Genomic DNA, 115343 nt, shown 5'->3' on the forward strand with positions numbered 1-115343 from the left:
CACCCATAATCCCCAGCGGATACTGAACAGGCATCTCCCACCCAGCAAAATCAACCAGCTTGCCTCCCAACTCAACATGGAGATCGTAGAGAGGAGTGCGTTTTAAGTCAGTCATAGCTGTAGCCTTTCAATCAACGGGACTGGTCACGGACAACCATGACGGTGCAATGCGCGTTGCGCACAACACGGGCCAGGTTCGGGCCAATCTCATAGTTCGGGAAATCGCCTTTGGTCGACGCCATGACGATCAGATCAAAGCCGTCCTTATAGGCAAGCTTCAGAATTTCGCGGTAGACGCTGCCTTCTTCGACATGCACCGGCACATCAGAGGCATTGGCGTGATCCAGTATGGCCTGAACCGCACCCCGCACGTGGTCTTTGGCGCCTGCGCCATAGTTGGCGGGTAGGTTCGGCAACTGGATGATCTCGGGGATGACGGCGACCGTGTGCAGTTCGGCACCATAGAATTTTGCCTGTTCCAAAGCGACCGGCAAAGCCAGTTTCCACGAGCGGTCGTCAGTGTGATCAATCGGCAGCAGGATTTTCGTGGCCATCACGTCTCTCCTCGAGATAGAAAATTTGTTTCAAAGGCGGGGGGCCGGGTTGGCCCCCCGTTTTATTTTGTCAGTGCCGAAGTTATTCGGCAGGTGAGCCGCCCGGTTCTTCGGACTGACCGTTCGAGGCAAAGAACTCTTTCGTCAGTTTGAAGACGATCGGGCTCAGCAATGCCAGAGCGATCAGGTTCGGGATGGCCATCATGGCGTTCAGCGTATCCGCCAGCAGCCAGACAAAGCCCAGATCTGCAGTCGCACCGAAATAGATCGCAACGATCCAAAGGATGCGGTAGGGCAGCAGGGATTTAACGCCCAGCAGGAACTCAACACATTTCTCGCCATAGAACGACCAGCCAAGGATGGTAGTGAAGGCAAAAATCGACAGCGCGATTGCGATCAGGTGACCACCGCCCGGAAGCGAGGTTGCAAATGCCAGCGAGGTCAAAGCCGCGCCCGACTCACCCGAGGTCCATGCACCTGTCGAGATGATTGCCAGACCGGTGATCGAGCAGACGATGATAGTGTCGATGAATGTACCCAGCATCGCGATCAGGCCCTGATTGACCGGACCTTTGGTTTCGGCCGCTGCGTGTGCAATCGGAGCGGAACCCAGACCGGCTTCGTTCGAGAACACGCCACGTGCCACACCAAAGCGGATGGCGGCCCAGACAGCTGCACCTGCAAAACCGCCTTCAGCGGCAGATGGGGTGAAGGCGTAGGTGAAGACCAGCAACAGGGCGTTACCGATTTCGCCAATGTTGATGATCAGAACCAACAGGCCAGCGACGATGTAAGCGATCGCCATGGCCGGAACCAGTTTACCTGCGACGGCACCGATGCGGGTGATGCCACCCAGGATGACGGCTGCGGTCAAGACCATCAGAACAATACCGGTGACCGAAGTATTCACACCGAAGTTCGATTCCAGAACTTGTGCCACACCGTTTGCTTGAACACCGTTACCGATGCCGAAGGCAGCAATGGCTCCGAATAGGGCGAAGGCCCAACCCAGCCAGTGCCAATTCGACGACAGACCGTTCTTGATGTAGTACATCGGGCCGCCAACAAAATTGCCCAGCTCGTCCTTCTCGCGATACTTCACCGCGCAGACGGCTTCGGCATATTTGGTGGCCATGCCCACCAGGGCGGTCATCCACATCCAGAACAATGCGCCCGGACCGCCCAGGAAGACAGCAGTGGCCACACCGGCGATGTTACCCGTACCGATGGTCGCCGACAGCGACGTCATCAGCGCGTTGAACGGGCTGATCTGACCGTCACCCTGACCTTCGCGGCCTGCGAACAACAGCTTAAAGCCAGTGCCGATGCGCAGGATCGGCATGAATTTCAGCCCCACCTGCAAGAAGAAGCCGACGCCAAGAATGAGAACCAGCATGAGCGGCCCCCACACGACGCCATTGATGGCCCCTACGATTGAATTTAACGCTTCCATGGTTTCCCTCCCATTTGCGTTTGGATTATGCCCCGTTGGCGATAGCCCGTTGGCGGGCTTGCTTGAGGGCGGCAAAGTCTTCGTCCGCATGGAACGACGAACGGGTCAGCGGGGTTGCTGACACGTGCAGAAAGCCCTTGGAGCGCGCGATTTGCTCCAGCTGGGCGAATTCGTCCGGAGACCAAAAACGATCAATCGGGTGGTGTTTCGCGGTCGGTTGCAGGTATTGCCCGACCGTCAGGAAATCGACCTGAGCCGCGCGCAGGTCATCCATCACCTGGCGAACATCGTTCAGGGATTCTCCCAACCCGACCATCAAGCCGGATTTGGTGAAGATCTCGGGGTTGGCGCGCTTGGCATCGTCCAGCAGCCGCAGCGAGGTATAGTAGCGCGCACCGGGACGCACGGACGGGTACAGGTGCGGAACAGTTTCCAGATTGTGGTTGAAGACGTCTGGGGCGGCATCGAACACAACATCCGCCGCATCGCCTTTGCCTAGGAAATCGGGGGTTAGAACCTCGACCGTTGTTCCCGGATTTTGGTGGCGGACGGCACGGATGGTCTGAGCGATATGTTCGGCCCCGCCATCAGCCAGATCGTCCCGGTCCACGGATGTGATCACCACATGGCGCAGGCCCAGCTTTTTAACCGCTGCTGCGACGCGGCCCGGTTCAAAGGCGTCCAGCGCATCGGGGCGGCCCGTGGCAACATTGCAGAAGGAACAACCGCGGGTGCAGATCTCGCCCATGATCATCATGGTGGCGTGACGCTTGGACCAGCATTCGCCAATATTGGGGCAGGCGGCCTCTTCGCAGACGGTCGCCAGATTATGGTCGCGCATCAGACGGCGGGTTTCGTAATATTCGGCGCTGTCGCCCTTTTTCTTGCGAATCCACTTGGGCTTACGCGGGATGACACTGTCTGCCTTCTTGGCCTTTTCAGGGTGGCGGGGGCGAAGCTGGATGGTCATCTGGCAGGTCCCTCTTAGGTGTGGATTGCGCGGCCCATGGCGTCAAGACAGGCTTCTTTGACCGCCTCGCCCATGGCTGGGTGTGCATGACAAGTGGCAGCGACCTCGGCTACGGTTGCGCCTTTGGTCATGGCCAGAACCAACTCGGCAATCAGGTCTCCTCCGTGGGCGCCACAGATGTGGGCACCCAGGATTTTGCCGCTTGGGTCCGCCAGAACCTTGACTGCGCCGTCGGTGTCGCCGGTCGAACGGGCGCGCGAGTTGGCCATGAAGGCGAACTTGCCAACCGAATACTCGGTGTCAGCCTCTTTCAGCGCTTCTTCGGTCAGACCGACCGAAGCGACCTCGGGGTCGGTATACACGACCCCCGGCACGGTGTTGTAATCGACATGGCCAGCTTGTCCTGCGAGAGTTTCCACGCAGGCGACGCCGTCTTCTTCGGCCTTGTGCGCCAGCATCGGGCCGGGCACGCAGTCGCCGATGGCGTAAATGCCGGGAACCGAGGTCTGGAACGTCCCATCCACCTCGATGAAGCCGCGCTGATTTACTGTAACGCCCAGCTCCTCCAGGCCCAGCCCGCGGGTGACAGGGCGGCGGCCCACAGCGATCAGGACCTTATCAGCCTCGATCACTTCTTCTTTGTCTTTGCCGACGCGATCAACGGTCAGCACCAGACCGGTATCGGTCTTTTCGACCGTTTTCAGCGCACGACCCAGCTGGAATTTCAACCCGCGCTTGGACAGTGCGCGTTGTGCCAGCTTGGCGATCTCACCATCAATGCCGGGTAGAACGCGGTCCAGATACTCGACCACGGTAACCTTTGCGCCCAGACGGGACCAAACCTGCCCCAGTTCCAGCCCAATCACACCTGCGCCGATCACGACCAGATGGTCCGGTACGCTCTCCAATGCAATCGCACCGGTTGAACTGAGGATATCCTGCTCGTCAATCTCGATCCCCGGCAGCGAGGTCGGTTCCGAGCCGGTGGCGATCAGAATGTTTTTCGCCTCATAGACAACATCGCCCACTTTGACCTGTCCGGCGGCGGGGATGCTGGCCCAGCCTTCGATATGGTCGACCCCGTTTTTCTTGAACAGAAACGCGATGCCCTTGGTCAGGTCGCCTACGATCTTGTCCTTACGCCCCATCATCGCGGGTACGTCGATGCTGGCCCCCTCGACCGCGATACCGTGGGAGGAGAGATGTGCAAGTTCGGCATACTTGGCCGAGGAGGTCAGCAACGCTTTGGAGGGGATGCACCCCACATTCAGACAGGTCCCGCCAAGTGCCCCGCGCCCTTCGACGCAGGCCACTTTCAGTCCCAGCTGAGCCGCGCGGATCGCAGCGACATAGCCGCCCGGTCCGCCCCCGATGACAATCAGATCGTAGGTCATGACGCTAACTTTCAGTAGATCGGGTGGCTTGCGCACAGGGCGCGCACTTTTTCACGGGTTGCTTTTTCAACGGCTTCGTCCCCGCCCGGGTTCTGCGCCAGCGCGTCCAGAACGTCACCGATCAGATGGCCGATCTGCTTGAATTCCTCGGGGCCAAAGCCACGGCTGCAACCGGCCGCAGTACCCAGACGAATACCGCTGGTGATGGTGGGTTTCTCAGGGTCACCGGGCACGCTGTTTTTGTTGCAGGTAAAGCCAGCGCGTTCCAGCGCGGCTTCGGCGTCTTTACCGGTTACGCCAACCGGGCGCAGATCCACCAGCATCAGGTGGTTTTCCGTGCCACCCGAGACGATGTCGCAACCGCGTGCCATCATAACGTTGGCCAGAGCCGAGGCACTGTCGACCACGCGCTGCATGTACTCTTTGAATTCGGGTTTCAGAGCCTCACCGAAAGCGACGGCCTTACCGGCGATCACATGCATCAGCGGGCCGCCTTGCAAACCGGGGAATACGGCTGAGTTGATCTTTTTCGCCAGCGCTTCGTCATTTGTCAGGATGATGCCACCGCGCGGACCGCGCAGGGTTTTATGCGTGGTCGATGTCACGATATGAGCGTGCCCGACGGGAGAAGGGTGCAGGCCGGTTGCAACCAGACCGGCGATATGCGCCATGTCGGCTAGCAACCAGGCGCCAACCTCATCCGCAATCGCGCGGAAACGGGCAAAGTCGATTTTTTGCGAATAAGCCGACGCGCCTGCAATGATCAGTTGGGGCTTTTCGGCCTTGGCCAGTGCTTCGACCTGATCATAGTCGATCAGCCCCGCATCGGTCAGACCATATTGGATCGGACGGAACCATTTGCCGGATTGCGCCGGTTTCGCGCCGTGGGTCAGGTGGCCGCCGGCGTCCAGCGACATGCCCAGAATGGTGTCACCGGGGCTGAGCAGCGCTAGCTTGACCGCGCCATTGGCCTGGGCGCCCGAATGGGGCTGCACATTCGCAAATTCGCAGCCAAACAGCTTCTTCAACCGGTCGATGGCTTCCTGCTCGACCTCATCCACATATTCACATCCGCCATAGTAGCGGCGGCCGGGATACCCTTCGGCATACTTGTTGGTCAGCACCGATCCCTGGGCGTCAATCACAGCCTGAGAGACGATGTTTTCAGATGCGATCAGCTCGATCTGTTCGGCCTGACGTGCGCCCTCGCGTGCAATTGATGCAGCAATGGTCGGGTCGGCCTGTGTAAGCGACGTTTTGAACATGGTCATCTCCTCTGATTTCGAATCTCCGGTTCGAAACTAAGTTTCCTATAGTGGAATTGATTCCCTTATAGCAACATAAATCTCTTATTCGTGAAGTTGCGTGCGACTAAGGGAATATGTAAGCTGGAAAGAACGGGGAGATTTTCATGGGCGAAGACCAAAGAAACGAGGGGGTTACACCCGAAGAACTGGATGAAGGGGCGGCCTTGGGGCGTTCCATCCGCGACGCGCGACGGGAAAAGGGCTGGACTCTGGAAGAGGCCGGGCGTGCGGCAGGTATCGGGCGATCGACCCTGTCGAAGATCGAAAACAATCAAACCAAACCCAGCTTTGAGATCGTGCGGCGGTTGACACAGGCGCTGGATATGAACCCTCCGCAACTTTTTCTTCAATCGGGTCAGTCAGGCATAAACGGTCGGCGGGACTATACCGCTAAGGGGCAGGGTGAGTTCCGGGAAACCGCTACCTATTTGCACGAATTGCTGTGTTCGGATCTGACAAGCAAACGCATGCTGCCTTATGTTGCCACGATCCGGGCCCGCGATATTTCTGAGTTTGACCCTTGGATTCGCCATTCGGGCGAAGAATTTATGTATGTGCTGAGTGGCGAGTTGATTTTCATCTCGGAACACTACCGCCCTCTGCCGATGAAAGCGGGTGATTCACTGTATTATGACAGCAGCATGGGGCATGGCTGCGTGTCGACCAGTGAAGAAGACGCGCAGGTTCTTTGGGTGTCATTGGAATAGGTCGTGTACCTGGGAAACTTGGCGTTACCGCAGTTTATCACCTATCCGGTGTGACTTGGTTTTCGCGCACAGAAGAACTAAAAACCCAGTTTGTGGAAAATTCAATATTGAGGTTAGACGTCTTGGGATAGACCGCTAAAACCTGCTGTGATCCTTTGCTGTCGCGGTTTAAGAACAATCTATGCGGTCAACTTCGTATATCCGAAGAGTTTCGGAGCTTTCAGCGGCTTTCGGCAGCTAAAAGCCAATCTGGCATTTCCGGCCAGTAATGTCTGCATTCAGAAGAATGAGCGGATTTCTGTGCATTGGCAGCGAACGTTCGCCTCCCTGAAGAACCGTCCCGAAACAGTACCAACCCGGGTTCGTGGGGTTGAAGGTCCGCTTCCTCAATCTCTGGAAATCCTCGCTGCGGAGCGGCGAATGCACACTTTCCGCGCCAATTACCGACTTTTAAGTCCCTTGGCAGCATGTGCCGCGGTGGTTCTTGGAAATGACCAAATCAGCAAACTAGGCCGAGAGCCCACTACCAAATCCGCCGAATTTGTTGAAGGTTGCGTTCTAGCCCGACAAAAGTTGGTTTTCTAACCGGACAAGTCGCGTTTCATACCGGACGGCACATTAAGAGAAAAAATGGCTGGGGTGGTAGGATTCGAACCTACGATACACGGTACCAAAAACCGCTGCCTTACCACTTGGCTACACCCCAACGGTGAGGCGCTGTCTACGATTGTTGGTTGGAGGGTTCAAGGGCTTTCGAGTGAAAAAAACTGACTTGGAGCAAAAATTTTTTTCCACGCTCCCGACGATCCAAATTGGCGAAATTTCCGGTCATGGATTGCCTATCTGGAAAAGGATTTATTGGTCACAAAGCCTATGGGAAAGGTCTGAAAGTGTTGAGCACGGCCACTGTGTTCGAAGGGCGGAGGGTCTTTCACTCACGTTCTGAGCGGCGTTTTGAAGCTGGGAAATACATTGACCCGGAAATTCGCGCCGGATTTGCAAACGCCTTTCATTTGCAGGGAGCGGCATCTAAAATATTGAAATTAAATTATAAAAATAAGAAACTGGGTTGCGGGATTCCTTGAAAATACGTAGCAATGCAAATGAACCGGTACCCCGTGTCACAGGAGACGAAGATGAAGCTGAACCCGAATGTCGCAGAAGCACTGAACCGTCAAATCAACAGTGAACTTCAGGCATCCTACACCTACCTTGCGATGGCCGCATATTTTGAATCGCAGGATCTGCCAGGATTCGCGCAATGGTTCCGCGGTCACTCGGTTGAAGAACAAACACATGCCATGCGTATCTTCGATTTTGTGGCACAGCGTGGCGGGAGAATCGAACTGGAAGGCATCGACACACCCAAGATGGACTATGACTCGCCGGTCGAGGCGCTGGAATATGCGCTTGCCAACGAGGAAAAGGTCACAGGTCAGATCAATGCGCTGTTTGAACTGGCGCACGGGGTCAAGGAGTACAGCACGCAAAACATGCTGAACTGGTTTTTGGCCGAGCAGAACGAAGAAGAAGACTTGTTTGGCAAGATTCTCGACAAGACCAAGGCGGCCAATGGCGATCGGTGGAACCTGTTGCTGTTGGACAAGGATATGGGCACGCGACCCACCCAGGCTACGGAATAGGCGACGGGGCGGCTGCGGTCGCCCCCGTTACTCGCGGATTTCAGAGGGGTCGACTCCCCATAGGCTCGATTTCCGGGCCCAGCCGCGGTAACCGCCAGCCGAGATTTGGCACCAGTCCAGGCTGCAACTGCCTAGGCGCGCCACCACCCCGGATTCGAATTGGGCACTGATCTGCGCATTTGGGTCGGGGCTGGCATAGACAGGCAGCATTTCGGATTCGATCAATACGGTCCGCACGCCGGACAGTAAGGCATAGTGAACCCATCCGCCGGCACCGTCACGGTCCTGAACCTTGCGCCAATTGCCGTATTCAGCCGTGATTTGCAGCGGCATGCCGCGCCGTTTGAACACCCAGTCGATTCGATGTGTTAACGAAGGACCGCGCCGAACATTGCCCTCGGCGGCCTTCATCGAAACATATCTTGGCAATGGCAGGTTGGTCACAGGGCCGCGGGCATCCTGTGCGCTGGCAGCCAAAGTGCCCAGCACAAACAGAAATACGGACAAAACCACCAGAAGGCGGCGTTTTACCGATAGAAAACCACTCACTGACTGCCTGCTCTTGTGCCTGTTGATTTGGTTCCGAAAAAAGGTCGTCTCAATGCGTTGGGGTTCTTGTGCCCCGCCTTATCCTGCGCCACGATGCCATGGCGCGCGAAGGTTTGCAAAGCGATGGGAGGGCGAAAGTGCCAAGAGAACGTCTGAGTGTTGTTGTAACGCGACGGTTGCCCGAGGCAGTGGAAACCAGACTGAGCGAATTGTTCGACGTCCAGCTGCGCGAGGATGACACCCCCATGTCGCGCGAAGAGCTGGTCGCAGCAGTTCAGGGCGCGGATGTCCTTGTCCCGACGGTGACCGACACAATCGATGGCGGTTTGCTGGGGCAGGCGGGCGAAAACCTGCGCTTAATCGCCAATTACGGGGCCGGTGTCGACAATATCGATGTGTCGACGGCGCGGCAGAGGGGCATTCTTGTTTCCAACACCCCCGGTGTGCTGACAGACGATACGGCCGATATGACCATGGCATTGATCCTTGCGGTCACGCGGCGTTTTCCCGAGGGCGTTGGTGTGATGCAACGGGGAGATTGGACCGGCTGGGCGCCGACTGCGCTCTTGGGTGGGCGGATCGGTGGACGACGCCTTGGCATTCTGGGCATGGGTCGGATCGGCCAGGCCGTGGCCCGCCGTGCCCGTGTCTTTGGAATGCAGGTGCATTACCACAATCGTCGTCGCCTACGCCCTGAGGTCGAAGACGAGTTGGAAGCCACCTATTGGGAAAGCCTAGACCAGATGGTCGCTCGGATGGATGTTCTTTCAATTCATTGCCCGTCGACCCCATCTACCTTTCATCTGATGAACGCGCGTCGGTTAAAGTTGCTGAAGCCCTCGGCGGTAGTTATTAACACCTCTCGGGGTGAAGTGATTGACGAGAATGCGCTCACGCGCCTGATCCGATCGGGTGATATCGCAGGCGCGGGGTTGGATGTCTACGAACATGGCACTCAAGTGAACCCGCGTTTGCGGCAATTGCCTAATGTTGTTCTGCTGCCTCATATGGGATCGGCCACGCTGGAAGGCCGGATCGAGATGGGCGAGAAAGTCATTATCAATATCAAGACCTTCGAAGACGGGCACCGCCCGCCGGATCAGGTTGTGCCATCCATGTTGTGACGCACCCGCGCCGAAGGAACAATTATTCAGGAGGATGCGATGCGACGAAATCTGATATCAGGATTGTTTGTGACGGCATTGACCTTTGGCGGGGCGTCCTTTGCGCAGGAAACAGCGGATGCGGTAGCACCCGAGGGTGCCTCGGACGGGCAGGTTCAGGGCCTGACCGACGAAGTGATTGCCTCGCTTGAGGCGAAGTTGGCCGGTCAGCCCGTGACTTCGCAGAACTGGATGGTTGCTGCGGCGAACCCGTTGGCCGTTGAGGCCGGAGCCAAGGTTCTGCGGGCCGGAGGGTCTGCGGCGGATGCCATGGTCGCGGTGCAGGTTGTGCTGGGGTTGGTCGAGCCTCAATCCTCGGGCCTTGGTGGCGGCGCGTTTCTGGTTTGGTACGACGCGGCAACTGGCAATTTGACCACGCTGGATGGGCGCGAGACGGCTCCGCTGGAAGCGAACCACCGCCTATTCCACGATGAGAATGGTGAGCCCTTGCAATTCTACGATGCCGTGGTGGGGGGGCTGTCAGTCGGTACGCCCGGTACGCCAGCGTTGCTGGAAGAGGCGCACCGGCGTTGGGGTCGCAGCCCGTGGCCCAGCCTGTTTCAGGATGGCATCACGCTGGCGGATGAAGGGTTCCTTGTATCTCCGCGATTGGCCACTTTGGTCGAGGCAGATGCTGAGAGGTTATCGCGTTTTCCTGTGACGGCTGAATACTTCCTGCCCGGTGGTACGCCTTTGCAACAAGGTCAGCGCCTGATGAACCCGGACTATGCGAACACGTTGCGTGTTTTGGCCAGTGAAGGGTCGGCCGGGTTCTACGGCGGTGAAATCGCTGCCGGTATCGTCAGCACGGTGCGCGGCGCGCCCGGAAATCCCGGAGTTCTGTCCGGCGTAGATCTGGCGCTGTATCAGGTGATTGAACGCGAACCGGTCTGCGCGGCCTATCGTGTTTATGAGGTTTGCGGCATGGGGCCGCCCTCATCCGGGGCGCTGACGGTCGGTCAGATCCTTGGCATGCTAGACGGGTATGATCTGACCGCGATGGGTCCCGAGGATGCGAATGCTTGGCGGTTGATCGGCGATGCGTCGCGTTTGGCCTTTGCGGATCGCGGCCGTTACATGGCCGATCACGACTATGTGCCGATGCCCACGCAGGGTCTGGTCGATCCCTCCTATCTGTCTGAACGCGGGCAACTGCTGGGCGGCCAGGGCGCGTTGATCGAAGCGACCCCGGGCAATCCAGAGTTCGATCACGCGTCGAACTGGGCGGATGATGTCTCGCTCGAGTTGCCCTCGACCTCGCATATCTCGATTGTCGACCAATATGGCAATGTGCTGTCGATGACCACGACGATTGAAAACGGGTTCGGCTCACGGTTGATGACCAACGGGTTCCTGCTGAACAACGAACTGACCGATTTCTCGTTCAAAACCCACAGCGATGGTGTTCCGATTGCTAACCGGTTAGAGCCCGGCAAGCGGCCTCGTTCCTCGATGAGCCCGACGATAGTCATGCAAGATGGCAAACCGGTATTGGCCATCGGATCACCCGGTGGAAGCCGTATCATTGGCTATGTCGCCAAGTCGATTATCGCCTGGGCTGATTGGGATATGGATGTACAACAGGCGTTGTCACTGCCGCATCTGGTTAATCGCTTTGGTACCTATGATGTGGAACAGGGCACCGCAGCCGAAGGGTTCTCGGACCCGTTGATCGAGTTGGGGTTCGAGGTGAACCCGCGCGATCTGACGTCTGGCCTGCATGCGATCGAAATCGGAGAGGTCCTGACCGGTGGCGCTGATCCACGTCGCGAAGGCATCGCGCTGGGCGAATAAAAGGAAAATTACATGGTGCAGGCAGCAGCGTTGCCGCGAAACGAGGCCGGGATTGAAACGGCTGTCAGTATTCTAAAGCAGAAGTTTGGTGATCGCCTGCAAACTGGCGAGTCGGTCCGAGAACAGCATGGCCACACGACGACCTGGATCAACAATCAGGTTCCGGACGCGGTGGTTTTTCCCCGTTCGACCGCGGAAGTATCCGAGATTGTCAAAATCTGTGCTCTGCACAAGGTGCCGGTGATCGCCTTTGGCACCGGCACATCGCTGGAAGGGCATGTGAACGCCCCGGCGGGTGGTATCTCGGTCGACCTGGGCCAGATGGATCAGGTGCTTGCCGTGCATGCAGGTGATCTGGATTGCGTCGTACAACCAGGGGTGACGCGAGAAGACCTGAATACCCATCTGCGCGATCAGGGCCTGTTCTTTCCCATTGACCCCGGTGCCAATGCATCGCTGGGCGGGATGGCGGCAACGCGGGCCTCGGGCACCAACGCGGTGCGCTATGGCACGATGAAGGACAATATCCTAAGCCTTGAAGCGGTCATGCCCGATGGACAGATCATCCGCACCGGCCACAGGGCGCGAAAGTCGTCAGCCGGGTATGACTTGACCCGCTTGCTGATTGGGGCCGAGGGCACGCTGGGCATAATCACAGAACTCACCCTGCGCCTGCAGGGTATCCCCGAGGCGATCACCTCGGCCCGGTGTTCCTTTCCAACAGTTGATGCGGCCTGTCAGGCGGTGATGATGACGATCCAATACGGCGTGCCCGTGGCCCGGATCGAGCTGTTGGACGAACTGTCAGTCAAGGCAGCCAACGCCTATTCCGGGCTTAACCTGCCGGAAACGTCTTTGCTGCTGTTGGAATTCCACGGATCGGAGTCCGGCGCGGTTGAGCAGGCCGAAACCTTTGGTCAGATCGCTGAAGAGTTCGGTGGTACAGATTTCGCCGCCACCTCAACAACGGAAGAGCGCAACAGGCTGTGGCAGGCCCGGCATGATATGTACTGGGCCAGTCTGCAACTGCGCCCCGGTGCGCGGGGGATTTCCACCGATGTCTGCGTTCCGATCTCGCGCCTAGCGGAATGCGTCACCACGACCCGGGACAAGGCCAAGGAACTGGGCCTGATGGCACCGATCGTGGGGCATGTGGGGGACGGGAATTTTCACACTCTGCTGTTGATCGACATGGACAACGCCGATGAGGTGGCGCGGGCGGATGGGTTTGTCGGTTGGCTGAACGATCTGGCCATCTCGATGGAGGGTACGTGTACCGGTGAGCATGGAATCGGGCAGGGCAAGCGACCCTATCTGATCAAGGAACTGGGCGCGGCGGTCAGCTATATGGATGCAATCAAAAAAGCACTCGACCCGGACAACATCATGAACCCGGGGAAAATCCTGTCGAATGCAGATTTCGACCATCGTTAAAATTTCGGGCTGAAAGCCACAAGGCTGCCCAAATTCCATTCTATCGTTTGCAAAAATGAGCAGCGATTGATTTTGGAATCTCAGATGGGCATTTTGCGGATTTTTGGTTTTATGGCGGTCGTAATATCGACTATTGCGGGCCTTGATTATTACCAACAGGGCAAAAAGCACGAAGGCACTTTGTCCGTCAGTGGTTATGTCGAATCGATCAAGCACCGTTTTGCGCAACAACAGGAGGAGCGTGAGGCCAAAGCTGTCGAACGTAACCGGAAAAAACGCTGGAAAGCCGGGGCCAAGTCTTATCTGCCAGCAGCCAGCGCCGGATGGGCACAATTTGAGCTGACCCAGATGGACAGCGCGCCCGTCGATACGGTGCTTTCGAATTATGCCCCGATCCCCCTGATCAGTTCGGTATCTGGTACGGCTGAACTGATGCGTCTGGTGAAAGGCGGCAAGAAAGGGATCGCGCGCAAGCTGAGCGAAACCGGGCTGGTATATGCTAAAGGTGATGAGGTCGTCTGGTTCGACATCAGCCTCAAACCAAAATCGGCGCGTAACTCGCTGGCGGGCATGGCCCTTTCGCGGCAGCAAAATTTCATGTCGCATACCGCGATCAAACAGGGTTTTGCGGTGATTGACGGTGTCGCATTCATGGAAATCACTCAGGACCTGACCAATCCCACCGAAGCGGTGGATTATCGCAGGATCATCGGGCGGATCGGGATTGACGAAGAGGTTGTGATCCGGATGGGCACTAATGCCGATGACGCCACGATTCTAGAGCTTTTGGAGGCCGTCGATTATGCCGCCCTTAACACTTTACTGACTTATCCGTCGCTTGTGGTGGGGCAGGGTGTTTCGGTCCAGCAAGACCGCCAGCCAGAGGTCGCCGAAAAGATGGATCAGCTGTATAAGGAAATGCAGTTGGTTCAGGAAAAGATCACCGATGAAAAGCTCAAGAATCTGGATGTCACGGCGATGATGGTCAATTCGATGACGGCGTCGGATTTCAACAGCGATGGCATCATGGATATTACCGGGGGTGAGGTATTCGAAAATCAGGACATCCTGCAAATCGGATATGGTCGGGCGCAAAAACTGCTGTTGGACTCTGATCAGCGCCAGGCGGCTTTGGCAGAAGAGGACCAGGCCGAAGGATCGGGGTTTTTCAACAGGCTGAAAAACAAGCTGCCAGCCTTTGCAGCGCCCAAGTACAAGGATACGGCAGTGAAACCGGCCCCGAAAAAAACCTCGCAACCAGTGCGCGTGCATAAGGGCGGGTTGGGGACGTCCTGCGCGCAGGTTGGCAGCATCAAGCGGTGTTCAGCCTCGGGGCAATAACGCCAATCACGATGATTCCGCAGTCTGTTTACGGTAGCGGGTCGTTTTTTTTCTCTCACTGGTCGGATGAATGTCGCGCCGGGTGCTTCAAATGCGCCATATGGTGTCAACTGAATTCAAGGGGAGACGCCCGGTTATGAAAACCCAAGTCAAAGCATTGGTTGTTGGCGGCGGCGCCGTTGGGACCTCGATTGCCTATCATCTGGCCAAAGCGGGTTGGGATGATGTGATGTTGATTGAACGGGATGAGCTGACGTCCGGCTCGACCTGGCACGCCGCTGGCCTGCTGCCGTTGTTCAACATGTCCTACGCGACAACTCACATCCACAAGTACTCGGTCGACTTCTACAAGACGCTTGAGGAAGAAACCGGTCTGAACGCAGGGTTTGCCGTGGTCGGCAACCTGCGCATGGCCCAAACGCAAGAACGTATGGACGAATACATGCTGTATGCGTCCACCGCCGAGACCTGCGACGTTGCATATGAATGGCTGACCCCGGACCAGATCAAGGAACGCTGGCCGCTGATCGAGACGTCGGACCTGAAGGGCGCGATTTACCACACTGAAGATGGTTACATTAACCCGGCCGACGTGACGCAGGCGATGGCCAAAGGCGCCCGTCAACGCGGCGTCGATATCGTCCGCAAGATGCAAGCCGATGCGTTCCACTGGAACGGTACCCACTGGGAAGTCACCTGCACTAAGATGGTCGAGAAGGGCGGCAACCTCATTCCTTCGGATGAGCAGGTTGTTATCACCGCCGAGCATGTCGTCACCGCTTCCGGAAACCACGCGCAGCGCACGGCCAAGATGCTGGGCATCAAAATGCCTGCGATCCCGGTCGAGCACACCTTTATCGTCATGGACAAAGACCCCGAGCTGGTCAAATGGCGCGAAGCTGGCAACCCCGAACACCCTGTTGTCCGCGATGCTGACAACGAATCTTACGCACGCGAGGAACGTGGCGGCTGGATTCTGGGTATTTACGAACACGGCGCGCCTGCGCAGTTCGAACACGGCGTGCCGGACAGCTTCCGCGCGGACCTGTTCCCGCTGGATCTGGACCGGATTGCTGATCAGTACATGGCAATGGCCGAGCGTGTGCCATCCTGTGCCGAGTCTGGTCTGAAAGACGATTTCAACGGCCCGATCTGCTATACCCCCGACGGCAACCCGCTGGTTGGTCCGGCTCCGGGCCTACGCAACATGTGGCTGGCTGAGGGCTTCAGCTTTGGCATCACGGCCGCAGGCGGCACTGGCTATTATCTGGCACAGATGATGGTCGACGGCGAAGCCGAGATCGACATGGCCTCGCTGGACCCCAAACGCTATTCCTCGAGCTGGATGACCACCGAATTCGCGGCGCGCAAGAACGAAGAATGCTATGAGCACGTCTACATCCTGCACCACCCGGATGAAGAGCGTGAAGCCTGCCGTCCGCTGCGGACTGTTCCGGCCTACGACCGTCAGAAAGCACGCGGCGCGCAGTTCGGTTGGGTTAACGGATGGGAACGTCCGAACTACTTCGGTCCCACCGATGCACCAGATAACTTTGATAAAGAAAGCCGTTCGTTCCGTCGTGGTGGCTGGTGGCAATACGCCGTCGAAGAGGCCAAAGCGATCCGTGAAGGTGTGGGCCTGGTCGACGCATCCGCGTTTACCAAGCATGTCGTCAAAGGCCCCGGTGCCACCCAGTTTCTGGACTGGTTCACCTGCAACAAGCTGCCCAAAGTTGGTCGTATCAACCTGACCTACGCTCTGACCTCGCATGGCACCACCCGAACCGAATACACCATCGTCCGCAATGGCGAGAACAACTACTACATCGTCTCAGCCGGCGCCTGGACCGAGTATGACGCCGACTATCTGCGTAAGGCGGCTGAGGACAAGATGGATGAGTTCGGCTATATCGAAATCCAGGACGTGACCACGCAGTGGGGCGTTTTTGCCATCGCCGGACCCAAGTCACGTGACGTTCTGAAAGAGGTCATCAAGGATGCCGATCCGGAAACCGCGCTGTCCAACAAGCGTTTCCCGTGGCTGTCGGCCCGTCAGATCGAACTGGGCATGTGCCCGGTCAACGCGATCCGAGTGGCCTATACCGGTGAACTGGGTTGGGAACTGCACCACCCGATCGAGATGCAGAACTACCTGTTCGACTTGCTGGAAAAAGCGGGTGAGAAGCACGGTATGAAGCTGGTTGGCGCGCGCGCCCAGAACTGGTTGCGTCAGGAGAAATCCTATCGCGCCTTTGGAACCGAACTGGGCCGCGACGCGACCCCGCTGGAAGCTGACCTGCCGCGTTTTGTCGACCTGTCAAAGGACTTCCACGGCAAGGCCAAGCTGGAAGAAACCGGCGTGCGTGTGAAGTGCTGCACTTTGTTGATCGACGGACCGGACGATGCCGACCCGTGGGGCCGCGAGGCGCTGTATACGCCAGAAGGCGAGCGTGTGGGCCGTCTGACTTCGGGCGGCTACTCGGTGGCGTTCGAAAAATCCATCGGTATGGGCTACGTGAAGCCTGAAATGGCAGTCGAAGGCACCAAGTTGAAGGTCAAAATTCAGGACAAGCTTTGGGATGCGGTCGTGACCTGCGACAGCCCCTACGATCCGAAAAACGAAACCATCCGCAAGGACGGTTAACCCGGACAGAGAACAGGCGGCGCGAAGGTGCCGCCTGTTTTACTTTTGGCCGGGCTTTTCTGCGATAAAGGCCAGATTGTTCGCAGGCATCTCGACCATCCCGACGACGGTCAGGTTCTGGGCGCGCATCAACGCTGCAATGTCTTCATCATTCTTATAACCGATCTCAGCGTCTTGCTGGACCAGAGCATCGTGAAAGCGCTGGTCGCCATCGCTGGTCAATTGCCCCGAACGTTTGAATGGTCCGTATAGGATAAACCGCCCCTTAGGGGCCAACGCCTGCGCGGTTTCGGTCACCAGCATTTGTGTTTCCGGCCAGCTGATCAGATGCACCAGATTGATCAGGACGATCAGGTCCTGACCGGCGAACTCGGTGTGCCAGCCTTGCGCTGTGGCGTCCAAAGCCACTGCGTCCAGAACGTTGGGCAGATCGGCAGCATAGGCTTTGATGCTGGTTATCCGCTCGACCTCGACTTCGGTCGGTTGCCAGATGAGGTTTGGCAGGCACTGGACGAATGCGCTGACATGCTGGCCGGTGCCGCTGGCAATTTCCAGCGCCCGGCCTGCCTTGGGGGCCCATTGAGCCAGTAGGTCACACAAAGCTTCGGCATTGCGGGTCGCGGCAGGGGCGACAAGCCGCCCGTCCTGACCTTCGGTGGCAACGCTGGCGTTGGAGGGGAGGGTTCTTTTGCTCATCGGCGCAACCTTTCAGGGCTGAGGGCGGCAATGATTTCAGGGTCCAGTTCAGATGTCGCGCCGGTCGTCAGATCAGCAACCAGTTGCGAAGCCGCCGGAGAGGTCTGGAACCCATAGCCACCCTGACCCGCAGACCAGACAAAGGACGGATCAGACGGATCGGGCCCCAATACCAAAGTTCCATCCGGCGCGAAGCTGCGTAGCCCTGCCCAGTTTACCTCAACCCGGGTGACGGGTTCGGTCACCATCTCTTCGTACCGGGCCAGCCCCTCAGCCAACACCATGTCATCGGCGTAGGCATCCTGCGGTGGTACGGGGTCGGCCTCGCACGGGGAAACCAACAGTTTGCCTGCATCGGGCTTGGCATACCATGTCTCACCCGCGCCCAACATCATCGGCCAGCCGCTCAGGTCATGCCCGCCGGGGGCAGGCAGCCGCGCCATTGACCTGCGTTTCGGAATTATTCCGATTGGTGCAATCCCCGCCATCACGGCGATCTCGTCAACCCAAGGGCCGGCAGCATTGATCAGGATGCGGGCTTCAAAGACTTCCCCAGCCTCGACGACCCAGCGCCCATCCTTGCGAATGGCGGTGACCCTGGCCTTGGTTACCACGTCACCGCCATTGCCGCGAATGGTGCGGGCGAAATCCTGCAGCAACCGGTCCGTGTCGATATCAAATGCCCCACTGCTGAGCGCTGCGAACCCAAGAGTGTCTGGGTTCAGGATTGGCACACGTGCCAGCGCCTGCGCCGTTGGGATCACCTGCATATTCAGATCATGGACGTCCCGTTCAAAGATTTCGGCCTGATCCTTACGACCAACCAACATCAGATCGCGGGGCGTCAGATACCCGCCGTTTTCGGCCCGCATAAACGCGGCACTGGCCCTGTTCAGCGCAACGACGGAGGGCGGGCCATAGTTTTCCTCGAACAACGCGGCGGACCGGCCAGACGCGTGATATCCAAACGCATCCTCAGCCTCGAGCACAGTTACCCGACCGTGATATGATAGGCGTGCCCCGGCGCTCAGACCGGCGATACCGCCGCCTATGACAAGAAAATCAATCATATGTCCCCTTTTCACCGCGTACCTATTATGGCGAAACCGATCGTCCTAACCTGTCTGGAACTCTAAGCAGGCTTGAATTTGCGCATCAACCCATCCAAAGAAGTAACAAGCAATAACAGGAGGGCAGGGTGAGTACCGCAGATCTACACCCGATGGCCACGGGGCATATTCCGTCCTACGTGACCCAGGCGGACGGCAGTGATTTTCTTTTAACGTTCATGTTTGTGTTTACCGTTTTGGTGATTGTTCTGATCGGGGTTGGATATTTCACCCTGCATTCGATCCCCGAAAAGATAGCGCACGAATCCAACCACCCTCAGTTCCAGTTGGTCGGGATACTGGCCTTGCTGGCGCTGTTCACCCATAACGGGTTGTTCTGGGTCGCCGCCATTCTGGTGGCTGGGTTCCAATTCCCCGATGTGGCCGCTCCACTCAGAGCCATTGCGGATGCAATCCGATCTTTGGGCAATCAACGCCCCGAAGGCCCCGCACCGGCCCAACCCACCGAACCCACCGCGCAGCAGGAGCATTAGAATATGCTTGAGACATTGATGTGCGCGCTGGTGACGGTGCTGCCCGACTATCTGTTTCGCCGCTACGTTCAGGGTAAGCGGATCGGGCATGAAATCACGCTTTTCACCATGTGGTACGAATTGCGCTGGGGTCTGACCACTTGCGCCATTCTGGCGCTGACGGTGATCACCACGCTGTTTTATTTTCATCCCGCCAGCAAAACCGCGGCCTCGTATTTCCGCACCGTGACGATCCTGCCACAACTGGGTGGTCGCGTATCCGAGGTCTATGTGAAAAACAATGAACCCGTGACAGCGGGGCAGCCGATCTTCCGGATCGAGGATTTCACACAGAGAGCCATGGTCGAGGCCGCGCACGCCGATATAGCGCAGGTTCAGGCATCGCTCAGGGTGGCGCAGACCGACCTGGCCGAGGCTGAGGCTGGCATCGCCGGGGCACGCGCTGCGTTGGATCAGTCGCTTGAAGATCTTGAACGCAACACCACGCTGCGGGACGAAGGGTCCAGCGCCGTGCGTCTGGCCGAGATTGACCGGCTGGAAAACCTGGTGGCCGAGCGTGAGGCACAATTGCGGGCCGCCGAGTCACAGCGCGCAGCAGTCGTGCAGCAGATCGAGGAGCTGATCCCCGCTCAACTGGCCAGCGCCAACGCTCAGCTGGACGCTGCCCTGACCGAGCTGGACAAAACCGTGATCAGCGCCGGGGTCACTGGCCGGATTGAACAGTTTGGCCTGCAGGTCGGCGACTATGTCAGCCCTCTGTTGCGTCCGGCAGGTATCTTGGTGCCATCACACTCGGGTCATAACCGGTTTCAGGCCGCTTTCAACCAAATGTCCGCTCAGGTTATCAAGCCAGGAATGATCGGAGAGCTGGGTTGTATGACCAAGCCGTTCACCGTGATCCCGATGGTCGTGGTTGAGGTGCAGGATGTTATCCCCTCGGGCCAAATTCGCCCTTCGGATGAGCTGCGGGATGTGCAGGCCAATACCAATCCCGGATCAATCCTGGTGTATATGGAGCCGCTGTATAAAAGCATGGCCGATGACATCCCGCCGGGCAGCAACTGTTTGGCCAATGTCTATACCGACAACCACGAACGGCTAGAGCATGAGGATTTGGGTTTCTGGAAATCTGCAACGCTGCATGTGATCGACACGATTGGCGTTGTTCACGCTGCGGGCCTGCGCCTGCGTTTGATCCTGATGCCGGTGAATACGTTGGTTTTGACCGGTCATTAAACCAACCCCGGCCGCGCCGTCACTTAGTCGCGCGGCCGGGTATTTTCGCCTCGGTCAGCGAGGCATAAGAATAGGCCAGAACGCAGGCTGCGAAGCCTGCCACAAACCCGAATACCATGGTGTATGAGTTGCTGAGGGCATAGACGGAACTGCCTAAGGCCATGCCGACAGTGCCACCCAACAGTTGAAACGTCATGGATATTCCGCTGGCCTGCCCGTGCAGATCCTGTGGCACGGCAAGCATGATGGTCCGTCGGGGCGGGACAAACAGGAACGGTACGCAACACCCCCACAAAACATAGCCAGCGAAGATCGGCGCCGTGACGTCCAGATGCATTCCCAACGCAACCAGCACGATGGCCAGTGTCCCCAACGCTATGCCCGTCAGCGATGGGCCGCGCGTGCCAAACCTGTCGGCCACCTTACCGGCCAATGGGGCCACGAAGATCTGCGGAAACGCGATTGGCAAAAGGGCGGCCCCGGCGACCAGCGGTGAAAAGCCAAGTTTGGTTTGAAAATACGACGCGCCGAACACAAACAGGGCAATCTTGCCGAACTGCGCGGTGAAAAGGATCATGTTGGACGCAGCGAAACCAGGTTTGGCGAACAAGGAAATGACGATCAGCGGCGTGCGAATGCGTCGTTCCACCTGAACAAACAGGGCCAACGCCGAAAGGCCCACAAGCAGTGCCATAATCACCTCGGGCTGGGCCCAGCCCCGATCTGGCCCCTCCATGATCCCGAACACCAGCGCAGCCAGACCCGGCACCAGCAGCAACAGACCCTTCCAGTCAAACCCAAGTTCAGGCTGGTGTGGTGGATCACGCCAGTAGGCCAAGGCAATCGCGGCAACAGCCAATACAATTGGCGGGTTGACCCAGAAAATCCAGCGCCACGACAGGTATTCGGTCAGTATGCCTCCGACCAGTGGCCCCAGTGACAGAAAGACTGTTCCGATGCCGCCGTACAGACCAAGGGCAAGACCGCGTTCCTTTTCATCGAAGGACTGGATCAGCACCACCATCGACAAGGGAAAGATCAGCGCAGCACCAACGCCCTGAACCGCGCGGGCCGTCAGCAGCGCCAGGCCGCTCTCGGCAAACCCTCCCAACGCTGAGGATAGACCAAAGATTAGAAGGCCCACGCTCAGCAAAACCCGGATGCCCAAAATGTCGCCCAATCGTCCCGCAGCGCCGGCAAAACAGGCCAACACCAAAAGGTAAATATTGACCACCCAATGCGCATCCAACCGCGTCAGATTTAGTTCGGCCCGGATGGTGGGCAACGCGACACTGACGACAGTTTCATCCAGCAATATGACGCCAAGAATGGCCCCCATCGCGCCAAGTATCCACCAGCGGCTGCGATCTTGTGCCTTGGTTTGCATCGGTTTTTCGTCCCACCGTTGATGGATCACCGGCCCCATCAGGTCTGGTGCCGGCCCGTTCGTCAAGGCGCACTCCAACAAAAAAGGGCCAGCCAAATGGCCAGCCCTTCGGTGTGAGTGTTGTTAGGTTTACTGCGGAATGTCGCCTTCCAGCCCTTCGACATAGAAGTTCATGCCCGCCAGCGTTCCGTCATCGGCGGTTTCGCCTTCTGCCAGCCAGTCGCTGCCGTCCTGCTTTTTCAGCGGACCCGTGAAGGGGTGGTATTCACCTGCGGCCATGGCGGCCTTCATCGCCAGCGCTTCTTCTTTCACTTCGGCAGGAACCGCGTCCGAGATTTCGCCAATCTCAACCATGCCTTCTTTGATGCCGTCCCAGGTGTTCACGGTTTCCCACGACCCATCCATAACAGCCTGGGTGCGCGCGATGTAGTATGGCGCCCAGTTGTCGATGATCGAGGATACGCGCGGCTTGGGGGCGTATTCGCTCATGTCCGAGGCCTGCCCGAAGGTGATTACGTTGCCTGCCTCTTGCGCGGCCGCCTGCGGCGCGGTCGAGTCAGTGTGCTGCAGGATCACGTCGGCGCCCTGTTCGATCAGAACGGTGGCGGCGTCCGCTTCTTTTGCGGGATCGAACCAAGTGTAAGCCCAGACAATCTTGAACTCGACATCCGGGTTCACCTTCTTGGCGTGAATATAGGCCGAGTTGATGCCGCGGATCACTTCGGGGATCGGGTAGGAACCAATATAGCCGACGATGTTCGACTCGGTCATTTTACCGGCGATGTGGCCCTGAACGGCACGACCTTCATAAAAGCGAGCAGAATAGACCGAGACGTTGTCGGCGGTCTTGTAGCCAGTCGCATGCTCGAATTTCACGTTCGGGAATTTCTTGGCCACGTTGATGGTCGGGTCCATATAGCCGAACGACGTGGTAAAGATCAGGTCAGCCCCTTCCAGCGCCATCTGAGTCATCACACGTTCAGCGTCCGGGCCTTCGGGCACTGATTCCACGAATACAGTTTCGACCTTGTCACCGAAATGCTCTTCGACCGCCAGACGGCCCTTGTCGTGTTCATAGGTCCAGCCGCCGTCGCCGACGGGGCCGACATAGACGAAACCGACTTTGGTTTTGTCTTCGGCCATGGCGCTTGTCGCCAGACCCAGCGCCATGGCGGCGCTTGCCAAAAGTGATGTGAATTTCATGTGTTACTCCCCAAGTTGGTTTAATTGGCCCCTAGTGTGAGGCATGGAAGATCCGGCCTAGTGAGGCAGGTGCGCTGCTCTTGTCGGCCGAAAGGATCACAAGCACAAGGATCGTGATGATATAGGGCGACATTGCCAGATACTCGACTGGAATGGCAACGCCCGCCGCCTGCAAATTAAGCTGCAACACTGTGATTCCGCCGAACAAATAGGCACCCAGCAAGGCGCGCCATGGCTTCCAGCTGGCGAAGACCACCAGAGCCAGGGCGATCCAGCCGACACCGGCTGTCATGCCCTCGGTCCACTGCGGGACGCGGATCAGGCTGATATAGGCTCCGCCGAGGCCCGCGCATGCGCCACCGAACAGGATCGCCATGATGCGGATCTTGATAACCTTGTAACCCAAGGCGTGAGCCGCATCGTGGTTTTCACCCACCGCGCGCAGGATCAGACCGACGCGGGTGTATTTCAGCACGGCCCATACGGCGGCTGTCAGGGCGATACCGACATACAGGATCGGGTCATGCTGGAACAGGATCGGGCCGATCACCGGGATATCGCTGATCACCGGGATGTGGATGTCACCCATGCTGGGCGGCTTGATACCCACATAGCTTTGGCCCAGAAGGGCGCTGAAACCCAGGCCAAACAGGGTTAGGGCCAATCCACTTGCAACCTGATTGGCCAGCGCGAACTGTGTCAGCAGCACAAACAGCAGCGACAGTACGGCGCCGCCGATGGCCGCCGCAATGAACCCCAGCCAGGGTGAGCCGGTTTCGACCGAGATCGCAAATCCGCTGATTGCACCCACGATCATCATACCCTCGACGCCAAGGTTCAGGACGCCTGCTTTCTCGACCACTAACTCTCCGATTGCAGCCAACAGCAGCGGAGTTGCGGCCACCATCAGCGAGGCGATCAGAAGTACGGGATTGATTTCACCTAAATCCATGGGTCACGCTACCTCGCTATGGGCCGCACGGATGCGGTAGTTGGTCAAGAGATCGAAAGCCAGCAGGAAGAACAGAAGCATCCCCTGGAACACCTGAATGGCAGCGGCGGGCAGGCCCAGCTGAGACTGTGCGATTTCACCGCCGATATAGGTCAGCGCCATCAGGCCACCGGCCAGCAGGATACCCACCGGATGCAGACGGCCCAGAAAGGCCACGATGATCGCGGTAAAGCCATAGCCGACGTTAAAATCGATGCTGACCACGCCCGATGGGCCGGACACTTCGAACATCCCAGCAAGCCCTGCCAGCGCGCCGGACAGACCCAGGCAGAACAAGATCAGCCGCGCCGGGTTCACGCCTGCAAACTTTGCCGCGCGAGGGGCTTCTCCGGTCAGCCGGATGTGGAAGCCCAACATGTGCCGGTTCAGCAGGACATAGGCAAAGATCACCGCGATCAGCGCGGTCACGACACCCCAATGCATCCCGGACCCCGCGATCAGTTCCGCATTATGTGCGCTTTCATAGGATTGCAGGTTACGCGAGCCTGGAAAGCCGAAGCCTTCAGGGTTTTTCAGCAGGCCCAGCGAGACCGAGGCCAGCATCTGTTCGGCCACGTACACCAGCATCAGCGAAACAAGTATTTCATTGGTGCCGAAGCGGACCTTTAGAAAGGCCGGAATGGATGCCCACAACCAACCGCCAAGCGCGCCAGCGATCACCATGATCGGAAAGACGTAAAACGCCTCTAGCGGATAGAAGGCCAAGCCCGCACCGGCCCCAAAGATGGCACCCATGATGTATTGACCCTCGGCCCCGATATTCCAGATACCGGCGCGGAAACCCAGCGATAGGCCAATGGCGATCAGCACCAGAGGTGCCCCTTTCACCAGCAATTGCGGACGGTAATAAAAGGCGAATTCTCCGAACAGAGGTTCCCAGAAAATGGTGCCGATGGCTTCGATAGGGTTCTTGCCCAGAATGGCGAACAGAATGCCGCCAAACACCATCGTTGCCAACACTGCCACCAGCGGGGTGGCATAAGACCACGCCTTGGACGGCTGCGGCCGTTTCTCCAACACAATCATCCGCTCATCCCCCTGATTTCATTCTTTTGTAATGGGTTAGACATGGGCCACCTCCATGCCATGTGCGCCGCCCATCATCAGGCCAATCTCATCCACGGTCAGGCCGGTGGTTGGGCGCGGCGCGCTCAGACGCCCTTCGTTGAGGGCGGCAAAGCTGTCCGAGATTTCCATTAATTCATCTAGATCTTGGCTAATGCAGATGACTGCGGTTCCTTTGGCCGCCAGGTCCAGAATGGACTGCCGGATCGAGGCTGCCGCCGCCGCGTCCACGCCCCAGGTAGGCTGGTTCACCACCAGAACGTCAGGGTTCTGCAACACCTCGCGTCCGATCACGAATTTCTGCAGGTTGCCGCCTGATAATGACCGCGCCGCATTTTCGGGCCCCGGCGTGCGGACGTCGAAGGCGCTGATGATTTTCTCGGCGAAACTTTTGGTTTCTGACCACTTCAGAAAGCCGTTGCTTTCCAAACCTTCGCGCACCGAACCGGTCAGCAATGCGTTTTCGGTCAGGCTCATGTCCGGGGCCGCTGCATGGCCCAGCCGTTCTTCGGGCGCGGTCAGCACACCCAGCTTGCGTCGGGCCGTCGGCCCCAGCTTGCCGATCGGCTGGCCGTTAAACTTGATGGCATCTGCTGTTGTTTGAATTTCACCGGACAGCACACCTAGCAACTCGTCCTGACCGTTGCCAGCCACGCCGCCGACCCCCAGAACCTCGCCCTTACGGACTGTCATGTGAACGTTCTTCAAAGCCGTGCCAAATTCCGAGGGCGACGGAACGGACAGCCCGCTGACATCCAGTGCCACATCACCAAATTCACGCCCCGAGCGTTCCGGTGTCTGTAATGTCGAGCCGACCATCATCTCGGCCATATCCCGCGCCGAGGTTTCAGCAGGCACACACTCACCCACGTTCTTGCCCAGACGTAGAATGGTGGCGTGGTCGCACAGCGTACGGATTTCTTCGAGCTTGTGCGAGATATACAAGATCGAGGTGCCCTCGGACCGCAATTTGTTCAGCGTTTCGAACAGGATTTCAACCTCTTGCGGGGTCAGAACCGAGGTCGGCTCGTCCATGATCAGCAGCTTGGGGCCCTGCAACAGGCAGCGGATGATCTCGACCCGCTGACGCTCGCCGGCGGAAAGATCGCCAACGGTGCGGAACGGGTCCAGCGGCAGGCCATAGGTTTCCGACACTTCGCGGATACGCGAGGCCAGATCGCCCATCGGCGGCGGGTTCTCCATCCCCAGCGCGATATTTTCAGCCACGTTCAGCGCGTCAAACAGCGAGAAGTGCTGGAACACCATCGCGATCCCGTCGGCCCGCGCGGCGCGGGGTTCCGGTGGCGCAAACGCCTGACCGCGCAGCAGCATTGTGCCGCTGTCGGGCTTCACCAGCCCATAGATCATTTTCACCAGCGTGGATTTACCCGCGCCGTTTTCGCCCAGCAGGGCATGAACTTCGCCTTCGCCGATGTCAAAGGACACCTGATCATTGGCCACGACGCCGGGATAGGCCTTGGTCAAACCTTGTAAGCTTAGCAGTGGAGTGGTCACGCGCTCAGGTCCTTCTTCAATTCGTTCTGCCGCGTGGGACGCAGCAGGTCTGCTGCAACGCCAACGGCGATCATTTGCGGGTGTTTGCCCAAACCGGGGTCGCCGATTGGACAGGTGATCCGGTTAATCCGTTCGGGCATATGCCCCAGCGCTGCCAACCGAGACCGGAATCGCGCCCATTTCGTAGCCGAGCCGATCAGCCCCGCAAAGCGGAAATCGTGTGAAAGCAGCCGGTTGCACAGCTCCAGGTCCAGATTGTGGGAATAAGTCAGCACAAGATGTTCGGCATTGGTCGGCGCGTGGCGCACCAGCTCGGCCGGTTTTGCGACCGGAACCACTGTTACTCCGTTTGGAACCGTGTTCGGAAAACGCTCAGGTGCAGTGTCGACCCATGTGATGGCAAGGTCAGGCAGCGGGTACAGAACATTCACCAGCGCGCGGCCGACATGACCTGCACCCCAGATCCACAGATTGCGGGCCGGTTTGTGTACCGGTTCAACCATCCAGCCGTCGATCAGTTGCGGATCGGGCGCGATACCCTGACCGCGCGCAGCCGCCAGCAGGCGTTTGACAGACAAGGGCATGTCACTGCCCGCTGCCGTTCTTGCGATGACCGTATCGTCCAGAGTGTTCACCGCCTTGGCGTCAAAGACTTCGCTAAACAACGAGACCGCGCCGCCGCAGCACTGCCCCATGTCTGGGCCAAGCGCATGATGCGTCAGGCGCGAGGATACGATTTGGGTTCGTGCGGCCTGGGCTGCTTCGTATTCAAGTACGCCACCCCCGATTGTACCGCTTTGCCCATCCTTCCAAACCAGCATAGCGGCCCCAACTTCGCGTGGGGACGACCCTTTGATCGCCGCGATGACCACCCGAGTTACTTTCCCGTGGGTTTTGACCGCCTCCCTCAAAGCCTCCAGGTCGAATCCCATCAGATGCCTCCCTTCACCCTTTGAACGCCGCGCCAGACTTCTTCGGCCGTGGCAGGCGCATCCAGTGCCGGATAGCTTTCTCCACAAGCCGCCACCGCGTTGGACAGTGCCAGCCAGGCGGAAATTCCCAACATAAAGGGCGGCTCACCCACCGCTTTTGAGCGATAGATCGTGTCTTCGCGGTTCTGTCCGTCCCAGAGTGCGACGTTGAAAATGTCGGGTCGGTCCGAACAGGCGGGGATTTTGTAGGTTGACGGTGCATGCGTGCGCAGGTTGCCCTTGCCGTCCCAGACCAGTTCTTCGGTCGTCAGCCAGCCTGCGCCTTGCACATAGCCGCCTTCTACCTGCCCGATATCCAGTGCCGGGTTCAGCGACGCACCCGCGTCATGCAGGATGTCGGTGCGCAGAATGCGGTTCTCTCCGGTCAATGTGTCGACGGCAACCTCGGTGATCGAAGCACCATAAGCAAAGTAGTAAAACGGGCGGCCCCGGCCCTTGATCCGGTCCCATTCGATCTTAGGCGTCTTGTAGAACCCGGTTGCCGACAGACTGATGCGCCCTTGATACGCCAATGCAGCGGCTTCGGCGAAGGTATAGCGTTCTTCGCCGACCGAGACATGACCGTCCGTAAAGGTGACCGTTGACGGATCAGCCTGATGCCGTTCGGCCAGATAGTCAGCCATTCGGTTGCGGATCGTGTCGCACGCGGCCTTCACCGCCATGCCGTTCAGGTCACTGCCCGAAGACGCGGCCGTGGCAGAGGTATTCGGCACCTTGGCCGTGTCTGTGGCGGTGATCTTTACCAACTCGAGCGGAATGCCAAAGCGCGAGGCCGCAACCTGCGCCACTTTCTGGAACAGACCTTGACCCATCTCGGTGCCGCCATGGTTCAAGTGGACCGAACCGTCCTGATACACATGCACCAGCGCACCCGCCTGGTTCAGGTGGGTCAGCGTGAAGGAAATCCCGAATTTGACCGGAGAGAAAGCGATGCCTTTTTTGATCACGCTGTTTTCGGCGTTCCACGCCGCGATCGCCGCCTTGCGCGCAACATAATCACTGGATTTCAGTAGCGCTTCGGTCATACCGTGCAGTTCGAAATCGGTGACTTCCATGCCGTAGGGCGTTGTATTGCCGCCTTCCGGCACCGGGCGGACGGGCGGAGCGGTCTCAACCTGCTCGACGGCACCCAAGCTTGTCAGATCCTCGTGCGGATCGACGCGTACCAAAGGACGCTTCGCCAGATGTTCCTGTTCCATGGTTGGCGGATGGGCAGGGTCGTAATAGTTCCGGCGGCGCAGCTCGACCGGGTCCAGACCCAATTCATAAGCGGCATGGTCCATGACCCGTTCAATCGCGATCATACCCTGCGGGCCGCCAAATCCGCGGTAGGCGGTGGCGGATTGGGTGTTGGTTTTCAAACGGTGGCTTTCAATCCGCGCATTAGGCAGCAGATAGGCATTGTCCGAATGCAGCATGGCACGGTCAGCGACCGGCAGGGACAGGTCCTGCGCCCAGCCGCAGATGGCGTATTGCAGGAAGGACACGCCCTGAATATGGCCATGCTCATCAAAGCCTGCGCGATACGAAATCCGGAACGCATGGCGCTTGCCGGTGATGACCATGTCATCGTCGCGGTCATAGCGCATCTTGCAGGCCTTGCCGGTTACACGCGCGGCGATGGCACAAGCCACGGCCAGCGCGTTGCCCTGGCTTTCCTTGCCGCCGAACCCTCCGCCCATCCGGCGGGTTTCGACCCGGACGGCGTGCATAGGAACGCCCAAAGCGTCGGCAACCTTGTGCTGAATCTCGGTCGGGTGCTGTGTTGAGGAATGCACCAGCATATCCGCACCTTCGTTCGGCACGGCTAAGGCCGCCTGACCCTCCAGATAGAAATGTTCCTGTCCGCCGAGCTCAAAGCCCCCGTCGATCACATGGGTCGCGCCCGCGATAGCCGCATCCGCGTCGCCCTTGGCATAAATGCGCGGGCCTTCCTCGAACCGGCTATTGGCAGCAAGCGCCTCTTCGACCGTCAGGATTGGGGTTTCTTCGTCATAGTCGATCTTGCCCAGTCGTGCGGCCTTGCGGGCGGCCAGATGGCTGGTGGCGACCACTAGAAAAACGGGCTGGCCGATATAGTGAACGGTGCCGTCAGACAGCAGCGGCTCATCATGGATCGAGGGCGAGACATCGTTGGCAAAAGGCAGGTCTTCGGCCGTCATGACCATCTCGACGCCTTCGGCTGCTTTGACCGCGGACAAATCCATCGCGGTAATCTTGCCCTTGGCAATCGGGCTCATACCGAACGCCAGATACAGCGTTCCCTTGGGCGTCGGAATGTCATCTACGTAGCGGGCGGTGCCGGACACATGAAACGGCGCTGCGTCGTGGGGGAGGGGTTTTGTCACGCTCATGCCGACACCTCCAGCACGTTGGTCACGTGACCCTGATCTTCAAGGTAATACCTTTCCAGCAGCGCCTTGGCCGTCTCAAGCCGATAGGTGGCCGAGGCGCGCATATCCGTCATTGGTGTAAAGTCATCGTTAAAGGCCAGCATCGCAGTATGCACCGTTTCACGTGCCCATGGATTGCCGTTCAACACGGCCTCGACTTGAGTGGCGCGTTTTGGGACGCCGGCCATGCCACCAAAGGCGATGCGCGCCTGGTCGACGACACCATTTGAAACGGTGATGTTGAAACAGCCACACACGGCCGAGATATCCTGATCGAACCGTTTGCTGATCTTATAAGCCTTCAGGCGATCCGCCTGACGGGGGAAGCTGACGGCCTCAACAAACTCGCCGGGGCTGCGGTCCTGCTTGCCGTAGTCGATGAAGAACTCCTCCAGCGGTATCGAACGGCGGTCGTTGCCCTTGCGCAGATGCAGGGTGGCGTTCAGGGCAATCAGCGCGGGCGGGTTGTCCCCGATGGGGGAGCCATTGGCGATGTTGCCGCCGACGGTGGCCGCGTGGCGCACCTGAACGCTGGCATATCGGCGGATCATCTCGGCGTACGAGGGGTGCAGATCGGTCAGCGCCTCACCCATGCGGTTCATATCGACCATGGCCCCAAAACGAATTTCATCGTCGGTTATTGTAATGTCTTTCAGATCGTCACAGCGGTTCAGGAAGATCACCGGATCAAGATCGCGCAATTGCTTGGTGACCCACAGTCCTACATCGGTTGCGCCCGCGACCAGAGTGGCATCTGGGTGTTCGGCATAGACCGCGGCCAATTCGTCAGAGGAGCCCGGCAACATGGGCATCGTGGCAGGTGTAGAAACAGGTTTGTCCTTGACCCAGACGGGCACGGGGTGTTCTTCGGCGGCTTTGGCCGCGCGGATGATCGGGGCGTATCCGGTGCAGCGACAAAGGTTCCCCGCTAACTGCGTGTCATGGTCCTTTGCGTCGTTTGAATGACTGGCCACCATGGACATCACGAAACCGGGGGTGCAAAAGCCGCACTGCGATCCATGCAGATCAACCATGGCCTGCTGCACCGGATGGGCTTCGCCATTTGGGCCGCTTGCACCTTCGACGGTACGAACCGCTTTGCCGTGCAGTTGCGGTAAAAACAGGATGCAGGAATTCAGCGCCTTGGCGCCGCTTTCATCCGTGACCATGACGGTGCAAGCCCCGCAATCACCTTCGTTGCAGCCTTCCTTGGTACCGGTCAGGCCCCGATCCTCGCGTAGCCAATCCAGCAGGGTCGCTGTCGGATCGACATCCGCCAGTTCCACTGTCTCTCCGTTCAGAAGAAACGTGATATCCATTCGAGAAACCCGTCGCCTTACCCGGTTGCGCCCCTGTGGCCCTCCTTCGATGCGACGTAGAAAGAGTGGCGGGCGGAAAGCTTGCCATCAGATGTTAGAAACAGGGCAGGTTATCTGGCAAGAAAAACCGCCTATATGATGTACCATTAGGACCGTTTTGCGAAAAAACACCGGGTTTCTGTAATATTCAGGCATCTGAAATTAAAGTGTTTTCTGTCAATCCAACGAATTTCTGCCCGAAGCACCTTCTGTAAAAACCGAACAATCGGTTTTGATTTTTTAAGCTTTCAAAAGCATCGGTTCCCGCTTTTGCCGCGCCGCTGGCTGGGATAGCGTAGGTGGTATGAGCAGCACCACACGATTCATTCACCTCCGCGTTCACACCGAATATTCCCTGCTGGAAGGCGCCGTACGGCTAAAAAAACTGCCCGCATTATGCGAAAAAATGGAGATGCCAGCCGTCGCCGTGACCGACACCAACAGCATGTTCTCGGCTTTGGAGTTTTCGGTCACCGCAAGCGGGGCAGGGGTGCAACCGATTATGGGGTGCCAGGTTGATCTGACCTATGTGCATGCGCAGCCAGGTGAAAAGCCGAAAATCCCGGCTCCGCTGGTGCTGCTGGCGCAGTCCGAGGTCGGATATGAGAACCTGATGAAGCTGAGCTCCTGTCTTTATGTGGACAAGGGCGGACAGCTTCCGCAAGTCACTTTGGAAGAACTGGCACAGCACTCGGACGGCCTGATCTGCCTGACAGGTGGGCCGGACGGGCCGGTGGGTGTGTTACTGCAGCAAGGCCAACGCCCGGCGGCTGAGGCTTTGGTGGATCGGCTGGCGGGCATGTTCCCTGATCGTCTTTACATCGAGTTGCAACGCCATCCGGGCGAGGGTGGTCAGCCCGAGGCCGAACACCTGACCGAGCGTGGGCATGTCGAAATGGCCTATGCCAAGAACCTGCCGCTGGTCGCCACCAATGATGTCTTTTTTCCCACCTCGGACATGTACGAGGCCCATGATGCGCTGATCTGTATTTCCGAAGGGGCGTATGTCGATCAGCAGGACGGGCGCCGCCGTCTGACTGCGCAGCATTACTTCAAGTCGCAGCAGGAAATGGTGACACTGTTCGCCGATTTGCCCGAGGCGATCGAGAATACGGTGGAAATCGCCAAACGATGCGCCTTCATGGCTTATCGCCGCGACCCGATCCTGCCGAAATTCGCCGATGACGAGGTCGCCGAATTGCGCCGCATCGCCAATGAGGGTCTGCAAAAACGTTTGGCGGTGATCCCGCATGCGGTGACGCCCGAGGAATATCAGGAACGGCTGGATTTCGAACTGGACATAATCGAAGGCATGGGGTTTCCCGGCTATTTCCTGATCGTTGCTGACTTTATCCAATGGGCGAAAGACGAAGACATCCCGGTGGGGCCGGGGCGGGGTTCGGGTGCGGGCTCGCTGGTGGCCTATGCTCTGACCATCACGGACCTTGATCCGCTACGTTATTCACTGCTGTTCGAACGGTTCCTGAACCCCGAACGGGTTTCTATGCCCGACTTCGATATCGACTTTTGCATGGACCGCCGTGAAGAGGTGATCCGCTATGTGCAGCAGAAATACGGGCGCGATAAGGTGGGGCAGATCATCACTTTTGGTGCCTTGCTGTCCAAGGCCGCTGTACGCGATATCGGTCGGGTGTTGCAAATGCCCTATGGCCAGGTGGATCGTCTGTCCAAGATGATCCCGGTCGAGGGTGTCAAACCCGTCTCCATCGAAAAAGCGTTGAAAGACGAACCCCGCCTGCGCGAAGAGGCCCGCAGTGAAGAGGTCGTGGACCGGCTGCTTACCTATGGCCAGCAGGTCGAGGGTCTGTTGCGGAACGCCTCGACCCACGCGGCGGGGGTAGTGATTGGGGACCGTCCGCTGGACGCGCTGGTGCCGCTGTATCAAGATCCGCGTTCGGATATGCCTGCAACCCAATTCAATATGAAATGGGTGGAACAGGCCGGTCTCGTCAAGTTCGACTTCTTGGGCCTGAAAACCCTGACTGTAATCCAGAATGCGATGGATCTGATCTTCAAATCCGGGCGACCCCTGCACATCGCCGCCGATAGCACGGAACTGTATGAGCCCGCCGAGGGGGCCGAAAACCAGATCAACGCTATCCCGCTGGATGACGAAGCGACGTATAAGCTCTATTCAGCCGCCAAAACCGTAGCGGTGTTCCAGGTGGAATCGTCGGGTATGATGGATGCGCTGAAACGCATGAAGCCCACGTGTATTGAGGATATCGTGGCGCTTGTGGCGCTCTATCGCCCGGGGCCAATGGAGAACATCCCCACCTACTGCGAGGTCAAGAATGGGCTTCGCAAGATTGAATCAGTACATCCTCTGATCGACCACATCCTTGAGGAAACCCAAGGCATCATCGTCTATCAGGAACAAGTGATGCAGATCGCGCAGGTGATGGCTGGGTACAGCCTTGGTGGCGCGGACCTGTTGCGCCGCGCGATGGGTAAGAAGATCAAAGAGGCGATGGATGCCGAACGCCCCAAATTCGAAAAGGGCGCGGGTGAGAATGGCGTGGATGCCAAGAAAGCCTCTGAGGTTTTCGACCTGTTGGAAAAATTCGCCAACTATGGTTTCAACAAGTCCCACGCCGCCGCCTATGCGGTGGTCAGCTATCAAACCGGTTGGCTGAAGGCGAACCACCCGGTCGAGTTCATGGCGGGTGTCATGAACTGCGATATCCATCTGACCGACAAACTGGCCGTGTATTTCGAAGAGGTTCGCAAGGGGTTAGAGCTGCCCTACGTGCCGCCCTGCGTGAACCGATCCCTGTCAACCTTTGATGTGGTCGACGGGCAGTTGGTCTATGCGCTGGGCGCGCTCAAGAACGTGGGCGCCGAGGCCATGACCCTTGTGGTTGATGGCCGAGGCGATAAGCCATTCGTCAACCTGTTCGACTTTGCCCGCCGGGTGGACCTGAAGAAAGTCGGCAAACGCCCGCTTGAAATGTTGGCGCGGGCCGGAGCATTCGACCAGCTTGATAAAAACCGCCGCCGTGTGTTCGAAAGCCTTGATCCGCTGGTACAGTACTCGGCGGCGATCCACGACCAAAAGAACTCGAACCAGGTATCATTGTTCGGTGAGGCTGGCGACGACCTGCCCGAACCCCGCCTGTCGCAGACGCCGGACTGGCTGCCTGCGGAGCGCCTGAGCGAAGAGTTCAAAGCCATCGGTTTCTACCTGTCCGGTCACCCGCTGGACGACTACATGCCCGCGCTGAAACGCAAGAAGGTCATGACATTGGATGAGGTGACGGAACAGGCGCGCTCGGGCCCGTTCATTGCCAAGATGGCCGGTGTGGTGTCTGGGCGTCAGGAACGCAAATCGGCCAAGGGCAACCGCTTTGCTTTTGCGCAATTGTCTGATCCAAGTGGGGCGTACGAGGTCACGCTGTTCTCGGAGACCCTGGAGAAATCGCGCGAGTTTCTAGAGACCGGATCGCAAGTGGTGCTGACCGTCAAAGCCGAAATGGAATCCGATCAGCTCAAGTTGCTTGCGAATTCTGTTGGGCCGGTTGATTCTGTAGTTGCCGAAGCAGGCGCAACGGGGTTGCGAATATTTGTTGACGTCCCCGAGGTGCTTCCGACGGTCGCCAAGGTTCTAGAAGACGCGGCTGGTGCAGCCAAGCGCGCGGCCAAAGGGCCGATCCACATCTGTCTGCTGGATCCCGGTCTGCCGGGGGATGTTGAGATGGAACTGGGACAGGATTTCCCGATCAGCCCGCAGATCAAGGGGGCCATTAAATCTTTGGATGGCGTCACCATGGTAGAGGAAATCTGACCCACCCTTTTGTTGCCACAGTGTTTTTGCGCCGCTAGGCTGGACTTATGCCCCGTTTCGGGGTGTGTCACAGGAGGGCACAGCTATGGCAATTACAGCTATTGGGTTCAGAACATTTGCATTGGCAGCCGCTGCGTCACTGGCGGTGGCGTCCGGGTCGCTGGCAGATGACAAGGATGACAAGAAGAAAAAGCAAACGATCGAAGGCGCTTTGATCGGAGCGGGCGTGGGTGCGTTGATCGGCGACGGCAAGGGTGCAGCCATCGGTGGCGTGGCCGGGGCCATTATCGGACATAACTGGAAGTGATTGTGATGCGGTTTGTTAGATTCAGAATGCTTGTTTGCGCCGCGATCCTGGCGGCCCCGTGTTTGGCGACGGCCGATGAGGCTGCTGAACAGATGGTGCAGGACGCATTGCCTGTGATGCACTATACCTGCGCTTCGATTGCCGAGGAGGCGGACGGGGATGAAGCCTTTGTTGTAGAGGTTGTTGGTAAGATGACGGCTCTTTCGCTTTACAATCGCCAGATCAATATCGAAGACCATGCGACTACGGACGAGGAAAAGGCCCAGCTGCGTGAAGCCTTCATAGCCGCGTTGTCCGAAGGATGCGCCGCGGATAAGCATGCCCTCTTGGGTGGAGTGGTCGACGATGCGGTGAAAACGACGCTGGGGTTTTGAATAGCTGGCGATTTGGGCGCGCTAGAGCGTGCCCACTGCGCAACGGACCAGACCCCAACCTTTGTCCATTCCGGCCTCTTTGAGGCCGGTGACGAGTTGGTCGGACAGGAATAGAAGCGAGGGAACTTTTGGGTCCAGCCAGATATCCGGACCAGTCAAGGCGTCGGGGTTAACAACGAGTTGGGCCTCTTTATAGTGGCTAGGTAAATAGACGACACCATTTGCGATACTAACAAGAGGCGCATTAACTTCACCTTCCGGACCAAGTGCCTCATAGTTGCCCATTGACCGTTTATTGCCCACGTTCAGCAAATAGTATGGCTCGGGCGTTGATAGTCGCGTTTCGCCTGAATCCATCAGGGTCAGGGGGTGAAAGACTGTTTCCCCCAGGTCAAACTGTTCAAGAACGGCTTTTGCGGACTCGGAAACCAACGGATAACCTCCGCCATTGATAAACGGCGGTTCTGTATATTCTGGATGTGTATTGAAATACCAAACGTCACCTACCTGTTCCTTGGTCAGGATGTCGCCTCGTTTCCAGCCAAGGTCCGACTCGCGAACCATCCTCTTTGACCACTCAACGTCTTCTGGTGAGTGTTCCGCTCTCCACGTTTTACCAAATTCTCTGCGTATTGTGCCCTGAACTTCGTTGATATTGTTCACCGTCGTGGAAATCCAGACGCAGGGATCGGAGTTCGCTTCGCTTGCCATAGACAAAACCTCAATAATGCGGTGGGCGTTCGTCGCCCAGCACAACCCCGCCGGACCCTTCTTGCGCCCGTTCGCCTTCGCGGCGCATCAGCATCTCGACCCGGCGGGTCAGGCGGTCGATCTCGTCCTGTTGCTGGGTGACGATTGCGTTCAGGTCTTCGACCGTGCGGGTCAGATGGGCGATCTGCTCTTCCAGATGCTGCATGGGGGACTCCTTCTTTGCCGGTCATAGCGACACGTGAGGCCCAAGGCCAGCGAAAGCGCGCCTTGCCCCGATGCGGGCCATGGGATAGACCGCGCGCGGAACACTAAACGCCCAAGGACGCCCCACATGGCCAAGCCCAAGAAACAGCCCCGCCCCAAGGCAGTAACGCCAAAAGGGTTCCGCGACTATTTCGGCCAGGAAGTCACGCAGCGCACCGAGATGCTGCGGGCTATTGCGGACGTCTATCATCGATATGGTTTTGATGCCTTAGAGAGCAGCGCGGTTGAGACCGTTGAGGCGCTGGGCAAGTTCCTTCCCGACGTGGATCGCCCGAACGAGGGTGTGTTCGCGTGGCAGGAAGTGGACGAGAATGACAAGGGCGACTGGATGGCCCTGCGCTATGACCTGACCGCGCCACTGGCCCGTGTCTATGCGCAGCACCGCAATGATCTACCGACGCCCTATCGCCGCTATGCGATGGGCCCGGTCTGGCGCAACGAAAAGCCGGGTCCGGGACGCTATCGTCAGTTTTATCAGTGTGACGCGGATACTGTGGGTACGGCCTCGATGGCGGCCGATGCCGAAATTTGCGCCATGTTGTCGGACACGCTGGAAACCGTGGGCATCCCGCGCGGCGACTACTTGGTACGGGTCAACAACCGCAAAGTTCTGAACGGCGTGCTTGAGGCGATGGGTCTGGGCGAAGACGCTGCTGCCCGCGACAATGTCCTGCGCACCATCGACAAGTTCGACAAGGTGGGTGAGCAGGGCGTGCGCGAGTTGCTGACCAAAGGCCGTCTGGATGCCTCGGGGGCGTTTATCGACGGCGTGGGCCTCAGCGACGCTCAGGCTGAACCAGTGATTGCTTTCCTGACTTCGAAAGCCGCAGACACCGCTGGGACATTGGCCAACCTGCGTGCTGCTGTCGGTGACAGCAAGATTGGTGCCGATGGTATTGCCGAACTGGAACAGATCGGCGCGTTGCTGGATGCGGGCGGCTACGGTGCGGATCGGATCGAGATTGACCCTTCAGTCGTGCGTGGCCTCGGTTACTATACCGGGCCGGTGTATGAGGCCGAACTGACCTTTGAGATTTTCGACGAGAAAGGCCGCAAGCGGCAGTTCGGGTCGGTCTCTGGCGGTGGTCGCTATGACGATCTGGTCAAGCGATTTACCGGGCAGGAAGTGCCTGCGACCGGTATTTCCATCGGCGTCGACCGTTTGCTGGCCGCGTTGCGCGAAAAGGGTCGGATCGCTGCGCAGGCGACAGGCCCCGTCGTTGTGACTGTCATGGACCGGGATCGGATGGCCGACTATCAGACTATGGTGGCCGAGCTGCGCAATGCTGGCATCCGGGCCGAGGTCTATCTGGGCAATCCCAAGAACTTTGGCAATCAGCTGAAGTATGCGGATAAGAGAAACTCTCCGATCGCGGTGATTGAAGGCGGCGATGAAAAGGCCAATGGCATCGTACAGATCAAAGACCTGATCCTGGGTGCGAAGATCGCCGAAAGCGCCACGCTGGAGGAATGGAAAGAACGCCCAAGCCAGTTTGAAGTGCCGCGTGGCGATCTGGTCGCCAAGGTGCGCGAAATTCTGGACAGTCAGGACTGATCCATGGCCAACCGTTCCTTGATACAAGCCCGCGCCGCGATGATGCGGGTCCGGTTCGAGGCCGCTGGTGCACAGGTCGTCGACCCGCCCCTGTTGCAACCAGCCGAAACGCTGCTGGACCTCTATGGTGAAGATATCCGTGCCCGCGCCTATGTGACCTCGGATGCGCTGCGCGGCGAGCAGATGCTGCGCCCAGATTTCACGCTGCCAGTCGTGCAGATGCACATGAGCGATGGGGCTGAGCCCGCGCGCTATACTTATTCCGGTGAGGTGTTCCGCCGTCAGGAGCACGACCCGGATCGGTCAAACGAATACATTCAGGTGGGGTACGAGGTCTTTGACCGCGACGATCCCTCGGGCGCAGATGCCGAGGTTTTTTCGCTGTTCGCCCTTCAGCTGCGCGGGCTGCCGTTGCGTGCGGCAACCGGCGATATTGGTATCCTGATGGCTGCGGTTCAGGGCCTACGCACCACGGATCGCCGCAAGGCCGCCCTGATGCGGCACCTGTGGCATCCGCGTCGTTTCCGCAATCTGCTGGATCGGTTTGCAGGGCGCAAGCCGGTGCCAGAAGGCCGTGATGCCTTGCTGGATTCCCAGGACCCGCTGGCCATTGATGTGCCGATGATCGGCAAACGCCGCGCAAGCGAGATTGAGGCGCGGATCGAAGCCTTGCGCGAAGACCGCGACATCCCGCCGATTTCCGACAGCGAACTAGGCGGGTTGGAAACTTTGCTCAACGTGCGCGAAACCATGCCTTTTGCGTTAGAGCAACTGCGCGATGTGGCGGTAGACCTGCCGCAGATTACCCCGGCGCTGGACCGTCTTGAGACACGCGTGGCCGCATTGCAGGCGCGTGGCGTCGATGTCGAGCGGCTGGACTTCGAAGCAGCCTATGGCCGTACATCCATGGAATATTACGACGGGTTCGTCTTTGGCTTTTATGCCGAGGGACGCCCGGACCTGCCTCCGGTTGCCACAGGCGGGCGGTATGATGCGCTGACCCGGCAATTGGGCAACGGTGATGAAATCCCTGCTGTGGGTGGCGTGCTGCGCCCTGACCTGATCTTGGAAATCGAGGAGGGCGCGCAATGAGCCTGAAACTGGGCGTGCCCTCGAAGGGCCGGTTGATGGAAAAGACTTTCTCGTGGTTCGAAAAGCGTGGCATCACCTTATCGCGCAGTGGTTCGGACCGGGAATATGCTGGCAAGGTCGAAGGGATTGAGGGCGTATCGCTGATTCTGCTGTCTGCAGGGGAAATTCCGCGCGAACTGGCGGCTGGGCGCATTCATCTGGGCGTGACCGGTATTGATCTGGTGCAGGAAAAGTTGCCGCGCTGGGAACAGCAGGTGGAAGAGGTGTCACAGCTGGGCTTCGGTAAGGCTGACCTCATCATTGCGACACCGGCCTGCTGGGTGGATGTCGACACGCTGGACGATCTGGACGCCGCTGCGGCGGCCTTTCGAAAGACCCACGGTCACCGCTTGCGGATTGCCACAAAGTACCACCGGCTGGTGCGCGAATTTCTGACCGATGCGGGCGTCGCCGATTACACCTTGGTGGATAGCCAGGGCGCGACCGAAGGCACGGTGATGAATGAAACGGCCGAAGCGATTGCCGATATCACCTCGACGGGTGAAACACTCCGCGCCAATCACCTGAAGATTCTGTCGGACGGAGTGATCTTACGGTCGCAGGCGACTCTGTGGCGCAGCAGGGTGCCCAACTATTCAGCCGATGACAAAGCGGTTCTATCCAAGTTACTGGATCACCTGACCTGATCAAAGCACTCCGATTTCGGCCAGCGCGCGGTTCAAATCATCGGGCAGGGCGTCGTCCTGCTCGCGCCCTTGTGGCAGATCGGCAGGGGTGTCTTCGGGTTTCAAATAGCGCCAGCCCTGAAACGGGCGCTTCAGAGCGGTTTGCGTACGGTGCACCTCTGGATCAAGCACGATGGCGCATCGGCGGATGCCGTCCTCACCGCGCACCTCATCCAGCCGCAGAATGCGCTGACGGCATTGGATTACACCCTTGATCACCCAATAAATTGACCCGCCGTTCAAAATCTCGGCCTCGCGCTTGGGCCACATGCGGGTGACATGGCGCGGGCAACCATCCTCGTACAGCGGTTTACGGCTGTCCTGCCACGCGATCAGCGTGTCTACACTTTCCGATCCGACCGAGAGTTTTATCAGGTTTACGTACTTATCCACAGCTTTCCCACAGAGTCGTCCCAAGGCCCACCTTTATATTGTAGCCTGATGACCGGCGTCATCAAGGTGTTGTGGTGGACGTGTGATTTAGGATAGTCTGGATACCTCTTTCAGTACAGGGAATCACCAATGAGCCGCTTTGCCGCCCCCATCGCCGAGCAGATCTGGGACATGAAATACCGCTTCAAACAGGCGGATGGCACACCGATCGACCAGACAGTCGAAGACAGCTGGCGGCGCATTGCCCGCGATTTGGCACGAGTGGAAAAAGATCAGGGGCATTGGGAAGATAAGTTCTTTGAAGCGCTGGAAGATTTCAAATACCTGCCCGCAGGTCGTATCACTGCGGGCGCAGGTACTGCACGGCAGGTGACCCTGTTCAACTGTTTTGTCATGGGAACCGTTCCCGACAGCATGGGCGGTATCTTTGACATGCTGAAAGAGGCTGCGTTGACCATGCAGCAGGGTGGGGGGATCGGCTATGATTTCTCGACCATCCGCCCGCGTGGGGCTGATGTGCATGGGGTGGCCGCCGATGCCTCGGGGCCGTTGTCGTTCATGGATGTGTGGGACGCGATGTGCCGCACTATCATGTCGGCGGGTTCGCGCAGGGGTGCGATGATGGCCACCATGCGCTGCGATCACCCAGATATCGAACAGTTTATCACAGCCAAATCCGACCCGGCCCGCCTGCGCATGTTTAATATGTCGGTGCTGGTGACCGACCCTTTCATGGAAGCCGTCAAAGCCGACGGCCCGTGGGATCTGGTCTTTGGTGAAAAGGTCTATCACACCGTTCAGGCGCGCGATCTGTGGAACAAGATCATGCAGGCCACCTATGACTATGCCGAGCCGGGCGTGATCTTCATCGACCGCATCAACCAGGCCAACAACCTGAGCTATGTGGAAACAATCGCCGCCACCAACCCATGTGGTGAACAGCCCCTGCCGCCATATGGCGCGTGTCTGCTGGGCTCGATCAACCTTGCGCGATTGGTAGCTGAACCTTTTGAGGATGCGGCACACCTGGATGAGGCCGCATTGCAGGATCTGGTCGCCACCGCCGTACGCATGATGGACAATGTGGTCGACGCGTCGAAATTCCCGCTGCCGGAGCAGGCGGCCGAAGCGCAAGCCAAACGCCGCATCGGGCTGGGTGTGACAGGTCTGGCCGATGCATTGTTGATGAAGGGCCTGCGCTATGGCTCGGACGAGGCGGCGCGTCAGACCGAGCGCTGGCTGCACGCGATCGCCCGCGCCGCGTATCTGGCGTCGGTGGACTTGGCGAAGGAAAAAGGGGCGTTCCCCTTGTTCGATGCCGAGAAATTCCTGGCCAGCGGCACGATGCAGCAAATGGACGAGGATGTGCGCGATGCGATCCGTGAACATGGCATCCGCAATGCATTGCTGACCTCGATTGCGCCCACAGGGACGATTTCCCTTTACGCTGGGAACGTGTCATCGGGAATCGAGCCGGTCTTTGCTTATGCCTATACGCGCAAAGTTCTGCAGAAAGACGGCTCGCGCACCGAGGAAGAGGTGGTGGACTATGCCGTGCAGATGTGGCGTGACAAGTTCGGGGACGCGGAATTGCCCGACTATTTCGTCAATGCGCAGACGCTACCACCGTCCGATCACGTCAAGATGCAGGCCGCGGCGCAGAAATGGATCGACAGTTCGATTTCCAAGACGATCAACTGCCCCGAGGACATCAGCTTTGACGCGTTCAAGGATGTTTACATGCAGGCGTGGGATCAGGGGTGCAAAGGCTGCACCACCTATCGACCGAATGACGTGACCGGGTCGGTGCTGACCGTTTCGGAAAGTGCCGACACTGCGCCGGGCGAAAGCGCCGCTGCGCCGCATGAGGTCGATGGAGGCGAAGTCGTGTACATGTCCGAGCCTTTGGATCGTCCGCAGGCGTTGGAGGGGTCGACCTATAAACTGAAGTGGCCCGATAGCGAGCACGCGATCTATCTGACCATCAATGACATTGTCATCGGCGGTCGGCGTCGCCCGTTCGAGGTGTTCATCAACTCGAAGAACATGGAACACTACGCTTGGACGCTGGCGCTAACCCGGATGATCTCGGCTGTGTTCCGGCGGGGCGGGGATGTGTCCTTTGTGGTCGAAGAGTTGAAGGCTGTGTTTGACCCGCGCGGCGGAGCCTGGGTTCAGGGCAAATACATCCCGTCGATCCTGGCCGCGATTGGTGGCGTGATCGAGCAGCACCTGATCAATATCGGCTTTCTTGAAGGGGAAGGCATGGGGCTGAAATCCGACCCTCAGGCGCAGGTGGTCAATATGGATGCGCCACGCGGCAAAGCCTGCCCGTCCTGTGGTCAATTCGATATGGTGATGATCGAAGGTTGCATGACCTGCCGCAGTTGCGGGCATTCCAAGTGTGGCTGAGTTAGAAATCCTAAATCAACAAAAGTTGATCGATTCTGGCGGGAAAATACCCCGCCAGAAGTCAATAGCTGAATCTCAAAGGCCACAATTTCGTTAACATTACATTAACGTCTCTTTTCCGCCTTAATTTACGTTGATAAGGGTAGCCCAGTACGCAGTGATGGGTTTAAGGGTACAGGCGGTAATATGAGAACCGGACAAAGCGGTCGTATAGCCATTTTTTGGAGGCAAACGGAAATCGATGGACTTGAGGCAGCGCCCTTGTCCTTTTTGAGCGTCGGAGCTGCCTGGTCGTGGCGCGGACAGGCACGATTTTTGAAGAATTCCTCTGTGCAGATGCTGGAAGGAGCCGACGACATTGGTTCCGACTTAGCGACGCTGAGCCATTGCGTGCATGTTCAAAACCTTTCAGAGGAAGCGAGTGGCCTGCTTGTGTTGACCAACGGTGCGCAAACTTTCACAGCGGCGTTGTTCCCAGTTGCTGGCGAATCAGCCCCGATGCTGGTCTTCGAAGGGGATTGCCCGGAGCGGGATCAGGATTTCTGGATTAGTGAAGTCGCCGAATCTGCGGGCCAGGGGAACGAAGCAACCGGGATGGATGAGACTGTCATAGCGTTCCCATCCCGATCCACTCCGGTCCTGGATGATCAAGATCAGCAGAGGGCGGTTTCCGTCGGACGCAGAGCTGACTGACCCGCAGGTAAACCTCGATTTCAATGGAAATTCCAATGTTGCATGGCATGGTGTGTTGACTCTGCCGGTTTCGCGGATATAAGCGCGGCTTCATTGGTGTTGGTGGCCCCCGCAAGGGGATGCCTGTCATGGGGGAAACCTCAAGAGGACAACGCCCTTCATAGTGGTCCGTCTGGACCTCGACCTTAAGAAGGAGATCAGCCGTGACCAAACGCACGTCTGCCAAGCACAAAATCGACCGCCGGATGGGCGAAAACATCTGGGGTCGTCCGAAATCCCCGGTCAACCGCCGCGAATACGGCCCCGGTCAGCACGGTCAGCGCCGCAAGGGTAAACTGTCGGACTTCGGTCTGCAGCTGCGCGCCAAGCAGAAGCTGAAAGGTTACTATGGCGACCTGACCGAGAAACAGTTCCGCCGCATCTACGCAGAAGCCGTCCGTGTGAACGGTGATACTGGTGAAAACCTGATCGGTCTGCTGGAGCGCCGTCTGGACGCTGTTGTTTACCGCGCCAAGTTCGTGCCGACCGTGTTTGCTGCACGTCAGTTCGTGAACCACGGACACGTCAAAGTGAACGGCAAGCGGGTCAACATCCCCAGCTACCGCGTCAAAGAAGGCGACGTAATCGAAGTACGTGACAAGTCCAAGCAGCTGGCTGTTGTTCTGGAAGCCGTTGCTTTGGCCGAGCGTGATGTGCCTGACTACATCGACGCGGACCACTCGAAAATGACCGCGACTTTCGTGCGCGCACCGGGTCTGGGCGATGTGCCGTACCCGGTCATGATGGAGCCGAACCTGGTCGTCGAATTCTACGCGAAGAACTAATCTTCGCCGAGACGCAAAATTTTAAAGGGCCGCGCTTTCAGCGCGGTCTTTTTTGTTTGTAGGGGCTCTGCCCCCAGTCGATGTGCGACTCCCCCGAGATATTTTTGGCCAGATGAAAAAGCGGATCAGATCGGCAAGGGGCGACCTTCGGCGATTGCTTCCATCGCGAAATACGAGGTCACGCTGTCCAGTTCGACCTTTTCGATCAGGCGTTGATAGACCTTGTCATATGACGCCATGTCCTCGGTCACGACCTTCAATTGATAGTCATAGTCGCCACCAATCCGGTGGAAATCCACCACTTCGGGGATGGTCAGTACGTGGCTGCGAAATGCTTGCAACCAGTCGGCCGAGTGATGCCGGGTGCGCAGCATAACAAAAACCACAAGGCTTAGCCCCAGCTTCTCCCGTGCGATCCGTGCGGTTGAGCCGGTGATCACGCCATCCTCATTCAGTGCCTTCAACCGCCGCCAACAGGCGTTCTGCGACAGCCCGACCCGATCGGCCAGTTCGCGTTGGGACAAGGTCGCGTCTGTTTGCAGCTCACGCAGGATGCGTTTATCAATTTGATCTATTTTTTCTGCCATTCTTGATCATATGACACAAATTTTTAAAAATCTATCAAAAGAACGGTGAAGTTTACTCAGGCAAAAGCAATCACATTGGTAGGGCAATACGGAGACTATGCCATGACCCTGTCCAAATTTCGCGCAGACATCCTGTCCACCACTCGCAATTCAAGCCTGCGCGACGGGCTGATCGGAGAGAACGTTCTGATCCCGGGTCTACATGGGGACGTGCCGCTGGTTTATGCGGATTACGTCGCTTCGGGCCGTGCGCTGCGGCAGGTTGAGGATTTTGTCACCGAACAGGTGCTGCCTTTTTATGCCAACAGCCACACCGAGGCCTCCTATTGCGGTTCATACATGACTCGGTTGCGCCGCGAGGCGCGTGCAGAGATTGCCCGCATCGTTGGCGCGAGGGGAGAAGACGCGGTGATATTCACCGGGTCCGGCGCTACTGCGGGTCTGAACCGGCTGGTCAGCTTGTTGGGTGTGGATGCGGCTGACCGGCCGGTCGTTTTGATTGGGCCGTACGAGCATCATTCGAACATTTTGCCGTGGCGTGAAAGCAAGGCACAGGTGATCGAGATTCCAGAGGCCGCAGAGGGTGGGGTTGATCTGGCGGCGCTGGAGCAGGTTCTGATCGACAATACTGCATCGGATCTGATCATCGGGTCGTTTTCGGCTGCGTCGAATGTAACCGGAATCATTACCGACCCGGATCCGATCACCCGACTGCTCAAGGCGCATGGCGCCGTTTCGGTCTGGGATTACGCAGGCGGTGGTCCTTATCTGCCGATGGACATGGGGCCAGAGGATGCGCGCAAGGATGCTATCGTTGTGTCTCCGCATAAGTTTCCGGGCGGGCCGGGGGCGTCGGGTGTTCTGATCGTCAATCAGACCGCCGTGCGCCGCACATGCCCCAGTTGGCCCGGTGGTGGCACGGTCAGTTTTGTTTCGCCCTGGCGGCACGACTACAGCGAGGACCTGGCCACGCGCGAAGAGGCCGGAACACCCAACGTGGTCGGAGACATCCGCGCGGCGCTGGCCTTTGTCGTCAAGGATGTTGTCGGCACTGATGAGATCGCCGAAAAAGAGGCGCAGTTTAACCGTATGGCGCTGGACGGGTGGGGTGATAACCCGAACCTGACCTTGCTGGGCGTCGATAACCCGCATCGCCTGCCGATCTATTCCTTCCTTGTGCGGGATAACTCTGGCCAGTCTGTTCATCAGCAACTGTTCACCCGGATGCTTAGCGATATTTATGGCATTCAGGCGCGCGGCGGCTGTGCCTGTGCGGGGCCATATGCGCACCGTCTTCTGGGGATCGACCGCGCAACCTCGGATGAATTGCACGCGGCCCTGTCCGCGGGGGAAGAGATGAAGAAACCCGGCTGGGTGCGGCTGAACTTCTCGTATTTGATGAGCGAAGAGACCGTTCAGTTCATCATCGACAGTGTTAATGACCTGTCCCACCGGACCGAAGAGTTCGTGCCATTCTACAACGCTGACCCGGCAACGGCCCGCTTCAAAGCGGCGTGACGGAATTGCCGCTTTTCTCAACGCGTTGAGACGGGTATGAGAGGCTCCAATTAACGGAGCCTCTTATGACCAAGATCACCCCTCAACCCGGCATTATGGACATCGCGCTGTATCAGGGCGGCCAGTCGCATGTGGCCGGAGTCGAGCATGTGATCAAGCTCAGCTCTAACGAAAACCCGTTCGGGCCCAGCCCCAAGGCGATTGAGGCGGTGCGCGACAGTGCCGTGACCTTGCATCGTTATCCCAGCACCGACCACGCTAGCCTGCGTGCCGCGATCGGGGAACGTCACGCGCTGGACCCCGCGCGGATTATCTGCGGTGTGGGCAGTGACGAGGTGCTGCAATTCGTGGCGCAAGCCTATGCCGGGCCGGGGGATGAGGTCATTTACACCGAGCACGGGTTTTCCATGTACCCGATTATCGCCCGCATGGCCGGGGCAACGCCGGTCATGGTGCCGGAACGGGATCGTCACGTGGACGTGGAGAACATCCTTGCCGCGGTTACCGAGCAAACGCGCATCGTGTTTGTCACCAATCCGGGCAATCCGACCTCGACTATGATCGGCGAGGCGGACCTTGTGCGGTTGGCCGAAGCTTTGCCGCAAAGCTGTCTAATGGTCATTGACGGAGCCTATGCAGAATTCGTCGATGGGTTCGATGGTGGTGCGTCTTTAGTGGATCGGTTCGAAAACGTCATCATGACACGTACGTTTTCCAAGATCTACGGGCTGGGCGGGATGCGGGTCGGTTGGGGCTTTGCCGCGCAATCGATCATCGACGTGCTGAATCGTGTGCGCCAGCCGTTCAACCTGTCTATGACCGCGTTGGCTGCGGCCGAAGCGGCGGTGAAAGACGACGACTACCTGACCTTCTGTCACGGCGAAAACGCCCGACTGCGCGTTTGGCTTTCGGAAGAACTTGCCAAGATTGGCGTGCCTACAGACCCGTCTTGCACCAATTTCATACTGGCCCGTTTCACCGATCAGGCCGAGGCCGAGGCCTGTGACGATTACCTCAAGACGCAGGGTTTGATCGTGCGCCGTGTGGCGGGTTACAACCTGCCCAACGCCTTGCGGATTACCGTGGGCGATGAAGAGGCATGCCGCCGTGTCGTTGCGGCCATCACCGCATTCAAAGGGGGCGCTGCATGAGCCAGGTATACGACCGCGTCGCACTGATCGGGCTGGGCCTGATTGCGTCGTCCATGTTCTGGGCCATCAAACGCGCGGGTCTTGCGGGTGAGGTCACCGGCTATGCCCGGTCCGAGGCCACACGCGATACTGCCCGTCGGATAGGCCTGTGCGACCGCGTCTGTGACACGGTGCAAGAGGCGGTTGAGGGTGCGGATTTGGTAGTGCTTTGCGTACCCGTCGGCGCAATGGGGACGGTCGCGCAAGAAATCGCACCGGTCCTGAAACCGGGCGCGACAGTGACCGATGTGGGCTCGGTCAAGCGGCACGTGATAGAGGCGGTCTCGCCCCATATTCCCGAAGGAGTACATTTCATACCGGCGCACCCGCTGGCAGGGACCGAGCATTCCGGCCCCGAATCCGGGTTTGCCGAACTGTTCGATAATCGCTGGAGTCTGCTGGTGCCGGTTGAAGGTTCGAACCCGGACGCCATCGCCCGTTTGCGTGCGCTTTGGGAAGGAATGGGCGCGAATGTGGATGAGATGGACGCGGACCACCACGATCTGGTTCTGGCCGTGACCTCACATGCGCCGCACCTGATTGCTTACACGATGGTTGGCGTGGCAGATGATCTGCGCCGCGTCACCGATAGCGAGGTCATCAAGTATTCGGCCGCTGGTTTTCGGGACTTCACCCGCATCGCGGCGTCGGACCCGACCATGTGGCGCGATGTGTTCCTGACCAACAAGGACGCGACCCTGGAAATCCTCGGGCGCTTTACCGAGGAGCTTTTTGCGCTGCAACGTGCTATTCGCACCGGCGATGGCGAACATCTGTTTGACTATTTCACTCGTACCCGCGCGATCCGGCGTGGGATTATCGATGCGGGGCAGGATACGGATGCGCCTGATTTCGGACGGGGAAAGGCGAACCCATGAAACGCGGCTGGAGGTTCCTTGCGATTGGATATTTGGCGGTCTGCGCCACAGTGTCCAACGCGGCGCCTCCTGAACAGTCGCTGGTTCCGGTTGCGCGGCCTTCGGCGACCCCGGTGCTTGCCTTTGCCAGCCCTCTACCCAGCGCAAAGACCCGTCCTGTATTACGCCCTAAGTCTCCGCAATTATTGGCCGTGGCAGCGCGCCCCTCGGAATTGCCGTTGCTGGGGCCGGATACCTCGTTGATGCCGTATCTACGGCCCAAGGAATTGGAACAGGAGGCGTTGTTTAAGAAACGCAAACTGCGCAAAACTTCGGTCTGTGGGGATATCGCTATTCAGGGCAAGCCTGTCGGAAATGTGCCCGGTCGTATCAAGGCCTGCGGCATCAAGGATGCTGTGCAAATCACCTCGGTTTCAGGTGTGGTGCTCAGCCGCCCGTCGACGATGGATTGTGGGACGGCGATAGCGTTGAACAAATGGGTCGACAAAACGGTCAAACCCACCTTCAAACGGCGCGGTCCGGTGGCCGAGCTTCAGATCGCTGCCCATTACGCTTGTCGGACCCGAAACAATCAAAAAGGGGCCAGAATTTCAGAACACGGCAAAGGCCGGGCAATCGATATCTCGGGCTTTAAGATGGCAGACGGAGAGGTCGTGACCGTTCTGAAAGGCTGGCGAAAGAACCCGTCAAAACGTCAGCTGACCAAAGTCTGGCGCGGGGCGTGCGGCCCGTTTGGCACGGTTCTGGGGCCGAATGCGGACCGGTATCATCGCGATCATTTCCACCTGGATACGGCACGCCATCGTCGCGGGCCGTACTGCCGTTAACGCAGGATCAGACGCGGTGCCGGGCCCAAAGGGATTGGGCCCATGGCGACAAACCCATCGCGGAAATTCAGCTGCACGTCTAACGCATTGGGGTTGCCGCCAAGCCCGGCCAGAAAATTCAGCGTCGTTGTCACTGGGTCTACCGCCTGATCGGGCAGGGCGCCTGCCGCGTTGGCCATGGCGATCATGTCGCGCCAGTTTTCGGCCCGGATCGCGATTTCTCCGGTGGGAATGCCCTGCGGGTCTACGTCCAGCTCTCCGGTTGCGAACAGGCGCAGCGCGCCCCATTTCATTTCAGCCAGGCGCAAGTCCAGCTTAACCGGTTGCGGTCTGCTTTGTTCCAGCGCGGATCGATCCCATGCCTTGTCGAAAGTGGCCGTCAGGTCCAGCTCCAGCGTTTCAAACGCTTGCGGCAGGGTAGTGGCCGAACGCATCAGTTCGCGCAGGTCATCGCCGGGGGTGAAGCCGTCTGCCTGCGCGCTGATCACATATGCCTCGGGGGTGGCGGTCTGTTCCATCACAAGGGCCAATGTGTTGCCCCCGGCCAAAGCCTCGGAATCATCGGTGATCGACCACGGCCCGGCAGTCAGAGCCATCTTTTCCAACATAAGCGCCACGCCGGGTTGCAGTTCCAGTTCGGCCTGCAGGTCGGTGGCCTGAATGGTTGCGGTCTGGTCGAAATAGGACAGGCGCTGCGGTGTGCCGGCAAAACGCAGCACTTGTCTACCAGGCCAGATTGCCGGGCTTTGGAATTCGATCCAGTCCGCGCTCCAGGCGGTGCCATTGACCGGATCGGCCAGCGCCGGGTTATTCAGGCGCGTCATGTGGTTCAGTGGATACCCGGCAGTTTCAACGTCTGAAAAATCAGCCTGCCAGCCCTGTTCCTGCTGTTTGTCAAACCATGTGGTGATCGCGTTGCGCAGGCCGAAGCCGGCGACGAACCAATAGACGCTCCAGATTACAGCGATGAAAATGATTACCCGTATCAGACCGCGCATGGCAGTTCGCCCTTTTTCCCACCTCGGAATTGATGTTTATAGACGCAAACGGGCAAGGACCAGTGCTATGACGATGTGGGTTTTCGGATATGGATCGCTGCTGTGGAATCCGGGCTTTCCGGTGGCCCGCAGTGAACGCGCCACACTAAACGGTTATGCGCGGTCCTTTTGCATGAGCTCGATCCACCATCGCGGTACTGAAGACCATCCTGGTCTGGTTCTGGCGCTGGACGAACAGGCCGACGCCAATTGCAAGGGGCTGGCTCTGGCGGTTGAGGCAGGACACGAAGACCGCACCCTGCATGAATTGCGCGAGCGCGAGCTGATCTCGTCGGCCTATGTTGAGAAGATGCTGGACCTGCACCTGGACAGCGGCGAGGTTGTGAATGCCGTGACTTACGTGATCGACGCCGATCATGTGCAGTATTGCGGCGGTATCCCTCTGGAAGAGCAGGCCCAGATAATCGCCCATGCGGTCGGCGGGCGGGGGCCAAACACCGAATACCTCTATAACACCGCCGAACATTTGGCCGAGATCGACCTGCGCGACCCCGATCTTGAGTGGTTGGCGCAACGTGTGCGTGATATCACCGCATAAACCCTTGGCGTCACCGGTATAAGTTCGCTAGATTCAGCGCAGAGCAGGCAAAACCGGGAACCACGCGCATGGCGCAGGCACATCAGGGCGCGAGACCTCATTTCTCGCATCCCATTCGACAGATTGTGATGATGTTGGTCGCAATAGGTCTGGCCGGGTTGGGCGTCTTTATGGCTTTGCCCTATGTGATGCCGGTGATTGAGGCCAATCCCTACCTAAACGGCTTTATCATCCTGGTGTTCATCATCGGTGTTTTCGCCTGTTTCTTTCAGGTGACTCAACTGATCGGCTCTGTCCGATGGATCGAGGCGTTTGTGGGCGGTGTTGTGCGCGAAGATGCCCGTACACCGCAATTGCTGGCACCGTTGGCATCCCTGCTCCGCGAACGGGGCGCGCGGTCTCAGATCAGCTCAACCTCGACACGGTCCATTCTGGATTCAGTCGCAGAACGGGTCGAGGAAGAACGTGAGATCACCCGTTATATCACCAACGTCCTGATCTATCTGGGTCTTTTGGGCACGTTCTTCGGGCTGGCCACCACGGTTCCCGCCATTGTGGACACAATCCGCAGCCTTAACCCGCAGGAAGGTGAAGAGGGGCTGGCCGTGTTCAACCGCCTTATGGTCGGGCTGGAATCGCAGCTGCAGGGCATGGGCGTGGCTTTCGGGTCTTCGTTGTTGGGTCTGGCTGGCTCGCTGATCGTTGGCCTGCTGGAATTGTTTGCGGGCCATGGACAGAACCGGTTCTACCGCGAGCTTGAGGAATGGTTATCCTCGATCACCCGCGTTGGCTTCGGGGCCAGCGATGAAGGTGGCGCTGAACTGGCGGTTCTGACGCCAGTATTGGATGCCATGTCCGAACAGATGAACGCGCTGCAGGATCTGTTTTCAGCGCAAGAGGCTGATCGCGCTGCGGTGTCGTCCAAACTGGGCCAATTGGCGGATTCGATCGGCGAAATGAACGTGCGACAGTCCGATACCGAGGGCGTGACAGCTGCCTTGGAACGGGTTGCGCTTGGGCAGGACGCCCTGCTGGATCACATGCGCGAACAGGGCGCTGGAGACGGGATAGACGCCGAAAGCCGTATGCGCCTGCGCTCGATGGATGTGCAGTTGCTTCGTATTCTCGAAGAAATCTCGGCTGGCCGTCAGGAAAGCATGAGCGAGTTGCGCAAGGATATCGAATTGCTGGTCAAAGCCCTTACCTTACCCCGAGGCGCCGTGCGTACTGCTCCGGAAGGAGAGTAATCCATGGCTCTGTCCCGACGCACCGGTCAACGGTTTCAAGGTTCGGTCTGGCCCGGTTTCGTGGATGCGATCACCGGACTTTTGATGGTGCTGACATTTGTGCTGACGATCTTCATGGTCGTGCAGTTTGTGCTGCGTGAGACTATTTCCGGGCAAGAGGACGAACTGACAGCCTTGTCGGATGAGGTTGCGGCGCTGGCCGGAGCGTTGGGGCTGGAAGAACGGGAAAACAGCCGGTTGCAAGCGCGGTTGGGTGTGTTGAACTCGACTCTGTCGCAGGTAGAGAACGAACTGGTGCAAGCGCAGATCCAACTGACCGATTTTGAGGCTCAGGTCGCGGCCCTGCTGGTAGAGCAAGAGCGCGCACAGGGTCAAATCGCCGAGTTGGTTGATGAGCAGGGCGCGTTGAATCTGGCCTTGGCGCAAAGCCGCGCTGAGATCGATGAACAGACCGAAGCCGCGCGTCTGGCTGCAGCGCAACGCGAGGCGCTGGAAGCCTTGGTTGCTGATCTAGAACAAAGCGATGCGGCGCAGTCCACGCGGATTTCTGAGCTAGAAGAACAACTGAGCACCGAAGAGGCTGCCAAGCTGGCTGAGGCCGCCGCCGCCGAAAATCTGCGCAACCGATTGCTGAACGCGGATGCTGAACTGACGGCCATGACCTTGGCGCTGGAAGCGCAGCGGAAAGAGGCTGAAGAGACCTTGACACTGTTGGCCGCTGCACAGGCTGCAAAAGCCGAATTGGAACGGCAGTTTGGGGCCTTGAACGCAGAAGAATTGCGAGCCCAGCTTGAGGCGGCTTTGGCAGCTCGAACCGAGGCTCAGGCTGAAGCGCAGGAACAACGCTCATTGGCCGAAGAACGCGCGGCCTTGCTGACCGTTGCGCGTGATACGCTGTCGAATGAGCAGGCGATTTCGGAAAAAGCGCAGCGCGAAACGGCATTGCTCAATCAGCAAATGGCTGCACTGCGCGAACAATTGGGTGGGTTGCAGGCGTTGCTTGACGATTATCAGGAGCGCAATGCGGCCGCCGATATTCGTATCCAGACGCTGGGTCAGGACCTGAATGCAGCGTTGGCGCGGGCCGCCTCGGAAGAACGTCGCCGCCGACTGCTGGAAGAGGCCGAGCGCGTTCGCCTAGAGGCCGAGGCCGAAGAACTGGCAGCACAGGCCGAGGACCTGCAGCGTTACCGTTCTGAGTTCTTCGGTCGTTTGCGCGATGTCCTGGGCGATGAAGAAGGCGTGCGGATCGAAGGAGACAGGTTCGTTTTCTCATCCGAGGTGCTGTTCGACACAGGATCAGCTACGCTGTCGCCGGTCGGGCGGCAAGAGGTCGCCAAGGTGGCCAATATCCTGCGCAGTGTAGCGGCAGAAATTCCCGAGGGTCTGAACTGGGTCATCCGTGTCGATGGCCACACGGACAACGTACCTCTGGCCGGGACGGGCCGGTATCGCGACAATTGGGAACTCAGCCAGGGCCGGGCGCTTTCGGTGGTGCGATACATGGTCGAAGCGCTGGGTATCCCGCCGAACCGGCTGGCCGCCAACGGGTTTGGTGAGTTCCAGCCTGTCAATCCCGCCGATACCCCCGAAGCCCGCGCCCAGAACCGCAGGATCGAGTTGAAATTAACTGAGCGTTAAATCGCTACAATGGGCTTTTTCAGGCAGACGAAAGTGGCTTCGATCCGCCGCAATTTTAGCTCGCGCTGGGTGAAAGGCGAGTGTGATGCCCCTATATCTGCACCATAGGTTGAGCAGGTACGGATTTGAACAAATTGGCAGTTGAATTGCAAAGCGCGGTTGATGAGGCCCTGCAAGCACCTTATCGGCGTGTGGCCCGGTTTGAGACCTTAAAAGGAACCCCGTTTTGGATGAAGCGCATTGAGCGGTCTGCGCCTCTGCTTTGGCTGGTAAAGGGAACTCCGAATATGGCGTTCGACCGGGACCGGTGTTCACATCATTTCCTGTGGCACAGCGGTGTGCCAGTCCCGGCAATTGTGACAGAAGGTACGGGCTACTTTGTGCTTGAAGATGCTGGCGCCAGTCTGACTGACATCTGCAAGTCTGACTCTTTGACCGCCGAGGATAAAGAAAAGGCATGTCATGCGGCGGGGCAAGCGTTGGCGCGCTTGCATTCAATTGACCTAGCCCACGGGCGCCCGGCTTTTCGGGATATGTGCTGGGACGGGCAGCAAATTCGTTTCATTGATTTCGAATATTTCGTGCAAACAAGGGCCGGGCGCATTCGCAAAGCCAGGGACGTTGGAATCGCGTTGGTGTCCGCTTTGTCTCAGAGTTTCGACGGGCTGCGTTATGCTCATGTCTTTCTGTCGGCCTATCGCGCTTTACGGCGCCGTCGATCAGAGTATTTTCACAGCCCGCATCCACAGCGCACCAAATAAACATAAAAAAACCCGCCAATGAAGGCGGGTTTCTTTCTGAATTACGATGCAATCAATCCGCGGTCAGCAGCGGTGGCTTGTCCCCCGGAATGCGCGGCTGATCGGGGCCAAAGATTTCCAGGTTCAACTCGCCCTTCTTGACCGAGACACGGACCACACCACCCTTGGCCAGCTTGCCGAACAGCAACTCCTCGGCCAGAGGCTTCTTGATGTGTTCCTGGATCACGCGGCCCAGAGGACGCGCGCCCATCTTGTCGTCATAGCCCTTGTCAGCCAGCCATTCGGCGGCTTTGGGCGTCAGGTCGATGGTCACATTGCGATCTAGCAATTGCGCCTCAAGCTGCAGGACGAACTTCTCGACCACTTGCAGGATGACCTCTTTCGGCAGAGGTGCGAACGAGATTACGGCGTCCAGACGGTTGCGGAATTCCGGCGTGAACATGCGTTCGATCGCAGCGGTATCCTCGCCCTCGCGGCGGTCACGGGCAAAGCCAATGGCGGCCTTGGCCTGTTCCTGCGCACCCGCGTTCGACGTCATGATCAGAACCACGTTGCGGAAATTCACCGTGCGGCCGTTGTGATCGGTCAGCTCACCGTGGTCCATCACCTGCAACAGGATGTTGAACACGTCCGGGTGGGCCTTTTCTATCTCATCCAGCAGCAGCACGCAATGCGGATGCTGATCCACGCCGTCAGTCAGCAGACCACCCTGATCGAACCCGACATAACCCGGAGGGGCACCGATCAGACGGGAGACTGCGTGTTTCTCCATATATTCCGACATGTCAAAGCGCAGCAGTTCCACACCCAGCGTATCTGCGAGCTGTTTCGCGACCTCGGTTTTACCCACACCGGTTGGACCAGCGAAGAGATAGTTGCCGATGGGTTTTTCTGGTTCGCGCAGACCAGCACGGGCCAACTTGATTGCGCTGGCAAGCGCCTCGATAGCTTCGTCCTGACCAAACACCACCCGTTTCAACGAAGTTTCCAGATCTTTCAGAACCTCCGCATCGTCCTTGGTGACGTTTTTGGGCGGAATGCGCGCGATCTTGGCAACGACGGCTTCGATCTCTTTCACACCGATGGTCTTGCGGCGTTTGCTTTCTGCGACCAGATGCTGTGCGGCACCGGCCTCATCGATCACGTCGATGGCCTTATCTGGCAGTTTGCGGTCGTTGATATAGCGCGCCGATAGTTCTACGGCGGTTTTGATCGCATCCGCAGTGTACTTGATCTCGTGATGCTTCTCAAAATAGGGTTTCAGACCGCGCAGGATTTTTACGCTGTCTTCGACCGAAGGTTCATTCACGTCGATCTTCTGGAACCGGCGGCTGAGCGCGCGGTCTTTTTCGAAATGTTGACGGAACTCTTTATAAGTGGTCGAGCCCATGGTGCGCAGCTTGCCGCCCTGCAGGGCAGGTTTCAGCAGGTTCGACGCATCCATCGCGCCACCCGAAGTCGCACCGGCACCGATCACGGTGTGAATCTCGTCAATAAACAGCACAGCGTCGGGGTGATCTTCCAATTCCGTCACGACTGCTTTCAGCCGTTCCTCGAAATCACCACGATAGCGGGTGCCCGCAAGCAGCGCGCCCATATCCAGCGAATAAATGGTGGTGTTCGACAGCACATCAGGGGCTTCTCCGCCCACGATCTTGTGGGCCAGACCCTCGGCAATGGCGGTTTTGCCCACGCCCGGGTCACCCACCAGCAGCGGGTTGTTCTTGCGGCGACGGCATAGCACCTGAATGCAGCGTTCCACCTCATCGGCGCGACCGATCAGGGGGTCGACATCGCCTGCACGCGACTTGGCGTTCAGATCGATGCAATATTTCCCCAGCGCGCTTTCTTTCTGATCACCATCAGTGGTGCTGGATTGAGCCTCTTCCTCGACCTGATCCGCGCCGGAAACCGAACGGTTTTCGCCATATGCCGGATCTTTGGCCACACCGTGTGCGATGAAATTCACCGCGTCATAGCGCGTCATGTCCTGTTCTTGCAGGAAATAGGCCGCGTTGCTTTCGCGTTCGGCAAAGATGGCGACCAGAACGTTGGCTCCGGTCACTTCGGTGCGGCCTGAACTTTGCACGTGGATCGCGGCGCGCTGAATCACGCGCTGGAATGCGGCGGTTGGTACGGCCTCGGACCCATCAATGTCGGTGACCAGATTGGACAGGTCTTCGTCGATGAATTCGATCAAAGTGCTGCGCAAATCTTCCAGATCGACGCTGCAGGCTTTCATGACGCGGATGGCATCGGGTTCTTCCAGCAGCGCCAGCAGCAGATGTTCCAGCGTTGCAAATTCATGTCGCCGTTCATTCGCAGCCGCAAGGGCCGCGTGGATGGCTTGTTCTAAAGTGCTCGAGAATGAAGGCACGCGGGTGCTCCTCTGTCTTGGGTCGAAAGGGGCAGGATGTGGCCCCGGTTCAACCATGTCCTCATACTAATAGAGTTTGGTTGATCGTGGCCCGGCTTCAAGGGTTTTCTTTCACTTGACAGTCACATTTCCTGTGACCGTGGCCGTGAAGAGGGCGAAATAGGCATTAGAAGCGGTCTTTTCTAGCCCTGATTTCGGCAAAAACGGCAGCCGGTTCGACGTTTTCCATGCCCAAATGGTTCTGAATCGCCGGATCTGTGGCACGTAGGAAGGGGTTTGTGGCCTTTTCCAGCGCGAGACTCGAGGGAACTGTAGGTTTTCCGGCTGCGCGGGCGGCGTCGATATCTGCCATGCGTTGCTGCAATGCGGCGTTGTCCGGATTGACCGTAATGGCGAATTTGGCGTTGGATTGCGTATATTCGTGACCCGAATACACGATTGTTTCGTCGGGCAGCGCGGCCAGTTTGGAAAGAGACTCCCACATCTGCGGGGCGGTGCCCTCGAAAAGGCGACCGCAGCCCAGGGCCATCAGGCTGTCTGCGGTGAAAACGGCAGCACTTTGCGGCATGTAAAATGCAATATGGCCGACTGTGTGGCCCGACACATCCAAAACTTGCACCGGTTCGCCGCCGACCTCGAACGAGTCGCCCTCGGCCACTTGCTGGTCCAACGGGGGCAGGCGGTGAGCGTCGGCGGCAGCACCAATGACCTTGGCGGGGTGTCTTTCCAGAACACCGGCTAATCCGTCGACATGATCCCAGTGATGATGGGTCAGCAACACGTGACTTAGGGTCCAGCCGCGGGCGTCCAGTTCTACCAGAATCGGCCCAGCTTCGGGGGCGTCAATCAGGGCGGTCTGGCCACTGGTGGCGTCATGCGCCAGAAAAGCATAATTATCGCTGAGACATGGGATGGTTACGATCTCAAGAGGCATGGCCTTTTGCCCTTTCGTTGCTAGACTGCGCCCAGCTAAGCCGATTGACCGGGTGTCCGCAATGCATCTTGATGTGCAGGATCTGAGGAATTTCTACTACCGCAGCACATTGGGCCGTGCCGCGCAGGCCGCTATTCGTGGACGGCTGACGCAGTTGTGGCCCGAGGCCAAAGGTCAGACCGTAGTAGGCTTTGGCTTCGCGGTGCCACTTTTGCGGCCATATCTGGCAGAAGCGCGTCGTGTCATCGGCTTGATGCCAGGGCCGCAGGGGGTCATGCCCTGGCCTGCCGGGATGCCCAATGTCTCTGTGCTGACCGAAGAAACACTCTGGCCCATTGAAACCGGGCACGTGGACAAATTGGTCGTGATGCACGGGTTGGAGACCTCAGGCCAGCCCAGCGAATTGCTGAACGAATGCTGGCGGGTTCTCGGACCAGGAGGGCGCGCGATTTTCATTGTGCCGAACCGGGCCGGGCTGTGGTCGCGATCAGATCGAACGCCCTTTGGATTCGGGCGCCCGTATTCGGCGTCGCAGTTGGAAAGCCAGCTCAAGGCGCATCACTTCATTCCCGAAGGCCACTGCTCGGCTCTGTATATGCCGCCTTCGTTTCGCCGGTTCTGGTTGAAATCGGGCAGTCTGATCGAAAAAACCGGTCAGCGCATGCCAACGGTGATGGCCGGGGGCGTGCTGATGGTAGAGGTCACCAAGCACATCCGCCCCCCCAGCGGCACCGTCACAAAAGATACCGAACGTCGCCCGATCAAAGCGCTAGATGGACTGTTGAAGCCAGCATAATTCTTGTGTCGATTTGGGACGTTTCAAAGCCTGAATTTGCGGGAAATAGGTCACAGGAATCGCAAAAACCTACACTTTCGTAACATTTTTCCTGCCTTCCAGCCGGATAAAAGGGTCGCACCCTCCGTAAGTGATTGAAACGAAACATTTTGTGGATAAAGTACTTGCCGTGATAATATATTGCTAGCTTGGTTCGGCTCTGCTACATCCCCGGTGATTTTGATCCCCGGCCGTCTGGGCGGGGTTTCCTCACGCCCCCGTGGTAGCGGCCGCTACTCAAAATCGGGGCCTCAAATATCGGAAGGGTGGACGTGTCCGAACCAGCTTCGATTTCCACTGGCATTGCTGAACGCTATGCCACCGCGATCTTTGAGATCGCCAAAGAGAATAATGACCTTGCAGGTCTGGAAACCGGCATCAACGATTTGGCAGCAGCTTTGGGCGAAAGCGCCGACTTGCGCGACCTGATTGCATCGCCGCTGGTATCCCGCGCCGAACAGGAAGCAGCGATTACCGCGATTGCCGACAAGATGGGTCTGCACACCATCCTGCGCAACACGCTGGGTCTGATGGCCGAAAAGCGCCGCCTGTTTGTTATTCCGCAACTGGTGCAGGTACTGCGCGACATGCTGGCAGACGAACGCGGCGAAGTGACCGCTGATGTCGCGTCGGCCAAGGCGCTGACCAAGACGCAACTGGATAAACTGTCCAAAACGCTGTCCGAGCGTGTGGGCAAGACCGTGACAATCAATGCGACCGTTGATGAAAGCCTCATCGGCGGTCTTGTCGTTAAAGTGGGCTCGAAAATGATCGATAGCTCGATCCGTTCGAAGCTGAACTCCCTACAGAATGCAATGAAAGAGGTCGGATAAATGGGAATCCAAGCTGCAGAGATTTCTGCAATCCTGAAGGACCAGATCAAGAATTTTGGTCAGGAAGCCGAAGTGGCCGAGATTGGCCGCGTGCTGAGCGTCGGTGACGGGATTGCCCGTGTATACGGCCTGGACAACGTACAAGCCGGTGAGATGGTCGAATTCCCCGGTGGCATCATGGGCATGGCGCTGAACCTGGAAAGCGACAACGTCGGTGTCGTTATCTTCGGTTCCGACCGTGACATTAAAGAAGGTGACACCGTCAAGCGCACCAACTCGATCGTGGACGTTCCGATCGGTGACGAGCTGCTGGGCCGTGTTGTTGACGGTCTAGGCAACCCGCTGGACGGCAAAGGTCCGATCAACGCAACCAAGCGTGGCGTTGCAGACGTTAAGGCACCAGGCATCATCCCGCGTAAGTCGGTTCACGAGCCGATGGCAACCGGCCTGAAATCGGTTGACGCGATGATCCCGATTGGCCGTGGCCAGCGTGAGCTGATCATTGGTGACCGTCAGACCGGTAAAACTGCCGTTGCTCTGGACGCGATCCTGAACCAGAAAGTGTACAATGACGCAGCAGGCGACGACGAGTCGAAGAAACTGTACTGCGTTTACGTTGCCATCGGTCAAAAGCGTTCGACCGTTGCGCAGCTGGTGAAGAAGCTGGAAGAATCCGGTGCGATTGAATACTCGATCGTTGTGGCCGCAACCGCGTCCGACCCGGCACCGATGCAGTTCCTGGCACCCTACGCTGCAACCGCGATGGCCGAATACTTCCGAGACAATGGCCGTCACGCGCTGATCATCTATGATGACTTGTCTAAGCAGGCTGTGTCCTATCGTCAGATGTCGCTGCTGCTGCGCCGCCCGCCCGGACGTGAAGCCTATCCTGGCGACGTTTTCTACCTCCACTCGCGCCTGCTGGAGCGTTCGGCGAAGCTGAACGAGGATTTCGGTGCGGGCTCGCTGACTGCTCTGCCGGTCATCGAAACTCAGGGTGGTGACGTTTCGGCGTTTATTCCGACCAACGTGATTTCGATCACCGACGGCCAGATCTTCCTGGAAACCGAACTGTTCTACCAGGGCATCCGTCCTGCTGTGAACACCGGTCTGTCGGTTTCGCGTGTGGGCTCTTCGGCTCAGACCAACTCGATGAAGTCGGTTGCCGGTCCGGTTAAACTGGAACTGGCTCAGTACCGTGAAATGGCTGCGTTTGCTCAGTTTGGTTCCGACCTGGACGCCGCGACCCAGCAGCTGCTGAACCGTGGTGCGCGTCTGACCGAGCTTATGAAACAGCCGCAGTACTCGCCGCTGACCAATGCTGAAATCGTCTGCGTCATCTTCGCCGGTACCAACGGTTACCTCGACAAGATCGACGTGTCCGATGTTGGCCGTTACGAAGCTGGCCTGCTGGCGCACCTGCGTGGCAAGCACGCGGATCTGCTTCAGTGGATCACGGACGAAGATCCCAAGATCAAGGGTGACGCTTCCGATAAGATCAAGGCTGCGCTGGACGAATACGCCGCAACCTTCGCTTAAGGGAGAGGCGGGCATATGCCAAATCTTAAGGACCTTAAAAACAGGATCGAGTCGGTCAAATCGACCCGCAAGATCACCAAGGCCATGCAGATGGTCGCGGCTGCAAAACTGCGCCGCGCCCAGGAATCTGCCGAAGCCTCGCGCCCCTATGCCGAACGGTTCAATGCCGTGATGGCGGGGCTGGCGGCGTCGGTCGGGGGCAGCGACAGCGCCCCTAAGCTGCTCCGTGGTACGGGCAGTGATGATGTCCATCTGCTGGTTGTCATGACAGCTGAACGCGGCCTGTGCGGCGGCTTCAACTCGAACATCGCCAAGCTGGCCCGTCAAAAAGCGGACGAGCTGCGCGCCAAAGGCAAGACGATCAAAGTTCTGACCGTCGGCAAAAAAGGCCGCGACGCGCTGAAGCGTGATTTTGGCGATCTGTTCGTTGGACATATCGACCTGAGCGAGGTCAAGCGTCTGGGTTACACCAACGCGCAAGACATCGCGAAGGACGTCCTGTCGCGCTTTGACGGGGGTGAGTTCGACGTTGCCACGATCTTCTATTCGAAGTTCGTCAACGTTGTGACCCAAATCCCGACGGCACAGCAGGTCATCCCCGCCTCGTTCGAGGAAACCGAGGGTGACGATAGCGGTGCTGTTTTCGACTACGAGCCCAGCGAAGAGGCCATCTTGGCCGACCTGCTGCCCAAGGGGGTTGCAACCGCGATCTTCTCGGCCCTGCTCGAAAACGGAGCGTCTGAACAGGGTGCACGGATGTCCGCAATGGACAACGCGACACGCAACGCGGGTGAAATGATCGACAAGCTGACGATCCAGTTCAACCGCTCGCGTCAGGCCGTGATCACCAACGAGCTGATTGAAATTATTTCCGGCGCCGAAGCGCTGTAAGAAAACCGGAGACAACAATATGGCGAATGCAAAAGGCAAAGTCACACAGATCATCGGGGCCGTCGTCGACGTGCACTTCGAAGATCAGCTGCCTGAAATTCTGAACGCGCTGGAAACCGAAAACAACGGCAAGCGTCTGGTACTGGAAGTTGCCCAGCACCTGGGTGAAAACACTGTCCGCACCATCGCGATGGACGCGACCGAAGGTCTGGTTCGTGGTGCTGAAGTGACCGACATGGGCGCACCGATCTCGGTTCCTGTTGGTAACGCCACCCTGGGCCGCATCCTGAACGTCGTTGGCGATCCCATCGACGAGAAGGGCCCTGTTGAGGCAACCGAATCCCGCGCCATCCACCAGCCGGCGCCGACCTTTGCAGAACAGTCGACCGAGTCGGAAGTTCTGGTTACCGGCATCAAGGTTGTGGACCTGCTGGCCCCTTACGCCAAAGGCGGTAAGATCGGCCTGTTCGGCGGCGCTGGCGTTGGTAAAACCGTTCTGATCATGGAACTGATCAACAACATCGCAAAAGTACACTCGGGCTTCTCGGTGTTTGCGGGTGTTGGTGAACGGACCCGTGAAGGGAACGACTTGTATCACGAGATGATCGAATCGAACGTTATTAAACCGGACAACCTGTCGGAATCGCAGGTGGCCCTGGTTTACGGTCAGATGAACGAACCTCCCGGAGCGCGTGCGCGTGTTGCTCTGACCGGTCTGACCCTTGCCGAGCAGTTCCGCGACCAGTCCGGTACCGACGTTCTATTCTTCGTCGACAACATCTTCCGCTTTACGCAGGCGGGTTCCGAGGTTTCGGCTCTGCTGGGTCGTATTCCTTCGGCGGTGGGCTACCAGCCGACACTGGCCACTGACATGGGTGCCCTGCAGGAACGCATCACCTCGACCAAGTCGGGCTCGATCACCTCGGTGCAGGCGATCTACGTGCCTGCGGACGACCTTACCGACCCTGCGCCGGCAACCTCATTCGCTCACTTGGATGCGACTACCGTTCTTAACCGTGCGATCTCGGAAAAGGGTATCTACCCTGCGGTTGACCCGCTCGACTCGACTTCGCGTCTGCTCGACCCGGCCATCGTTGGCGAAGAGCATTATCAGGTTGCGACCGATGTTCAGCAGATCCTTCAGCGCTACAAGTCGCTGCAGGACATCATCGCCATCCTTGGCATGGACGAGCTGTCGGAAGAGGACAAACTGACCGTGGCCCGTGCCCGTAAGATCGAACGCTTCATGTCGCAGCCGTTCGACGTGGCGCAGGTCTTCACCGGCTCGCCGGGCGTTCAGGTTCCTCTGGATGTCACCATCGCGTCGTTCAAGGCCGTTGTGGCTGGCGAATACGATCACCTGCCCGAAGCGGCCTTCCTGATGGTTGGCGGTATCGACGAAGTGATCGCCAAAGCGGAAAAGATGGCCGCAGAAGCCGCCTAAGGAGTATCCCTGATGGCAAACACGATGCAATTCGACCTCGTCAGCCCCGAGCGGAGCCTTGCTTCGCTTAGCGCGACGGCGGTCCAGCTTCCCGGCGCGGACGGGGACATGACGGCAATGCCCGACCATGCCCCCACCATCACTACGCTGCGCCCGGGCATCCTAAAGGTCGAAGCACCTGAAGGGTCCAGCGAATACCTGGTCACCGGTGGGTTTGCTCAGATCAATGGCGATGGCCTGTCGGTTCTGGCCGAAAAGGCGATCCCGGTTGCCGAAGTGACACGCTCACACCTGGACGATCTGATCGCCGAGGCACGCGCGTCGCACGAGGCAGCGAAGGAAGGCGATGATCAGTCCATCGTTGACGACGCTGCCAAGTTGCTGGCCGACATGGAAGCCCTTGGAACGCATATGAGCCTGTAAGGCTCTGGCAATTCTTGTGATTTATAACGGCTCCGCCTGCGCGGGGCCGTTTTTTTGTCGTGATTTTGCCGAGGCCGCAGGATAGGTGTAAGGAATACAAAGACAAAGACATCAACAATGAAGACTTTTCGAACCCACCCTATTGGTATCGACCAAGGCGAGTCAGTGCTGTTTTCCGATTTCGCTGATGGCGGCGATATGTGGACGGGCGAGGGGCCACGCGAACGGCGGTCTGCTATCCTCTTCAGTCAGCCATTTCGAACCGCACCGGTGGTTCAGATTGGCGTGTCTTTATGGGATGTGGACACGTCTTCGGCCCTGCGCGCCGAGGTGACGACAGCGGACGTTACCCCCGAGGGTTTCATTGCCGCATTCCGCACATGGTCAGATACACGGATTGCCCGGATACGGGTGACCTGGACGGCAATAGGCGAAGTAGCGCATGAGGATGATTGGGATATCTCGTGAAGTTCAAGCGTCATCAATTTGGAAAGTTGGAGGCGCAGCTTCAGTCGCGATTGAATAGGGAACTCACATTGCCGTTCCTTGAACAAGACTTGATTGTCACAGCAAGGGTAAGGCGTGAACGCCTAACGCCAATCAGCGCGGTTCAGTAAACGAGGCACTACGTGCAACGGTGTCTGCGATAACTGGTGGAAATCCCATGCCAACATTGTGACGTGGCTAGATACGGATGTCAGGGCCATTTGCTAATAGGCTGCCGCCACTTGCGAACCGGTTGAAAGAAATTGTCAGTCTTCAATCATATCCACGCGTGTCGCGTGACGGCCGCCTTCGAACTCGGCGGTCAGAAAGGCATCGACGATATCCAACGCCTGACCTTCACCGACAACACGCGCACCGATGGACAGCATGTTGGCATCGTTATGCTGACGGATCATCCGGGCCGAGAACGCGTCGGAGCAAACACCACAGCGGATACCGGGCACTTTGTTGGCGGCCATCATGATGCCCTGTCCGGTGCCGCACAAAACGATCCCCAGCTGACACTCGCCCGAGGCTACGGCCTGCGCGGCGGCTTTGCCGTGCTTGGGGTAATGCGTGCTTTCGGGAGTTGTAGGGCCGATGTCCACCACTTCCCATCCATTTGCCGCAACATGGGCGGCAACAGCCTGACGCAAATCAATGGCTGCGTGGTCACTGGAGAGAACGATGCGTTTGTTGACTGTCATGGGACTTTCCACAGATAACCACGCTGATTCTCGTGGCAGGTAGGTCGCGGGCGCGGAGGCCTGCAAAGGGAAGGGCGGCCCATAAGGACCGCCCGATCCAAACTTAGTCCATGTGGTACATAGACTCGTAGATCGGGATCAAGGTCTTGTCTTCGAATAGCGACGACACGCTGGTACCGTTCCAGATATTCAGGATCGCCTGCGTGAAGATCGGAGACGTTGGTACGATGCGGATGTTCTTGGCTTTTGCGATCTCTGGGGTTGGCTGGATCGTGTCGGTGAGCACCAACGACTTCATTACCGAATTGGTTACGCGTTCGACTGCCGGGCCGCTCATGACGCCGTGTGTGATGTAAGAGTGCACCTCTTTCGCACCATTATCCATCAGTACCTGAGCCGCTTTGCACAACGTGCCGGCAGTGTCGCACATGTCGTCTACGATCAGGCAAATCTTGTCTTTGACATCGCCGATCACGGTCATTTCTGCCACTTCGCCAGCCTTTTCGCGTCGTTTGTCAACGATCGACAAGGGAGCGCTGATGCGTTTGGCAAGTTCACGTGCACGGGCCACACCGCCCACGTCGGGCGAGACAACCATAAGTTCATCCAGGTTGTTCTTGAACTGGTGTTTTACATCCAGTGCAAAGATTGGCGAGGCATAGAGGTTGTCGACCGGCATATCGAAGAACCCCTGAATCTGCGCTGCGTGCAGGTCCATGGTAAGGATCCGCTCGATCCCTGCACCGGTCAGCATGTTGGCCACCAGCTTGGCGCTGATCGGCGTGCGGGCCTTGGTGCGGCGGTCCTGTCGGGCATAACCGAAGTAGGGGATAACAGCGGTGATCCGTTGGGCCGATGACCGGCGCAGCGCGTCGGCAATGATCAGCAGCTCCATCAGATTGTCATTGGCGGGGTTCGAGGTTGGCTGAACGATGAACATGTCCTCGCCACGCACGTTTTCGAACACTTCGACGAAAATCTCGCCGTCATTGAACCGTTCAACTCTCGCATCGACCAGACCCTGATCGACGCCGCGATACAGGCTCATGCGGCGAGCTATGGATTCGGCAAGCGGAAGATTTGCGTTCCCAGCGATAAGCTTGGGTTCGTTGAGTGTCGGCATCGGCTGAGGTCCCCGGGCAGCAATGGCAAATGTGACAGATTCGTGATGTTGACACCGCTTAGCATGGCCTTACCGTCCAGCAAAGGTAACGCAGCGGAGAAAGTGCACATGGCCCGGATTGACTACTATTTTGCGACAATTTCGCCATTCACCTATTTGGCAGGTGAGCGGCTGGAGGAGGTCGCGGCCAAGCATGGCGCGACGATCAATTACAAACCGCTGGATATCATGGCGCTGTTCGGGCGTACGGGGGGAACGCCGCCAAAAGATCGCCACCCGTCGCGCAATGAATACAGGGCGCAGGAACTGCTGCGCCAATCCAAGAACCTGGGAATAGAATTCAATCTGCAACCGGCGCATTGGCCGACCAATATGGCGCCGTCGTCCTATGCGGTGATTGCAGCGATGAAGGATGGGGCAGGGGATGTAGGTAAGTTGGTCCAGTCCTTGCTGCGGGCCTGTTGGGCCGAGGAAAAAGACATCGCACAGGATGATGTGATCCGCGATTGTCTGACGCAGGCGGGCTTTGACCCAAATCTGGCAGACAGTGGCCTGCTGGTCGGTGCCGAAACCTATGCCGCCAATCTGGAAGAGGCCGTTGAACGCGGCGTCTTTGGCGCGCCGTTCTACATTACTGAGGATGGCCAGCGGTTCTGGGGGCAGGACCGTTTGGATGATCTGGACCGGCACCTGACCGAGGCCAAGGGTTGACCGGCATGCCAGTCAAAGCAGGTCGAGGAAACGGTCGATATCGTCGCTGCTGATCGACCAGTCACAGACCAGACGGCAGGCGAGCGTCTCTTCGTCACTCGCCCCGTCAAGTTCGGCCCCCCAAAGGTGGTAGATCGCCCCGGCCTCATGCAGTTGCCTGTGCCGGGCGCGGGAAAACTGGGCGAATACCATGTTGGCCTGCGGCTCGTGCAGGAAAGTCGCGCCCTTGGCACGCAGGCCGTCGGCCAGGTGGGCACAATTGGCGTTGGCCTTACGTGCCGTAGTCAACCACAGGTCATCCTGCAAATAGGCTGCCATCTGTGCGGACAGATAGCGATGTTTTGAAAACAGATGCGCACCGCGCTTGCGCCGCAGTTCAAACTCCCAGGCTTTGGATTCGTCAAAGAAGACAACTGCCTCGACCCCCATCAAACCGTTCTTGGTGCCGCCAAAGCTGACCGCATCGACGCCCGCTTTCCACGTCATTTCGGCCGGAGAACAGTTCAGCGCGACCAAAGCGTTTGTGAACCGAGCTCCATCCAGGTGGACGGGCAGGTCAAACTCCTTTGCTACGCCGCACAATGCCTGCAACTCCTCCAGCGAATAGACCGAGCCGCGCTCGGTCACCTGGGTGATCGACACCGGTCCGCGTTGCGGACCATGCACACCGCGGGTTTCTTCGGCCAGAATGGAACGGCGCAGCGCTTCGGGATCCATCTTGTCGCCGCCGGGTACCAACGTCAGCTTGGTGCCGCTGTAGAATTCCGGCGCGTTGCATTCATCCTCGTGGATATGGGCGACGGGCGAACAGAACACCGTCTCCCATGGCTGTGCCAACGTAGCCAGAGCCAGCGAGTTTGCCGCCGTTCCGGTGGCCACCAGATACACTGCCGCACCGGGCGCTTCAAAGATGCCGCGAATACGATCCCGCACCTCATTCATTAGCGTGTCGGCCCCATAGGCCATCTGATAGCCCTGATTTGCTTCGTTCAAAGCGGTCATGACCTGCGGATGAACCGGCCCGGAATTGTCAGAGGCAAAATACATCAGCTGGGCTCCTCGATGATATAGTCTTCCCATTCTTCGATGGGTGTTTCAAACTCGGACACCGTGCGCCCCTGAACCGAGATTCCGGCAGCGTGAACACTGTCTGCTGTACCTGATATCAATGGGTGCCAGTCGTAAAGAGGTTTCCCTTCCCACAACAGCCTGTAAGCGCACGTTTGCGGCAGCCAATAGGCGTGATCGTCGATATTGTCGGGCTTCATCACGATACATTCCGGCACGAACTGGTGGCGGATATCGTATTGGGTGCAGCGGCAGGTCTCATCATCCAGCAGACGGCAGGCGACGCAGGTCAGGGCCACCTCGCCTGTGTCTTCGTCTTCAAGCTTGTTCAGACAACACTTGCCGCAGCCGTCGCAAAGCGCCTCCCACTCTTGCTCGTTCATCTTGGTTAGGGGTTTGCGTTCCCAGAACCGGGGGCTCAGGCCAGTGCGATCAATAGGATCGGCGGTCATAGCGTCGCCAGCAGTGTTCGGGCCTTGTCACAATCAGAGTTCATTTGTGCAATCAACCCGTCCAGCCCGTCGAAGGTCAATTCAGGTCGTAGATATTCAACCAGACCAATCGATAGGGTCGCACCATAAAGGTCGCCTGAAAAGTCGAACAGGAACGTTTCGATATTCGGCACTTCGCCCTTAAACATTGGCCGCGTCCCGACCGAGGCCGCGCCTTGATAGCTGCCTTGATGCGGGCCGTCCAACACATCGACCAGCACCGCGTAGACGCCGAATTTTGGCGGGTGCAGACCTTCGATGGACATGTTGGCGGTCGGGAAGCCCAACTCGCGGCCACGTTGTTCGCCGCCGATCACCGGACCCTCGATCCGATGCCAATGGCCCAGCATGGTTGCCGCATCGCGAGGGCGGCCTTCGGTCAGCGCTGTACGGATCGCGGTGGACGACACGATATTCTCGGACCGCTCCATCAAAGGTGCGATGGTGACGCCAAAGCCCATTTGTTGACCGAACCGAACCAGATCATCCGCCGTACCGCTGCGCCCCTTGCCGAAACAGAAATCGGCACCGACAACCACATGCGACAGGCCCAACCCGTCGCAAATCACGTTCGACGCGAATTCTTCCGGAGTCAGCCCGGCAAGGGCGGAATTGAAGGGCAGTTCATATAATTTCTTGACACCCAGCTTTTCCAGCCGGTGCGCACGGGCATTGCAGCGCATCAGGCGAAAAGGCGGGGCTGCGGGTGCGAAATACTCGCGTGGGTGCGGCTCAAAGGTCATCACCCCCAAGGGCGCATCCGGCGCGGCATTGCGGGCCAGTTCGATCACAGACTGGTGGCCGATGTGGACGCCGTCAAAATTCCCGATCGCCACGCTGGCGCCGCGGTCCTGAGGCTCGATGAACTGAAAATCACGGATGATGCGCATAGCATCTGCCTAACGGGACTGTGGGTCGGGTTCAAGCATCTGATTGCATTGTCACTGTGTGGGATGATCGGCCAAAAAACGTCTGGCCCATTCCCGGTTTGTCGAGTCTGCCAGCTTGTCGGTGGCGGGCGCGATCTCGGCACCCCGCGCGGGATCGATCCCCAGCAGGTATAGTACATCGGTCAAAACGCCAATTGGATCGTTTTCAAGTTGTTCGTAATGGATGATATGTGGCGTGATCTGCTGCGCGGCGAACCAGTCACGCCAGGCCGCATCCGCTTCTTCAAGCTCAGCCATGTATCGGGCGATGTCGATCGGATCGTAAACCGGGTGGGCAGGTGGGGTGAGACGCTCCAACTCGGTCCCATCTGCGTTGCGGAGCCACAATCCGGTCTGTTCGGCTTTCACAATCGAAATAGCCTGTTCCAGCTTGTTGCGGTGATTAAGGTAAATGAAGCAGACCTCACCAAAGGTGGCTTTCAGCCTGGCTAGGTCATCCCCGGCGGTCGGGTATAGAGCGCGCAATTGCTGAAGAAAGAAGGCCCGACTTTTGCCTTGCAGGCGCAATCCGAAGATGTCTGTCCCGGCTTTTCCCTGGTGAATGGCCTCGGCAAAGATTGCGCGCAGGGTGCTTTTTGTATCCGGAAACGCGCTGCGATCCAGATCGTAATACACCATCCATTCTTCCAGGGTCGGGGCTTGAAAGTACGAATCCGGTTTTCCTGCGCAACCCGAGGCGGCTAGTAGCTGGCATAGCAAAGTGCTGCCGCTGCGCGGGGTCGTGCAAATTAAGTAGCTGTCAAAATTGTTCACCGACCCGGGTCTAGACCGGGCCGGTGAACGAAACAAGGCTGGTAAAGCTGTGCTTTGGATCAGTCGAACTTGCGCGACGGGGCCAGAACCATTGCTTCGCCGACCAGAACCTTTTTGCCATCTACGGCGCAGTGGCAATCCAGTTTCACCCGACGCTTGGCAAAATCGATGTCGATCACTTTGACTTCGGCATAGACCATGTCACCGGGGCGCACTGGGGCCAGGAATTTCAGCGACTGACCCATATACACGGTGCCGTGGCCGGGCAGTTGTTCGCCGATGACGGCCGAGATCAGGCCCGCCGTCAGCATCCCATGGGCGATGCGCCCCTCAAAGATCGTGTCGCGGGCATAGTCATCATCCAGATGCACCGGATTCCGGTCGGTCGAAACCTGCGCAAACATCTCGATATCTTCGTCAGTCACCACTTTGCGCAGGTGACGGGTCATGCCCATTTCGATGTCTTCAATACAGATCGTGCCGCGCGGAAGATTGTCCAACATGTCGCCCTCACTAGAATCCGTTGAGCAACAAAAGGATCAATGTTGCCCGTGTTCGGCAACTTTATTACTTCGCAAGCGCAGAAAATCAAGCCTTTTCTGCTTATCTCAGGCGACCGATTGTATAGGTGGGATTTATATTTTCCCTTGCGATGTAGTCAGTTAGCGATTCGTGGTGCGGATGATGCTCAGTTTTTGTTTCTGCAGCGGCCAATCCGCCCGAGATAAACAGAGAATCAATCCCCTCACCCATGCCGCCCAGAATGTCGGTATGGGGGCCATCACCGATCACCAAAATGTCGCCATCGGGGATGTCGTGGCCCAGTTCTTGCAGCCTACGGCGGGCCAGATCATAGATCGGCGGGTGGGGTTTGCCGAAGTACAGGCTTTCGCCGCCCATCTCCGTATACAGTTTGGCCAGCGCCCCGGCACACCATTCGCGCACCTCGCCCCGGTCGACCACAATATCGGGATTGGCGCACAGCAGCTTCATGCCCTTTTGCTTGGCATAGAGGAAATCCGCTCGGTTGACGGACGGGTCCGCCATCGGATCAAACGGACCGCAACAGACGATCCCTTCGGCCTCATCCAGCGGGACCCGTTCGATGTGGATCGGGTGGTGCAGTATTTTCAGCGGCTCAAAGAACCCCGCATCGCGCTGCCATTCGCCCATGAAATAGACCTTTTCCCCGACGGCGCCCCGGAACATCGCCGACCGCGCAGAATCGCCGCTGGTGGCGATGGTGTCATAGGCATCTTCGGGGACGTTGAATTGCACCAATTGTTGGGCAACGCCCGCGCGGGGTTTCGGAGAGTTCGTCACCAGCAGGACAATCCCGCCTTTCGCACGATAGGCTTTGAGGGCAGCGACGGCCTCGGGGAAGGCGGTGATGCCGTTGTGAACACAGCCCCAAAGGTCAACGAACAGTGCTTTGTAGCGGTCGGATATGTCGGACAGGGCGTGGACGATCTGAGTCATTGAGGACCTCGGGCGAGTTGAATGCAAGGTTGCGTCAGCTATTGCAAAGCTGACGGGCTTTGACCATCCCGCAATGCCAATTGCCGCCGTTAAATGGCTGTGTCGGTCAGTTTTCTTCGCTGATCTCGTCGACATCCGGAGCCTGCTGGACGGCATCGGTGCCCAGAATGACTTGCGCGCCAATCCTGTTTTGGAACCGCACCACCACCAGATAGCCCGGACCCAATTGATCTTGAAGGATTTCGACCAAAGGTGTCTCGCGCAGGCTTTCTGGCAGCAATCCAGCGACCGAGGAGACTTTGTAAGCCGCTTCAATCGGCAGGTCGACGATCAGCCAGATATCTGCCTGCTTGCGTTTGGCGTTTACGTCAATGCGGATGACCTCGACCGACACCGGGTCTGCCCAATCGCGGATGGCTTGTGCGACCTGAGCTTCGGTTCGGGTTTCGAGATAGCGATTATAGGTGGATTTGCCCAACTGCAAAACGACAAGAGCCAGAAAGGCCAATGTCACAGTCACACTGGCGGTAAAGTTCAGTTTCCGGCGACCTTTGCTGAAGACCATCGAGCGGGCTGCGTACACGATATAAACCGCGCAGGCGGACAGGATGATCGCGCCAAGGTTGGTGGCGAACAACAACCCGGCCTCATACGCCTCGCCCGGTTCGCCGAAATACAGCAGAACGCCCGAGGCGGACAGGGGCGGCACCAGTGACACGCCGATGGCCGCGCCGGGCAGCAAGCTGGCTTCGGAGCGGTTGATTTGCACGTAAGCACCGGCGACGCCTGCGGCCAGAGCGACAATCAGGTCCTCGGTTCCGGGGTCGGTCCGGGCCAAGACTTGATCAGGGATCAGGATGCCGCGCGGGACATCTGCGACATAGACCAAGAGCCACGCGAGCAATACGCAAAGAATGGCCGCACCGCAGACAATCAGAGCCAGATAGAACGCACGCCCCAGCCACCCCATGACCATAGCCGCCGCCACGCCCAATATGGGGGCCATCAGCGGCGCCACCAGCATTGCGGCAATCACCACCGCGCCTGAATCGCGAAGCATGCCCATCGTAGCGATCACAACCGATAGGGTCAGCAGTATCGCAAAGCGCCGCCAATAGGCTGCTCTGTCCTTGCCTTCAAACCGCAGGATGTCTCGGGTGGTGCTGAACTTGCGTGTACTCATATGCCGGAACTGATCCGCTACTTGCTCTCCTGACCAGAGTAGCAATGGAAGCGGATCGCGCAAATCCTATGCCTCAACAAAAAAAGGCGCCCCACTTGGGCGCCTTTTCTTTAGAAAGATCTAAAGATCAGACCTTGAGGTTCGGAATGATCTGCTTTTTTCGGCTCATGACGCCCGGCAGGACCACGGCGTCGCCGTTGACCGATGCGCCAAAGCTTTTCTCGGCCACGCCTTTGACTAGATCGTTCGGCACCAGCAGAGTGGCCTCTTCGTTCAGAATGTCGACCACGAACAGCAGCACCTGATCGACGCCGTCCTCGCTGGCCACACTGACCATCGAGTCCGCCAGGCTGGCCTTGCGGTCCAGCACGACGCCGGGGGCCGTGGTTTCCAGAACCGAGACGCGGAACTTGGTGCCGTCGACCTCGTATTCTTTGCTGTCCATGCGGATCAGTTCGGCGTCCGAGAAGGACGATACATCCGATTTTGCCGCGAACATGTCGGCGGCATAAGCCGATACGTCCAGGCCCAGTTCAGCAGCCAGTTTCTCGGCCACTTCGCGATCATGCGCAGTGGTGGTGGGCGAGCGGAACTCCAACGTATCCGACAGGATGCAAGTCAGCGCCGCGCCTTTGATGGCGTCGGGCATCTTGGCTGCGTCGTCGCCCATCAGGTCGACCATGATGGTGGCGGTGCAGGCCAGCGGGCGCACGGTGATGTCGATCGGGCCTTTGGTCTCCAGGCCGCCGACCAGCTTGTGGTGGTCGATGATGGCTTGGATATCGGCACTGTTGATGCTGGCGGGCAGTTCGGCCGGGTTGTTGGTGTCAACGATGACAACCGGCGCGTCGGCTTCGACGTCGTCGATGATACGCGGCTTGGGCAGGTCCCAGCGCTGCAGCATGAACGCGGCTTCGGTGTTGGGCTCGCCCAGCAGAACGGGCTCGGCCTGTTCGCCTTTGACTTCGTTCAGGTACCACGACCACAGGATCGGTGAGCCTGTGGAGTCGGTGTCGGGAGATTTGTGGCCAAATACAAGGGTTGTCATGTCAGCGTCCTGAGGATGATAATTTGCGCGCCTTATAGGGCGGTCCGCCGGGGTTGTCACCCGGCAGAATCCTTGCTGCGACGGTTGGTCTGTCTTTCGCCGAGCACGATCAGAATGGCGCGCGGGTCAAGATATATCCAGCCTGCTGCAATTGGTTCAGCAATCCATGCGTGCCGCCTAGATGTCCAGCACCCACGGCGATCACTGCGGTCTGATCTTGAATGTCCAGAATCCTCGGCATCCAATTGTTGTTTCGCCCGACCAGTAAGTGCTGTTCGAACGCCTGCCATTCTTCGTCAAACACTTCCGGCGACATGCCAGAATGCTCTCGCGCCAAAATACGGCCTAGTTCGATGGATTGTGCGTGATTTTCTTCGAAATATGAGTTTGTCATGGTGGCCAGCTGGTCGTCGCTGGTTTCGTACGAATTGACCCACCGCGCTAGCGATTCCGCCTGTTCCTCAATCGAGTGGAGTTCAAACATGGTCATCAGTTCCTCAGTGCTCTCCAGCGAAAATTGAGGGATGCCTTGATCTTCGGCTAAAACGGTCAGACGCGCATCCAGCCCATGATTGGCGTTCGGGTCCTGAAGTAGGCATGTAGGCATGGCCAGAGTCATGCCCAGAAACCAGGGGCGCATTTTCGCTCCCATCCAACTGGGTATGCCGCGTTCGGCCAGGGCGGAAGACAGGGTTGTCCAAGCCTCTTCGGGTAGTAGGTCAATCAAGGTGGGGCCGGACGTAATCAAGATCGGGCTTGGGTCCAGAGCCAGTTCCTTTTCCCAGGCCTTCATCTCGTCTTGGGTCACTTCGAAATAAAATGCATCGGCTTGGCTGAGTGTTGGCGTCAGGTTTGCGACAATTGCATCCATGCGCGGATCGTTCAGGTGCATCGTGCCTATCAGGTGCAGCACCGTTGTGCCCTTTGTTGCGATCCAGCGGTTGCCTTCCGCAAATGGGACGTTGGTCAGGGTTTCTTTCAGCTCGGCGCGGGCTGCAGGTGACAATTCGCCCGTTAGATCGCGCCCCTCGCAAGCTGCGTGAACCGTGACGGGCAGCAACAGGCAGATCACCAGCAGAATTATGCGCATGTGGAAATTTCCTTTGAAATCAGAGTTGCTGAAATACTGCCTCGGCAGGTGAATGGGTGCAAGGCCGATTGGAAAGCTGCGCCTGGTGTCTGGCATTCCGCCGCAAATCGCATAGCATGCAAACATGAACCGCGAGCAGGATCTCTATCCCCCCATCAAGGCGCTGTTAGAGCGTCAGGGCTATTCCGTCAAAGGCGAGGTTGGCGCGGCTGATATCGTGGCCGTGCGGGATGGCGAAGAACCGGTCATCGTCGAGCTTAAGCTTCGGTTTTCGCTGGCGTTGTTCCATCAGGCGATCACACGGCTGAAAGTGACGGATCAGGTTTACATCGGGGTGTGCAAGCCCAAAGGCCGCAGCGCGCGTCGGGCGTTGAAGGACAATCTGGCGCTGTGTCGCCGGCTGGGGTTGGGGCTGATCACCGTGCGGGCCGATGGCAAGGTCGAGGTGCAATGTGATCCCGGCCCGTACGCACCGCGCAAGTCCAAGGCTAAGACAGCACGACTGTTGCGTGAGTTCGACAGGCTAGAAGGCGATCCCAATGCAGGCGGCGCCACGCGACACGGGATCGTCACGGCCTATCGTCAGGACGCCCTGAAATGCGCGGCACATCTGGCGGAATGTGGGGCAACCAAAGGGTCCGAAGTCGCCAAGGCAACCGGCGTTCCTGAGGCTACTCGCCTGATGCGCGACAATCACTACGGTTGGTTCGGTAAGGTGGAAAAGGGCGTCTACGACCTGACCGTCGCCGGGCAAGACGGTTTGAAACACTGGGCTTACAGCTGGGAACAGCCTGACTGAGCCCGGTTGCAAAAAAATCGATCACAGCTTGTTGACTCGGGGATTGCGACCCCCTAGCTATGCGTCGTTATCACTCTCACAACTCGAGTGCTAACACCTCGCCATCCGGCGAGGGGAGGATAGATAAACTTTGAGCCCAAGGAGCTGCAAAGATGGCATTGAAACCGCTTCATGACCGCGTGTTGGTTCGCCGTACCGAAAGCGAAGAAAAAACCGCTGGTGGTCTGATCATTCCTGACAGCGCTAAAGAAAAGCCCAGCGAAGGCGAAGTCGTTGCAACCGGCGAAGGCGCACGCAAGGACAGCGGCGAACTGATCGCAATGGCTGTAAAATCCGGTGACAAGATCCTGTTCGGCAAATGGTCGGGCACCGAGGTTCAGGTCAACGGCGAAGAGCTGCTGATGATGAAAGAAAGCGACATCATGGGGATCATCGAGTAAGCCGCGCGCTTCTCTGATCTTCATTTCCAACTTATTTCTCAAGGAGAGACAATATGGCTGCTAAGGACGTCAAGTTCGACACCGATGCCCGCAACCGCATGCTGTCAGGTGTGAACATCCTGGCCGATGCTGTCAAAGTGACCCTGGGCCCAAAAGGCCGCAACGTGGTTCTGGACAAATCCTTTGGCGCACCGCGCATCACCAAAGACGGTGTTTCGGTTGCCAAGGAAATCGAACTGGAAGACAAGTTCGAAAACATGGGCGCGCAGATGGTGAAAGAAGTCGCCAGCCGCACCAATGACGAAGCCGGCGACGGCACCACCACCGCAACCGTTCTTGCGCAGGCAATCGTTCGCGAAGGCCTGAAGCAGGTTGCAGCGGGCCTGAACCCGATGGACCTGAAGCGCGGTATCGACCTGGCAACCGCCAAGGTTGTTGAAGGCATCAAAGACGCCTCGCGCGAAGTCAAAGACTCGGCAGAAGTTGCTCAGGTTGGCACCATCTCGGCCAACGGCGAAGCCGAAATCGGCCAGCAGATCGCAGACGCGATGCAGAAGGTTGGCAACGAAGGCGTCATCACCGTCGAAGAAAACAAAGGTCTGGAAACCGAGACCGATGTTGTCGAAGGTATGCAGTTCGACCGTGGCTACCTGTCGCCTTACTTCGTCACCAACGCAGACAAGATGATCGCAGAACTCGACGACTGCATGATCCTGCTGCACGAAAAGAAACTGTCCTCGCTGCAGCCGATGGTTCCGCTGCTCGAGCAGGTGATCCAGTCGCAAAAGCCGCTGCTGATCATTGCTGAGGACGTTGAAGGCGAAGCACTGGCAACTCTTGTTGTTAACAAACTGCGCGGCGGCCTGAAAATTGCTGCTGTCAAAGCACCGGGCTTCGGCGATCGCCGCAAAGCCATGCTGCAGGACATCGCGATCCTGACCGGCGGTCAGGTTATCTCGGAAGATCTGGGTATGAAGCTCGAGTCCGTCACCATGGACATGCTGGGCACCGCCAAGAAAATCGAGATCACCAAAGACGAAACCACCATCGTCGACGGTGCTGGTGAGAAAGCCGAGATCGAAGCACGTGTTGCTCAGATCCGCACTCAGATCGAAGAAACCACCAGCGACTACGACCGTGAAAAGCTGCAAGAGCGCGTTGCCAAACTGGCAGGCGGTGTTGCCGTTATCCGCGTCGGCGGCATGACCGAAGTTGAAGTGAAAGAGCGTAAGGACCGCGTTGACGATGCTCTGAACGCAACACGCGCTGCTGTTCAGGAAGGCGTTGTTGTCGGTGGTGGTGTTGCTCTGGTTCAGGCCGGTAAAGCACTGGAAACTCTGGAAGGTGCAAACGCTGACCAGAACGCTGGCATCAACATCGTTCGCAAAGCCATCGAAGCGCCGCTGCGCCAGATCGCCGAGAACGCAGGTGTTGACGGTGCGGTTGTTGCGGGCAAAGTCCGTGAATCTGCTGACGCAGCATTCGGCTTCAACGCACAGACCGAAGAATATGGTGACATGTTCTCGTTCGGCGTGATTGATCCGGCCAAGGTTGTCCGTACCGCTCTGGAAGATGCGGCATCGGTTGCTGGCCTGCTGGTCACCACCGAAGCCATGGTTGCAGACAAGCCTGCCAAAGAAGGCGCAGCACCTGCAGGCGGCATGCCCGACATGGGCGGCATGGGCGGCATGATGTAAGCACGTCAAATTCGCCCCGGCGATTTCCGACGATCCCGACAAGCGCTTGGTCCTATGGCCAGATTGCTTAGAGGGACCGCCATAGAACTTACTGACGGGGTCGCCTTTGGGCGGCCCCGTTTCTTTTTACCACTACGCGGCGCTGGAAAGTGAGTGTGCAAACGCTCGCGATACCGCTATGCGGTTGATATGCGTTTGTTTCTGCTCACCACTCTGACCATGTGCGCCTTTGCGGCGAATTCGATCCTGAATCGTCTGGCCATAGACAGCGGTGCCAGCGACCCCGCTGGGTTTGCCATAATTCGCGTGTTGTCCGGGGCAGTGGTGCTGACCGGTCTGGTTTGGCTCAAGTCAGGTCGTCTGCCATTGCGCAACCGGCGCAGGTTGGCGGGGGCAGGATCGCTGTCACTCTATATGATTGGGTTTTCCATCGCCTATCTGACGTTGGATGCGGGCCTTGGGGCGCTGATCCTGTTTGGCGTTGTGCAGATTACAATGTTCGCAGTGACGTCGTTAACCGGCAATGCTCCGACTGCGCGACAGATGGGGGGCGCGGCAATTGCCCTTATGGGGCTGGCCTATGTCCTGTGGCCGTCCGGAGCAGTACAGGTCGACCCGATTGGCGCAGCTCTGATGACAGCTGCCGGGGTCGGATGGGCAGTCTATTCGCTGCTTGGGCGGTTTGAGCCTGACGCCCTTGCTGGAACGGCGGCCAATTTCGTCATAGCCCTGCCGGTTACTGCGCTAGCGTTAATGCTGACCGTTGGGGGTTGGCAGATGAGTGGCGCTGGCTACCTGCTGGCTGCCCTTTCCGGAGGTGTGACCTCGGGGATGGGCTATGCCGTATGGTATCGGGTTTTGCCGCAACTGGCGCCAAGCACGGCGGCGGTAGTGCAATTGAGCGTACCAATCATCGCCATCCTCGCTGGCGTTTTGTTGTTGGGAGAAGTCGCCAGTTTGCGCCTGATCTTTGGCGCGGCGCTGGTTCTGGGCGGCATCGCGCTGGCTGTCCTGCGCCTGAAGCCGCGCTAGGGGTTTCAACGCAATCGGATAACGCTTATCTGGCGGCTATGAGATATCTGCTTGCCCTGTTTCTTTTCCTTGTTCCCGCCGTGGCCCAGGCTAAATGCGTGGTGCTTATACACGGGCTGGCGCGGACCGAGGCGTCCTTCACAGTGATGGAACAACTGTTTCAGGCGCACGGGTACACCGTTGTCCGACCCGGCTATCCATCGACCGATTTGCCGATACCTGAACTGGCGAACCAGACATTGCCGGACGCCTTCGCGGCCTGTGGTGATGAGACCGTGAACGTGGTGGCGCATTCAATGGGTGGCATCCTGCTACGCTATTGGTTGCAGGACAATCACCCGGAAAATCTGGGCCGTGTGGTCATGCTCGGCCCGCCCAATCAGGGCAGTCAGCTTGTGGATGAACTGGGCGCGTATGAGGTGTTCGGTATGCTGCATGGCCCCGCCGGGCTGGCCTTGGGCACGGGCCCCGAGGGCATACCACGCAACCTGCCATCCGTTGAGTTTGAGGTGGGCGTGATCGCGGGTGAGAACTCGCTGAACCCGCTGTTTTCCTCGCTGATCGACGGCAAGGATGACGGCAAGGTCTCGATTGAAACGACAAAAGTGGACGGCATGACGGATCACATCGTTCTTCCGGTGACGCACACTTTTATGATGAACAATCCCCGCGTCATGGCGCAGGCGCTGCATTTTATCGAATTCGGGCAATTCGATCCGCAGATCACCTGGCTGGATGGCGTCATGGATATCATCAACGAAATCTGTATCGGGCAGGATTGCTCGGAACCCGAGTCGGAGCCCACGCAATGACCGCATTGAATCTGACCCTGACCGGTGCAGAGGTGCTGTTGCCGGAGCATGGCCTCGTGCCCGCCGATCTGTCTCTGGCGGATGGCATTATTCAAACGGATCGGGTCGGGCGACAGATCGACCTGTCCGGCTATCTTGTTCTGCCCGGCATTATCGACCTGCACGGGGATGGGTTCGAACGCCATATCGCGCCACGCCGCGGGGCGATGAAGCAGATGGACGAAGGCATTCTCTCGGTCGAGGCTGAATTGGCTGCGAATGGTATCACTACCGCCGTTCTGGCCCAGTTTCACAGTTGGGAGGGTGGGGTGCGTGGCCCGGAATTCGCGGATCAGGTGTTTCGCGCCATAACCTCGGTCAAGGATCGCGTCGTGACCGACCTGATGCCTCAGTTGCGGTTCGAGACACACATGCTGGATGACTATGCGGACCTGCCCGGCCGTATCGCGGACTGGCAGGTGCCCTATGTCGTGTTCAACGACCACCTGCCGCATGACCGTCTGGCCGAGGGGCGCAAGCCGCCGCGTCTGACCGGCCAAGCACTGAAAGCCGGGCGAAACCCGGACGCGCATTTTGAAATGCTGTTGTCCATGCACGCCCGTCGTGACGAAGTGCCAGCGGCGCTGGACACGCTATGTGCGGCTTTGGACTCACAGTACGTGCGCATGGGCAGCCATGACGACGCGACTGCACAAATACGGGCCGACTGGCGGGCGCGGGGGGCGCAGATCTCGGAATTTCCCGAAACGCTCGAAGCCGCTGAGGCCGCGCGTGCCGCCGGGGATTACATCATTTTAGGATCGCCCAACGTGGTGCGCGGTGGATCGCACAAGGGTAATGTCAGCGCACTTGACCTGATCACGATGGGATATTGCGATGCGTTGGCCTCGGATTATCACTATCCCAGCCCGCGCCGCGCGGCGCTGATGGTGGCGAAGTCTGGCTTGGTGGATTTCGCCGGGGCCTGGGCGCTGGTGTCATCCGGCCCCGCCCGTGTCCTTGGTTTGCAGGATCGGGGCAAGCTGGCCCCCGGCCAACGCGCCGATCTGGTGATACTGGATGCCGAAACCCGCCGCGTAGCCGCCACGCTGGCTGGCGGGCGGGTCAGCTATATGTCAGGTGATATTGCGGCTCGGTTTGTTGGCTGATTCACCGTGCAATGCGGTTGAAATGCCCCATTTTGCGGCCTGCCTTAACCTCGGCCTTGCCATAGAGATGCAGCGCCACGTCGCGTTCCTGCGCTAGTTCGGGCACGCGGTCCATGTCCGTTCCGATCAGGTTTTCCATTACCACGTCCGAATGTCGCTGACCATCTCCCAAAGGCCATCCTGCGACGGCCCGAATATGCTGTTCGAACTGATCCACGGCGCAGCCATTCTGCGTCCAGTGGCCCGAGTTATGCACGCGTGGCGCGATCTCATTCACGATCAGACCGCCGGGCGTCACGAAAAGTTCGACGCCCATGACGCCGACATAATCCAGCGCGTTTAGGATGTTGGCGGCCAACAGAACGGCATCTGTCCGTTGCGCCGGGCGCAGACGGGCAGGGACTGTTGTGGTGTGCAGGATACCATCGCGGTGTATGTTCTCACCGGGATCGAAACAGGCAACCTGACCGTCCAGCCCGCGGGCCGCAATGATCGATACCTCGTGGCTAAACTCCACAAACCCCTCAAGGATCGCGGGTGCCCCGGCCATATCGGCCAGCGCGGCTTTGGCATCCTCGGGTGCGCGCAGACGGGCCTGCCCCTTACCGTCATAGCCAAACCGGCGCGTTTTCAGGATTGCGGGCGTACCGATCTGCTCGATCGCCGCATTCAGGCTGTTCAGATCGGTGATATCCGCGAAAGGCGCGGTTTGCAGGCCAAGCCCCTGCAGGAAATTCTTCTCGGTCAACCGGTCCTGACTGACGCGCAGCGCTTCGCGCCCCGGACGGATCGGGCAGTGCGCTTCAAGCAGGTCCAGCGCTTCGGTCGGGATGTTCTCGAACTCATATGTGATGACATCTACCGACCCGGCAAACGCCTTTAGCGCGTCGATATCGTCATAGGCGGCGGTGGTCACGCGATCGGCCACTTGGCCGGCAGGAGGGTTGGCACCGGGTTCGTAGATATGGGTCACAAACCCCAGACGAGACGCAGCCACGGACAGCATCCGGCCCAATTGACCGCCGCCCAGAACTCCGATCCTGGCACCCGTTTGCAATGCGTCACTCATCGACGGGTTCCTCGGGGATCGACGCCGACAGTGCATCGCGCCATGCGTCCAGTCGTTGCGCCAAAGCGTCATCCTGCAAGGCCAGAATCCCGGCCGCCATCAGGCCCGCATTGGCTCCACCGGCCGCGCCGATGGCCATGGTGGCAACAGGGAACCCTTTGGGCATCTGCACGATGGAATACAGAGAGTCGACGCCAGACAGGGCCCGCGTCTGTACCGGAACGCCAATCACCGGCACCCGTGTTTTCGACGCCATCATGCCAGGCAGATGCGCGGCCCCACCGGCCCCGGCAATGATCACATGCAGCCCGCGTGATGCGGCGGTCTTGCCATAGTCCCACAAGCGGTCTGGTGTGCGGTGCGCCGAGACAACGCGCTTTTCGTACGCGATACCTAACTCATCAAGAATGTTTGCGGCTTCCTTCATCGTGGGCCAGTCCGACTGGCTGCCCATGATGATCCCCACTTTCACATCACTCATCCGCTTGTTTCCCTGCCGTCTGAAAGAGCGCGCACTATAGCTAAATCGGTCCCAGAGGCAATGTGGTTTGGCGACCGTATGGCTCGTCTGCCGTCCTGCTGAAAATACATTCGAATTAGTGTATACTTGATCGCGGGACAGTGGTTCCCGAGGAGGTACCCATGACAGATACAGTTTTGAAAAACCGGGACGGCCAAGCCGTGCCGCAGGACAGTATTGAGGCATTCAAATCGCAAATTCGCGGGGCACTGATTTTGCCCGGTGACCCCGAGTATGACGGTGCGCGCAGTATTTGGAACGCGCTGGTTGACAAGTATCCCGGTGCAATACTGCGGTGCCACGGCACCGCCGATGTCGCGGCGGCCGCTAGGTTCGCGTTTGAAAACAACATACTGGTATCGGTAAGAGGTGGCGGTCATAACGTGGGTGGGCGCGCCGTCTGCGATGATGGCCTCGTAATTGACCTGTCCTGCATGCGCGCGGTCCATGTTGATGCAGAAACCCAAACCGTACGCGCTCAGGGCGGGGCCACGTTGGGGGATGTAGACTGCGAAACACATCTTCACGGCCTTGCTGTGCCATTGGGCGTCGTATCGCAGACAGGTATTGGCGGATTGACGACGGGTGGCGGATTCGGCTGGATGGCACGAAAATACGGGCCAACCTGCGACAACGTTATCGAGGCCGAAGTCGTAACGGCGGACGGTTCGATCAGAACTGCGAATGCGAACAGGAATCCAGACCTCTATTGGGGCATCTGCGGCGGCAGCGGAAATTTCGGCATCGTGACGTCATTCCTTTACAGGGCGTATCCTCTGTCCACGGTGTTGGGGGGCATGATTGCATATCCCCGAGCCGACGCCGCCAAAGTGCTGCGAGGTTTTCGGGATATCGTTTCACGGGCACCTGATGAACTGACGGTCTATGCAGGGTTGTTGTGGGGACCGGATGGAACGCCGCTAACAGCTATGGTGCCGTGTTGGATTGGAGACGATAAGGAAGCTGGGCGTCAGGCAATCCAACCCCTGACGGAGATCGGAGAACCTTTGGTCGTCGACTTGCACGAGATGCCGTTCCCCGCCAAACAAAGCATGCTGGATGGGGCCTATGGTCCAGGCAGCCGGAACTATTGGAAATCTGCATATCTCAACGCGCTGACGGATGAGGCTATTGATACGATCGTTGCACAATCCGAAGGGATGACAATACCCGGTTCGGGCATTCTGATCGAACATTGCGCTGGCGCAGCGAAGTCCAAATCGAATGGGGACAACGCCTTTGCGCAACGCGGTCACGACTATCTGATTGCGATACTACCGCTGTGGACTGATCCAGCGGATGACGCTGATCAGATTGCTTGGGCGCGGTCCATGCATGATGCAATTGCGCCCTATTCCACGGGCGGAACTTATCTGAACTATCTGGGCGCCGATGAAGACAGTGCGATAGAGACGGCATTCGGTGAAAATCTTGTTCAAATGAAAGAGGTTAAGCGGAAATACGATCCGACCAATTTCTTTAGCGCAAACGCAAATGTTTCACCTTGAAACAGATGTCATCCGTTTGAATATGACATAACACTGCAAAACTCGGTTCATAAGCGCCTTGAATGTGCGTGTGAACCGAGTGGTGGAGTTTTCAGGCAATGATGTCCGGCGTCAAACGGTCCTCGATCAGGCGAATGATGTCCTTCAGGCGAAGTTTTTGCTTTTTCAGTCGCTTAATCGTCAACTGATCGGCTGTGCCGGTGGACTGCAGCGCCTCGATCGCCTCGTCCAGATCACGGTGTTGGCGGCGAAAAACCTCCAGTTCAACCCGCAAAACCTCATCTGTTTTCATCGAAAGATCTGTTGGCGCATTCATGAGCGACTCAGTGCCTTTTGTGGTGCTTGTGACACAAGATAGTGTGTCAGGGTTTATCCGGCCAGACCTTGTGGACATCACGGCATAAACCCATATTCTATTATACGCGGTTGCCGGAACGGGGCCGCATCACACGTCGCTTTGGCAATAAAGGACGAAAATACGTGTCAAAACTTACTCTTGGCTCATACCCGCATCTTTTGGGGTTCGAGCAGTTGGAACGTCTTCTGGAACGGTCTGCAAAGGCCGGTAACGAAGGCTACCCGCCTTATAATATTGAGCAGACCTCGGACTTTTCATACCGCATCACCCTGGCTGTGGCTGGGTTCGCGGAACAGGATTTGTCGATCACAATCGAGGATCGCCAGCTTGTGATCCGGGGGCGCCAACGCGACGACAGCGAGGGGCGCATTTTTCTGCATCGCGGCATCGCCGCGCGCCAGTTCCAGCGCATGTTCGTGCTGGCCGATGGTGTCGAGGTGGGCGAGGCGATCATGGAGAACGGTCTGCTGCATGTGGACCTGACCCGCGCCGTGCCTGAGACCGTGGTGCAAACGATCAACATAAAAAAGGGGTAAGAGCTATGAATACACCGATTGAATATAACGCCGAAGGCGACCGCATCGTTTATGTGAAAACCGTCGATGTTGCCGATCTGCCCCGCGATGTCCGGGATAAGGCAGGCGATCTGGATCAGTTGTACGCGGTTCACGATTCCGATGGCCAGCAGCTTGCGCTCGTGACAGATCGTAAGATGGCCTTTTTCCTGGCCCGTGAACACGATCTGTCACCGGTGGCCGTTCACTGAACGGCCCCGCCGGTTATTTTTCGGCGTGACAATCCCAACAACAAGCGCGACACATACGAACCGGCATGACATGCCCGGCTGATTTACTCTGCATCAGGGGATTTTGCGGATGAGCTGGTTCGATTTCGATTGGGTAGACGCCTTCAGTGATCGCGCCTTTGGCGGCAACGGCTGCGCCGTGGTTCACGGCGGGGCTGAATTGCCCGAAGATGTGTGCACTGCTTATGTGCGCGAAACCTCTCTGGTTGAATGCACGTTCACGGGACCATCTGATGTGGCCGAAATCCGGGTGCGCTATTTTCTGGCCAGCAAGGAAATCCCTTTTGCCGGACACCCCACAATTGCAACTGTAGCGGCGATGCGGTCCCGTGGTTTGGTTGAAGGCGATGCACTGACGTTGGAAACAGGCGCGGGGATCGTTTCGATTCGTTTGAACGGGGACGAGATCGAAATGACACAGGTCGCGCCGAAATTCGGCAATCCTGTTCCCGTCGATCTGGTTGCGGCCGCCATTAGCCTGCCCGAGGATGCGATAATCTCACTGCCGCAATTTGTGTCCACCGGGTTGCCGTTCTGCATTACGGTTCTGCGTGATCATGAGGCCTTGCGCGCCGCACAGTTGGATCTTGAGGCACTGCGCAAAGTGGCCGCGAAGGCCGGATTTTCTGGCACCGATATGGCGGAACCGTTCCTTGTGACGATGAAGGGCGCGACAAATGCGGGCGACACGTTCTCACGCCTGTTGATGGCGCCACCCAGCCCGCCCGAAGACCCGTTCACCGGATCGGCCACCGGTGCCATGGCGGCCTATCTGTGGAAATACGGGTTAATGCCCAAAGACAGTTTCATCGCAGAACAAGGCCATGACATGGGCCGCCCCGGTCAGGCTGTTGTCACACGCGTTGGCCCACCCGATGCGATGACCGGTATCAAAGTCGCAGGGCGCGGTCATGTGTTGATGCGGGGGCAGGTTGATCTGCCCGAGACAACACAATGACACGACCTGCCATTGCCATCCTGCCATATGGGCATCGGCTGGGGCCAAAACTGGCCTCGGTTTCGCTGTCCGAACTGATCTGGCCCGAAGGGTGCCCGGATCGCCTGACCGGCAAGACGGTGGGTGATCTGGAGCGCACCGATCACCTGATCATGTACCCGAACTCGACCGTGCATCTGCGCTTGCGTCGCGGTACCCGCGCGCGGATTTCATTGATGATGGGCGAGCCTTCGGCCATTCACGCCAAACATGATCGGATGCTGCGATATACATGGCGGCGGTTCTTCCGGGTGCTGACCTTTCATGACGTGCTGCTACACAACATCCCGAATGCAGTGTTCCTGCCGTATGGCGTGACGATGGTGCCCGACTGGCAGGACCTGAAGGTTGAGAAAACCAAATCCTGTTCGCTGATTGCTTCGGCCAAGCGCGATCTTGTAGGGCATCAGTTGCGCCATTCGGTGATCGACTGGGTGCGTGAAACTGGTGCAGATGTTGATATCATGGGCCGGGGGTACACTCCGTTTGATCTCAAATCCGACGGGTTAGCACCGTATCGCTATTCTGTGGTGATCGAGAACGTGCGTGAGAAGAATTACTTTTCGGAAAAGCTGACGGATGCGATCTTGTGCTCCTCGGTCCCGATCTATTGGGGGTGCCCAAATATCGGCGATTTCTTCGATACCTCTGGTATGATCCTGTGCGAAACCAAAGAGGATATTCAGCGCGCGATCCAATCCGCATCAATCGAGGATTTCGCCGCGCGCCTGCCGCATCTGCAGGCGATCCAGCAACACGCAGCAGAATATGGGGATTTTGAGGGCAGAGCCGTGCGCCTTCTGCGCGCTGAACTAGACGCGGGCCCGAACTAACCAGCGGGTGCCAACCAGCCTTCTTGCAGAATTGGACGGGCCTCGGGGTCAATCCCGTGCCGATCGCATAGCCGCTGCAGATACGATCCACGCACCGGCAAACCGCCCATGTTCTGCGCCATCAGCCGTTTCTGATGACCATAGACGTGGACGGAATGAACCATGTCGCCTTCAATCTGTGCGGTCGGGGTGAACGGGTTGTGCAATTTCCACAGATCATGCTTGCACAGAGGGTAAAACGCCTCCGCTTGCATGGCATGGCTGTCCTCATCGGTCTTGCGCAGGAAATGTGCAAAGGCTTTGGGGCCGGAACTGCCCCAGGGCAGGCTCTCGATCCCCCAGGTCTCACCGTCCCGGATGCGTTGACGGTTGCGCCGGTGCAGCGGACCGCCCCGCCAGGGCTGGGTCGGGTTGGCTGCAGTCACAAAGCCCAGCATGTGCGCCAGCGTTTGCGAGTCTGCTGGCAGGCGCAACACACCGGTCAGGAAATTTCCGGTATGGGACTGTCCAAAGATATACGCTGATGGAAAGGCAAAGGGCCTGACACAATAGGCGTCCAGATCCACCCAGATGAAATCGGTTTTCTGCATCAGTCGCAGACGAAAAATGTCGGAAAAAACCGCGACGCGTCGCCGGTCACCTGCAGGCATATCAAACGGCGCGGGCCAGAGGATATCACTGGCGGGCCGCAATTCGCCCCCTGCGGGAACGCCTTCGATCTCGTGCCCGGTATAAAGAATAAACCGGTGACCCCGATCCAGATAGGATTGGATGCACAATGCCTCTAGCCAACTTAGATCTGATCCGAACCAGAAACTGGCTATGGTGGGCAGGTCAGAGGGCATAGGCGTGTTGCGTCCAAATCAAGTCAGGCAAATGCACCAATTGGCCAGCGCCTTGTCAATCGTGCCTACAAAAAAACGGCCCCCGAAAGTCGGAGGCCGCCTGAATGGAATTGCCTGCGCTTAAGACGCGGCGATCAAACCCATGCTTTCCAGCTTGAGCAGCACCTGATGGGCGCAGTTGTCGACATCGACATTTTCGGTCTCGACGCTCAGTTCGGGGTTGGCCGGTACATCGTAAGGGTCGGAAATACCGGTGAATTCCTTGATCTTGCCTTCGCGTGCCAGCTTGTACAGGCCCTTGCGGTCACGGCGTTCGCATTCTTCGATGCTGGTGGCCACGTGGACCTCACAGAAGGCACCGAACTGTTCGATATCTTCCCGTACCGCGCGGCGGGTGGTGGCATAGGGCGCGATTGGCGCACAAATGGCGATGCCGCCATTCTTGGTGATCTCACTAGCCACGTAACCAATACGACGGATGTTCAGGTCGCGGTGCTCTTTCGAGAAACCCAGTTCAGACGACAGATTCTTACGAACGATATCACCATCCAGCAATGTGACCGGACGGCCACCCATTTCCATCAGTTTGACCATAAGCGCGTTGGCGATGGTGGATTTGCCCGAGCCCGAGAAACCAGTGAAGAACACGGTAAAGCCTTGTTCCGAGCGGGGCGGTGACGTGCGGCGCAGTTCGGTGACAACCTCAGGGAAGCTGAACCATTCGGGGATTTCCAGCCCTTCGCGCAAACGGCGGCGTAGCTCGGTGCCCGAGATGTTCAGGATCGTGACGTTGTCCTTGTCTGCGATCTCGTCATTCGGTTCGTACTGGGCGCGTTCCTGCACATAGACCATGTGTTTGAAGTCAACCATTTCGACGCCGATTTCATCCTGGAACTGGCGGAACAGATCCTGCGCGTCGTAGGGGCCGTAGAAATCTTCACCCGCCGAGTTCTTGCCCGGACCGGCGTGGTCTCGGCCAACGATGAAATGTGTGCAGCCGTGGTTGGCGCGGATCAGGCCGTGCCAGACCGCCTCGCGCGGGCCAGCCATGCGCATCGCCAGGTTCAGCAGCGACATCGAGGTGGTCGATGCCGGGTACTTGTCCAGAACCGCCTCATAGCAGCGGACGCGGGTGAAGTGATCGACGTCGCCCGGTTTGGTCATGCCAACGACAGGGTGGATCAGCAGGTTGGCCTGCGCCTCTTTCGCGGCGCGGAAGGTCAGTTCCTGGTGTGCGCGGTGCAGGGGGTTGCGGGTTTGGAACGCAACGATGCGGCGCCAGCCCAGCTTGCGGAAATAGGCGCGCAACTCGTTCGGCGTGTCCCGGCGGCCACGGAAATCATAGTGAACCGGCTGTTGAATGCCGACTACGGGGCCGCCCAGATAGACCTTGCCAGCCACGTTGTGCAGATAGTTCACCGCCGGGTGCGCATCGTCATCGGCGCCAAAGACCTTTTCGGCCTCGCGCGCTTTGTTCGGGGTCCAGCGGTCGGTCACGGTCATGGTGCCGAGAATGACACCTTCCTGATCGCGCAGGGCAATGTCCTGACCCAATTCGATGGTCTCAGCAAAATCTTCGCTGACGTCCAGCGTGATGGGCATCGGCCACAGGGTGCCGTCGGCCAGGCGCATGTTTTCGACGACGTTGTCGTAGTCAGCTTCGCTCAGGAACCCTTTGAGAGGGTTGAACCCGCCATTCATCAGCAGTTCCAGATCGCAGATCTGACGCGGGCTCAGGTCCCAGCTGGTCAGGTCGGCAGCTTCCACTTTCAATTTCTGCGCCGACTCGTACGAAACGTACAGTTCAGAGATCGGAGCCAGATTGCTTAACATCGTCATAGGAATACTCTTGTCGCAGTGCGGTTTTATCGGTGATTCAGGGGTGTTTATGGGGCATGTGCCCCGGCTGTTGGGCGAAGTCCATATACATTCACGAAATTAAGGACGATATGCGCGGTTTTTGTCCGGAATGGAAGGATTTTTCGCCTGACGCAGCTTTTCCCGACTTGTATCCCGCTGACACGCGCCTGTCGTGTGAATTCAGTACATCCGTTCCTAGGCGGCCTTGTCCGTCATAAGGTCCGCAGCGCGCGTCACCGGCAGCGCGGAAACCGGTTGTGTCACGCCGCGCAGCTCAAACGATTGCAGTCCGGACAGATCGCCGTCATACCCAGCCGCCTGCAGTAATTCGGCCGAGACCAGTAGTTCCGCCCCAAGCGCCTTGGTCTGGCCTTCAAGACGACTGGCCACATTAACCGCGTCGCCGATGATGGTGCGCGCAGAACTGCCTGCAGCGCCGATTTCACCTAGTACCAGATCGCCCAGATGCAGACCCATTCCGATGCGTATCCGGGGGCTGCCTTCGGTTTGAAGCTGTTGATTGAAATACTCAAGCGCGCGGCTGACATCGGCGGCGGCCTTCAGCCCGGCACGGGCCGAGTCTTTGGCATTCGGGGTTTCGAACACGGCCAGCAAGCCGTCGCCCATGTATTTGTCGACCACCCCGCCATCCGCCGTGATTGCCGGGACGATGGCATCAAAGAAACGGTTCAGCAGGAATACGATGTCATAGGGCAACTGGCCCGTGGTCCGCGATGTGAACCCGCGCATATCGAGAAACAGAACCGCCAGCTTGCGTTCCTGCCCTTGGCTGGCATGGGCTCGTCCGCGCTTGCCATCAGAGCGGAACATCCGAAACGCAGTGAGGGGGGCGGTTGGCCGTATCTGACAGGCCAGCCTTGCACCAATCGGGGCGCTGACGGCGGCAAGGCTGCGGGTTTCAACCTCATCCGGGTTGGGCAGTTGATCCGCGCCATCCTCAATGATCACGCGACAGGTGGTGCAACGCCCCTTGCCCCCGCAAAGGGCCGTGTGCGGAATGCCATTGGCCTGCGAAATCTCAAGCAGGGTCATGCCCTTTTCTGCCACGACCTCGGGGCCATCGACATACTTGACCCGGACCGAGTGCCTGCGGCGCCACAGTTTGCGGATAGCATATACCGCCAGCGAGGCCCCCAAGGCGATCCAGAAGGCCATTAACGCATTGTCTTTGACACTGAACATGACCTGAAAGGCCTCGGGCGTGGGCCAGTTGTAATGTTCGATATATTGATCGCGCAGGAACGGATCGGCAAAATCCGCCCAGATGCGGCGCCCTTCGGTAAGCAACCCAGCCAGCGCAAAGCTGGGCACAAATACCGCCAGACCGATCAGGTAAGGCACCCATCTGGACCACCAGCGGGTCAGTCGCAGCCACATGTGCAGCCCAATGCAACTGTGGACCCAAACCACCAGCAACAGCAGGCTTTGCATCCAGATCGCCGAGTTGGGCCACATCAGAATGATGATGTATCCCATCTCGTCATTGACGTTATAGATTTCGTGGGCATAGCGCGTCTGCACGATATGCGAGATCAGTTGCAGCGGGATCAACAGCCCCAGAATGACCTGCAAGGCCGTGCTGAAGGGCATGCGTAGCGTCCGGCGCTGGCTGATGGAATAAAGCGCAAGGCCAAGGTGGACGAACAGTGCCAGATACAAGATCACGCTGCCCAGACTGTGCCGGGTAACTGCGTGACGCCCATCCTGCATGCCGTGCAGGTAATCGGTATGGAACAGCCCCAACCCGATATTGATGAAATGAAAGAAGGCAAAGGCGAACAGGGTAAGACCGCTGATGATCCTAAGCCGGGTTGTCCACCCGCCTTGCCATAAAACGCTTTTCAATCAAGCCACCTGTATTCGCCGCGCGTGTTCCCGAGTCTGGTACGGCGACGCGAGTGGGTCAAGTTATGGTTACGTAAATGGCGGTGTCCACGGGGTTGCTTGGGTTTCAGCGAAAATAATCGTTGGCGAAAGAGTGAACAGCACAATATGGCTTAGCTCCGGTCGGGACCGAGAGCTGTAGATCAACCCGTCAGCACCCATATCGCGGGCGTGATCAGAGAAGCGCCATGTCGGCGAAACGCCCCGTTCTTCGTGGATATCCTGCCAGATAATCGACGCATCGGACTGGCCCCTCAGATCGACCAGTCTTGCACCAGTAACTTGGCCTCTTTGCAATATCCGCGGCGGATCGTCAGGCGAGACATACCGACGAATGGCGACCCCTGCGCCTTCGGCGCCGAGAGAGGCATAGAGAGCAATCTGCCCTGAATGATGAAAACGCCCCTCGGGCGCCCGGGCAGGGGCCAAAGGGGCGTCACTTTGGGAGAGAAACAGAATTCTCCAGACCGGGCCGGAGAACTCCAGCATTGGCCTAGTCCTGTTCCGCCAGGAACCGCTCGGCATCCAGCGCGGCCATACAGCCCATTCCGGCGCTGGTGACGGCCTGACGATAGATGTGGTCAGTCAGATCGCCTGCTGCGAACACACCGGGCACCGAGGTTTCGGTCGAGCCCGGCTTGGTCACCACATACCCACCCATATGGGTTTCCAGCGAGTCCTTGACCAATTCGTTCGCTGGCGCGTGACCAATGGCGACAAAGACGCCTTTACAGGGAACCTCGGTGATCTCACCGGTTTTGACGTTCTTGACGCGCACACCTTCGACGCCCAGTGGGGAATCGGTGCCGATCACTTCTTCCAACTCGTGGAACCACATCGGCTCGATCTTTTCGTGTTTCAGCAATCGTTCCTGCAGAATTTTCTCGGCTCGCAGTTCGTCGCGGCGGTGAATCAGAGTAACCTTGCTGGCAAAATTGGTCAGGAACAGCGCTTCTTCCACGGCGGTGTTGCCGCCACCGATGACCACGATTTCCTGTCCGCGATAGAAAAAGCCGTCGCAAGTCGCACAGGCCGAAACACCAAAACCCTTGAACTTGTCTTCCGACGGCAGGCCCAGCCATTTGGCGCGCGCACCGGTGGCCAGAATGACCGCGTCCGCAGTATAGATATTGCCGCTGTCGCCTTTTGCGGTGAAGGGGCGTTTGCTGATATCCAGATCACTGATGATATCGCCGATGACCTCACAACCCATCGCCTGGGCGTGTTCTTGCATCTTGATCATCAGATCAGGCCCCTGAACTTCGGTGAAACCGGGGTAATTTTCGACGTCGGTGGTTGTTGTCAACTGACCGCCGGGCTCGATTCCCTGAACCAGAATCGGTTCAAGCATCGCGCGGCTTGCGTATACGCCCGCAGTGTAACCGGCCGGTCCCGATCCGATGATCAGAACCTTGGTGTGACGTGTCTCGCTCATGGTACCCCCAACTCGATCTGCCTGATTTGGGCGCGTGGCCCCTGGCGGATGGATATAGCGACCCCTGTGCCGCGCTTAAAGCCCCTTCCTGATTTACGCCTGTCAGACGCTAGGTAAATGACGGTTGAATAAGAACATTGAAAATAAACAATATTGCGCATTCACGAAAGATTATTGCGCATCTGCCGGGTGCTGATATAACAACCGAAAAATTCAGGAGTATTTGATGGTCGCGATACGGCTGGACGAGATTGACCGCAAGATTCTGGCGGAATTGCAGGCAGACGGTCGCATGACCAATGTCGAATTGGCAAAACGTGTGGGAATTTCTGCCCCGCCTTGCCTGCGGCGCGTACGCACCCTTGAAGAATCAGGTCTGATCCGCGGCTACCATGCCGATGTAAATTCACGCGAGCTGGGGTTTGAGGTTCAAGTCTTTGCCATGGTCGGTCTGGAAAGTCAGGCCGAAGCCGAGTTGACCGCATTCGAGGAACGCTGCCGCGAATGGCCTTTGGTTCGGGAATGCCACATGCTGAACGGCGAAGTGGATTTCATTCTGAAATGCGTGGCGCCTGACCTAAGTAGTTTTCAGCAGTTCCTGACCGGCAAGCTGCTGACCACGCCGAATGTGGCCAGCGTCAAGACATCGCTTGTTATCCGCGGCGCAAAAGACGAACCAGGCGTGCCATTCGACGTTCTCGAGGAACGCATGAACCGAACGGCCTGAATTCCCGATGTTTCGGATGCGGTTTCATCTGTGGCAGGAAGGCTGCCACCGACATAGAGACCATCCAACTGACTAATAACTGCATAATGCCCCCACATTGCAGAACTCGTTTTAAACTAGGCGGAAATTGCGTCCACCTCACCATCCCCCGCGCGCGGCATGACCAGCGGGCCGAAATCATTGAGTGATTCGACATGCGAGAACAGGTTCAGATAGACCGATCTTAGCGACCGGCTGACCCGGCGAATTGCATTGGTGCCAGGGTGATAAGATTCGAATTGCAGACCATCGACCCGAATGACCGAGTGCCGTTTCAGGCAAATGTGAAACAGTTCGACCGGCGTTGGTGGCAGGGTTTCAATGACACCCATACCATCCTGAAATTCGTGGACCGGCGTTAGCACCTGTTCGTCTCCGTGCAGATGACGCAAATGCGCGGGCGTGCCCACGATTCGCGCAGCAGGGCCAGCGATCACACCGGACATCGGTTTTTGCATCCCGAATGTGTCGGCCATGATCCGTGTTAACGGGCGCGTCCGGCCCCGCGAATCCACGCGGCCAGGAATAAGGGTGACCGACCCTTTCCACAGCACCGTTTCCGACACTCCATCTTGTGTCAGGACCGTATCGCCAGGCAGCAAGTCTTCGATCGCCATCGGGCCAAGTTCTGTTTCAACCAACGCCCCACGGGTAAAGGCGCAGAACGCGTCCTCGAACATCGGCAGGGCAGGTGCGATATGGCGGGTCTGGACCACATCGCCGTTTTTCATCAGCGTACTGACCTCATAGCGCCGCAGCTGCGCCTTGTGTTGTGTGGTCGGTCTTGGCGCCTCGCGCAGCAATGCTGAGGTTTCAACAGCATTTCTGGCGGCGCGTGATAAAGAATTTGGAATAGCCATTACAATTCCGTCCCCTCTGAAAACCGCGCAGGCAGGCAAGACCCCCGTACAGGCCAGCCTGATCGGTTATTTCCATGTCTTGGAAGAAAGCGGCGACACGCAAGGCGACAGAAACGCAGATCGCTTTTTGCGAAGGAAGTTCCTACATTTTTGGTCAGCACAATGACCCCCCAGACAAACTCATACAAACGCAGGCGAAATTGCCAGCGCACACACGCCCCGGTATTGAGCCGCGCAAATATTGGCGGCAGGCCGCACACCGGATCGGAGCACCCCTCCGTTGTGCGTCTTATTCCCCGGAACCGGCAGCTTGGTTCGCGGGTAAGTCATCATCAGCGTCGGGCCGCCAGGCGGCGCGCAACTCTGACCGAATTGCTGGAAACCCGTTTCCACGGCATCTCCAGTTTTTGCTCTCTGGTGGCCACAAGTACGGCGCTTAGAAAGCGTGATCTCGTTTTCATTTTTGTGTCCTGCTCGCTTGGGAACTGACGCCCCGTTTTCCTCTGACACCTAAGTCTGCCCGCTCATTACGGCGGCGATAAGGCTGATCCGGATTGAATTCAGGACAAATGAAGTTTTGCATTTCCTCTTTTCTGATCGCGTCGCGCTCTACTGGAGAATCGGCAGATAAACACCTGAGAGCGGACAATAATTATCAAATTGTCGAGACACGAATAGATAGGAAAATTGCGGCAAAAAAGCGGCGATTTCGCCACAATTCGGGCCCAGTCTTAAAGTTTTATGGCGGAAATGAGGCGACCGTAATCTGCCTCTTTCGCGTGGGTTGACCGGCGGTACGAGTAGAATCTGTCGGGGTCAGAATAGGTGCAATGGCGTGTCCATTCGGCCTGTCCGACCCCCGCCTGACGCAGCCTGTGCAGGCCAAAAGCAGGCAAGTCGAACTGCAGTCGGTCGCCCGTTCCATTCGCAAAAAACTGCAGGTTTTTCGGAGAATCCGCGACGAATTCATCCAGAAATTCAGGCCCGACCTCATATGCCGCCTGCGAGATCGAGGGGCCGATTACCGCCACGGTGTTTTCCCGCTTGGCGCCAAGCGCCTCCATTGCGTCCAACGTTGCCTCAAGCACCCCATCCAAAGCGCCGCGCCATCCGGCATGCGCAGCTCCGATCACGTTCGCGTCAGAATCGGCAAATAGGACCGGCTGGCAGTCGGCGGTGAGAATCGTCAGGGCCAGATCAGGGGTTGCCGTGACCACCGCGTCGGCTTTTGGTTTGTCACCGTTGATCGGGGCGTCGACAGTCAGAACGGTGGGAGAGTGGACCTGATGAATGCCCACCAGGGCTTCGGGTGTGACGTCCATCGCCTGCGCCACGCGCTTGCGATTTACCGTGACCGCTTCGGTCTGATCGGATGAGCCATAGCCGCAGTTGAGGCCCGAAAAAATACCCGATGACGCCCCGCCGCGTCGGCTGAAGAACCCGTGGCGCACAGGGGCCAATAAATCAGAGGTCAGAATTTCCAAGGTCATGGCTCCAATCCCGGAGGTGGTGCGGAAGGGGTGGGGTAGAGGCCCAGCACTTTGAACAGGTTTCCCATTTCATCGGGGTGCGTCAACCGGCGATGTGCGGCAATTAACGCTTCAAGCTCAGACCCGCCGAGTGGCGCTGCAAGGGCTTGTGCGCGGGTGGCAATTCCCAGGCGCTCCAGAAATACACCCTGTGGTGTCAGGCGCGAATGGGCGCATCCAGCGGCGCGGGCCGCCAGTGCCAGTGGTTCGAAATCCACATGTGCCGTCAGGTCAGCCTGACCGGGTTGGGCCAAAGGATCAGCGCGTTCATGTGCCTGCAGTGCCTGAAACGTGTCGCCAAGCGAATGCCAGTCGCCATAATCCACAATCAATCCTGCGCCGCCATGGGTGCCAATCCGCCCAGCAACCACGGTAATGATGGGAATGGCAGCGGCACACAGTTCGACCAGATCACCATCAGCAGTGTCGTTCAACCGATCCTTGAGGGCGATCTGATCTGCATGTGGACCCAATCCCCAAGTTAACGCGGTGCCATCGCGGCCAATCAACCGCTCGCGCCAGCCATCGCGGTCGCGCAGGAACTGTCGTATTGGCAGGGCGTCGAAGAACTCGTTCGCGACCAGAAACAACGGCGCTTCGGGCAGGTCGGCGACCGAGTCGAGCCAGCGCGGGATATGATCCTTCAAAGTCTGCGCTTGTACGTCACGTAGAGCAGGCGAGGCTTCAAGCAGCACGACCTCGGCGGCCTCATTGAAGCCCGGCACGCGGGACGTGGCGCGCAGCATGTCGGCCATCAACGTGCCACGCCCTGGTCCAAGCTCGGCCAGCACAAAATGCTCGGGGTGGCCCTGATCCATCCAGCTTTGGGCCAGGGACAGGCCAATCAATTCTCCGAACATCTGGCTGATCTCGGGGGCAGTGATGAAATCGCCCAGCGTGCCCAGAGGGTCACGGGTGGTGTAATAGCCATGCGTCGGGTGCAGCAGGCATTCGGTCATGTAGTCGGCCACACTCATCGGGCCGTCCTGCGCAATACGCGCCAGCAGATGATCTTGCAGGCTCATGCCTTCGATCTTGCACGCAGGGCGAACCACAAGCCAAGGGCAATCATCGGCAGTGACAGCAACTGGCCCATTGTCAGACCATAGCCGCCCACATGCCAGGCCAGCCCCAGCGGATTCCCGGCCGAGATAAACTGCGCGTCGGGCTGCCGGAAGAATTCGACAATGAAACGCGAAGCACCGTAGCCTGCCAGAAAGACGCCCATAATCAGGCCCGGCTTGTGAAACGCGCCGCGTCGATAAGCGAGCCACAGCAGTGCAAGCCCGAGAAACAGACCCTCTAACACGGCTTCATACAGCTGTGATGGGTGTCGCGCACACATCCCGGCCACAACACCGGGGCAATCCTGCGCCGCCGCTCCGGGGAAGATCACCGCCCAAGGCAATTCGCTGGGGCGTCCCCACAACTCGGCGTTGGTGAAATTCGCCAACCGCCCGAGCAATAGCCCTGGCGGCACTGTATGGGCGATCAGGTCGGCCATGGACAGAACCGGAATTTGGTGGCGTCGCGCATAAAGATAAGAGGCGATTACTACCCCCAACAGCCCGCCATGGAACGCCATGCCACCCTGCCAGACCTTGAGAATCTCCAGCGGGTTCGAAAGGTAATAGGCGGGCTGGTAGAACAGCACGAATCCCAGGCGCCCGCCTAGAATCACACCGAGGATGATCCAGGTAATCAGATCTTCAAGCTGTTCGGGCTTCATCGGGGGCGTCTTGTCGGGCCACAGAGCCGGGCGCCGCAGCGCCGCAATGCCCATCCGCCAAGCAATAAGAATGCCAACGATATAAGCCAGCGCGTACCACCGCAGGGCGAACTCCATCCCAAACAATGAGATCGAGAACAACTCGGGCGACAGATCGGGGAAATTCAGAACAGCCTGCATGTGCGTCTCATTGCCCGGGGTTTGCAGGGCAAGTCAACCTTGAGCCCGGAGTAATCATTCCCCATATAGAGACCAACCGCGATTTCGGAGTAGAGCCATGCAAACCCGCAACAAGATCCTCGATGATGTTTCCCAACTGATGACCAACGCCATGGGCGTGGCCCAGGGCGCACGGGAAGAGGCAGAGAATGCGATGAAGTCGATGATCGACCGCTGGCTGGCCGACCGCGATTTCGTCACACGCGAAGAATTCGACGCCGTTCGCGCGATGGCCCAAAAAGCGCGCGAAGAAAACGCAGCGCTGGAATCCCGCATAGCCGCGCTTGAGGCAAAGCTGGACAAGTAACGCCCCAACAATCTGATTTTTGGCTAAAGCTATCCGCCGCGCAATCCGAACTTGGGTTGTGCGGTGTTGTGCATCATGCCGCCCTGCTGAGATTAATCAAGACAAAGCTACAATTCGTTCCAATATTTTGATCGCCGTTGCCGACTGTCCACAACTTATTGCTGTTATCCCCAATAAATAGGGTTGCCAGAACCCATCTCGCATCGCACCATATTTAGTACAGGCAGACGGGGTTGGCCCCGGCTTGTAGAGTAAGCAACTAGCATTGGGGTGCTGCCAGCCCCTAAAAGGCTAGAGATTAGTGAGGTGGCATTATGGCCCTTTCCGAGCAGTTTCTCGAAGAAGACCTTCATCCGATCGATATTGTTGAACATATTGCTGAGCATCACGACTGGGACTTTGACCGGATCGGGGATGATCAGATTGCCATGGCCGTCGAAGGGCAGTGGCGCACATACTCGATCACGTTGGCCTGGTCGAACTATGACGAAACCCTGCGCATGGTGTGCTCGTTCGAGATGGAGCCACCGACGGATCGCGAAGCCAAGCTGTATGAACTGCTGAACAAGATGAATGATCAGTGCTGGGCCGGGGCATTTACGTACTGGGCCAATCAAAAGCTGATGGTTTATCGCTATGGTCTGGTTCTGGCCGGTGGTCAGATGGCCAGCCCGGACCAGATCGACACGATGATCAGCGCCGCGGTGCTGAGCGCCGAGCGCTACTATCCGGCGATCCAGTTGGTCACATGGGGCAATCGGACCCCCGAAGAAGCGATACAAGTCGCCATTGCAGAGGCCTACGGCCGCGCGTAAAGCTTTGCCCCGAACCGAATGAGGAGAGGGGCAATCATGGACATGTCACGCGTTGCCGAACAGGGGCTGGTTCTTCTGGGGTGCGGCAAGATGGGATCGGCCATGCTCGCCGGATGGTTAGAGCATGGCCTTCCTGTGTCAGCGGTCTGGGTAATTGATCCTAACCCCTCGGACTGGCTTAAGGCGCAGGGCGTCAACATCAACACCCCGCTGCCCGAGGCCCCCGCCGTGGTACTAGTGGCCGTCAAGCCGCAGATGATGGGCGAGGCGCTGCCTGCGATCAAAGCGTTGGGCGGAGGTAACAGCCTGTTTGTCTCGATCGCAGCGGGGACATCGATCGCCACGTTCGAGGCCGTTCTGGGCAAAGACACCCCGATCGTGCGCGCCATGCCGAACACGCCAGCCGCAATCCGGCAGGGAATCACGGCGCTTATCGGCAATGCGAAGGCTTCGGACGCCGATGTGGCATTGGCTGAAAACCTGCTGTCTGCCATCGGCGAGACCGTTCGGCTGGAAGATGAGGCGCAGATGGACGCCGTCACCGGGCTCAGCGGGTCAGGCCCGGCCTATGTCTTTCACCTGATTGAAACGCTCGCCGCCGCTGGTCAGGCACAGGGCTTGCCACATGAGCTGGCGATGAAGCTGGCCAAATCCACTGTGGCCGGGGCAGGGGCATTGGCCATGGCGGCCGAAGAAGACCCCTCGCAACTGCGCGTCAATGTCACATCGCCTAACGGCACAACCCAAGCCGCGCTTGAGGTGCTGATGCACGAGGAAGAAGGTTTCCCCGACCTGCTGCACCGTGCAGTCAAAGCTGCGACAGATCGATCCAAGGAGCTGTCCCGTGAGTGAGATTACATTCGACGAATTTCTCAAGGTCGACATCCGCGTGGGCGAGGTGATCCGGGCCGAACCTTACCCAGAGGCCCGTAAGCCTGCGATCAAGATGTGGATCGACTTCGGGGATGAGATTGGTGAGCGCAAAACTTCAGCTCAGGTCACCGCGCATTACGATCCTTCGACGCTGGTGGGCAAGCAGGTGATGGCCGTTGTGAACTTCCCCCCGCGCCAGATCGGTCGGTTCATGTCTGAAGTTCTGGTACTAGGCTTGCCCGATGAAAACGGTGAAGTGGTCTTGATCGGCCCGGATGGCGAAGTTCCTATCGGCGGGCGGATGCACTGATGAAACTGTTAATTGCCCGCCCAATGACTGACTCCGTCGAGGCCCGCGCTCGCTGCGCATTCGATGTGGAAATCCGTAGCAACACCTTGCCCATGACGTCCGAGGAAATGCTACGCGCACTAAGGGACTTCGATGTGGTCGTGCCCACATTGGGTGACCAGTTTTCGGCCCAGATTTTCGCGGATGCCCCCAACCCTCGGTGCAAACTGCTGGCCAATTTTGGTGTCGGTTACAACCATATCGACGTCGACGCCGCGCGCACCGTTGGTGTCGCGGTCACCAACACGCCCGGTGCAGTCACCGATGCGACGGCCGATATCGCCATGACCCTGTTGTTATCCACAGCTCGTTGTGCGGGCGAGGGCGAACGGCTGGTCCGCGCAGGAAAATGGCAAGGGTGGCATCCAACGCAGATGCTGGGCCACCACGTTACCGGTAAGCGCGTCGGAATCGTTGGTATGGGCCGGATCGGTCAGGCCATTGCCCGGCGCTGTCATTTCGGGTTCGCGATGCAGGTGGCGTATCAGTCACGCAGCCTGAAGGAGGTAGAGTTTCCTGCTGAATATATCCCCGACCTGTCGTCTTTGGCGGCGTCGGTCGATTTCCTCGTGATTGCCGTGCCTGGCGGGGCTGAAACCCGTCACCTGATCAACGCACAGGTGTTAGAGGCAATGAACCCTTCAGGCATTCTGATTAACATCGCCCGCGGTGAGGTCATTGACGAGACCGCCCTGATCGCCGCCCTACAGTCCGGCCAGATCGCGGGCGCCGGGCTGGACGTGTATGAATTCGAGCCCGCCGTTCCGCAGGCGCTGCGTGATATGGATAACGTGACCCTGTTACCACATCTTGGCACAGCCACCGAGGAAGTGCGCAGCGACATGGGCCATATGGCACTGGACAACGTGGCGGCCTTTGTCGAGGGACGGCCGCTGCCAAATCCGGTCTAAGATCCGACCGCCTCGCGCCAGTGTTTGCGGCAGAGCGAGACATAGGTCTCGTTCCCGCCGATCTGCACCTGTGCACCTTCGGTGATGGTGTTGCCGTTCTCATCCTGACGAATCACCATCGTCGCCTTGCGCCCGCATTTGCAGATGGTGCGCACCTCACGCATTTCATCAGCCAGAGCTAACAGTGCTGCTGAGCCCGGAAATAGACGCCCCTGAAAATCCACTCGCAACCCATAAGCCAATACCGGCACGTTTAGGTCATCTACCGCACGGGCCAGTTGCCAGACCTGATCTTCCGTCAGGAATTGCGCCTCATCTATGAAAACGCAGGCGATATTGCCCTGATCCAGCCGCGCTCGGATCATGGCAAAGACGTCATCTTCGGTTGTGAACGTATCGGCGTCTGCGGAAATCCCGATCCGCGACGCAATTTTCCCGACACCAGCGCGCCCATCCAGGGCAGCGGTCATCAAATAGGTGTCCATGCCCCGCTCACGATAGTTATGCGAGGCTTGCAGCAACACGGTCGATTTACCCGCGTTCATGGTGGAATAATTGAAGTAGAGCTTTGCCATGCACCCGGGTCTAATTGGCAAGACCTGCCTGGGCAAGGCATCAAAACCCGTTAAGGAAGCGACGTCGCCGTTGTCATTGCAGGGACAGAGCGTACGCTCAAAGGGGATGGATCCCCCGCGCCTACAACAGCGACGCCGTCGGCCAACATGCGGCCTATACCAAACGAGGCTTAAATTGCGCCCCGCAATCACTCTTTACCGGCCGGAACGGCCGCCACTCACTCACAAAACCCCTGCATATCTGAGGGATAGCCAATTTATGACATTTCAACTATGAATCGAATATGGGAAATTTCCTGTCCCTTTCCCCCACAGTTGCAGATGTTGTGGAGGGCACAGGCAGCAAAGGTACAAACATGGCAGATATCGGGGCCTACCTGAAAAAGCACACAGAGGCGTTGGTCAAAGACGTCGGCATTGAATCCGCGTGTGAGATCACCGGAAAATCCAAGGCGACTCTGGGGCGGTATTATTCAGACAATGCCGAACACGCCGACCGGTTCATGCCCGTGGACGCCGTGGCCCGGCTTGAGGCTGTGTCAAACTACCCGCATGTGACCTCGGCGCTGGCCGATCTGAAAAACATCACGCTGTCGTATGACGGTCGCAACACCGAAAGCCCGCGCACCGGTGGGGTGAATTCGGACGTGATCGCGTTGAGCCAGCGGTTCGCCATGCTGATGACCGAATATCAGGCCGCCATCGAAGACGGCATCATCACCGTGAACGAGGCCAAACGCCTGCTCAAGGAAACCAGCCTGCTGCAACAGGTGCTGATCGAGATGAAGCTGCATCTGGAAGAGGAAAGCGTAAGCTGAGGTTGTTTCTTGGCTTGCCCGTCTATCCCGAGGTTATTTGATTTCATCCTAATGTAAGGGGTCGCCTTTAATAGAAAGGGGCGCACGTGTTCTGGTCTCGATCACCTGTTTCTGAAGATCTAAGGTATTGGATTCACGAATGTTTTGACTGGTTCGATGAGAAGTTCGAACCACCATCCGAGCCAATCCTGCCTACTAAGGCGTATTTTCAGGCGCCCGGAGGTAGCGATCAGGCCACCGCTGAACTTGTGCTTCATGATATCAAAAGGCACATGAATTATGTGTCTCAGGTCGACCTGCTTCCTTTGGACGTTTTGTCTGTCGAATATCGTCACACTTATCAATCAACATCGTCGGTCGCGGGAACACATGAGAAAGTCGAAAATGTATCTGTTATTCGATATGATCCCGAGCAAATGCACCGCCCTATGCAGTTCATCAACCTCCTTGCGCATGAATTGATGCACGCGCGTTTGGCAGGGATGGAGCATGACGTGCCCGGAGGCGAGCCCGCGCATGAATTGGTAACCGACCTTGGCTGTATCATTGCAGGGTTCGGAGTGTTTCAGTTGCAGGCGGCAGACGATGCTGGTTGGTTCGGATACATGACCCAACCATCTCGGGCGTATGCGCTGTCCGTATTCTTGCAGCGCCGAGGTTTGGGCATCGACACTGTGACCCCTTATCTGTCACTCCAGAGCAGAAAGCTGTTGGCTAAGGCCAATAAGAACCTATAGCGTTGTAATATCTGTTTGTTGCTTCTTTTCACCCGCGCCGCTTCACGATCACCGATCCCACTGAGTACCCAGCGCCAAAGGAACAGATCAGCCCGACATCTCCGTCCGTCAGGTCATCTGAATATTTGGAAAATGCAATGATCGACCCAGCTGAGGATGTGTTGGCATAGTCCTGCAGGATATTGGGTTGTTCACCCGCTTCGGGTTCGCGTCCCAGTACCTTTTTGCCAATGAAATCATTCATCGTCTTGTTGGCCTGATGCAGCCACAGGCGTTTCAGGTCGCTGCTGCCAACCCTTTCGGATTCCATGTGATCCGAGATGTGTTTGCTGACCATCGGCAGCACTTCCTTGAACACTTTCCGGCCGTTTTGCATGAATTGCATGTCTCGCCGGTCGATCACCCCATCGGGGCGCGAGCGGCGCAGGAAGCCATTATTATTGCGGATATTGTTCGAGAAGGATGTGGCGCAGCGGGTCGAGAGGATTTCGAAATGCGGGCCCGTCGCGTCTTCGATCCGCTCGACCAAGGTGGCCGTGGCCACATCGCCGAAGATAAAGTGGCAATCGCGATCGCGCCATTCCAGGTGACCCGAACAGATCTCGGGGTTCACCACCAACGCCGATCGAACCGAGCCCGAACGGATCATATCTGCTGCTGCCTGAATACCGAACGTGGCCGAGGAACATGCGACATTCATGTCGAAGCCAAAGCCGTCAATGCCCAACGCCTGCTGAATCTCGATCGCGATCGCAGGATAGGCGCGTTCATGGTTTGACGCGGCGCAGATCACCAGATCGACATCTTCGGCACTGCGACCCGCCTGAGCCAGCGCTTTTTTGCAGGCATCCACGGCCATTTCGGTCATGATGCCGGGTTCGTCATCGCCGCGTTGGCGAAGCAGGGGATGCATCACGTCTGGGTCCAGCACACCGGATTTATCCATAACATATCGGTTCTCGATACCCGATGCCTTGAGGATGAATTCTACGGACGAATGCTGTATCGGTTCAATCTCACCCGCTGCAATCGCGTCGGCATTCTTGGCGTTTTGCGTGTCGGCATAGGCGTTGAAGGCGGCGACAAGCTCGGCGTTGGTGATGACGTTCTCGGGCGTGAAAACACCGGTGCCGGTGATTGCGGGCGTATACATGGCGGGTCCTGAATGTTTCGAATCCGCTTAAAATGCAGTCGCTGCGGGTTTTGATCAAGAGAAGGTGACCCAAGGGAATGCAGCGAAACCAGTCAATTTACTGCTTCACAACTTGAATGGTTCATAATCTGAAGTATATGACGCCACGGACACACGGAGCTCCCAATGCCAGACAACATAAGCGACAGGCTTGGCCGCCTAAGCCCTGAAATCCAGTCAATCATGGGTGTGTATGCCCTGTACTGGAAGCTGGAAGAGGCGTTCGATTGCATTGAAACGGAACTTAGCCATCCGGAATGCCACATGTTGATCAAACTGGATCAACCCAAGCGTATGGGCGTTCTGGCGGCCGACATGCTGAGTGTCCCTTCGACCATAACCGCCACGGCGGACGGTTTGGAAAAAGCTGGCTATCTGACGCGTGAACGTGACCCCGAAGACCGCCGTGCCTGGTTGCTGGTTCTGACTGAGCAGGGCGAAGAGGCCCGGAATATGCTGGTGTCCGAAGCCGGTGACCTTTTCCACCGCGCATCCGGATTGGATGCAAAAGAAACTGCCGAATTCGCGCGATTGGCGCGCAAAATCCGAGATAACATCCTGAAAACAGGAATTCCCGAGGGATTGACGAAATGAAACTCCTCTCTGTTCTGAGTGCGACCCTGATCGCGCTGACGACACCGGTTCTGGCTCAAGAAACCGCCAAGCCGGTCAAGCTGATGCAGGTGCGCGAAACCGCACCGGGCTTTTCACGCCAGTTCTTTGGGCGCGTGGCCGCCCGACAAACCGTTGATCTGGCCTTTCAGGTCTCGGGTCAGATTGTTGAGATGCCGGTGACCGAAGGTTTTGTGATCCCCAAGGGTGAGTTGATTGCGCAGCTGGATCAAGCACCTTTCCAGCGCCGGTACGACCGCGCGGTCCTGCAAAAGGATCAGGCGGACCGAACCGTGGCTCGCTTGTCTCGATTGCGGGGTACCACCGCCAGCCAAGTGGCCGTGGACGATGCGGAGACAGAGGCGCAACTGGCTGATATCGCAGTGCGGGATGCGGAATACGATCTTGAACATGCGACTCTGACCGCGCCATTCGACGCGCTAGTGTCCAGCCGGGCAGTTGAAGCCTTTACCACCGTGTCAGCTGGCGCCCCCATCGTGCGCATTCACGACATGTCGGAATTGCGGATCGAAGTCGATGTGCCCGAGATTCTGTTTCAGCGTTCGGGTCAGGAAGAAAGCTATACGATCACTGCGAAATTCCCGACCAGTGACGAGGTATTCCCCCTTCAGATTCGTGAGTTTGATGCCGAAAGCTCAACCGTGGGGCAGACCTTCCGCATTCAGTTCGGCCTGACCCCGCCGGAGGGTTTGCAAATCCTGCCGGGCTCGTCCGTGACCGTGACTGTTCAGGTAGCGGATGGCCGAACTGGTATCGTCATTCCGGCCGCGGCCATCGTTGCAGGCGCTGATGGAGCTTTGGGCGTCATGGTGTTTTCGCCAGTTGGCGCCGACGAAGGCGCCGTTCAATACGTTCCTGTCACCATCGAGCCCACCCAGACCGGCGAGGTCCGAGTGCTGACCGGTCTGTCGGACGGTGACGAAATCGTTGTCGCTGGCGGCAGTGCGCTGACCGACGGTCAGGCCGTACGCCGCTTTGCTGGCTTTGCGAACTGAGGGCAAACAGATGAACATCGCGCGCGCCTCGATCGACCGGCCGATTTATACGTGGCTGATCATCCTGATTGCCCTGTTTGGGGGCATTTGGGGCTTCCTGTCGCTGGGTCGTCTGGAAGACCCGGCCTTCACCATCAAGAATGCCGTCATAGCAACGCAATACCCAGGCGCCACAGCCGAAGAAGTGGCGCTCGAGGTCTCGGAGCCATTGGAATCTGCCATCCAGCAGATGGGCGAGGTTGATACGATCACCTCGGTCAACCAACCGGGATTTTCGCTGATCGAGGTCGAGATCAAATCGACTTATGACGGTACAGAACTGCCTGAAATTTGGACCAAGCTGCGCGCCAAGGTGCGCGACGCATCGCGTGCATTGCCATCGGGCGTAAGCCAACCAATGGTGAATGACGGGTTCGGTGATGTGTTCGGCCTGTTTTACGCTGTCACGGCCGAAGGGTTTTCGGACGCTGAAAAGCATGAGTTATCCACTTTTTTGCGGCGCGAATTGCTGACCGTTCCCGGTGTCGCGGATGTTGAGGTTATGGGCCTGCCGGACGAGGCGATCTTTGTCGAACCCGATCTGGCCATTTCCGTCAACCAGAACGTACCTATCCCGTCCATCAACGAGGCCATTGCCAACGCGGACTCGGTTAATGCGTCGGGATCGGTCCGAACTGAGAATGACCGCACCACGATCCTGACGGCCGAAGGGTCAGATACAGTTTCTGCCATTGCCGGTTTGTCGTTGGGGTCGCAGGGGCAGGTGATCAACCTATTCGACATGGCGCACGTCTTCCGTGGCCGTCAGACCGACCCCGAGGTCATGATCCGGTTCAACGGGACTGAGGCGTTCACGCTGGGCATCGCGGGTCTGTCGACCGAGAATATCGTCGAAGTCGGCCAGCGTGCCGATGCCAAATTCGCCGAGTTGGACCCTCAGATTCCCTTTGGGGTCGAAATCCTGCCGATCTATCAGCAGCATGTGGTGGTCGAACAGGCCTCGAACGACTTTCTGGTGAACCTGGCCATGTCAGTCAGCATCGTTGTGGCGGTTTTGGCTATCTTCATGGGCTGGCGCGCGGCGGTGGTCGTGGGCTCGACCCTTCTGCTGACCGTAGTGGGGACACTGTTGTTCATGTCGATCTTCTCGATCGAGATGGAGCGGATATCGCTGGGCGCCCTGATCATTGCGATGGGGATGCTGGTGGACAACGCCATCGTGGTGGCCGAGGGAATGCAGATCGCCATGCTGCGCGGTAAAAATTCCCGCGATGCGGCTGATGAGGCGGCATCGAAAACGCAAATCCCGCTGTTGGGGGCGACGGTCATCGGCATCATGGCTTTTGCCGGTATTGGCCTTAGCCCGGACGCGACGGGTGAGTTCCTATTCTCGTTGTTTGCGGTAATTGGTATCTCGTTGCTGCTTAGTTGGGTTCTGGCGCTGACGGTGACGCCGATGCTGGGGCATTACTTCTTCAAGCAGGGAAAAGAGGGCGCGGTGGACGCTTATGGCGGCATCATGTTCCGTGTCTACGGTGCGATCCTGCGGTGGTCCTTGCGGATGCGCTGGCTGGTGATTGCCGCGCTGGTCGGGGTAACGGTGGCCTGTTTCGCGGGCTTTGGTTTGGTAAAACAGCAGTTTTTCCCTGACTCGAACACGCCGCTGTTCTTCGTGCATTACAACCTGCCGCAAGGCACGCCCATCGCGCGCACGGCTGAGGATATGGCAGTCTTCGAAGATTGGCTGGCCGAGCGCGATGATGTCGTGTCCGTCACCACCTTTGTCGGGCAGGGCGCAACTCGGTTCCTGCTGACCTATTCGGCCGAAAAACCTAACCCCAGCTATGGGCACATGATCATTCGCACTGAAACGCTGGATGACATTCCGGTTTTGCAGGCGGATTTGGAAGCGTTTGGGCAGGCACAATTCCCCGAGGGCAAATTCCGCACCAAACGCCTGATCTTCGGCCCGGGCGGCGGAGACCCAATCCAAGCCCGGTTCTCGGGCAGTGATCCGAAGGTATTGCGCCAGCTGGCCGATGAGGCGGTGTTGAAAATGCGCGAGGCTTCCCCTAATGCTCTGAACGTCTATCATGATTGGCGCGAGCAGGAGCTGGCTGTGCAGCCGATCTATGCGACCGAGCGGGCGCAGACCGCAGGTGTGTCCCGTGAAGATATCGCCGCGACGTTGCAGTTTTCGACGGACGGGATCACCGCCGGAGAATTCCGCGAGCGGGACCGTCTGATCCCCATCATCATACGTCGTCCCGCGGACGGGGATTATTCGATCGTCGATCAGGTGGTGTTTTCAGAAGAATCGCAAAAGTTCGTTCCAATCGAGCAAATGGTCGATGGGTTCGAATACAAGCCGCTCAACACGCTGGTTCATCGTCGTGACCGGGTGCTGACGATCACCGTCGGGGCTGATATCCCGCCCGGCATGACGGCGGCACAGGTCCATTCTGAGGTACGCGCGGCCATCGAAGATATGGACCTGCCACCCGGTTATCGCATGGAATGGGGGGGCGAGTTCGAAAACGCTGGCGAGGCCAACGAAAGCCTAGGACGTCAGTTGCCCCTGAGCCTGCTGATCATGGTGCTGATCTCAGTGTTGATCTTTAACGCGATCCGCCAGCCGATCATCATCTGGCTGTTGGTGCCGATGTCGGTGAACGGCGTCGTGATCGGGCTGTTGGGGACGGGTCTGCCGTTCACCTTCACAGCGCTGCTGGGGCTGCTGAGCTTGTCGGGGATGCTGATCAAGAACGGGATCGTTCTGGTCGAAGAGATTGATCTGGTCCGCGCCACCGGCAAGCCCCTGCGCGAGTCGATTGTCGAAGCTTCTGTCTCGCGTTTGCGCCCTGTGATGCTGGCGGCGATCACCACCATTCTGGGGATGGCACCGTTGCTGACGGACGCGTTCTTCCGCTCGATGGCGGTGACGATTATGGGCGGTTTGGCCTTTGCCACGATCCTGACCATGGTCGCGGCTCCGGTGTTTTACATGGTGTTCTTTGCACGCGATGAAAAACGCGAGGTTGCACAGGCCTGACTGGTACCGGGCGGCGTTTCAGTCGCCCGGGTCCTTTTCCGGATCATATTGATAGTAAAAACAGGATAGCTTGTTTCCGTCCGGGTCGCGCAGATAGGCGACATAGAAATCAGGCGCGTAATAGTCCCGAATGCCCGGCGCACCTGCGTCCGTGCCCCCAAATTCCAGACCTGCCACGTGAAAACGCCGGACCTGAGCTGCGCTGCGGGCCGGAATGGCAATCATCGTTCCATTGCCCACGCTGGCCGCCCCACCATCAAATGGCGTACAGACCCAAAACCCTGTCCCGGCATCGGGATGGTTTCCCCAGCCCGCGCGATCCTTTGACCACCCCGGAAGGCGCGGCTGATCCAGTACAGAAAAGATCGCGTCATAGAATCGGATGGCCCGGGACAAGTCATTGGTTCCGTATGTGGTGTAAAGGCGCATGGTTTCACCGGTTGTCAGAACAGCATCATGCTGCCCGCGACAACACAGGGAAAGCGAAAACGGCGCTGCGGTTCGCGTCAGATCAGTGGGATCAGCGGCACATCACACGCGGCAAGCGTCATCAAAGCGGCGAGAACCATAAACCTGCGCATTTTGTTTTCCTTCTGCTCGTTTGCAAAAAAGATGCGCGCCCGAAGACACGGGGTCAACGGGCGCGGTGTGTTTGGTTCAAAATGCGCGGGTTTCACCCCAGGCGAGTTAGCCCTGCAGCGACTTCACCTCAACATCGCCTTCGGCCTGTGCCTTGATCGCCAGCGCGGCAGCATGGCTGGCGGCCGCGGTGGTGAAATAGGGGATCTTGTCATAGAGCGCGATTGAACGGATGGACTTGCTGTCCTCGACCGCCTGTGCGCCTTCGGTGGTGTTCATCAACAATTGCACCTGACCGTCTTTCAGCATGTCAGCCACGTCAGGGCGGCCTTCATAGACCTTGTTGACCACATCACAGGCTACACCCTGTTCAGCCAGCCAGGACTGGGTGCCGCGTGTGGCCACCAGAGAAAAACCTTGCCCGGTCAGAACCTGCGCGGCCTCAAGCATCGCGGGGGTCTTGTCGGCATCCTTGATCGAGATAAACGCACGACCCGAGGACGGTAGTACCATACCAGCACCCATCTGTGCCTTTAGGAAAGCGCGGTGGAAGTCGCGGTCCCAGCCCATGACCTCACCGGTCGAGCGCATTTCCGGACCCAAAATGGTGTCGACGCCGGGGAAACGAGCAAATGGCAGCACCGCCTCTTTCACCGAAAACCACGGCATGTCCGGATCAGCCAGTGTCATCTGGTCTGCGATCTTGGTGTCCTGACCGTCCTGATAAGGCGGGCGCTGCGGGAAGTTCGCCAGCTTCTCACCAGCCATGACACGCGCGGCAATCGATGCGATGGCACTGTCGGTCGCCTTTGCGACAAACGGTACGGTCCGCGAGGCGCGCGGGTTGACCTCGATCAGATAAATCTCGCCATCCTTGATGGCGAACTGCACATTCATCAGGCCGACGACATTCAGAGCTTTGGCTAACTTGAACGCCTGATCCTTGATCTGATCCAGGATTTCTTTCGACAGCGAATAGGGCGGCAGCGAACAAGCCGAGTCACCCGAGTGAACGCCAGCCTCTTCGATATGCTGCATGATGCCAGCGACATGTACGGCCTCACCGTCGCAAATGGCATCCACGTCCAGCTCAACCGCACCGGCCAAATAACTGTCCAGCAGAACCGGGCTGTCGCCCGAGACCACCACAGCCTCGTTGATATAGCGTTTCAGCTGCTCCATATCGCGCACGATTTCCATCGCGCGGCCACCCAGAACGTAAGAGGGGCGGATGACCAGTGGGAAGCCAATCTCGTCGGCAATCTCCAGCGCCTGTTCATCGGTCGAGGCGATGCCGTTCTTGGGTTGTTTCAGGCCCAGATTATTGACCAGCGCCTGAAAGCGTTCACGGTCTTCGGCAAGGTCAATCGCATCCGGCGTGGTGCCGAGGATCGGGATACCTTCAGCCTCAAGCGCGTTGGCCAGTTTCAGCGGGGTTTGGCCGCCGAACTGAACGATCACACCGTGCAGCGTGCCGTTTTCCTGCTCTTTCGTCAGGATTTCCATGACGTGTTCGAATGTCAGCGGTTCAAAATACAGCCGGTCCGAGGTGTCATAGTCGGTCGAGACCGTCTCGGGGTTGCAGTTGACCATGATGGTTTCATATCCCGCTTCGGTTAGTGCGAAACAGGCGTGGCAGCAGCAATAATCGAACTCGATGCCCTGACCGATCCGGTTCGGTCCACCGCCAAGGATGACAACCTTTTTGCGGTCAGACGGGCGCGCTTCGCATTCGACCTCGCCCATCATGGGCGCTTCGTAGGTTGAATACATATAAGGCGTCTGTGCTTCGAACTCGGCGGCGCAGGTGTCGATGCGCTTGAACACGGCGTTGACGCCCAGATTACGGCGGGCGCGGCGGACGTTGTCCTCATCCCGGCCGGTCAGATTGCCCAGACGAGCATCGGTAAAGCCCAGCATTTTCAGCTTGCGGATACCGTCTTCGGTCACCGGCAGGCCATCTTTGCGGACAACGCGCTCAGCCTCGATGATCTCGCGAATACGGGCCAGGAACCATGGGTCAAATTTGGTGACGCCAAAGATTTCGTCATCGGTCAAACCGTGACGCATGGCCTGCGCGATGGTGCGCAGACGGTCGGGGGTCTGTTTGCTGATCGCCTTGATGACGGCAGCTTTGTCGCTGGCTTCTTCCCAGACACCGACGTTAAGCCCGGGGATTTCGATCTCATCAAAGCCGGTCAGACCCGATTCCATCGAGGCCAGCGCCTTTTGCATCGATTCGTGGATCGTGCGGCCGATGGACATGGCCTCTCCCACCGACTTCATGGCGGTAGTCAGGTAAGGCTCGGAGCCTGGGAACTTTTCAAAGGCGAATTTCGGGATCTTGGTGACGACATAGTCGATGGTCGGCTCAAACGAGGCCGGGGTGACCTTGGTGATGTCGTTGTCCAACTCGTCCAGCGTGTAACCCACGGCAAGTTTTGCGGCGATCTTCGCAATCGGGAAACCGGTCGCCTTGGACGCCAGCGCCGAGGAGCGCGACACACGTGGGTTCATCTCGATCACAACCATGCGGCCATCATCGGGGTTGATCGCCCATTGTACGTTCGAACCGCCGGTTTCGACCCCGATTTCGCGCAGAACGGCGATCGAACCGTTGCGCATGATCTGGTATTCCTTGTCGGTCAGCGTCAGAGCAGGGGCCACGGTGATCGAGTCGCCGGTATGCACGCCCATCGGATCGACGTTTTCGATGGAGCAGACGATGATGGCGTTGTCGGCGGTGTCGCGCACCACCTCCATCTCATACTCTTTCCAACCCAGCAGGCTTTCATCGACGAGGATCTGGTTGACGGGCGAGGCATCCATGCCCGAGCGGCAAAAATGGATATAATCCTCACGGTTATAGGCCACGCCGCCACCGGTGCCGCCCAGGGTAAAGGCAGGGCGGATAATGGCGGGCAGGCCGATTTCTTCCAGCTCATCCAGCGCCATCTGCACACCGGCGTCCAGATCGGTGGAACCGTCGTCGCGCTTGGGAGCGGTCACGATGGTTGCTTTGGGGTTTTCCAGCCCCAGCCGGTCCATCGCCTCGCGAAACAGGGCGCGGTCTTCGGCCATTTCGATGGCGTCGCGTTTGGCGCCGATCATCTCGACCCCGAACTTTTCAAGCACACCCATCTCTTCCAGCGCCAGCGAGGTGTTAAGCCCGGTCTGCCCGCCCATGGTGGGCAGCAAGGCGTCGGGGCGTTCTTTCTCGATGATCTTGGCGACAACCTCGGGGGTGATCGGTTCGATATAAGTGGCGTCAGCCAGACCGGGGTCGGTCATGATGGTGGCCGGGTTTGAGTTCACCAGGATGACCCGGTATCCCTCTTCGCGCAGCGCCTTACAGGCCTGTGCGCCGGAATAGTCAAATTCGCAGGCCTGACCGATGACGATGGGCCCCGCTCCGATGATCATGATCGACTGGATGTCGGTTCTTCTGGGCATGGCCTGGTTCCTTCGGTTAACTGCGAGTCAGGGCGCCCCCATGCGCCCAAATTGTCCTGCGTTATAGGGACCGCGCGAAAAGGTTCAAGGGGTATCGGAAACGGTGACGAAATTGCCGCTTTCCCCTCTTTCCCTTGCCGTCGTATTCTCTATACCGCGCAGCACGACAAATGAGGATGCAATTGCGTATTCGTTTCGATCAGGGGCCAGCCGGACCCGGAACAAGTTTCGACCGGCCAGCCAGTGTGATCCGTGCGGACAAGCCGGACGACGTGCCCCAGGCCCTGGTGGCGCTGGATGAGGCGCGCGCCGACGGTGCGTGGCTAGCCGGTTATGCCAGTTATGAGCTGGGCTATGTGCTTGAGCCGCGCTTGGCTGACCGACTGCCCGCGGATCGCCGTCTGCCTTTGCTGTGCTTTGGCGTTTATGAGGCCCCAGTGCAACGCGATCTTCCCTCGGCAGCTGGTGGCGTCACCGGATTTGAGCCCCGCTGGGATGAGGCACGGTATACGCGCGCCTTTCAACAGGTTCATGACGCCATCGGGGCCGGGGATATCTACCAGGCCAACCTGACCTTTCCTATCGACCTGACCACCCAGGGCGACAGCACCGCGCTATATGCCGCACTGGCTTCCGGGCAAGCGGTGGGTCACGGCGCGCTGGTACAGCAGGACGGCTTGCCTGATCTGCTGAGCCGCTCGCCCGAGTTGTTCTTTCGTACCGATGCGGATCGAGGGATTGAAACCCGCCCGATGAAAGGCACGCAACCTCGCAGCGATGATATGGCCGAGGACGCGCGACGCCGGGCCTTTCTGTCGATTGACGAAAAGAATCGGGCCGAAAACCTGATGATCGTCGATCTTCTACGAAATGACCTTAGCCGTGTTGCGCTGCCCGGATCGGTCAAAGTGCCCGAGCTGTTCAAAGTCGAAACTTATGCGACTGTGCATCAGATGGTCTCGTTGGTGCAGGCGCAGCTGCATTTGGGGGCCGAGCTGTCCGATATCCTGATGGCGCTGTTCCCCTGTGGTTCAATCACCGGTGCGCCCAAGATCCGTGCGATGGAGATTTTGGCCGATTTGGAACCCTGGCCCCGTGACATTTATTGCGGCGCCATCGGTTGGGCCGCGCCGGACGGCCGGTCCGAGTTCAACGTGGCGATCCGCACGCTAATGGTTGAGGATGGAAAAGCCACTCTGAACGTGGGCGGCGGCTTGGTCTGGGACAGCACAGCCCCATCGGAATACGAGGAAGCGCTATGGAAAGCCCGCTTTGCCCACCAGCTGATCCTGACTTCCGCATAATCGAAACGCTGGCCTTTCGGCCAGAACAGGGGTTCGTGCGACGTGATCGGCATTTGGCTCGGATGGCCCGATCCGCCCAAGCCTTTGGGATTTCCTTTGACGCGGACCGCGCCATTGATCTGTTGAACGGCGTGGGTGGCTCATCACCGCTTAGGTGTCGACTGACGCTGACCGCAGGTGGTCAGCTGGATATAACGACCGGAGCATTGGCCGATAATCCGACGATCTGGCGGTGCGCCATTGCCGAACCGCGCCTGATCGCGTCTGACATCTGGTTGCAGCACAAAACAACACAGCGTGCCATATACGACACCACTCGGGCGACTTTGCCTCATGGCATAAACGAGGTCCTGTTTCTAAACGAACGCGACGAGTTGTGCGAAGGCACCATCACCAATCTGTTTCT

Annotated in this window: 109 protein-coding genes, 1 tRNA gene and 1 pseudogene (1 of these 111 running past the window's edge); 59 read left to right on the plus strand and 52 right to left on the minus strand. The window is 58.2% G+C overall.

What is annotated here, in order from left to right; all coding sequences use genetic code 11:
* The 6 genes and pseudogenes from gcvT to glyA form a co-directional block, all read right to left on the minus strand.
* A pseudogene (gene gcvT, locus ACR0JB_RS00005) lies at positions 1-115 on the minus strand (glycine cleavage system aminomethyltransferase GcvT); the annotation flags it as partial.
* Between the two features lie 16 nt (positions 116-131).
* Positions 132-554: a universal stress protein gene (locus tag ACR0JB_RS00010; RefSeq protein ID WP_170347762.1), complete on the minus strand. Its 423-nt coding sequence runs from the start codon at positions 552-554 to the stop codon at positions 132-134.
* 82 nt (positions 555-636) lie between these two features.
* Positions 637-2007: an alanine/glycine:cation symporter family protein gene (locus ACR0JB_RS00015; protein ID WP_480789592.1), complete on the minus strand. Its 1371-nt coding sequence runs from the start codon at positions 2005-2007 to the stop codon at positions 637-639.
* Positions 2008-2032: 25 nt separating this feature from the next.
* On the minus strand, positions 2033-2977 hold the full coding sequence (lipA, locus tag ACR0JB_RS00020; protein WP_170395300.1) for a lipoyl synthase: 945 nt from the start codon (positions 2975-2977) through the stop codon (positions 2033-2035).
* 14 nt (positions 2978-2991) lie between these two features.
* Complete coding sequence (gene lpdA / locus ACR0JB_RS00025; RefSeq protein WP_480789593.1) at positions 2992-4371, minus strand: dihydrolipoyl dehydrogenase; 1380 nt, start codon at positions 4369-4371, stop codon at positions 2992-2994.
* A gap of 11 nt (positions 4372-4382) precedes the next feature.
* A complete protein-coding gene (glyA, locus tag ACR0JB_RS00030) occupies positions 4383-5636 on the minus strand; it encodes a serine hydroxymethyltransferase (protein WP_170395307.1) in 1254 nt (417 codons plus the stop codon).
* Between the two features lie 146 nt (positions 5637-5782).
* Between glyA and ACR0JB_RS00035 the strand changes: the two genes are divergently transcribed.
* Positions 5783-6385 carry a helix-turn-helix domain-containing protein gene (locus ACR0JB_RS00035; protein ID WP_170347767.1) on the plus strand — a complete coding sequence of 201 codons (603 nt, stop codon included), beginning with the start codon at positions 5783-5785 and terminating at the stop codon, positions 6383-6385.
* A 631-nt stretch (positions 6386-7016) separates the two neighbouring features.
* On the opposite strand, the gene ACR0JB_RS00040 is transcribed toward ACR0JB_RS00035, so the two are convergent.
* Positions 7017-7091, minus strand: a tRNA-Gln gene (locus tag ACR0JB_RS00040).
* A 106-nt stretch (positions 7092-7197) separates the two neighbouring features.
* On the opposite strand from ACR0JB_RS00040, the gene ACR0JB_RS00045 reads away from it, so the two are divergent.
* Entirely contained in the window at positions 7198-7470 is a 273-nt protein-coding gene (locus ACR0JB_RS00045; RefSeq protein ID WP_170395310.1) for a hypothetical protein, read from the plus strand.
* A 51-nt stretch (positions 7471-7521) separates the two neighbouring features.
* The gene (locus tag ACR0JB_RS00050; protein ID WP_170504517.1) at positions 7522-8028 is read left to right on the plus strand and encodes a ferritin; all 507 of its coding nucleotides are present in this window, start codon (positions 7522-7524) and stop codon (positions 8026-8028) included.
* Positions 8029-8055: 27 nt separating this feature from the next.
* Here the strand turns inward: ACR0JB_RS00050 and ACR0JB_RS00055 are convergent, their stop codons facing one another.
* Positions 8056-8544 (minus strand): SH3 domain-containing protein, encoded by a 489-nt coding sequence (locus tag ACR0JB_RS00055; protein WP_425081164.1) that lies wholly within the window; start codon positions 8542-8544, stop codon positions 8056-8058.
* Between the two features lie 170 nt (positions 8545-8714).
* Between ACR0JB_RS00055 and ACR0JB_RS00060 the strand changes: the two genes are divergently transcribed.
* From ACR0JB_RS00060 to ACR0JB_RS00080, 5 genes are all read left to right on the plus strand, one after another.
* Positions 8715-9701, plus strand: coding sequence for a 2-hydroxyacid dehydrogenase (locus tag ACR0JB_RS00060; protein WP_170395897.1), 987 nt, complete (start codon positions 8715-8717; stop codon positions 9699-9701).
* 39 nt (positions 9702-9740) lie between these two features.
* Positions 9741-11534: a gamma-glutamyltransferase gene (gene ggt, locus ACR0JB_RS00065; protein WP_170395316.1), complete on the plus strand. Its 1794-nt coding sequence runs from the start codon at positions 9741-9743 to the stop codon at positions 11532-11534.
* A gap of 12 nt (positions 11535-11546) precedes the next feature.
* Positions 11547-12968 carry an FAD-binding oxidoreductase gene (locus ACR0JB_RS00070; protein WP_480789594.1) on the plus strand — a complete coding sequence of 474 codons (1422 nt, stop codon included), beginning with the start codon at positions 11547-11549 and terminating at the stop codon, positions 12966-12968.
* Between the two features lie 111 nt (positions 12969-13079).
* Complete coding sequence (locus ACR0JB_RS00075; protein ID WP_480785777.1) at positions 13080-14309, plus strand: hypothetical protein; 1230 nt, start codon at positions 13080-13082, stop codon at positions 14307-14309.
* Between the two features lie 136 nt (positions 14310-14445).
* Positions 14446-16953, plus strand: a complete 2508-nt coding sequence (locus ACR0JB_RS00080; RefSeq protein ID WP_170504526.1) for a GcvT family protein — start codon at positions 14446-14448, stop codon at positions 16951-16953.
* A 39-nt stretch (positions 16954-16992) separates the two neighbouring features.
* Here the strand turns inward: ACR0JB_RS00080 and ACR0JB_RS00085 are convergent, their stop codons facing one another.
* Positions 16993-17649, minus strand: a complete 657-nt coding sequence (locus tag ACR0JB_RS00085) for a DUF938 domain-containing protein (RefSeq protein ID WP_170395324.1) — start codon at positions 17647-17649, stop codon at positions 16993-16995.
* Positions 17646-18719 carry an NAD(P)/FAD-dependent oxidoreductase gene (locus ACR0JB_RS00090; protein WP_170395327.1) on the minus strand — a complete coding sequence of 358 codons (1074 nt, stop codon included), beginning with the start codon at positions 18717-18719 and terminating at the stop codon, positions 17646-17648. The genes ACR0JB_RS00085 and ACR0JB_RS00090 overlap by 4 nt, the downstream gene beginning before the upstream one ends.
* Before the next feature lie 152 nt (positions 18720-18871).
* Between ACR0JB_RS00090 and ACR0JB_RS00095 the strand changes: the two genes are divergently transcribed.
* Both ACR0JB_RS00095 and ACR0JB_RS00100 read left to right on the plus strand, forming a co-directional pair.
* Entirely contained in the window at positions 18872-19252 is a 381-nt protein-coding gene (locus ACR0JB_RS00095; RefSeq protein ID WP_170349334.1) for a hypothetical protein, read from the plus strand.
* A gap of 3 nt (positions 19253-19255) precedes the next feature.
* Entirely contained in the window at positions 19256-20488 is a 1233-nt protein-coding gene (locus ACR0JB_RS00100; protein ID WP_170395329.1) for an HlyD family secretion protein, read from the plus strand.
* Between the two features lie 19 nt (positions 20489-20507).
* Here the strand turns inward: ACR0JB_RS00100 and ACR0JB_RS00105 are convergent, their stop codons facing one another.
* The 8 genes from ACR0JB_RS00105 to xdhA form a co-directional block, all read right to left on the minus strand.
* Positions 20508-21941: an MFS transporter gene (locus ACR0JB_RS00105; protein ID WP_170504529.1), complete on the minus strand. Its 1434-nt coding sequence runs from the start codon at positions 21939-21941 to the stop codon at positions 20508-20510.
* 63 nt (positions 21942-22004) lie between these two features.
* Positions 22005-23078: a BMP family ABC transporter substrate-binding protein gene (locus ACR0JB_RS00110; RefSeq protein WP_170347786.1), complete on the minus strand. Its 1074-nt coding sequence runs from the start codon at positions 23076-23078 to the stop codon at positions 22005-22007.
* Positions 23079-23109: 31 nt separating this feature from the next.
* A complete protein-coding gene (locus ACR0JB_RS00115; RefSeq protein ID WP_170374180.1) occupies positions 23110-24030 on the minus strand; it encodes an ABC transporter permease in 921 nt (306 codons plus the stop codon).
* A gap of 3 nt (positions 24031-24033) precedes the next feature.
* On the minus strand, positions 24034-25116 hold the full coding sequence (locus ACR0JB_RS00120; RefSeq protein WP_170360597.1) for an ABC transporter permease: 1083 nt from the start codon (positions 25114-25116) through the stop codon (positions 24034-24036).
* Positions 25117-25152: 36 nt separating this feature from the next.
* The gene (locus ACR0JB_RS00125; RefSeq protein ID WP_480789595.1) at positions 25153-26670 is read right to left on the minus strand and encodes an ABC transporter ATP-binding protein; all 1518 of its coding nucleotides are present in this window, start codon (positions 26668-26670) and stop codon (positions 25153-25155) included.
* On the minus strand, positions 26667-27602 hold the full coding sequence (xdhC, locus tag ACR0JB_RS00130; RefSeq protein ID WP_480789596.1) for a xanthine dehydrogenase accessory protein XdhC: 936 nt from the start codon (positions 27600-27602) through the stop codon (positions 26667-26669). The genes ACR0JB_RS00125 and xdhC overlap by 4 nt, the downstream gene beginning before the upstream one ends.
* On the minus strand, positions 27602-30016 hold the full coding sequence (gene xdhB / locus ACR0JB_RS00135; protein ID WP_480789597.1) for a xanthine dehydrogenase molybdopterin binding subunit: 2415 nt from the start codon (positions 30014-30016) through the stop codon (positions 27602-27604). The genes xdhC and xdhB overlap by 1 nt, the downstream gene beginning before the upstream one ends.
* The gene (gene xdhA / locus ACR0JB_RS00140) at positions 30013-31374 is read right to left on the minus strand and encodes a xanthine dehydrogenase small subunit (protein WP_170395351.1); all 1362 of its coding nucleotides are present in this window, start codon (positions 31372-31374) and stop codon (positions 30013-30015) included. The genes xdhB and xdhA overlap by 4 nt, the downstream gene beginning before the upstream one ends.
* Positions 31375-31717: 343 nt before the next feature.
* On the opposite strand from xdhA, the gene dnaE reads away from it, so the two are divergent.
* The 3 genes from dnaE to ACR0JB_RS00155 all read left to right on the plus strand — a co-directional run bounded on the left by dnaE (position 31718) and on the right by ACR0JB_RS00155 (position 35899).
* Positions 31718-35218 (plus strand): DNA polymerase III subunit alpha, encoded by a 3501-nt coding sequence (dnaE, locus tag ACR0JB_RS00145; protein ID WP_480789598.1) that lies wholly within the window; start codon positions 31718-31720, stop codon positions 35216-35218.
* An 85-nt stretch (positions 35219-35303) separates the two neighbouring features.
* On the plus strand, positions 35304-35525 hold the full coding sequence (locus ACR0JB_RS00150; protein WP_170347795.1) for a YMGG-like glycine zipper-containing protein: 222 nt from the start codon (positions 35304-35306) through the stop codon (positions 35523-35525).
* Positions 35526-35530: 5 nt separating this feature from the next.
* Positions 35531-35899: a YmgD family protein gene (locus ACR0JB_RS00155; RefSeq protein WP_254440469.1), complete on the plus strand. Its 369-nt coding sequence runs from the start codon at positions 35531-35533 to the stop codon at positions 35897-35899.
* A gap of 21 nt (positions 35900-35920) precedes the next feature.
* On the opposite strand, the gene ACR0JB_RS00160 is transcribed toward ACR0JB_RS00155, so the two are convergent.
* Both ACR0JB_RS00160 and ACR0JB_RS00165 read right to left on the minus strand, forming a co-directional pair.
* A complete protein-coding gene (locus tag ACR0JB_RS00160) occupies positions 35921-36610 on the minus strand; it encodes an imm11 family protein (protein ID WP_170504532.1) in 690 nt (229 codons plus the stop codon).
* A 10-nt stretch (positions 36611-36620) separates the two neighbouring features.
* A complete protein-coding gene (locus ACR0JB_RS00165; protein WP_170407015.1) occupies positions 36621-36815 on the minus strand; it encodes a SlyX family protein in 195 nt (64 codons plus the stop codon).
* Between the two features lie 126 nt (positions 36816-36941).
* Here ACR0JB_RS00165 and hisS point away from each other — a divergent pair, with 126 nt between their 5' ends.
* The 3 genes from hisS to hisG are packed head-to-tail and all read left to right on the plus strand — an operon-like array spanning position 36942 to position 40207.
* The gene (gene hisS / locus ACR0JB_RS00170) at positions 36942-38429 is read left to right on the plus strand and encodes a histidine--tRNA ligase (RefSeq protein ID WP_170395360.1); all 1488 of its coding nucleotides are present in this window, start codon (positions 36942-36944) and stop codon (positions 38427-38429) included.
* 3 nt (positions 38430-38432) lie between these two features.
* The gene (locus tag ACR0JB_RS00175) at positions 38433-39521 is read left to right on the plus strand and encodes an ATP phosphoribosyltransferase regulatory subunit (protein WP_170395362.1); all 1089 of its coding nucleotides are present in this window, start codon (positions 38433-38435) and stop codon (positions 39519-39521) included.
* Complete coding sequence (gene hisG / locus ACR0JB_RS00180) at positions 39518-40207, plus strand: ATP phosphoribosyltransferase (RefSeq protein WP_170347800.1); 690 nt, start codon at positions 39518-39520, stop codon at positions 40205-40207. Before ACR0JB_RS00175 ends, hisG begins: the two co-directional genes overlap by 4 nt.
* Here hisG and ACR0JB_RS00185 read toward each other — a convergent pair whose 3' ends face one another.
* Positions 40208-40639 carry a DUF1489 family protein gene (locus tag ACR0JB_RS00185; RefSeq protein WP_170347801.1) on the minus strand — a complete coding sequence of 144 codons (432 nt, stop codon included), beginning with the start codon at positions 40637-40639 and terminating at the stop codon, positions 40208-40210.
* Between the two features lie 129 nt (positions 40640-40768).
* On the opposite strand from ACR0JB_RS00185, the gene ACR0JB_RS00190 reads away from it, so the two are divergent.
* The 3 genes from ACR0JB_RS00190 (at position 40769) to rpsD (ending at position 44568) form a co-directional block, all read left to right on the plus strand.
* Entirely contained in the window at positions 40769-43051 is a 2283-nt protein-coding gene (locus ACR0JB_RS00190) for an adenosylcobalamin-dependent ribonucleoside-diphosphate reductase (RefSeq protein ID WP_170374200.1), read from the plus strand.
* Between the two features lie 315 nt (positions 43052-43366).
* Entirely contained in the window at positions 43367-43744 is a 378-nt protein-coding gene (locus ACR0JB_RS00195) for a hypothetical protein (RefSeq protein WP_170395364.1), read from the plus strand.
* A 203-nt stretch (positions 43745-43947) separates the two neighbouring features.
* Complete coding sequence (gene rpsD, locus ACR0JB_RS00200) at positions 43948-44568, plus strand: 30S ribosomal protein S4 (RefSeq protein WP_170347804.1); 621 nt, start codon at positions 43948-43950, stop codon at positions 44566-44568.
* Between the two features lie 125 nt (positions 44569-44693).
* Here the strand turns inward: rpsD and ACR0JB_RS00205 are convergent, their stop codons facing one another.
* Positions 44694-45155 carry an Lrp/AsnC family transcriptional regulator gene (locus ACR0JB_RS00205; protein WP_170347805.1) on the minus strand — a complete coding sequence of 154 codons (462 nt, stop codon included), beginning with the start codon at positions 45153-45155 and terminating at the stop codon, positions 44694-44696.
* A 102-nt stretch (positions 45156-45257) separates the two neighbouring features.
* Between ACR0JB_RS00205 and ACR0JB_RS00210 the strand changes: the two genes are divergently transcribed.
* From ACR0JB_RS00210 to ACR0JB_RS00225, 4 genes are all read left to right on the plus strand, one after another.
* Positions 45258-46673 carry an aminotransferase class V-fold PLP-dependent enzyme gene (locus ACR0JB_RS00210; protein ID WP_170395366.1) on the plus strand — a complete coding sequence of 472 codons (1416 nt, stop codon included), beginning with the start codon at positions 45258-45260 and terminating at the stop codon, positions 46671-46673.
* Between the two features lie 65 nt (positions 46674-46738).
* Positions 46739-47824 carry a histidinol-phosphate transaminase gene (gene hisC, locus ACR0JB_RS00215; RefSeq protein ID WP_170395368.1) on the plus strand — a complete coding sequence of 362 codons (1086 nt, stop codon included), beginning with the start codon at positions 46739-46741 and terminating at the stop codon, positions 47822-47824.
* Entirely contained in the window at positions 47821-48741 is a 921-nt protein-coding gene (locus ACR0JB_RS00220) for a prephenate/arogenate dehydrogenase family protein (RefSeq protein WP_170504537.1), read from the plus strand. The genes hisC and ACR0JB_RS00220 overlap by 4 nt, the downstream gene beginning before the upstream one ends.
* The gene (locus ACR0JB_RS00225) at positions 48738-49568 is read left to right on the plus strand and encodes an extensin-like domain-containing protein (RefSeq protein ID WP_480644232.1); all 831 of its coding nucleotides are present in this window, start codon (positions 48738-48740) and stop codon (positions 49566-49568) included. Before ACR0JB_RS00220 ends, ACR0JB_RS00225 begins: the two co-directional genes overlap by 4 nt.
* On the opposite strand, the gene ACR0JB_RS00230 is transcribed toward ACR0JB_RS00225, so the two are convergent.
* A complete protein-coding gene (locus tag ACR0JB_RS00230; protein WP_480644231.1) occupies positions 49565-50566 on the minus strand; it encodes a DUF2125 domain-containing protein in 1002 nt (333 codons plus the stop codon). The genes ACR0JB_RS00225 and ACR0JB_RS00230 overlap by 4 nt on opposite strands.
* A gap of 67 nt (positions 50567-50633) precedes the next feature.
* Here ACR0JB_RS00230 and ACR0JB_RS00235 point away from each other — a divergent pair, with 67 nt between their 5' ends.
* The 4 genes from ACR0JB_RS00235 to ACR0JB_RS00250 all read left to right on the plus strand — a co-directional run bounded on the left by ACR0JB_RS00235 (position 50634) and on the right by ACR0JB_RS00250 (position 54813).
* Positions 50634-51164, plus strand: a complete 531-nt coding sequence (locus tag ACR0JB_RS00235; protein ID WP_170347811.1) for a gamma-glutamylcyclotransferase — start codon at positions 50634-50636, stop codon at positions 51162-51164.
* A 68-nt stretch (positions 51165-51232) separates the two neighbouring features.
* Positions 51233-52411 carry a biopolymer transporter ExbB gene (locus ACR0JB_RS00240; RefSeq protein ID WP_170347812.1) on the plus strand — a complete coding sequence of 393 codons (1179 nt, stop codon included), beginning with the start codon at positions 51233-51235 and terminating at the stop codon, positions 52409-52411.
* Between the two features lie 3 nt (positions 52412-52414).
* Positions 52415-54052, plus strand: coding sequence for a peptidoglycan -binding protein (locus tag ACR0JB_RS00245; RefSeq protein WP_170395376.1), 1638 nt, complete (start codon positions 52415-52417; stop codon positions 54050-54052).
* 230 nt (positions 54053-54282) lie between these two features.
* Positions 54283-54813, plus strand: coding sequence for a BUD32 family EKC/KEOPS complex subunit (locus tag ACR0JB_RS00250; protein ID WP_170395378.1), 531 nt, complete (start codon positions 54283-54285; stop codon positions 54811-54813).
* A 52-nt stretch (positions 54814-54865) separates the two neighbouring features.
* On the opposite strand, the gene clpA is transcribed toward ACR0JB_RS00250, so the two are convergent.
* Together clpA and gloB are read right to left on the minus strand one after the other, a co-directional pair.
* On the minus strand, positions 54866-57190 hold the full coding sequence (gene clpA, locus ACR0JB_RS00255; protein ID WP_170395380.1) for an ATP-dependent Clp protease ATP-binding subunit ClpA: 2325 nt from the start codon (positions 57188-57190) through the stop codon (positions 54866-54868).
* Between the two features lie 166 nt (positions 57191-57356).
* Positions 57357-58124: a hydroxyacylglutathione hydrolase gene (gloB, locus tag ACR0JB_RS00260; RefSeq protein ID WP_480789599.1), complete on the minus strand. Its 768-nt coding sequence runs from the start codon at positions 58122-58124 to the stop codon at positions 57357-57359.
* 61 nt (positions 58125-58185) lie between these two features.
* Here gloB and ACR0JB_RS00265 point away from each other — a divergent pair, with 61 nt between their 5' ends.
* The 7 genes from ACR0JB_RS00265 to ACR0JB_RS00295 all read left to right on the plus strand — a co-directional run bounded on the left by ACR0JB_RS00265 (position 58186) and on the right by ACR0JB_RS00295 (position 64557).
* On the plus strand, positions 58186-58920 hold the full coding sequence (locus tag ACR0JB_RS00265; RefSeq protein ID WP_170347817.1) for a class I SAM-dependent methyltransferase: 735 nt from the start codon (positions 58186-58188) through the stop codon (positions 58918-58920).
* Between the two features lie 311 nt (positions 58921-59231).
* Positions 59232-59792: a F0F1 ATP synthase subunit delta gene (locus ACR0JB_RS00270; RefSeq protein WP_170347818.1), complete on the plus strand. Its 561-nt coding sequence runs from the start codon at positions 59232-59234 to the stop codon at positions 59790-59792.
* Complete coding sequence (atpA, locus tag ACR0JB_RS00275; protein WP_170347819.1) at positions 59793-61331, plus strand: F0F1 ATP synthase subunit alpha; 1539 nt, start codon at positions 59793-59795, stop codon at positions 61329-61331.
* Positions 61332-61346: 15 nt separating this feature from the next.
* A complete protein-coding gene (locus tag ACR0JB_RS00280) occupies positions 61347-62222 on the plus strand; it encodes a F0F1 ATP synthase subunit gamma (protein ID WP_058280013.1) in 876 nt (291 codons plus the stop codon).
* 19 nt (positions 62223-62241) lie between these two features.
* Positions 62242-63666: a F0F1 ATP synthase subunit beta gene (atpD, locus tag ACR0JB_RS00285; protein ID WP_170347820.1), complete on the plus strand. Its 1425-nt coding sequence runs from the start codon at positions 62242-62244 to the stop codon at positions 63664-63666.
* Between the two features lie 12 nt (positions 63667-63678).
* Positions 63679-64089, plus strand: a complete 411-nt coding sequence (locus tag ACR0JB_RS00290; RefSeq protein ID WP_170395384.1) for a F0F1 ATP synthase subunit epsilon — start codon at positions 63679-63681, stop codon at positions 64087-64089.
* A 117-nt stretch (positions 64090-64206) separates the two neighbouring features.
* Positions 64207-64557 (plus strand): H-type lectin domain-containing protein, encoded by a 351-nt coding sequence (locus ACR0JB_RS00295; protein WP_480789600.1) that lies wholly within the window; start codon positions 64207-64209, stop codon positions 64555-64557.
* 284 nt (positions 64558-64841) lie between these two features.
* Here the strand turns inward: ACR0JB_RS00295 and rpiB are convergent, their stop codons facing one another.
* Together rpiB and ACR0JB_RS00305 are read right to left on the minus strand one after the other, a co-directional pair.
* On the minus strand, positions 64842-65282 hold the full coding sequence (gene rpiB / locus ACR0JB_RS00300; protein ID WP_170395388.1) for a ribose 5-phosphate isomerase B: 441 nt from the start codon (positions 65280-65282) through the stop codon (positions 64842-64844).
* Between the two features lie 103 nt (positions 65283-65385).
* Positions 65386-66405, minus strand: a complete 1020-nt coding sequence (locus tag ACR0JB_RS00305; RefSeq protein WP_170347825.1) for a ribose-phosphate pyrophosphokinase — start codon at positions 66403-66405, stop codon at positions 65386-65388.
* Between the two features lie 108 nt (positions 66406-66513).
* Here ACR0JB_RS00305 and ACR0JB_RS00310 point away from each other — a divergent pair, with 108 nt between their 5' ends.
* Positions 66514-67116 carry a 2-hydroxychromene-2-carboxylate isomerase gene (locus ACR0JB_RS00310; RefSeq protein ID WP_170374231.1) on the plus strand — a complete coding sequence of 201 codons (603 nt, stop codon included), beginning with the start codon at positions 66514-66516 and terminating at the stop codon, positions 67114-67116.
* Between the two features lie 12 nt (positions 67117-67128).
* Here ACR0JB_RS00310 and ACR0JB_RS00315 read toward each other — a convergent pair whose 3' ends face one another.
* From ACR0JB_RS00315 to ACR0JB_RS00355, 9 genes are all read right to left on the minus strand, one after another.
* On the minus strand, positions 67129-68163 hold the full coding sequence (locus ACR0JB_RS00315; RefSeq protein WP_170577316.1) for a threonine aldolase family protein: 1035 nt from the start codon (positions 68161-68163) through the stop codon (positions 67129-67131).
* A complete protein-coding gene (locus ACR0JB_RS00320) occupies positions 68163-68636 on the minus strand; it encodes a YcgN family cysteine cluster protein (RefSeq protein ID WP_170577318.1) in 474 nt (157 codons plus the stop codon). Before ACR0JB_RS00320 ends, ACR0JB_RS00315 begins: the two co-directional genes overlap by 1 nt.
* Positions 68633-69565 carry a bifunctional riboflavin kinase/FAD synthetase gene (locus tag ACR0JB_RS00325; protein WP_170547941.1) on the minus strand — a complete coding sequence of 311 codons (933 nt, stop codon included), beginning with the start codon at positions 69563-69565 and terminating at the stop codon, positions 68633-68635. Before ACR0JB_RS00325 ends, ACR0JB_RS00320 begins: the two co-directional genes overlap by 4 nt.
* A gap of 51 nt (positions 69566-69616) precedes the next feature.
* Positions 69617-70378 (minus strand): Stf0 family sulfotransferase, encoded by a 762-nt coding sequence (locus ACR0JB_RS00330; RefSeq protein ID WP_480789601.1) that lies wholly within the window; start codon positions 70376-70378, stop codon positions 69617-69619.
* A gap of 59 nt (positions 70379-70437) precedes the next feature.
* Complete coding sequence (locus ACR0JB_RS00335) at positions 70438-70881, minus strand: MaoC family dehydratase (protein WP_058275996.1); 444 nt, start codon at positions 70879-70881, stop codon at positions 70438-70440.
* Between the two features lie 100 nt (positions 70882-70981).
* Entirely contained in the window at positions 70982-71857 is an 876-nt protein-coding gene (locus ACR0JB_RS00340; RefSeq protein ID WP_170395396.1) for a TIGR01459 family HAD-type hydrolase, read from the minus strand.
* Positions 71858-71963: 106 nt separating this feature from the next.
* Complete coding sequence (locus ACR0JB_RS00345; RefSeq protein ID WP_480789602.1) at positions 71964-73040, minus strand: DUF389 domain-containing protein; 1077 nt, start codon at positions 73038-73040, stop codon at positions 71964-71966.
* A 127-nt stretch (positions 73041-73167) separates the two neighbouring features.
* Complete coding sequence (locus ACR0JB_RS00350) at positions 73168-74088, minus strand: manganese-dependent inorganic pyrophosphatase (protein ID WP_170395400.1); 921 nt, start codon at positions 74086-74088, stop codon at positions 73168-73170.
* 109 nt (positions 74089-74197) lie between these two features.
* Positions 74198-75178 (minus strand): TraB/GumN family protein, encoded by a 981-nt coding sequence (locus ACR0JB_RS00355; RefSeq protein ID WP_170395402.1) that lies wholly within the window; start codon positions 75176-75178, stop codon positions 74198-74200.
* Between the two features lie 124 nt (positions 75179-75302).
* On the opposite strand from ACR0JB_RS00355, the gene ACR0JB_RS00360 reads away from it, so the two are divergent.
* The 6 genes from ACR0JB_RS00360 (at position 75303) to ACR0JB_RS00385 (ending at position 81106) form a co-directional block, all read left to right on the plus strand.
* On the plus strand, positions 75303-75977 hold the full coding sequence (locus ACR0JB_RS00360) for a DUF2161 domain-containing phosphodiesterase (RefSeq protein ID WP_480789603.1): 675 nt from the start codon (positions 75303-75305) through the stop codon (positions 75975-75977).
* 152 nt (positions 75978-76129) lie between these two features.
* Positions 76130-76417 (plus strand): co-chaperone GroES, encoded by a 288-nt coding sequence (gene groES / locus ACR0JB_RS00365; RefSeq protein ID WP_170347836.1) that lies wholly within the window; start codon positions 76130-76132, stop codon positions 76415-76417.
* A gap of 53 nt (positions 76418-76470) precedes the next feature.
* A complete protein-coding gene (gene groL, locus ACR0JB_RS00370) occupies positions 76471-78114 on the plus strand; it encodes a chaperonin GroEL (RefSeq protein ID WP_170347837.1) in 1644 nt (547 codons plus the stop codon).
* 189 nt (positions 78115-78303) lie between these two features.
* Positions 78304-79146 (plus strand): DMT family transporter, encoded by an 843-nt coding sequence (locus ACR0JB_RS00375; RefSeq protein WP_170395408.1) that lies wholly within the window; start codon positions 78304-78306, stop codon positions 79144-79146.
* A 38-nt stretch (positions 79147-79184) separates the two neighbouring features.
* Positions 79185-79958 carry an alpha/beta fold hydrolase gene (locus ACR0JB_RS00380; protein WP_170395410.1) on the plus strand — a complete coding sequence of 258 codons (774 nt, stop codon included), beginning with the start codon at positions 79185-79187 and terminating at the stop codon, positions 79956-79958.
* The gene (locus tag ACR0JB_RS00385; RefSeq protein WP_170395412.1) at positions 79955-81106 is read left to right on the plus strand and encodes an alpha-D-ribose 1-methylphosphonate 5-triphosphate diphosphatase; all 1152 of its coding nucleotides are present in this window, start codon (positions 79955-79957) and stop codon (positions 81104-81106) included. Before ACR0JB_RS00380 ends, ACR0JB_RS00385 begins: the two co-directional genes overlap by 4 nt.
* Position 81107: 1 nt before the next feature.
* Here the strand turns inward: ACR0JB_RS00385 and ACR0JB_RS00390 are convergent, their stop codons facing one another.
* Together ACR0JB_RS00390 and purE are read right to left on the minus strand one after the other, a co-directional pair.
* Positions 81108-82175, minus strand: a complete 1068-nt coding sequence (locus ACR0JB_RS00390; RefSeq protein WP_170395414.1) for a 5-(carboxyamino)imidazole ribonucleotide synthase — start codon at positions 82173-82175, stop codon at positions 81108-81110.
* Positions 82168-82656, minus strand: coding sequence for a 5-(carboxyamino)imidazole ribonucleotide mutase (gene purE / locus ACR0JB_RS00395; protein WP_170395416.1), 489 nt, complete (start codon positions 82654-82656; stop codon positions 82168-82170). Before purE ends, ACR0JB_RS00390 begins: the two co-directional genes overlap by 8 nt.
* A 161-nt stretch (positions 82657-82817) precedes the next feature.
* Here purE and ACR0JB_RS00400 point away from each other — a divergent pair, with 161 nt between their 5' ends.
* Positions 82818-84203: an FAD-binding oxidoreductase gene (locus ACR0JB_RS00400; RefSeq protein ID WP_480789604.1), complete on the plus strand. Its 1386-nt coding sequence runs from the start codon at positions 82818-82820 to the stop codon at positions 84201-84203.
* 91 nt (positions 84204-84294) lie between these two features.
* Here the strand turns inward: ACR0JB_RS00400 and ACR0JB_RS00405 are convergent, their stop codons facing one another.
* On the minus strand, positions 84295-84519 hold the full coding sequence (locus tag ACR0JB_RS00405; protein WP_058280035.1) for a YdcH family protein: 225 nt from the start codon (positions 84517-84519) through the stop codon (positions 84295-84297).
* Between the two features lie 164 nt (positions 84520-84683).
* Here ACR0JB_RS00405 and ACR0JB_RS00410 point away from each other — a divergent pair, with 164 nt between their 5' ends.
* From ACR0JB_RS00410 to ACR0JB_RS00425, 4 genes are all read left to right on the plus strand, one after another.
* Positions 84684-85097, plus strand: coding sequence for an Hsp20 family protein (locus tag ACR0JB_RS00410; RefSeq protein WP_170347844.1), 414 nt, complete (start codon positions 84684-84686; stop codon positions 85095-85097).
* Between the two features lie 5 nt (positions 85098-85102).
* On the plus strand, positions 85103-85327 hold the full coding sequence (locus ACR0JB_RS00415; protein ID WP_170347845.1) for a DUF1150 family protein: 225 nt from the start codon (positions 85103-85105) through the stop codon (positions 85325-85327).
* A gap of 109 nt (positions 85328-85436) precedes the next feature.
* Positions 85437-86324 carry a PhzF family phenazine biosynthesis protein gene (locus ACR0JB_RS00420; protein ID WP_480789605.1) on the plus strand — a complete coding sequence of 296 codons (888 nt, stop codon included), beginning with the start codon at positions 85437-85439 and terminating at the stop codon, positions 86322-86324.
* Positions 86321-87196: a glycosyltransferase family 10 fucosyltransferase gene (locus ACR0JB_RS00425; protein ID WP_170347847.1), complete on the plus strand. Its 876-nt coding sequence runs from the start codon at positions 86321-86323 to the stop codon at positions 87194-87196. Before ACR0JB_RS00420 ends, ACR0JB_RS00425 begins: the two co-directional genes overlap by 4 nt.
* On the opposite strand, the gene ACR0JB_RS00430 is transcribed toward ACR0JB_RS00425, so the two are convergent.
* The 5 genes from ACR0JB_RS00430 to trxB all read right to left on the minus strand — a co-directional run bounded on the left by ACR0JB_RS00430 (position 87193) and on the right by trxB (position 93241).
* Positions 87193-88041: a hypothetical protein gene (locus ACR0JB_RS00430; RefSeq protein ID WP_480789606.1), complete on the minus strand. Its 849-nt coding sequence runs from the start codon at positions 88039-88041 to the stop codon at positions 87193-87195. The genes ACR0JB_RS00425 and ACR0JB_RS00430 overlap by 4 nt on opposite strands.
* A 120-nt stretch (positions 88042-88161) precedes the next feature.
* On the minus strand, positions 88162-89880 hold the full coding sequence (locus ACR0JB_RS00435; RefSeq protein ID WP_170347849.1) for a bifunctional sulfate adenylyltransferase/adenylylsulfate kinase: 1719 nt from the start codon (positions 89878-89880) through the stop codon (positions 88162-88164).
* A 216-nt stretch (positions 89881-90096) separates the two neighbouring features.
* Positions 90097-91767, minus strand: coding sequence for an adenylate/guanylate cyclase domain-containing protein (locus tag ACR0JB_RS00440; protein ID WP_480789607.1), 1671 nt, complete (start codon positions 91765-91767; stop codon positions 90097-90099).
* Positions 91768-91836: 69 nt separating this feature from the next.
* Positions 91837-92295: an RES family NAD+ phosphorylase gene (locus tag ACR0JB_RS00445; RefSeq protein WP_480789608.1), complete on the minus strand. Its 459-nt coding sequence runs from the start codon at positions 92293-92295 to the stop codon at positions 91837-91839.
* Between the two features lie 4 nt (positions 92296-92299).
* Positions 92300-93241: a thioredoxin-disulfide reductase gene (gene trxB, locus ACR0JB_RS00450; RefSeq protein WP_170395432.1), complete on the minus strand. Its 942-nt coding sequence runs from the start codon at positions 93239-93241 to the stop codon at positions 92300-92302.
* Between the two features lie 226 nt (positions 93242-93467).
* Between trxB and ACR0JB_RS00455 the strand changes: the two genes are divergently transcribed.
* Complete coding sequence (locus ACR0JB_RS00455) at positions 93468-93968, plus strand: Lrp/AsnC family transcriptional regulator (RefSeq protein ID WP_170374263.1); 501 nt, start codon at positions 93468-93470, stop codon at positions 93966-93968.
* 116 nt (positions 93969-94084) lie between these two features.
* On the opposite strand, the gene ACR0JB_RS00460 is transcribed toward ACR0JB_RS00455, so the two are convergent.
* The 4 genes from ACR0JB_RS00460 to lgt form a co-directional block, all read right to left on the minus strand.
* A complete protein-coding gene (locus tag ACR0JB_RS00460; RefSeq protein ID WP_170408988.1) occupies positions 94085-94867 on the minus strand; it encodes a Hint domain-containing protein in 783 nt (260 codons plus the stop codon).
* 731 nt (positions 94868-95598) lie between these two features.
* Positions 95599-96357 (minus strand): peptidoglycan editing factor PgeF, encoded by a 759-nt coding sequence (gene pgeF, locus ACR0JB_RS00465; RefSeq protein WP_170347855.1) that lies wholly within the window; start codon positions 96355-96357, stop codon positions 95599-95601.
* Positions 96354-97421, minus strand: coding sequence for a class I SAM-dependent methyltransferase (locus tag ACR0JB_RS00470; RefSeq protein WP_170395436.1), 1068 nt, complete (start codon positions 97419-97421; stop codon positions 96354-96356). The genes pgeF and ACR0JB_RS00470 overlap by 4 nt, the downstream gene beginning before the upstream one ends.
* Entirely contained in the window at positions 97418-98305 is an 888-nt protein-coding gene (lgt, locus tag ACR0JB_RS00475; protein ID WP_170395438.1) for a prolipoprotein diacylglyceryl transferase, read from the minus strand. Before lgt ends, ACR0JB_RS00470 begins: the two co-directional genes overlap by 4 nt.
* Before the next feature lie 97 nt (positions 98306-98402).
* On the opposite strand from lgt, the gene ACR0JB_RS00480 reads away from it, so the two are divergent.
* From ACR0JB_RS00480 to ACR0JB_RS00500, 5 genes are all read left to right on the plus strand, one after another.
* Positions 98403-98651, plus strand: a complete 249-nt coding sequence (locus ACR0JB_RS00480; RefSeq protein ID WP_037308471.1) for an accessory factor UbiK family protein — start codon at positions 98403-98405, stop codon at positions 98649-98651.
* A gap of 314 nt (positions 98652-98965) precedes the next feature.
* Positions 98966-99466, plus strand: coding sequence for a type III secretion system chaperone family protein (locus ACR0JB_RS00485; protein WP_170347858.1), 501 nt, complete (start codon positions 98966-98968; stop codon positions 99464-99466).
* 36 nt (positions 99467-99502) lie between these two features.
* Complete coding sequence (proC, locus tag ACR0JB_RS00490; protein ID WP_170395440.1) at positions 99503-100318, plus strand: pyrroline-5-carboxylate reductase; 816 nt, start codon at positions 99503-99505, stop codon at positions 100316-100318.
* Positions 100311-100649 (plus strand): tRNA-binding protein, encoded by a 339-nt coding sequence (locus ACR0JB_RS00495; RefSeq protein WP_170395442.1) that lies wholly within the window; start codon positions 100311-100313, stop codon positions 100647-100649. The genes proC and ACR0JB_RS00495 overlap by 8 nt, the downstream gene beginning before the upstream one ends.
* Positions 100649-101599: a 2-hydroxyacid dehydrogenase gene (locus ACR0JB_RS00500; protein WP_170395444.1), complete on the plus strand. Its 951-nt coding sequence runs from the start codon at positions 100649-100651 to the stop codon at positions 101597-101599. The genes ACR0JB_RS00495 and ACR0JB_RS00500 overlap by 1 nt, the downstream gene beginning before the upstream one ends.
* Here the strand turns inward: ACR0JB_RS00500 and ACR0JB_RS00505 are convergent.
* Positions 101596-102174, minus strand: coding sequence for a thymidine kinase (locus tag ACR0JB_RS00505; protein ID WP_170360506.1), 579 nt, complete (start codon positions 102172-102174; stop codon positions 101596-101598). The genes ACR0JB_RS00500 and ACR0JB_RS00505 overlap by 4 nt on opposite strands.
* 356 nt (positions 102175-102530) lie before the next feature.
* On the opposite strand from ACR0JB_RS00505, the gene ACR0JB_RS00510 reads away from it, so the two are divergent.
* Positions 102531-102992, plus strand: coding sequence for a hypothetical protein (locus tag ACR0JB_RS00510; protein ID WP_170347863.1), 462 nt, complete (start codon positions 102531-102533; stop codon positions 102990-102992).
* Between the two features lie 272 nt (positions 102993-103264).
* Positions 103265-103729 (plus strand): hypothetical protein, encoded by a 465-nt coding sequence (locus ACR0JB_RS00515; RefSeq protein WP_174821524.1) that lies wholly within the window; start codon positions 103265-103267, stop codon positions 103727-103729.
* A gap of 28 nt (positions 103730-103757) precedes the next feature.
* On the opposite strand, the gene ACR0JB_RS00520 is transcribed toward ACR0JB_RS00515, so the two are convergent.
* The gene (locus ACR0JB_RS00520) at positions 103758-104882 is read right to left on the minus strand and encodes a beta-ketoacyl-ACP synthase III (protein WP_170395448.1); all 1125 of its coding nucleotides are present in this window, start codon (positions 104880-104882) and stop codon (positions 103758-103760) included.
* Positions 104883-105047: 165 nt separating this feature from the next.
* Between ACR0JB_RS00520 and ACR0JB_RS00525 the strand changes: the two genes are divergently transcribed.
* From ACR0JB_RS00525 to ACR0JB_RS00535, 3 genes are read left to right on the plus strand one after another with little or no spacing between them, the layout of a single operon-like run.
* Positions 105048-105515 (plus strand): MarR family winged helix-turn-helix transcriptional regulator, encoded by a 468-nt coding sequence (locus tag ACR0JB_RS00525; RefSeq protein ID WP_170347866.1) that lies wholly within the window; start codon positions 105048-105050, stop codon positions 105513-105515.
* On the plus strand, positions 105512-106549 hold the full coding sequence (locus ACR0JB_RS00530; protein WP_480789609.1) for an efflux RND transporter periplasmic adaptor subunit: 1038 nt from the start codon (positions 105512-105514) through the stop codon (positions 106547-106549). Before ACR0JB_RS00525 ends, ACR0JB_RS00530 begins: the two co-directional genes overlap by 4 nt.
* 10 nt (positions 106550-106559) lie before the next feature.
* Complete coding sequence (locus ACR0JB_RS00535) at positions 106560-109601, plus strand: efflux RND transporter permease subunit (protein WP_170395451.1); 3042 nt, start codon at positions 106560-106562, stop codon at positions 109599-109601.
* A gap of 18 nt (positions 109602-109619) precedes the next feature.
* Here the strand turns inward: ACR0JB_RS00535 and ACR0JB_RS00540 are convergent, their stop codons facing one another.
* Entirely contained in the window at positions 109620-110030 is a 411-nt protein-coding gene (locus tag ACR0JB_RS00540; RefSeq protein ID WP_480644195.1) for a VOC family protein, read from the minus strand.
* Positions 110031-110288: 258 nt separating this feature from the next.
* Entirely contained in the window at positions 110289-113633 is a 3345-nt protein-coding gene (carB, locus tag ACR0JB_RS00545; protein ID WP_170504575.1) for a carbamoyl-phosphate synthase large subunit, read from the minus strand.
* A 176-nt stretch (positions 113634-113809) separates the two neighbouring features.
* On the opposite strand from carB, the gene ACR0JB_RS00550 reads away from it, so the two are divergent.
* A complete protein-coding gene (locus ACR0JB_RS00550) occupies positions 113810-114937 on the plus strand; it encodes an aminodeoxychorismate synthase component I (RefSeq protein WP_170504578.1) in 1128 nt (375 codons plus the stop codon).
* On the plus strand, positions 114892-115343 hold the 5' portion of the coding sequence (locus tag ACR0JB_RS00555) for an aminotransferase class IV family protein (RefSeq protein WP_170395459.1). 196 nt of this gene lie beyond the right edge of the window; the window shows 452 of its 648 coding nt (coding positions 1-452); the start codon lies at positions 114892-114894; the stop codon falls past the right edge of the window. The genes ACR0JB_RS00550 and ACR0JB_RS00555 overlap by 46 nt, the downstream gene beginning before the upstream one ends.

It is taken from the genome of Ruegeria sp. BI7 (assembly GCF_056537925.1).

Bases quoted from the DNA above. Each gene is read 5' to 3' on its own strand.
- ACR0JB_RS00210 (WP_170395366.1), top strand. From the start codon at position 45,258: ATGACCCTGTCCAAATTTCGCGCAGACATCCTGTCCACCACTCGCAAT.
- dnaE (WP_480789598.1), top strand. From the start codon at position 31,718: ATGAGCAGCACCACACGATTCATTCACCTCCGCGTTCACACCGAATAT.
- ACR0JB_RS00070 (WP_480789594.1), top strand. From the start codon at position 11,547: ATGGTGCAGGCAGCAGCGTTGCCGCGAAACGAGGCCGGGATTGAAACG.
- ACR0JB_RS00120 (WP_170360597.1), bottom strand. From the start codon at position 25,116: ATGATTGTGTTGGAGAAACGGCCGCAGCCGTCCAAGGCGTGGTCTTAT.
- ACR0JB_RS00360 (WP_480789603.1), top strand. From the start codon at position 75,303: ATGAACCGCGAGCAGGATCTCTATCCCCCCATCAAGGCGCTGTTAGAG.
- ACR0JB_RS00505 (WP_170360506.1), bottom strand. From the start codon at position 102,174: ATGGCAAAGCTCTACTTCAATTATTCCACCATGAACGCGGGTAAATCG.
- atpA (WP_170347819.1), top strand. From the start codon at position 59,793: ATGGGAATCCAAGCTGCAGAGATTTCTGCAATCCTGAAGGACCAGATC.
- ACR0JB_RS00245 (WP_170395376.1), top strand. From the start codon at position 52,415: ATGGCTCTGTCCCGACGCACCGGTCAACGGTTTCAAGGTTCGGTCTGG.
- rpiB (WP_170395388.1), bottom strand. From the start codon at position 65,282: ATGACAGTCAACAAACGCATCGTTCTCTCCAGTGACCACGCAGCCATT.
- lpdA (WP_480789593.1), bottom strand. From the start codon at position 4,371: ATGACCTACGATCTGATTGTCATCGGGGGCGGACCGGGCGGCTATGTC.
- ACR0JB_RS00190 (WP_170374200.1), top strand. From the start codon at position 40,769: ATGAGCCGCTTTGCCGCCCCCATCGCCGAGCAGATCTGGGACATGAAA.
- ACR0JB_RS00350 (WP_170395400.1), bottom strand. From the start codon at position 74,088: ATGACAACCCTTGTATTTGGCCACAAATCTCCCGACACCGACTCCACA.
- ACR0JB_RS00265 (WP_170347817.1), top strand. From the start codon at position 58,186: ATGCATCTTGATGTGCAGGATCTGAGGAATTTCTACTACCGCAGCACA.
- ACR0JB_RS00010 (WP_170347762.1), bottom strand. From the start codon at position 554: ATGGCCACGAAAATCCTGCTGCCGATTGATCACACTGACGACCGCTCG.
- hisC (WP_170395368.1), top strand. From the start codon at position 46,739: ATGACCAAGATCACCCCTCAACCCGGCATTATGGACATCGCGCTGTAT.
- ACR0JB_RS00235 (WP_170347811.1), top strand. From the start codon at position 50,634: ATGACGATGTGGGTTTTCGGATATGGATCGCTGCTGTGGAATCCGGGC.
- ACR0JB_RS00050 (WP_170504517.1), top strand. From the start codon at position 7,522: ATGAAGCTGAACCCGAATGTCGCAGAAGCACTGAACCGTCAAATCAAC.
- ACR0JB_RS00435 (WP_170347849.1), bottom strand. From the start codon at position 89,880: ATGACGATGTTAAGCAATCTGGCTCCGATCTCTGAACTGTACGTTTCG.
- ACR0JB_RS00075 (WP_480785777.1), top strand. From the start codon at position 13,080: ATGGCGGTCGTAATATCGACTATTGCGGGCCTTGATTATTACCAACAG.
- ACR0JB_RS00085 (WP_170395324.1), bottom strand. From the start codon at position 17,649: ATGAGCAAAAGAACCCTCCCCTCCAACGCCAGCGTTGCCACCGAAGGT.
- proC (WP_170395440.1), top strand. From the start codon at position 99,503: ATGGACATGTCACGCGTTGCCGAACAGGGGCTGGTTCTTCTGGGGTGC.
- purE (WP_170395416.1), bottom strand. From the start codon at position 82,656: ATGAGTGATGTGAAAGTGGGGATCATCATGGGCAGCCAGTCGGACTGG.
- ACR0JB_RS00035 (WP_170347767.1), top strand. From the start codon at position 5,783: ATGGGCGAAGACCAAAGAAACGAGGGGGTTACACCCGAAGAACTGGAT.
- ACR0JB_RS00250 (WP_170395378.1), top strand. From the start codon at position 54,283: ATGAAGCGCATTGAGCGGTCTGCGCCTCTGCTTTGGCTGGTAAAGGGA.
- gloB (WP_480789599.1), bottom strand. From the start codon at position 58,124: ATGCCTCTTGAGATCGTAACCATCCCATGTCTCAGCGATAATTATGCT.
- ACR0JB_RS00430 (WP_480789606.1), bottom strand. From the start codon at position 88,041: ATGCCCTCTGACCTGCCCACCATAGCCAGTTTCTGGTTCGGATCAGAT.
- lipA (WP_170395300.1), bottom strand. From the start codon at position 2,977: ATGACCATCCAGCTTCGCCCCCGCCACCCTGAAAAGGCCAAGAAGGCA.
- ACR0JB_RS00165 (WP_170407015.1), bottom strand. From the start codon at position 36,815: ATGCAGCATCTGGAAGAGCAGATCGCCCATCTGACCCGCACGGTCGAA.
- ACR0JB_RS00405 (WP_058280035.1), bottom strand. From the start codon at position 84,519: ATGAATGCGCCAACAGATCTTTCGATGAAAACAGATGAGGTTTTGCGG.
- ggt (WP_170395316.1), top strand. From the start codon at position 9,741: ATGCGACGAAATCTGATATCAGGATTGTTTGTGACGGCATTGACCTTT.
- xdhC (WP_480789596.1), bottom strand. From the start codon at position 27,602: ATGGGATTCGACCTGGAGGCTTTGAGGGAGGCGGTCAAAACCCACGGG.
- ACR0JB_RS00455 (WP_170374263.1), top strand. From the start codon at position 93,468: ATGGTCGCGATACGGCTGGACGAGATTGACCGCAAGATTCTGGCGGAA.
- ACR0JB_RS00390 (WP_170395414.1), bottom strand. From the start codon at position 82,175: ATGAGTGACGCATTGCAAACGGGTGCCAGGATCGGAGTTCTGGGCGGC.
- ACR0JB_RS00340 (WP_170395396.1), bottom strand. From the start codon at position 71,857: ATGACTCAGATCGTCCACGCCCTGTCCGACATATCCGACCGCTACAAA.
- ACR0JB_RS00175 (WP_170395362.1), top strand. From the start codon at position 38,433: ATGGCCAACCGTTCCTTGATACAAGCCCGCGCCGCGATGATGCGGGTC.
- pgeF (WP_170347855.1), bottom strand. From the start codon at position 96,357: ATGACCTTGGAAATTCTGACCTCTGATTTATTGGCCCCTGTGCGCCAC.
- ACR0JB_RS00155 (WP_254440469.1), top strand. From the start codon at position 35,531: ATGCGGTTTGTTAGATTCAGAATGCTTGTTTGCGCCGCGATCCTGGCG.
- ACR0JB_RS00090 (WP_170395327.1), bottom strand. From the start codon at position 18,719: ATGATTGATTTTCTTGTCATAGGCGGCGGTATCGCCGGTCTGAGCGCC.
- glyA (WP_170395307.1), bottom strand. From the start codon at position 5,636: ATGTTCAAAACGTCGCTTACACAGGCCGACCCGACCATTGCTGCATCA.
- ACR0JB_RS00295 (WP_480789600.1), top strand. From the start codon at position 64,207: ATGAAGACTTTTCGAACCCACCCTATTGGTATCGACCAAGGCGAGTCA.
- ACR0JB_RS00015 (WP_480789592.1), bottom strand. From the start codon at position 2,007: ATGGAAGCGTTAAATTCAATCGTAGGGGCCATCAATGGCGTCGTGTGG.
- ACR0JB_RS00320 (WP_170577318.1), bottom strand. From the start codon at position 68,636: ATGACCGCCGATCCTATTGATCGCACTGGCCTGAGCCCCCGGTTCTGG.
- ACR0JB_RS00420 (WP_480789605.1), top strand. From the start codon at position 85,437: ATGAGCTGGTTCGATTTCGATTGGGTAGACGCCTTCAGTGATCGCGCC.
- groES (WP_170347836.1), top strand. From the start codon at position 76,130: ATGGCATTGAAACCGCTTCATGACCGCGTGTTGGTTCGCCGTACCGAA.
- ACR0JB_RS00400 (WP_480789604.1), top strand. From the start codon at position 82,818: ATGACAGATACAGTTTTGAAAAACCGGGACGGCCAAGCCGTGCCGCAG.
- ACR0JB_RS00160 (WP_170504532.1), bottom strand. From the start codon at position 36,610: ATGGCAAGCGAAGCGAACTCCGATCCCTGCGTCTGGATTTCCACGACG.
- ACR0JB_RS00345 (WP_480789602.1), bottom strand. From the start codon at position 73,040: ATGAGTACACGCAAGTTCAGCACCACCCGAGACATCCTGCGGTTTGAA.
- atpD (WP_170347820.1), top strand. From the start codon at position 62,242: ATGGCGAATGCAAAAGGCAAAGTCACACAGATCATCGGGGCCGTCGTC.
- ACR0JB_RS00530 (WP_480789609.1), top strand. From the start codon at position 105,512: ATGAAACTCCTCTCTGTTCTGAGTGCGACCCTGATCGCGCTGACGACA.
- ACR0JB_RS00525 (WP_170347866.1), top strand. From the start codon at position 105,048: ATGCCAGACAACATAAGCGACAGGCTTGGCCGCCTAAGCCCTGAAATC.
- carB (WP_170504575.1), bottom strand. From the start codon at position 113,633: ATGCCCAGAAGAACCGACATCCAGTCGATCATGATCATCGGAGCGGGG.
- ACR0JB_RS00535 (WP_170395451.1), top strand. From the start codon at position 106,560: ATGAACATCGCGCGCGCCTCGATCGACCGGCCGATTTATACGTGGCTG.
- ACR0JB_RS00325 (WP_170547941.1), bottom strand. From the start codon at position 69,565: ATGCGCATCATCCGTGATTTTCAGTTCATCGAGCCTCAGGACCGCGGC.
- ACR0JB_RS00315 (WP_170577316.1), bottom strand. From the start codon at position 68,163: ATGTATTTTGCCTCTGACAATTCCGGGCCGGTTCATCCGCAGGTCATG.
- ACR0JB_RS00500 (WP_170395444.1), top strand. From the start codon at position 100,649: ATGAAACTGTTAATTGCCCGCCCAATGACTGACTCCGTCGAGGCCCGC.
- ACR0JB_RS00415 (WP_170347845.1), top strand. From the start codon at position 85,103: ATGAATACACCGATTGAATATAACGCCGAAGGCGACCGCATCGTTTAT.
- ACR0JB_RS00150 (WP_170347795.1), top strand. From the start codon at position 35,304: ATGGCAATTACAGCTATTGGGTTCAGAACATTTGCATTGGCAGCCGCT.
- ACR0JB_RS00485 (WP_170347858.1), top strand. From the start codon at position 98,966: ATGGCCCTTTCCGAGCAGTTTCTCGAAGAAGACCTTCATCCGATCGAT.
- hisS (WP_170395360.1), top strand. From the start codon at position 36,942: ATGGCCAAGCCCAAGAAACAGCCCCGCCCCAAGGCAGTAACGCCAAAA.
- ACR0JB_RS00080 (WP_170504526.1), top strand. From the start codon at position 14,446: ATGAAAACCCAAGTCAAAGCATTGGTTGTTGGCGGCGGCGCCGTTGGG.
- ACR0JB_RS00115 (WP_170374180.1), bottom strand. From the start codon at position 24,030: ATGGATTTAGGTGAAATCAATCCCGTACTTCTGATCGCCTCGCTGATG.
- ACR0JB_RS00305 (WP_170347825.1), bottom strand. From the start codon at position 66,405: ATGCCGACACTCAACGAACCCAAGCTTATCGCTGGGAACGCAAATCTT.
- ACR0JB_RS00355 (WP_170395402.1), bottom strand. From the start codon at position 75,178: ATGCGCATAATTCTGCTGGTGATCTGCCTGTTGCTGCCCGTCACGGTT.
- ACR0JB_RS00425 (WP_170347847.1), top strand. From the start codon at position 86,321: ATGACACGACCTGCCATTGCCATCCTGCCATATGGGCATCGGCTGGGG.
- ACR0JB_RS00335 (WP_058275996.1), bottom strand. From the start codon at position 70,881: ATGTTGGACAATCTTCCGCGCGGCACGATCTGTATTGAAGACATCGAA.
- ACR0JB_RS00230 (WP_480644231.1), bottom strand. From the start codon at position 50,566: ATGCGCGGTCTGATACGGGTAATCATTTTCATCGCTGTAATCTGGAGC.
- ACR0JB_RS00510 (WP_170347863.1), top strand. From the start codon at position 102,531: ATGGCAGATATCGGGGCCTACCTGAAAAAGCACACAGAGGCGTTGGTC.
- ACR0JB_RS00310 (WP_170374231.1), top strand. From the start codon at position 66,514: ATGGCCCGGATTGACTACTATTTTGCGACAATTTCGCCATTCACCTAT.
- ACR0JB_RS00280 (WP_058280013.1), top strand. From the start codon at position 61,347: ATGCCAAATCTTAAGGACCTTAAAAACAGGATCGAGTCGGTCAAATCG.
- ACR0JB_RS00460 (WP_170408988.1), bottom strand. From the start codon at position 94,867: ATGGCTATTCCAAATTCTTTATCACGCGCCGCCAGAAATGCTGTTGAA.
- xdhA (WP_170395351.1), bottom strand. From the start codon at position 31,374: ATGGATATCACGTTTCTTCTGAACGGAGAGACAGTGGAACTGGCGGAT.
- ACR0JB_RS00520 (WP_170395448.1), bottom strand. From the start codon at position 104,882: ATGTATACGCCCGCAATCACCGGCACCGGTGTTTTCACGCCCGAGAAC.
- ACR0JB_RS00290 (WP_170395384.1), top strand. From the start codon at position 63,679: ATGGCAAACACGATGCAATTCGACCTCGTCAGCCCCGAGCGGAGCCTT.
- ACR0JB_RS00220 (WP_170504537.1), top strand. From the start codon at position 47,821: ATGAGCCAGGTATACGACCGCGTCGCACTGATCGGGCTGGGCCTGATT.
- ACR0JB_RS00480 (WP_037308471.1), top strand. From the start codon at position 98,403: ATGCAAACCCGCAACAAGATCCTCGATGATGTTTCCCAACTGATGACC.
- ACR0JB_RS00515 (WP_174821524.1), top strand. From the start codon at position 103,265: ATGAATTATGTGTCTCAGGTCGACCTGCTTCCTTTGGACGTTTTGTCT.
- ACR0JB_RS00540 (WP_480644195.1), bottom strand. From the start codon at position 110,030: ATGCGCCTTTACACCACATACGGAACCAATGACTTGTCCCGGGCCATC.
- trxB (WP_170395432.1), bottom strand. From the start codon at position 93,241: ATGAGCGAGACACGTCACACCAAGGTTCTGATCATCGGATCGGGACCG.
- groL (WP_170347837.1), top strand. From the start codon at position 76,471: ATGGCTGCTAAGGACGTCAAGTTCGACACCGATGCCCGCAACCGCATG.
- ACR0JB_RS00095 (WP_170349334.1), top strand. From the start codon at position 18,872: ATGGCCACGGGGCATATTCCGTCCTACGTGACCCAGGCGGACGGCAGT.
- xdhB (WP_480789597.1), bottom strand. From the start codon at position 30,016: ATGAGCGTGACAAAACCCCTCCCCCACGACGCAGCGCCGTTTCATGTG.
- ACR0JB_RS00100 (WP_170395329.1), top strand. From the start codon at position 19,256: ATGCTTGAGACATTGATGTGCGCGCTGGTGACGGTGCTGCCCGACTAT.
- ACR0JB_RS00380 (WP_170395410.1), top strand. From the start codon at position 79,185: ATGAGATATCTGCTTGCCCTGTTTCTTTTCCTTGTTCCCGCCGTGGCC.
- ACR0JB_RS00110 (WP_170347786.1), bottom strand. From the start codon at position 23,078: ATGAAATTCACATCACTTTTGGCAAGCGCCGCCATGGCGCTGGGTCTG.
- ACR0JB_RS00225 (WP_480644232.1), top strand. From the start codon at position 48,738: ATGAAACGCGGCTGGAGGTTCCTTGCGATTGGATATTTGGCGGTCTGC.
- ACR0JB_RS00385 (WP_170395412.1), top strand. From the start codon at position 79,955: ATGACCGCATTGAATCTGACCCTGACCGGTGCAGAGGTGCTGTTGCCG.
- ACR0JB_RS00470 (WP_170395436.1), bottom strand. From the start codon at position 97,421: ATGAGCCTGCAAGATCATCTGCTGGCGCGTATTGCGCAGGACGGCCCG.
- ACR0JB_RS00375 (WP_170395408.1), top strand. From the start codon at position 78,304: ATGCGTTTGTTTCTGCTCACCACTCTGACCATGTGCGCCTTTGCGGCG.
- ACR0JB_RS00240 (WP_170347812.1), top strand. From the start codon at position 51,233: ATGGCGCAGGCACATCAGGGCGCGAGACCTCATTTCTCGCATCCCATT.
- ACR0JB_RS00205 (WP_170347805.1), bottom strand. From the start codon at position 45,155: ATGGCAGAAAAAATAGATCAAATTGATAAACGCATCCTGCGTGAGCTG.
- hisG (WP_170347800.1), top strand. From the start codon at position 39,518: ATGAGCCTGAAACTGGGCGTGCCCTCGAAGGGCCGGTTGATGGAAAAG.
- ACR0JB_RS00550 (WP_170504578.1), top strand. From the start codon at position 113,810: ATGCAATTGCGTATTCGTTTCGATCAGGGGCCAGCCGGACCCGGAACA.
- ACR0JB_RS00445 (WP_480789608.1), bottom strand. From the start codon at position 92,295: ATGCTGGAGTTCTCCGGCCCGGTCTGGAGAATTCTGTTTCTCTCCCAA.
- lgt (WP_170395438.1), bottom strand. From the start codon at position 98,305: ATGCAGGCTGTTCTGAATTTCCCCGATCTGTCGCCCGAGTTGTTCTCG.